This window comes from Asanoa siamensis (assembly GCF_016862555.1).
In the GTDB taxonomy this organism is placed as follows: Bacteria; Actinomycetota; Actinomycetes; order Mycobacteriales; family Micromonosporaceae; genus Asanoa; species Asanoa siamensis.
This window is the reverse complement of the sequence record NZ_BONE01000010.1, coordinates 55900-148784: the sequence shown is the minus strand read 5'-3', so window position 1 is coordinate 148784 and position 92885 is coordinate 55900. Positions and strand designations below refer to the sequence as shown.

The 92885-nt window shown below is 72.3% G+C and carries 95 protein-coding genes, 2 pseudogenes and 1 riboswitch; of the genes and pseudogenes, 42 read left to right on the top strand and 55 right to left on the bottom strand.

The features are described 5' to 3' along the window. A partial coding sequence (locus Asi02nite_RS09265) for a deoxyguanosinetriphosphate triphosphohydrolase (RefSeq protein ID WP_203711766.1) occupies positions 1-1227 on the bottom strand: 1227 nt, incomplete at its 3' end. A 10-nt stretch (positions 1228-1237) separates the two neighbouring features. After that, positions 1238-1591 (bottom strand): VOC family protein, encoded by a 354-nt coding sequence (locus Asi02nite_RS09260; protein WP_203711765.1) that lies wholly within the window; start codon positions 1589-1591, stop codon positions 1238-1240. A gap of 333 nt (positions 1592-1924) precedes the next feature. Here Asi02nite_RS09260 and Asi02nite_RS09255 point away from each other — a divergent pair, with 333 nt between their 5' ends. The 4 genes from Asi02nite_RS09255 to Asi02nite_RS09240 all read left to right on the top strand — a co-directional run bounded on the left by Asi02nite_RS09255 (position 1925) and on the right by Asi02nite_RS09240 (position 4670). Further along, positions 1925-2305, top strand: coding sequence for a hypothetical protein (locus tag Asi02nite_RS09255; RefSeq protein WP_203711764.1), 381 nt, complete (start codon positions 1925-1927; stop codon positions 2303-2305). Positions 2306-2404: 99 nt separating this feature from the next. Further along, positions 2405-3655 carry an ADAM 12 protein gene (locus Asi02nite_RS09250; RefSeq protein WP_239126590.1) on the top strand — a complete coding sequence of 417 codons (1251 nt, stop codon included), beginning with the start codon at positions 2405-2407 and terminating at the stop codon, positions 3653-3655. A gap of 85 nt (positions 3656-3740) precedes the next feature. Then, complete coding sequence (locus Asi02nite_RS09245; RefSeq protein ID WP_203711762.1) at positions 3741-4229, top strand: roadblock/LC7 domain-containing protein; 489 nt, start codon at positions 3741-3743, stop codon at positions 4227-4229. 69 nt (positions 4230-4298) lie between these two features. Beyond that, complete coding sequence (locus tag Asi02nite_RS09240) at positions 4299-4670, top strand: hypothetical protein (protein ID WP_203711761.1); 372 nt, start codon at positions 4299-4301, stop codon at positions 4668-4670. Between the two features lie 60 nt (positions 4671-4730). Here the strand turns inward: Asi02nite_RS09240 and ppdK are convergent, their stop codons facing one another. The 4 genes from ppdK to Asi02nite_RS09220 form a co-directional block, all read right to left on the bottom strand. Next, positions 4731-7466, bottom strand: a complete 2736-nt coding sequence (gene ppdK, locus Asi02nite_RS09235) for a pyruvate, phosphate dikinase (protein WP_203711760.1) — start codon at positions 7464-7466, stop codon at positions 4731-4733. Positions 7467-7597: 131 nt separating this feature from the next. Then, complete coding sequence (locus Asi02nite_RS09230) at positions 7598-7978, bottom strand: VOC family protein (protein ID WP_203711759.1); 381 nt, start codon at positions 7976-7978, stop codon at positions 7598-7600. Between the two features lie 51 nt (positions 7979-8029). Then, positions 8030-9730 (bottom strand): lysine--tRNA ligase, encoded by a 1701-nt coding sequence (gene lysS / locus Asi02nite_RS09225; protein ID WP_203711758.1) that lies wholly within the window; start codon positions 9728-9730, stop codon positions 8030-8032. Positions 9731-9768: 38 nt separating this feature from the next. Further along, entirely contained in the window at positions 9769-10584 is an 816-nt protein-coding gene (locus Asi02nite_RS09220) for an alpha/beta fold hydrolase (protein ID WP_203711757.1), read from the bottom strand. A 93-nt stretch (positions 10585-10677) separates the two neighbouring features. Between Asi02nite_RS09220 and Asi02nite_RS09215 the strand changes: the two genes are divergently transcribed. Continuing rightward, the gene (locus Asi02nite_RS09215; protein WP_203711756.1) at positions 10678-11304 is read left to right on the top strand and encodes a TetR/AcrR family transcriptional regulator; all 627 of its coding nucleotides are present in this window, start codon (positions 10678-10680) and stop codon (positions 11302-11304) included. Here Asi02nite_RS09215 and dusB read toward each other — a convergent pair. Beyond that, entirely contained in the window at positions 11301-12467 is a 1167-nt protein-coding gene (gene dusB, locus Asi02nite_RS09210; protein WP_203711755.1) for a tRNA dihydrouridine synthase DusB, read from the bottom strand. The genes Asi02nite_RS09215 and dusB overlap by 4 nt on opposite strands. Here dusB and Asi02nite_RS09205 point away from each other — a divergent pair. The 3 genes from Asi02nite_RS09205 to Asi02nite_RS09195 all read left to right on the top strand — a co-directional run bounded on the left by Asi02nite_RS09205 (position 12466) and on the right by Asi02nite_RS09195 (position 15127). Then, complete coding sequence (locus Asi02nite_RS09205; protein WP_203711754.1) at positions 12466-13494, top strand: DNA glycosylase AlkZ-like family protein; 1029 nt, start codon at positions 12466-12468, stop codon at positions 13492-13494. The genes dusB and Asi02nite_RS09205 overlap by 2 nt on opposite strands. Positions 13495-13496: 2 nt before the next feature. Then, positions 13497-14018: an XdhC family protein gene (locus tag Asi02nite_RS09200; protein WP_239126588.1), complete on the top strand. Its 522-nt coding sequence runs from the start codon at positions 13497-13499 to the stop codon at positions 14016-14018. A 113-nt stretch (positions 14019-14131) separates the two neighbouring features. Then, positions 14132-15127, top strand: a complete 996-nt coding sequence (locus Asi02nite_RS09195) for a type IV toxin-antitoxin system AbiEi family antitoxin domain-containing protein (protein WP_239126587.1) — start codon at positions 14132-14134, stop codon at positions 15125-15127. On the opposite strand, the gene Asi02nite_RS09190 is transcribed toward Asi02nite_RS09195, so the two are convergent. The 3 genes from Asi02nite_RS09190 to Asi02nite_RS09180 form a co-directional block, all read right to left on the bottom strand. Beyond that, positions 15124-16494, bottom strand: a complete 1371-nt coding sequence (locus Asi02nite_RS09190) for a glycine--tRNA ligase (protein ID WP_203711753.1) — start codon at positions 16492-16494, stop codon at positions 15124-15126. The two genes, Asi02nite_RS09195 and Asi02nite_RS09190, sit on opposite strands and share 4 nt — an antisense overlap. A gap of 103 nt (positions 16495-16597) precedes the next feature. After that, on the bottom strand, positions 16598-17203 hold the full coding sequence (locus Asi02nite_RS09185; protein ID WP_239126586.1) for a hypothetical protein: 606 nt from the start codon (positions 17201-17203) through the stop codon (positions 16598-16600). A 25-nt stretch (positions 17204-17228) separates the two neighbouring features. After that, positions 17229-17570 carry an antibiotic biosynthesis monooxygenase family protein gene (locus Asi02nite_RS09180; protein WP_203711752.1) on the bottom strand — a complete coding sequence of 114 codons (342 nt, stop codon included), beginning with the start codon at positions 17568-17570 and terminating at the stop codon, positions 17229-17231. A gap of 27 nt (positions 17571-17597) precedes the next feature. Here Asi02nite_RS09180 and Asi02nite_RS09175 point away from each other — a divergent pair, with 27 nt between their 5' ends. The 10 genes from Asi02nite_RS09175 (at position 17598) to Asi02nite_RS09125 (ending at position 24542) form a co-directional block, all read left to right on the top strand. Further along, complete coding sequence (locus Asi02nite_RS09175) at positions 17598-17855, top strand: DUF6703 family protein (protein ID WP_203711751.1); 258 nt, start codon at positions 17598-17600, stop codon at positions 17853-17855. Positions 17856-17919: 64 nt separating this feature from the next. Further along, a complete protein-coding gene (locus Asi02nite_RS09170) occupies positions 17920-18858 on the top strand; it encodes a metal ABC transporter substrate-binding protein (protein ID WP_203711750.1) in 939 nt (312 codons plus the stop codon). Further along, positions 18855-19607 carry a metal ABC transporter ATP-binding protein gene (locus tag Asi02nite_RS09165; protein WP_203711749.1) on the top strand — a complete coding sequence of 251 codons (753 nt, stop codon included), beginning with the start codon at positions 18855-18857 and terminating at the stop codon, positions 19605-19607. Before Asi02nite_RS09170 ends, Asi02nite_RS09165 begins: the two co-directional genes overlap by 4 nt. Continuing rightward, a complete protein-coding gene (locus Asi02nite_RS09160) occupies positions 19604-20491 on the top strand; it encodes a metal ABC transporter permease (RefSeq protein WP_203711748.1) in 888 nt (295 codons plus the stop codon). The genes Asi02nite_RS09165 and Asi02nite_RS09160 overlap by 4 nt, the downstream gene beginning before the upstream one ends. A gap of 15 nt (positions 20492-20506) precedes the next feature. Then, positions 20507-20806 carry an ArsR/SmtB family transcription factor gene (locus Asi02nite_RS09155; RefSeq protein WP_203711747.1) on the top strand — a complete coding sequence of 100 codons (300 nt, stop codon included), beginning with the start codon at positions 20507-20509 and terminating at the stop codon, positions 20804-20806. Next, entirely contained in the window at positions 20803-21198 is a 396-nt protein-coding gene (locus tag Asi02nite_RS09150; RefSeq protein WP_203711746.1) for a Fur family transcriptional regulator, read from the top strand. Before Asi02nite_RS09155 ends, Asi02nite_RS09150 begins: the two co-directional genes overlap by 4 nt. A 47-nt stretch (positions 21199-21245) precedes the next feature. Then, positions 21246-21848 (top strand): hypothetical protein, encoded by a 603-nt coding sequence (locus tag Asi02nite_RS09145; protein WP_203711745.1) that lies wholly within the window; start codon positions 21246-21248, stop codon positions 21846-21848. 77 nt (positions 21849-21925) lie between these two features. Next, on the top strand, positions 21926-22582 hold the full coding sequence (locus tag Asi02nite_RS09140) for a DedA family protein (protein WP_203711744.1): 657 nt from the start codon (positions 21926-21928) through the stop codon (positions 22580-22582). Next, positions 22579-24018, top strand: coding sequence for an alanine racemase (locus Asi02nite_RS41485; RefSeq protein ID WP_239126585.1), 1440 nt, complete (start codon positions 22579-22581; stop codon positions 24016-24018). Before Asi02nite_RS09140 ends, Asi02nite_RS41485 begins: the two co-directional genes overlap by 4 nt. Then, positions 24015-24542 (top strand): carbonic anhydrase, encoded by a 528-nt coding sequence (locus tag Asi02nite_RS09125; RefSeq protein ID WP_203711743.1) that lies wholly within the window; start codon positions 24015-24017, stop codon positions 24540-24542. The genes Asi02nite_RS41485 and Asi02nite_RS09125 overlap by 4 nt, the downstream gene beginning before the upstream one ends. 182 nt (positions 24543-24724) lie before the next feature. Here the strand turns inward: Asi02nite_RS09125 and Asi02nite_RS09120 are convergent, their stop codons facing one another. Together Asi02nite_RS09120 and Asi02nite_RS09115 are read right to left on the bottom strand one after the other, a co-directional pair. Beyond that, positions 24725-26698 carry an acyl-CoA dehydrogenase family protein gene (locus Asi02nite_RS09120; protein WP_203711742.1) on the bottom strand — a complete coding sequence of 658 codons (1974 nt, stop codon included), beginning with the start codon at positions 26696-26698 and terminating at the stop codon, positions 24725-24727. A gap of 55 nt (positions 26699-26753) precedes the next feature. Then, positions 26754-27293 (bottom strand): DUF6328 family protein, encoded by a 540-nt coding sequence (locus Asi02nite_RS09115; RefSeq protein ID WP_203711741.1) that lies wholly within the window; start codon positions 27291-27293, stop codon positions 26754-26756. Positions 27294-27430: 137 nt separating this feature from the next. Between Asi02nite_RS09115 and Asi02nite_RS09110 the strand changes: the two genes are divergently transcribed. Then, positions 27431-28660, top strand: coding sequence for an aspartate aminotransferase family protein (locus Asi02nite_RS09110; RefSeq protein WP_203711740.1), 1230 nt, complete (start codon positions 27431-27433; stop codon positions 28658-28660). A 92-nt stretch (positions 28661-28752) separates the two neighbouring features. Here Asi02nite_RS09110 and Asi02nite_RS09105 read toward each other — a convergent pair whose 3' ends face one another. From Asi02nite_RS09105 to Asi02nite_RS09090, 4 genes are all read right to left on the bottom strand, one after another. Then, entirely contained in the window at positions 28753-29166 is a 414-nt protein-coding gene (locus Asi02nite_RS09105; RefSeq protein WP_203711739.1) for an SHOCT-like domain-containing protein, read from the bottom strand. Positions 29167-29189: 23 nt separating this feature from the next. Further along, positions 29190-29450, bottom strand: a complete 261-nt coding sequence (locus Asi02nite_RS09100) for a hypothetical protein (RefSeq protein WP_203711738.1) — start codon at positions 29448-29450, stop codon at positions 29190-29192. Next, entirely contained in the window at positions 29447-29809 is a 363-nt protein-coding gene (locus Asi02nite_RS09095) for a DUF2089 domain-containing protein (RefSeq protein WP_203711737.1), read from the bottom strand. Before Asi02nite_RS09095 ends, Asi02nite_RS09100 begins: the two co-directional genes overlap by 4 nt. Positions 29810-29919: 110 nt before the next feature. Beyond that, positions 29920-30129 carry a DUF2716 domain-containing protein gene (locus tag Asi02nite_RS09090; protein WP_203711736.1) on the bottom strand — a complete coding sequence of 70 codons (210 nt, stop codon included), beginning with the start codon at positions 30127-30129 and terminating at the stop codon, positions 29920-29922. Between Asi02nite_RS09090 and Asi02nite_RS09085 the strand changes: the two genes are divergently transcribed. Next, positions 30089-30727, top strand: coding sequence for a CatB-related O-acetyltransferase (locus Asi02nite_RS09085; RefSeq protein WP_203711735.1), 639 nt, complete (start codon positions 30089-30091; stop codon positions 30725-30727). The genes Asi02nite_RS09090 and Asi02nite_RS09085 overlap by 41 nt on opposite strands. Positions 30728-30733: 6 nt before the next feature. Here the strand turns inward: Asi02nite_RS09085 and Asi02nite_RS09080 are convergent, their stop codons facing one another. Genes Asi02nite_RS09080 through Asi02nite_RS09065 form a run of 4 tightly spaced genes read right to left on the bottom strand, consistent with a single transcriptional unit; the run spans position 30734 to position 34069 of the window. After that, positions 30734-31681: a hypothetical protein gene (locus Asi02nite_RS09080; RefSeq protein WP_203711734.1), complete on the bottom strand. Its 948-nt coding sequence runs from the start codon at positions 31679-31681 to the stop codon at positions 30734-30736. Beyond that, positions 31678-32295 (bottom strand): RNA polymerase sigma factor, encoded by a 618-nt coding sequence (locus tag Asi02nite_RS09075; RefSeq protein WP_203711733.1) that lies wholly within the window; start codon positions 32293-32295, stop codon positions 31678-31680. The genes Asi02nite_RS09080 and Asi02nite_RS09075 overlap by 4 nt, the downstream gene beginning before the upstream one ends. Before the next feature lie 46 nt (positions 32296-32341). Next, positions 32342-33259 carry a phosphatase PAP2 family protein gene (locus Asi02nite_RS09070; RefSeq protein ID WP_203711732.1) on the bottom strand — a complete coding sequence of 306 codons (918 nt, stop codon included), beginning with the start codon at positions 33257-33259 and terminating at the stop codon, positions 32342-32344. A 9-nt stretch (positions 33260-33268) separates the two neighbouring features. After that, a complete protein-coding gene (locus Asi02nite_RS09065) occupies positions 33269-34069 on the bottom strand; it encodes a helix-turn-helix domain-containing protein (protein WP_203711731.1) in 801 nt (266 codons plus the stop codon). A gap of 89 nt (positions 34070-34158) precedes the next feature. Between Asi02nite_RS09065 and Asi02nite_RS09060 the strand changes: the two genes are divergently transcribed. Then, positions 34159-35100, top strand: a complete 942-nt coding sequence (locus Asi02nite_RS09060) for a patatin-like phospholipase family protein (RefSeq protein WP_203711730.1) — start codon at positions 34159-34161, stop codon at positions 35098-35100. A gap of 87 nt (positions 35101-35187) precedes the next feature. Here the strand turns inward: Asi02nite_RS09060 and Asi02nite_RS09055 are convergent, their stop codons facing one another. The 3 genes from Asi02nite_RS09055 to Asi02nite_RS09045 form a co-directional block, all read right to left on the bottom strand. Beyond that, entirely contained in the window at positions 35188-35550 is a 363-nt protein-coding gene (locus Asi02nite_RS09055; RefSeq protein ID WP_203711729.1) for a hypothetical protein, read from the bottom strand. Positions 35551-35905: 355 nt separating this feature from the next. Further along, entirely contained in the window at positions 35906-37873 is a 1968-nt protein-coding gene (locus tag Asi02nite_RS09050; protein ID WP_203711728.1) for a hypothetical protein, read from the bottom strand. Positions 37874-38263: 390 nt separating this feature from the next. Continuing rightward, positions 38264-39250 (bottom strand): SMP-30/gluconolactonase/LRE family protein, encoded by a 987-nt coding sequence (locus Asi02nite_RS09045; RefSeq protein WP_239126584.1) that lies wholly within the window; start codon positions 39248-39250, stop codon positions 38264-38266. A 157-nt stretch (positions 39251-39407) separates the two neighbouring features. Between Asi02nite_RS09045 and recO the strand changes: the two genes are divergently transcribed. The 3 genes from recO to Asi02nite_RS09030 all read left to right on the top strand — a co-directional run bounded on the left by recO (position 39408) and on the right by Asi02nite_RS09030 (position 41397). After that, entirely contained in the window at positions 39408-40190 is a 783-nt protein-coding gene (gene recO / locus Asi02nite_RS09040; RefSeq protein ID WP_203711727.1) for a DNA repair protein RecO, read from the top strand. Next, entirely contained in the window at positions 40187-41008 is an 822-nt protein-coding gene (locus Asi02nite_RS09035) for an isoprenyl transferase (RefSeq protein WP_203711726.1), read from the top strand. The genes recO and Asi02nite_RS09035 overlap by 4 nt, the downstream gene beginning before the upstream one ends. A 188-nt stretch (positions 41009-41196) precedes the next feature. Then, positions 41197-41397 carry a hypothetical protein gene (locus Asi02nite_RS09030; RefSeq protein ID WP_203711725.1) on the top strand — a complete coding sequence of 67 codons (201 nt, stop codon included), beginning with the start codon at positions 41197-41199 and terminating at the stop codon, positions 41395-41397. 39 nt (positions 41398-41436) lie between these two features. Here the strand turns inward: Asi02nite_RS09030 and Asi02nite_RS09025 are convergent, their stop codons facing one another. From Asi02nite_RS09025 to Asi02nite_RS09010, 4 genes are read right to left on the bottom strand one after another with little or no spacing between them, the layout of a single operon-like run. Beyond that, on the bottom strand, positions 41437-42024 hold the full coding sequence (locus Asi02nite_RS09025; protein WP_239126583.1) for a GNAT family N-acetyltransferase: 588 nt from the start codon (positions 42022-42024) through the stop codon (positions 41437-41439). 34 nt (positions 42025-42058) lie between these two features. After that, positions 42059-42859, bottom strand: coding sequence for an energy-coupling factor transporter transmembrane component T family protein (locus Asi02nite_RS09020; RefSeq protein WP_203711724.1), 801 nt, complete (start codon positions 42857-42859; stop codon positions 42059-42061). Then, positions 42856-44253, bottom strand: coding sequence for an ABC transporter ATP-binding protein (locus Asi02nite_RS09015; RefSeq protein ID WP_203711723.1), 1398 nt, complete (start codon positions 44251-44253; stop codon positions 42856-42858). Before Asi02nite_RS09015 ends, Asi02nite_RS09020 begins: the two co-directional genes overlap by 4 nt. Beyond that, positions 44250-44831, bottom strand: coding sequence for an ECF transporter S component (locus Asi02nite_RS09010; RefSeq protein WP_203711722.1), 582 nt, complete (start codon positions 44829-44831; stop codon positions 44250-44252). The genes Asi02nite_RS09015 and Asi02nite_RS09010 overlap by 4 nt, the downstream gene beginning before the upstream one ends. Positions 44832-44898: 67 nt before the next feature. Continuing rightward, a riboswitch (TPP riboswitch) is annotated at positions 44899-45004 on the bottom strand. A 49-nt stretch (positions 45005-45053) separates the two neighbouring features. On the opposite strand from Asi02nite_RS09010, the gene Asi02nite_RS09005 reads away from it, so the two are divergent. Both Asi02nite_RS09005 and Asi02nite_RS09000 read left to right on the top strand, forming a co-directional pair. After that, positions 45054-45872: an alpha/beta fold hydrolase gene (locus tag Asi02nite_RS09005; protein ID WP_203711721.1), complete on the top strand. Its 819-nt coding sequence runs from the start codon at positions 45054-45056 to the stop codon at positions 45870-45872. Beyond that, the gene (locus tag Asi02nite_RS09000; protein WP_203711720.1) at positions 45869-46681 is read left to right on the top strand and encodes an AAC(3) family N-acetyltransferase; all 813 of its coding nucleotides are present in this window, start codon (positions 45869-45871) and stop codon (positions 46679-46681) included. Before Asi02nite_RS09005 ends, Asi02nite_RS09000 begins: the two co-directional genes overlap by 4 nt. Here the strand turns inward: Asi02nite_RS09000 and Asi02nite_RS08995 are convergent. Then, a complete protein-coding gene (locus tag Asi02nite_RS08995; protein WP_239126582.1) occupies positions 46678-47232 on the bottom strand; it encodes an RNA polymerase sigma factor in 555 nt (184 codons plus the stop codon). The two genes, Asi02nite_RS09000 and Asi02nite_RS08995, sit on opposite strands and share 4 nt — an antisense overlap. A 48-nt stretch (positions 47233-47280) precedes the next feature. On the opposite strand from Asi02nite_RS08995, the gene Asi02nite_RS08990 reads away from it, so the two are divergent. Further along, positions 47281-48711 (top strand): serine/threonine-protein kinase, encoded by a 1431-nt coding sequence (locus Asi02nite_RS08990; RefSeq protein ID WP_203711718.1) that lies wholly within the window; start codon positions 47281-47283, stop codon positions 48709-48711. Here the strand turns inward: Asi02nite_RS08990 and Asi02nite_RS08985 are convergent. Then, complete coding sequence (locus Asi02nite_RS08985; protein WP_203711717.1) at positions 48702-49277, bottom strand: hypothetical protein; 576 nt, start codon at positions 49275-49277, stop codon at positions 48702-48704. The genes Asi02nite_RS08990 and Asi02nite_RS08985 overlap by 10 nt on opposite strands. Positions 49278-49457: 180 nt before the next feature. Between Asi02nite_RS08985 and Asi02nite_RS08980 the strand changes: the two genes are divergently transcribed. The 3 genes and pseudogenes from Asi02nite_RS08980 (at position 49458) to Asi02nite_RS08970 (ending at position 51631) form a co-directional block, all read left to right on the top strand. Next, the gene (locus Asi02nite_RS08980) at positions 49458-50447 is read left to right on the top strand and encodes a hypothetical protein (protein WP_203711716.1); all 990 of its coding nucleotides are present in this window, start codon (positions 49458-49460) and stop codon (positions 50445-50447) included. 81 nt (positions 50448-50528) lie between these two features. Further along, positions 50529-50861: pseudogene (locus tag Asi02nite_RS42275) on the top strand (PIN-like domain-containing protein); the annotation flags it as partial. Further along, on the top strand, positions 50852-51631 hold the full coding sequence (locus Asi02nite_RS08970) for a PIN-like domain-containing protein (RefSeq protein WP_203711715.1): 780 nt from the start codon (positions 50852-50854) through the stop codon (positions 51629-51631). The pseudogene Asi02nite_RS42275 and the gene Asi02nite_RS08970, both read left to right, overlap by 10 nt. A gap of 57 nt (positions 51632-51688) precedes the next feature. Here Asi02nite_RS08970 and aceE read toward each other — a convergent pair whose 3' ends face one another. From aceE to Asi02nite_RS08950, 4 genes are all read right to left on the bottom strand, one after another. After that, complete coding sequence (aceE, locus tag Asi02nite_RS08965) at positions 51689-54355, bottom strand: pyruvate dehydrogenase (acetyl-transferring), homodimeric type (RefSeq protein WP_203711714.1); 2667 nt, start codon at positions 54353-54355, stop codon at positions 51689-51691. Between the two features lie 106 nt (positions 54356-54461). Beyond that, positions 54462-55085, bottom strand: coding sequence for a GntR family transcriptional regulator (locus tag Asi02nite_RS08960; RefSeq protein WP_203711713.1), 624 nt, complete (start codon positions 55083-55085; stop codon positions 54462-54464). A gap of 89 nt (positions 55086-55174) precedes the next feature. Next, positions 55175-56104, bottom strand: coding sequence for a PrsW family intramembrane metalloprotease (locus tag Asi02nite_RS08955; protein WP_203711712.1), 930 nt, complete (start codon positions 56102-56104; stop codon positions 55175-55177). A gap of 100 nt (positions 56105-56204) precedes the next feature. Then, positions 56205-57542 carry a sensor histidine kinase gene (locus tag Asi02nite_RS08950; protein WP_203711711.1) on the bottom strand — a complete coding sequence of 446 codons (1338 nt, stop codon included), beginning with the start codon at positions 57540-57542 and terminating at the stop codon, positions 56205-56207. 73 nt (positions 57543-57615) lie between these two features. Here Asi02nite_RS08950 and Asi02nite_RS08945 point away from each other — a divergent pair, with 73 nt between their 5' ends. Next, complete coding sequence (locus Asi02nite_RS08945) at positions 57616-58257, top strand: response regulator transcription factor (RefSeq protein WP_203711776.1); 642 nt, start codon at positions 57616-57618, stop codon at positions 58255-58257. Here Asi02nite_RS08945 and Asi02nite_RS08940 read toward each other — a convergent pair. From Asi02nite_RS08940 to Asi02nite_RS08895, 10 genes are all read right to left on the bottom strand, one after another. Further along, a complete protein-coding gene (locus Asi02nite_RS08940) occupies positions 58239-58586 on the bottom strand; it encodes a response regulator (protein ID WP_239126581.1) in 348 nt (115 codons plus the stop codon). The two genes, Asi02nite_RS08945 and Asi02nite_RS08940, sit on opposite strands and share 19 nt — an antisense overlap. 55 nt (positions 58587-58641) lie before the next feature. Next, complete coding sequence (locus Asi02nite_RS08935) at positions 58642-59826, bottom strand: acyltransferase family protein (RefSeq protein WP_203711709.1); 1185 nt, start codon at positions 59824-59826, stop codon at positions 58642-58644. 64 nt (positions 59827-59890) lie between these two features. Then, the gene (locus Asi02nite_RS08930; protein WP_239126580.1) at positions 59891-60664 is read right to left on the bottom strand and encodes an NAD-dependent epimerase/dehydratase family protein; all 774 of its coding nucleotides are present in this window, start codon (positions 60662-60664) and stop codon (positions 59891-59893) included. A gap of 17 nt (positions 60665-60681) precedes the next feature. Next, on the bottom strand, positions 60682-61566 hold the full coding sequence (gene era, locus Asi02nite_RS08925) for a GTPase Era (RefSeq protein ID WP_203711707.1): 885 nt from the start codon (positions 61564-61566) through the stop codon (positions 60682-60684). A gap of 82 nt (positions 61567-61648) precedes the next feature. Then, entirely contained in the window at positions 61649-62014 is a 366-nt protein-coding gene (locus Asi02nite_RS08920; protein ID WP_203711706.1) for a cytidine deaminase-like protein, read from the bottom strand. Next, entirely contained in the window at positions 62007-63350 is a 1344-nt protein-coding gene (locus tag Asi02nite_RS08915) for a hemolysin family protein (protein ID WP_373312201.1), read from the bottom strand. The genes Asi02nite_RS08920 and Asi02nite_RS08915 overlap by 8 nt, the downstream gene beginning before the upstream one ends. Then, positions 63350-63817, bottom strand: a complete 468-nt coding sequence (ybeY, locus tag Asi02nite_RS08910; protein ID WP_203711704.1) for an rRNA maturation RNase YbeY — start codon at positions 63815-63817, stop codon at positions 63350-63352. The genes Asi02nite_RS08915 and ybeY overlap by 1 nt, the downstream gene beginning before the upstream one ends. Positions 63818-63839: 22 nt before the next feature. Further along, positions 63840-64898, bottom strand: a complete 1059-nt coding sequence (locus tag Asi02nite_RS08905; RefSeq protein WP_203711703.1) for a PhoH family protein — start codon at positions 64896-64898, stop codon at positions 63840-63842. Between the two features lie 102 nt (positions 64899-65000). Continuing rightward, entirely contained in the window at positions 65001-66347 is a 1347-nt protein-coding gene (locus Asi02nite_RS08900) for a serine hydrolase domain-containing protein (protein ID WP_203711702.1), read from the bottom strand. Next, positions 66344-66691 (bottom strand): histidine triad nucleotide-binding protein, encoded by a 348-nt coding sequence (locus Asi02nite_RS08895; RefSeq protein ID WP_203711701.1) that lies wholly within the window; start codon positions 66689-66691, stop codon positions 66344-66346. The genes Asi02nite_RS08900 and Asi02nite_RS08895 overlap by 4 nt, the downstream gene beginning before the upstream one ends. Before the next feature lie 33 nt (positions 66692-66724). Between Asi02nite_RS08895 and Asi02nite_RS08890 the strand changes: the two genes are divergently transcribed. Further along, positions 66725-69148, top strand: coding sequence for a beta-glucosidase family protein (locus Asi02nite_RS08890; RefSeq protein WP_203711775.1), 2424 nt, complete (start codon positions 66725-66727; stop codon positions 69146-69148). Positions 69149-69297: 149 nt separating this feature from the next. Here the strand turns inward: Asi02nite_RS08890 and Asi02nite_RS08885 are convergent, their stop codons facing one another. The 3 genes from Asi02nite_RS08885 to hrcA form a co-directional block, all read right to left on the bottom strand. After that, entirely contained in the window at positions 69298-70059 is a 762-nt protein-coding gene (locus tag Asi02nite_RS08885) for a 16S rRNA (uracil(1498)-N(3))-methyltransferase (RefSeq protein WP_203711700.1), read from the bottom strand. Further along, positions 70056-71192 carry a molecular chaperone DnaJ gene (gene dnaJ, locus Asi02nite_RS08880; RefSeq protein WP_203711774.1) on the bottom strand — a complete coding sequence of 379 codons (1137 nt, stop codon included), beginning with the start codon at positions 71190-71192 and terminating at the stop codon, positions 70056-70058. Before dnaJ ends, Asi02nite_RS08885 begins: the two co-directional genes overlap by 4 nt. 61 nt (positions 71193-71253) lie before the next feature. Continuing rightward, positions 71254-72273 carry a heat-inducible transcriptional repressor HrcA gene (hrcA, locus tag Asi02nite_RS08875; protein ID WP_203711699.1) on the bottom strand — a complete coding sequence of 340 codons (1020 nt, stop codon included), beginning with the start codon at positions 72271-72273 and terminating at the stop codon, positions 71254-71256. A gap of 162 nt (positions 72274-72435) precedes the next feature. On the opposite strand from hrcA, the gene Asi02nite_RS08870 reads away from it, so the two are divergent. Beyond that, entirely contained in the window at positions 72436-73002 is a 567-nt protein-coding gene (locus tag Asi02nite_RS08870) for a DUF4870 domain-containing protein (protein ID WP_203711698.1), read from the top strand. 1 nt (position 73003) lies between these two features. Here Asi02nite_RS08870 and hemW read toward each other — a convergent pair whose 3' ends face one another. Next, positions 73004-74209 carry a radical SAM family heme chaperone HemW gene (gene hemW / locus Asi02nite_RS08865; RefSeq protein WP_203711697.1) on the bottom strand — a complete coding sequence of 402 codons (1206 nt, stop codon included), beginning with the start codon at positions 74207-74209 and terminating at the stop codon, positions 73004-73006. Positions 74210-74227: 18 nt separating this feature from the next. Between hemW and Asi02nite_RS08860 the strand changes: the two genes are divergently transcribed. The 3 genes from Asi02nite_RS08860 (at position 74228) to Asi02nite_RS08850 (ending at position 77146) form a co-directional block, all read left to right on the top strand. After that, entirely contained in the window at positions 74228-74995 is a 768-nt protein-coding gene (locus Asi02nite_RS08860) for an enoyl-CoA hydratase family protein (protein ID WP_203711696.1), read from the top strand. 72 nt (positions 74996-75067) lie between these two features. Next, positions 75068-75931, top strand: a complete 864-nt coding sequence (locus Asi02nite_RS08855) for a hypothetical protein (RefSeq protein ID WP_373312198.1) — start codon at positions 75068-75070, stop codon at positions 75929-75931. Between the two features lie 306 nt (positions 75932-76237). Continuing rightward, the gene (locus Asi02nite_RS08850) at positions 76238-77146 is read left to right on the top strand and encodes a phytanoyl-CoA dioxygenase family protein (RefSeq protein WP_203711694.1); all 909 of its coding nucleotides are present in this window, start codon (positions 76238-76240) and stop codon (positions 77144-77146) included. A 107-nt stretch (positions 77147-77253) separates the two neighbouring features. Here Asi02nite_RS08850 and Asi02nite_RS08845 read toward each other — a convergent pair whose 3' ends face one another. The 5 genes from Asi02nite_RS08845 to Asi02nite_RS08825 all read right to left on the bottom strand — a co-directional run bounded on the left by Asi02nite_RS08845 (position 77254) and on the right by Asi02nite_RS08825 (position 81868). Next, entirely contained in the window at positions 77254-77916 is a 663-nt protein-coding gene (locus Asi02nite_RS08845) for an MOSC domain-containing protein (protein ID WP_203711693.1), read from the bottom strand. Between the two features lie 81 nt (positions 77917-77997). Beyond that, on the bottom strand, positions 77998-78264 hold the full coding sequence (gene rpsT / locus Asi02nite_RS08840) for a 30S ribosomal protein S20 (RefSeq protein WP_203711692.1): 267 nt from the start codon (positions 78262-78264) through the stop codon (positions 77998-78000). Positions 78265-79087: 823 nt separating this feature from the next. Continuing rightward, complete coding sequence (locus Asi02nite_RS08835; RefSeq protein ID WP_203711691.1) at positions 79088-80080, bottom strand: HEAT repeat domain-containing protein; 993 nt, start codon at positions 80078-80080, stop codon at positions 79088-79090. Between the two features lie 5 nt (positions 80081-80085). Further along, positions 80086-80751 carry a HEAT repeat domain-containing protein gene (locus tag Asi02nite_RS08830; protein WP_203711690.1) on the bottom strand — a complete coding sequence of 222 codons (666 nt, stop codon included), beginning with the start codon at positions 80749-80751 and terminating at the stop codon, positions 80086-80088. 139 nt (positions 80752-80890) lie between these two features. Beyond that, complete coding sequence (locus Asi02nite_RS08825; protein ID WP_203711689.1) at positions 80891-81868, bottom strand: phosphotransferase; 978 nt, start codon at positions 81866-81868, stop codon at positions 80891-80893. A 98-nt stretch (positions 81869-81966) separates the two neighbouring features. Between Asi02nite_RS08825 and lepA the strand changes: the two genes are divergently transcribed. From lepA to Asi02nite_RS08795, 6 genes are all read left to right on the top strand, one after another. Then, the gene (gene lepA / locus Asi02nite_RS08820; RefSeq protein WP_203711688.1) at positions 81967-83850 is read left to right on the top strand and encodes a translation elongation factor 4; all 1884 of its coding nucleotides are present in this window, start codon (positions 81967-81969) and stop codon (positions 83848-83850) included. 89 nt (positions 83851-83939) lie between these two features. Further along, positions 83940-84365 carry an NUDIX hydrolase gene (locus Asi02nite_RS08815; RefSeq protein ID WP_239126577.1) on the top strand — a complete coding sequence of 142 codons (426 nt, stop codon included), beginning with the start codon at positions 83940-83942 and terminating at the stop codon, positions 84363-84365. A gap of 91 nt (positions 84366-84456) precedes the next feature. Beyond that, on the top strand, positions 84457-84744 hold the full coding sequence (locus tag Asi02nite_RS08810; RefSeq protein ID WP_203711687.1) for a GlsB/YeaQ/YmgE family stress response membrane protein: 288 nt from the start codon (positions 84457-84459) through the stop codon (positions 84742-84744). Positions 84745-84951: 207 nt separating this feature from the next. Beyond that, positions 84952-86193 carry a sugar ABC transporter substrate-binding protein gene (locus Asi02nite_RS08805; protein ID WP_203711686.1) on the top strand — a complete coding sequence of 414 codons (1242 nt, stop codon included), beginning with the start codon at positions 84952-84954 and terminating at the stop codon, positions 86191-86193. After that, positions 86190-87176 carry a carbohydrate ABC transporter permease gene (locus tag Asi02nite_RS08800; protein ID WP_203711685.1) on the top strand — a complete coding sequence of 329 codons (987 nt, stop codon included), beginning with the start codon at positions 86190-86192 and terminating at the stop codon, positions 87174-87176. Before Asi02nite_RS08805 ends, Asi02nite_RS08800 begins: the two co-directional genes overlap by 4 nt. Next, positions 87173-88003: a carbohydrate ABC transporter permease gene (locus Asi02nite_RS08795; RefSeq protein ID WP_203711684.1), complete on the top strand. Its 831-nt coding sequence runs from the start codon at positions 87173-87175 to the stop codon at positions 88001-88003. Before Asi02nite_RS08800 ends, Asi02nite_RS08795 begins: the two co-directional genes overlap by 4 nt. 258 nt (positions 88004-88261) lie before the next feature. Here the strand turns inward: Asi02nite_RS08795 and Asi02nite_RS42695 are convergent, their stop codons facing one another. From Asi02nite_RS42695 to Asi02nite_RS08780, 3 genes and pseudogenes are all read right to left on the bottom strand, one after another. Then, positions 88262-89224 carry a TrbL/VirB6 family protein gene (locus Asi02nite_RS42695; RefSeq protein ID WP_203711683.1) on the bottom strand — a complete coding sequence of 321 codons (963 nt, stop codon included), beginning with the start codon at positions 89222-89224 and terminating at the stop codon, positions 88262-88264. Positions 89225-89355: 131 nt separating this feature from the next. Next, a pseudogene (gene holA / locus Asi02nite_RS08785) lies at positions 89356-90321 on the bottom strand (DNA polymerase III subunit delta); the annotation flags it as partial. Positions 90322-90465: 144 nt separating this feature from the next. Beyond that, positions 90466-92856, bottom strand: a complete 2391-nt coding sequence (locus Asi02nite_RS08780; RefSeq protein WP_373312197.1) for a ComEC/Rec2 family competence protein — start codon at positions 92854-92856, stop codon at positions 90466-90468. Between the last annotated feature and the right edge of the window lie 29 nt (positions 92857-92885).

Sequence of the window (92885 nt, the reverse complement as noted above, 5' to 3'; positions counted from 1 at the left end):
GTACGACCTAGTGCCCCGGCTGGTCAGGCGGTGGTGCCAGTCGACCGCGGCCGGGTCGGTCAGTGAGGCGACCTGGTCGACCACCACCCGCAGCCGGGCCTGGTCGTCGCCGGCCGCCTTCCAGGCCGCCGCGAACGCCGGGTCGAGACCGCCGGGCGCGCGGTCGACCAGCGTGCCGACGAGCTCCGTCAGCACGGCGCGCTGCCGCTCGTAGCGCTCGTGCGCGCCGGGCCGGCGCATCACGTAGCGCAGCGCGATGGCCTTGAGCAGCGCGCACCGCATCCGGACGCGGGCCGGCACCATTAGGTCCGCCGCGTACCGGCGCAGCGGCCCGTCGCCGTGCGCGGCCCGGGTCGCCTCGACCGCGGCGGCCACGAAGCGACCGGTCAGCACGCTGGTCAGGCCCTTGAGCGCGGCCTGGGCCCGCTGGCTGCCGTCGTGGTCGGCGACCATGACCAGCGCCGGGTCGGCGAGCAGCTCGTCAAGAACGGGGGCGAGCTCCTCCGCCGGCTCGGGCGCGTAGGTCTCGGCCGCGGCCCGGCAGACCGCCGCCCGCTCGTCGGCGTCGTCGATCAACCGGCGCACCGGCACGTAGCCGCCGTGGATGCCGTCCTCGACGTCGTGCACCGAGTACGCGACGTCGTCGGCCCAGTCCATCACCTGGGCTTCGAGGCACCGCCGCTGCGGACCGGGCGCCGCCGCCCGCAGCCAGTCGAAGACCGGCCGGTCGTCGGCGTAGACGCCGAACTTGCGCCGGCCCGGCTGCCGCGGCCACGGATATTTGCAGGTCGCGTCGAGCGCGGCCCGGGTCAGGTTGAGGCCGGCGCCGTGCACCTTGGCCTCCAGGCGGGTCAGCACCCGCAGCGTCTGCGCGTTGCCCTCGAAGCCGCCGCACGAGCGGGCCAGCTCGTCGAGGGCGGCCTCGCCGTTGTGGCCGAACGGCGGATGCCCCAGGTCGTGCGCCAGACCGGCGACGTCGACCACGTCGGGGTCGCACCCCAGCCGCGCGCCCATTTCCCGGGCGATCTGGGCGACCTCGAGCGAGTGGGTGAGCCGGGTGCGCAGGAAGTCGTCCGTACCCGCCATGTGCACCTGGGTCTTGGCCGCGAGCCGGCGGAACGCGGCCGAGTGCAGCACGCGGGCCCGGTCACGCTCGTACGGACTGCGGCCGCCGCCGGTGTCCTTGACGGGCTCGACCACCCACCGCTCCGCGTCGCTGCTGCTCACATGGTCAACGCTAGCGTTTCGGCGACAGCACGCAGAACTCGTTGCCCTCCGGGTCGGCCAGGACGATCCACGAGACGTCCGGTGACTGTCCGATGTCGACGTGCCGGGCACCCATGTCGACGAGGCGCTCGACCTCGGCCTCCTGGTCGTCGGGGCGCAGGTCGACGTGCAGGCGGTTCTTGACGTCCTTGCCCTCCGGCACGGGCACGAACACCAGGCCCGGCACCTCGTCGGGCAACCGCCGGATCTCCACCTCGTCGGCCTTCTCGTAGGTGATCTGGTAGTTGAGCGCTTCGGCCCACCACCGGGCCAGCCGGGCCGGGTCGCGCGCGTCGACCACGAGGTTCTCCCAGCGGTTGCCCATGTATAACCTCCGATGCGGACGGCACGGCGGACGGAACGAGAAGGTGTCCGCCAGGTTACGCCCACGGTCGCCGGTGCGCCCGTTCGGTGGTCAACAGGCCTCGGAGCGGCACATGCCCATCTGCGCCCGATTTGCAACACCCGATCAGACGAGAGTTGCTAGACGATCGCCGAGGGTGAGACTACTGCGGACGATCTTCGCCCCGGAGTAGTTTCGCGGAAGCACATCGTCATGGCCGGCCTCTCCGCCGGCCCCGACCCGTTTACCCGGGATTCTCGTGCGCCCTCTGGCCGGAGCGGACACGCGAGGCACCGCCCGGGTGGAGGAGCACGTGTGTCCGGCATAGACGACTGCCTACGGCAGGCGATGACCATCCCTGGCGCCATCGGGGCGAGCGTGGTCGACTACACGACCGGTTTCGCGCTCGCGTGGGCGGGCAACGCGCCCACCGGCGACCCCGAAGCCTCCGCCGCCGGCTCGTCCGACGTGATCCATGCGGCGATCAATCGCGCGCCCTTCGCGTCGACGCGGCCGAACGACCTCGTCGAGGACGTGGTGATCACCACGCACGGCGGCTACCACCTGCTGCGGATGATCCGCACCGACTTCGACAGCCGGTTGCTCCTCTACGTGTGGCTCGATCGCCACGAGGGCAACCTGGCCGTCGCGCAACGGCGGATCCGCATCCTCGCCGACGACCTCGTCGCGGCCTGACCCGACCCGCACCCGGTGACCTACCTCCGCGCGGCCGCAGCCGTCCAGGACATGTCCCCTAGATCCGGAACGCCCGGAGCAATCGAGCTAGGAGGAGCGTTGGCAAAGTCCGTCCGGATCCCCCGCACGGGCTCGCCGCGGCGCGCCCTCACCCAACTGGCCGGTGCGGCCGCGACCGGCGCGCTGCACATCGGCACCGACGACTGTCTGTACCTCGTCAACGGCGAGGTGGTGTTCGCCGAGTCCGGGAGCTCGCCGAGCATCGGCGACCTGCTCACCGCCTCGGACCGGCTGGCACCGCAGACCTGGCTGGCCGCGCTGGCCACCGGCGGCGCGGTCGGCAAGGCCGACGTGCGCCCCGGCGCCTGGCTGGTCCAGCAGGGCCACCTGACCCACGGCGAGCTCGAGCTGTGCGTGCTCGGCGCGATCTACGACGCCGGCTACTTCGCGCTCGGCTCGGCCAGCGCGCTGCTGCGCTTCGTCGACGGCGAGACCCACGGCATGGGCGCGGTGACCTCGATCGACCCCGCGGTCCTGGTCCGGGAGGCGACCCGGCGGCGCAAGCTGCTCGACGAGATCTATCCCGAGCCGGGCATCGACCACGCGGTCGTCATCCCGGTCCGGCGGCCGCCGGTGCCCCGGGTGGTGCTCTCCGCGCTGCAGTGGGAGATCGTCGGCCGCGCCGACGGCACGCTGCCGCCGACGCGGCTCGCCCGCGAGCTGGGCCGGGCCGGCTACGCGGTGCTGACCGAGGTACGCCGCCTGGCCGCGGCGGGCCTGATCGCCCTACCGGCGGGCGCGATCCCGCTGGTGGTGCAACAGGCACCGCTGGCGGCGCGGCCGGCGCCCGTGCTGCCCCTGCCCGCGCAGGCGGAGCCACCCGGGCGCCCCGCCGCCCGCGGCGAGGCGGCGGTCCCGCTCCGCCGCCGCACGCCGGCCGCCGCGATCGCAACTGCCTCCGCTTCGGGCTCCGGCGCTGGTTCGGCCTCCGGTTTCGGCTCGGCCTCCGGTCCCGGTTCCGGCCCTTCGGCGCCCGGCTCCAGCCGCGCTTCGGCTTCCGAACCCGGCTCCGCTTCCGGCTCCGGCCCCGCGTCCGGTTCCAGCGCCGCTTCTGGCGGTGGTTCCGGCGCCGCTGCCGGCGGTGGCTCCGGGGCCGATGACAGTGCTCTGCCTATTCGGGCGGCCGTGCCCGCGCCGGCGCCGCCCGGGTCCCTGCCTCCACTGCCTCAGCGCGCTCCGGGTGAGCGCCTCCCCGAGATTCCCGACGCACAGCGGACCGTTCCACCGCCCGTCCCGGCCGACGAGGCGTTGCTCAAGCGGATCCGCACCGCGCTGAAGGCGCTGCGATGACCGACCGAGACGAGGCGAGAGCGTGAGCCGCGGACCGCCGGTGGCACCGGCACCGGACACCCACACCGAAGGAGAGAAACCGCCAGTGGACACCGATCGCGCCATCGCCACCGCGCTTCGCGCGCTGCGCGAGGTCCCGGACGTGGTCGGGTCGGTCCTGGCCGGCCCGGACGGACTGCTCATCGCGAGCGACGTCGACCGGGTCGAGCCCGACACCGTCGCCGCGATGGCGGCGGCCACGGTCGGGCTCGGCCGGCGCTTCGCCGAGACGCTCGGCCTCGGTGTCCACCGTGAGACGGTCATCCAGGCCGACGGCGGCTGCCTGGTCAGCTACGCGGCGGGTGCCGCGCTGCTGACGGTGGTCGCCATGCCCCAGGCCAACCTGGCCCTGGTGCACCGCTCCTCCCGCATGGTGGCGCACCGGCTCGGCGTACTCGTCGAGGCTCTCGCCGCCGAACCCCCGGGGCGCGCCCCCACCGGAAACCCGCCGCCGGCGCCGCCGGCGCGCGAACCACTGCCCCGCCGCAGCACCCGCACCAACGGACCGGGCCGACCCAGCGCTGCCCGGTCCTGAAATCGGCGCCAGACCGTCGTTCGGCTTCGACGGACGCGCCACGGTACGAACACAACGGAGGACAGGCTCATGACGGACATGGACACCGCACTCAAGGAATGCATGACGATCGAGGGCGCGATCGGTGTCGCGCTCGTCGACTACACCAGCGGGATGTCCCTGGGCGTGGTCGGCGGAGGCAAGGACCTCGACCTGACCGTCGCCGCGGCCGGCAACACCGACGTGGTGCGCGCCAAGCTGCGCACGCTCGAGATGCTCGGCCTCAAGGAGGCGATCGAGGACATCCTGATCACCCTCGACAACCAGTACCACCTGATCCGGCTGTTGACCGGTCGGGCCGGTAAGGGCCTCTTCCTGTACATCGCGCTCAATCGCCAGCGGGCCAACCTCGCGATGGCCCGCCACCAGCTCCGCAAGATCGAATCGGAGATGGAGCTCTAGCGAGCAAGGAACGGTCCGTTGTTAACGCATAGCGTTAACAACGGACCGTTCCTTTCGGGCTCAGCGGCTGTCGGAACCCTGCGTCTCGACGGCCGCGCGGCCGGCCTCCAGCCGGGCGATCGGCACCCGGAACGGCGAGCAGGACACGTAGTCCAGCCCGACCTCGTGGAAGAAGTGCACGGAGTCGGGGTCGCCGCCGTGCTCGCCGCAGACGCCCAGCTTGAGATCCGGCCGGGCGGCGCGGCCCTCGTCGACCGCGATCCGGATCAGCCGGCCCACGCCGTCGCGGTCGATCGACTCGAACGGCGAGATGCCGAAGATGCCCAGCTCCAGGTAGCGCCAGAAGAACGCGCCCTCGACGTCGTCGCGGCTGAAGCCCCACGCCATCTGCGTCAGGTCGTTGGTGCCGAAGGAGAAGAACTGGGCGGCCTCGGCGATCTGACCCGAGGTCAGCGCCGCCCGCGGCACCTCGATCATCGTGCCGATCAGCACCTCCACGCCGCCGTCGGCCACGACGTCCGCGATGATCCGCTCGGCCTCGGCGCGGACGGTCTCGAGCTCCTGCACGGCGCCGACCAGCGGCACCATGATCTCGGGCCGCGGCGTGCCACCGTCGCGGGCCCGCTGCACCGCGGCCTCGACGATCGCGCGTACCTGCATCGCGAACAGGCCCGGGATGACCAGGCCGAGCCGAACCCCGCGCAGGCCCAGCATCGGGTTCTCCTCGTGCATCCGGCGCACGGCGGCGAGCAGCTTCTCGTCGCGGCCGGCGTCCTCGCCGCGCTCGTGGGCGACCGCGACGTGCACGGCCAGCTCCTCCAGCGACGGCAGGAACTCGTGCAGCGGCGGGTCGATCAGCCGGATCGTCACCGGCAGGCCGTCCATCTCGCGGAAGATGTCGACGAAGTCGGCCCGCTGCAGCGGCAGCAGGTCGGCCAGCGCGGCCTCGCGCTCCTGCGCCGTCTGGGCCAGGATCAGCCGCTCGACCAGCTCGCGGCGGTCGCCGAGGAACATGTGCTCGGTGCGGCACAGGCCGATGCCCTGCGCCCCGAACCGCCGGGCCCGGGCCGAGTCGGTGCCGGTGTCGCTGTTGGCCCGCACCGCGAGCCGGCGCTTGGCGTCGGCGTGCGACATGATCCGGTGGACGGCCTTGACCAGCGCGTCGTCGGTCTGGTCAGGATCCAGCGTGCCCTCGAAGTAGCGGACCACCTCGGACGGCTGCACCGGCACCTCGCCGAGGTAGATCTTGCCGGTGGTGCCGTCGACCGAGATCACGTCGCCCTGCTCGACGGTCTGCCCGTCCACTGTGAACCGCCGGCCCCGGACGTCGACGTCGAGCGAGTCTGCGCCGCAGACACAGGTCTTGCCCATCCCCCGGGCGACCACGGCCGCGTGGCTGGTCTTGCCCCCGCGGGACGTCAGGATGCCCTGCGCCGCGATCATGCCGGGCAGGTCGTCGGGGTTGGTCTCGCGCCGCACGAGGATCACGTCGTCGCCGTCGGCCGCCAGCTCCTTGGCCGTCTGCGCGTCGAACACCGCCTTGCCGACCGCCGCGCCCGGTGACGCGCCGATGCCCTTGGCCAGCTGGTCGGGCTCGGCCGACAGGTCGAAGCGCGGGAACATCAGCTGGGCGAGCTGGGCGCCGTTGACCCGGTGCAGCGCCTCGTCGAGGTCGATCACGCCCTCGTCGACGAGCTGGCCCGCGATGATGAACGCCGCCGCCGCGGTGCGCTTGCCGACACGGGTCTGCAGCATCCAGAGCTTGCCGCGCTCGATGGTGAACTCGATGTCGCACAGGTCCTTGTAGTGCTCCTCGAGCGTGGCCATGATCCGCATCAGGTCGTCGTACGACGCCTTGTCGAGCCGTTCCAGCTCCTGCAGCGGCACGGTGTTGCGGATGCCGGCGACCACGTCCTCGCCCTGCGCGTTGGCCAGGTAGTCGCCGTAGACGCCCTGCGCGCCGGAGGCCGGGTCGCGGGTGAAGGCGACGCCGGTGCCGGAGTCGGAGCCGAGGTTGCCGAACACCATCGCCACCACGTTGACCGCCGTGCCGAGGTCGGCCGGGATCCGCTCCTGGCGCCGGTAGAGCACGGCCCGGTCGGCGTTCCACGACTCGAAGACGGCCCGGATCGCGAGGTCGAGCTGCTCCTTCGGGTCCTGCGGGAACTCCCGGCCGGTGTGCTTGGCGAAGATCTTCTTGTAGCCGTCGACAAGGCCGCGCAGGTCGTCGGCGTCCAGGTCGAGGTCGTTGTCGGTGCCCTTGGCCTGCTTCGCCGCGTCGAGGGCGTGCTCGAACTCGTCGCCCGGCACCTCGCAGACGGTCTTGCCGAACATCTGGATCAGGCGACGGTACGAGTCCCAGGCGAACCGGTCGTTGCCGCCGGCCTGCCGGGAGAGCCCGTCGACCGAGGCGTCGTTGAGGCCCACGTTGAGGACGGTCTCCATCATGCCGGGCATGGAGAAGGCGGCGCCGGAGCGCACCGAGACGAGCAGCGGGTCGCCGGGCTCGCCGAGCTTGCGGCCCATCGCCGACTCCAACGCGTCGAGATGGGTGGCGATCTCCTCGGCCAGCCCGGCCGGCTGGCTCCCCGAGTCCAGGTAGGCCCGGCAGGCCTCCGTGGTGATGGTGAAGCCGGGTGGCACCGGCAACCCGATGTTGTTCATCTCCGCGAGGTTCGCGCCCTTGCCGCCGAGCAGCTCGCGAAGATCTTTGTTCCCTTCCGAGAAGGCATAGACGAACTTTGTCACCGGTGTTCCTCCCACGCGCTCAACGCTGAACGACCAGTCAGTAACCATTCCCACCGTGGGCGCAGGTTAAGCGAGGTTTGCGGCCCGTTGGGAGCCCTCGGTGACTATTGGCACAACGCTACGCACACAGGCGGTTCGGGGAGCGTTTTCCCGAGCATTCCCGCGCAGCGCCGCCGCGCTCAGCTAGCCGACTGCCACAGCCCGATCAGGTTGCCCTCGGTGTCGGAGAAGTAGCCCGTGAACCCCATGTCGCCGACCGCCTGCCGGCCCATCCGGGTGGAGCCGCCGTTGCGTTCGACGGTGGCGAGGGCCTCGTCGATGTCGTCGACGTCGATCGTGACGACCGGGGCCGTGAACATCCCGCTGCGCTTCATCATCCCGCCGTTGATCGCGCCGGGATCCTTCGGACGCCCCTCCGGCGTGCTCGGCGTGGTGCCCAGCATCGCGTACGACATTTCGGGCATGTCTTGGATGTTCCAGCCGAAGGCCTCGTGGTAGAAGCGCTCGGCCCGCTGCACGTCGTCAGCCGGGATCTCGAAATGGGTGACGCTGCCCTTCATCGGACGACCTCCCTGGTCGGCCGGTGCGGTCGCGCTCCCCCGCTTTCGAGCCTACGACGCGCCGAGCAGCCGCCGGACCCGGTCGGCGCCCGTCGCCAGCAGCAGCGTGGGCAGCCGGGGCCCGGTCTCCTTGCCGATCAGCAGGCGGTAGAGCAGGGCGAAGAACGCACGCTGCGCGACCTTGAGCTCCGGGGTCGGCTTGACGTCCGCGGGCAGGCCGAGCATCTGCTTGGGTACGCCGTAGACGAGCGTCGTCAGGCCGTCGAGCGACCAGTGGTCGTCGAGCCCCGCCCGCAGCAACTCCAGCGACCGGCGCTGGTCGTCGTCGAGACCGTCGAGCAGCACGGTGTCGGCCTCCTCGCGGACCCGGGTGCGCTCGTCCGGCGTGAGCTGGGTGCGCACCCAGTTGCTGGCGCAGTCGAGCCGGGGCCGGGTCTCGTCGAGGTCCTTGACCGGGTCGGCCGGGTCCAGGTCGCGCAGGATCCGCAGCGTCTGGTCGTCGTTGCCGGTGGTGATGTCGACGATGGAGGCCAGGGTGCGGTAGGGCACCGGCCGCGGGGTCAGCGGAAGCGGCCCGGCGGCGGTGCTCGCCGACCGGCCGTGGGCGGCGAGGTCGCCGGTGGAGGCCGTGCCGTTCTCGACGCGGGTCGTGAGGCCGTCCCACTCGTCGTAGAGCCGCTGGATCTCCGCGTCGAACGCGATGTCGAAGGACTGGTTGGGCCGGCGGCGCGCGTACAGCCAGCGCAGCAGCGGCGGCTCCATGATCTCCAGCGCGTCGGCCGCGGTCGGCACCCCGCCCCGGGAGCTGCTCATCTTGGCCATGCCCTTGATGCCGACGAAGGCGTACATCGGACCGATCGGCGGCTCGGCGTCGAAGATCTCGCGGACGAGTTGGCTGCCGACGACGAAGCTGGAGCCCGGCGAGCTGTGGTCGACACCGCTGGGCTCGAACACCACGCCCTCGAAGGCCCAGCGCATCGGCCAGTCGACCTTCCAGACGAGCTTGCCGTAGTTGAACTCGGACAGCAGGACGGTCTCGGTGTGGCCGCAGGTGCAGGTGTAGGTCAGTGCGGTGGTCGCGTCGTCGTACGCGGTGACCGTCGTGGTGTCCTTGCCGCAGTCCTGGCAGTAGGGCTTGTAGGGGTAGTAGCCCGTGGCGGTGCCGCCGTCGTCCTCGCTCGCGGCGCCGCTGCCCTCGGCCGCCGCCGCCTCGTCGGGGTTGGTGATCTCCTTGGCGGGCTTCTTCTTCGTCCGGTAGCGGCCCAGGACCTCGTCGATCTTCGCGCGCTGCGCCATGGCGTGCAGGATCTGGGCACGGTACGCGCCGGACGTGTACATCGCCGTCTGGCTGATCGGGGTGACCTCGATGCCGAGCCGGTTCGCGGCCGCGATCATCGGCGCCTTGAAGTGCTCGGCCCAGTTGGGGTATTCGCTGCCTTCCGGCGCCGGGACCGCGGTGAGCGGCTTGCCGACGTGCTCGGCCCAGGACGGGTCGATGCCGCCCGGGACCTTCCGGAACCGGTCGAAGTCGTCCCACGAGAGCACGTGCCGCACGTCCCGGCCGCGCCGCCGGATCTCGTCGGCGACGAGGTGCGGGGTCATCAGCTCGCGCATGTTGCCGAGGTGCACGGGCCCGGAGGGGCTGAGCCCACTGGCACACACGATCGGCTTGCCGGGCGCCCGCTGGTCAGCCTCCGCGATCACCTCGTCGGCGAACCGCGCCACCCAGTCCGACTCGATCCCCTGCGCCACTTGTGCCTGCCCCTCCGCCCGCGTGTACCCGGACGAAATTACCGCACCGGCCCCGTGAGGTAGTCACGCAGGATCGGCGCGACGGCGGCCGGCGCGACGTCGTGGCTCTGGTCGGCGACGACCTGGTGGCGTGCCTCGGGGAGCAGGTCGGCGAGCTGGCGGCCGCTGGTGTGCATGAAGGGCTCGCTGTTGCCGCCGTTGAGCACCAGGGTCGGCGTGGTGATGGACTTCCACTCGGCCGGGAGCGGGCGGCCCGACATCGTGGTGCCGACGATCCGCCCGTCGTGCGAGATCGTGTCGGCGACGGCCTCCATGCCGGCCCAGCTCGGGTCGGCCTTCATGCCACCGATCCACTCGGCGGGGAGGCCGATGGCCTTCGTCATCAGGAGCTCGACGGCATCGCCCCGGCGGCCCTCGGCGACGGCCCGGTCGAGCTGCTCGACGTAGTCGTCCGGCAGCGGCGGGCGGCTGTCGTCGACGATGAACGGCGGGTCGTAGAGGACCGCCCTGGTGATCTCCGGGAGCTGCTGCGCGGCGCGCAGGGCCAGGATCGCCCCCGAGGAGATGCCATAGGCGTACGCGGAGCCGCCGTTGTCCTTGATCACCGCGGCGATGTCCTGGATCTCCTTGTCGACGCTGTAGGGCGCGGTGGCGCCGCTGTCGCCCCGGCCGCGGCGGTCGTAGTGGATCACGGTGAACTCGTCGGCGAGCAGGTCGAGCAGGCCCGCGTAGAGCGGGTCCCAGGCGCGGGTGCTGAGCACGGCGGGCACGAGGACGAGCGCGGGGCCGGTGCCGTTGCGGTCGTAGGTGATGGTCGTGCCGTCGGCGGAGGTGGTGGTGTGGGTGGTGGTCATGGCTTCTCCTTGGTGTACTGGACGGTTCAGTACTGGTGGACTAGACCGTACGGTACTCGCTTTGGAACTGGACTGTCTAGTACTCTGTGGCGCATGGACGAGACCCCCAGCCGAACCGAGCGCAAGCGGGCCCAGATCATGGACGCGGCGACGAGCGCGTTCCTGGAGCACGGCTACAAGGGCACGAGCATGGACCTGGTCGCGGCGGCGGCGCGCGTCTCGAAGCAGACGGTCTACAAGCATTTCGCCGACAAGGAGCAGCTCTTCCAGGCGATCCTGCTGGCCGCGATGGAGCCGACCGTCCAGCGCCTGACGTCCGCGGCCCCGGTCACGGGTGGCGACGACCTCGCCGCTGACCTGCTGGCCGTGACCCGCAACCTCGTGCAGGCGATCATGCGCCCGGAGGTGCTGCGCCTGCGCCGGCTGCTGATCGGCGAGTCGGCCCGCTTCCCGCTCTTCGGCGGGGCCTACTACGACCAGAGCTTCTCCGGCGGCCTCGCGGCCCTGGCCAAGCAGCTCTCGGTGCTGGCCGAGGGCGGCGGGCTGCGCCTGCCCGACCCGCTGGTGGCGGCCGAGCACCTGGCCGGCATGGCCCTGTGGGTGCCGATGAACCGGGCGATGTTCACGGGCTCGGACCAGCCGCTGTCGGCGGACGAGCTGGACCACTACTGCGGGGCGGCGGTCCGGGATTTCCTCGCCGCGTACGCGGCCGCCGCCTAGCCTCCCGAGTCGGCCATCTCCGCGCCCTCGGGGACCGTGTCGGCGTCGCGGGCCGCGAGCCAGCCGTCCGGGAGGGCGACCTTGCCCGGCGAGTTCGTGCGGCCGCGAGGCTGGCCCAGCGTCTCCAGCGGGAACGGCGCGTCGGCGTCGAGCTTGCCGAGCAGGTCGTCCAGCTCCGTGAGCGTCTCGACCATTGCCAGCGCCCGGCGGAGCTCGGAGCCGACCGGGAAGCCCTTGAGGTACCAGGCGACGTGCTTGCGGATGTCGACGCAGGCGTCGCGCTCGTTGCCGAACTGGTCCTTCAGCAGCTCGGCGTGCCGGCGGAGGACGCCGGCCACCTCGCCCAGCGTCGGGAGCGCGCGGCTCGGCCGGCCCGCGAACGCCGCTTCCAGGTCGGCGAACAGCCACGGGCGGCCCAGGCAGCCGCGGCCGACGACCACGCCGTCGGCGCCCGTGTGGGCGACCATCCGGAGGGCGTCCTCGGCCTCCCAGATGTCGCCGTTGCCCAGGGTCGGCACGTCGAGGGCCTGCTTGAGCGTGGCGATCGCGTCCCAGTCGGCGGTGCCCGAGTAGCGCTGCTGCGCCGTCCGGGCGTGCAGCGCCACCGCCGCCACACCCGCGTCCTGGGCGGCCAGCCCGGCCTCCACGTACGTCAGGTGATCGTCGTCGATGCCCTTGCGCATCTTGACCGTGACCGGAACCGCGCCCTCGGCGGCGTCGACGGCCGCGCGGACCAGGCGGGCGAAGAGCCGCCGACGCCACGGCAGCGCGGCGCCGCCACCCTTGCGGGTGACCTTGGGGACGGGGCAGCCGAAGTTGAGGTCGATATGGTCGGCGAGGTCGTCCTCGACGACCATCCGCACGGCGGCGGCGGTCACGTCGGGGTCGACGCCGTAGAGCTGCAGGCTGCGGGGCCGCTCGTCACCCGCGAAGGCGATCATCTTGAGCGTCTTGGGGTTCCGCTCGACCAGCGCCCGCGTGGTGATCATCTCGCAGACGTAGAGGCCGCCGCCCTGCTCGCGGCAGAGCCGGCGGAAGGCGACGTTCGTGATCCCGGCCATCGGGGCCAGGACCACCGGCGGGTCGACCTGGTGCGGGCCGAGGATCAGGGGTGTCACGCATCGAGCGTACGTTGTCGTACCCGTGGGGCATCCTGCCCTCATGGCCGACGCCCGCCTGACCGACGCGCAGATCCGCGCCCACCGCGTGGCGACGATGCCCGGCGTCCTCGACACGGGCATCCAGGACACACCACCGGCGACGGGCGGCGCCCGCGCCCTGGCGCTCCGCGGCCTCGACCCCGGCGGCCTGGTCCTGGTGCACTCGACCCGCGGCGCGATGCACCTGCACCGCGCGGCGACCCTCCCGGCCCTGGCCGCGGCGCTGCGCCCGGACTCGGCGGCCGACCTGCGCAGGCAGCAGTTCGGGCCGTTCTTCGCTGATCTACCGGTGCCGATCGGCACGGCCCTCGACGAGGTCGTGACCGCGATGGCTTCGGTGATGGCCGACGGCGCGCGCCGCAGCAAGGGCGACCTGTCGACGGCGCTGACGGGGGCGGTCGACCGCCGACTACGCCCGTGGTGCGCGGGTTGCGCGACGCACCACGTCCACGACGCTTTGTTCCGCCTGGCGTCGCTACAGGCAGGCTTACACCTGCTCCCCAACGGCAACGGCTCCGCCGACTTCGTCACCGGCGCAGGCAGCGGCCGCCCGTCGCCCCCGCCGGCGGAGGCAAGGCGTGAGCTGGTTCGTGGGTTCCTGCGCAACGCCGGGCCGACCGACCGGGACGGGCTCGCCGCCTGGCTCGGCCTCTCCCCCGCCGCGGCGCGGCGCTGGTGGTCGCTCGCCGACGTGGTCCCTGTCGACGTCGCCGGCCGCACGCTCTTCATGCATCCGGCGGACCTCGACGCCGCGCGCGCCGCCGCGCCGGCCGACGGGCTCTACCTGCTGCCGCCCTACGACCCGATTCTCGAGCTGACCGACCGCCGGCTGCTCGTGCCCGACCCGGTCCACCGCAAGCAGGTCTGGCGGGCCGCCGCCAACCCCGGCGTCGTGCTCGCCGACGGCGCGGTCGCCGGCACCTGGCGGCGGCGCGGCGGCACGATCACGGTGACCGCGTTCGGGCGGGGGCTGTCCCGGCGCCGGCTCGCGGCGGCGACCGAGGAGGAGGTGGTCGTGGCAGAGTCATAGGGGTGACCGACCACGTGCATGACGCCTCCTGCGCCGTCGCCCACGGCGACGCGCCAGAACCCCGCGACGAGCCGAAGACGCTGGTCGCCATCTTCGCCTCGCCGGTGTCGGCGCAGTTGCTGCGCTACGCGCTGGACCTCGGCTACCGCACCGTGCTCGTCGAGCCCGACCCGACGCGGACCGACCCGCACGCCGCCGAGACCGTCTCCACCCTGGACGCCGCGGGCCTCGACGACAACACCGACGTGGTGGTCTGCGACCACCACCGCGCCGAGATCGGCACGCTGCTGCGCGACACCCTGGCGGCCAAGACCCGCTGGATCGGCCTGATGGGCAACCCCCGCCACGAAGGTCCGCACATCAAGCCGCTGCGCGACCTGGGCGTCCCCGACGAGGAGATCGCCCGCGTCCACCGCCCGATCGGCCTCAACATCGGCTCCCGCACCCCGGCCGAGATCGCGATCGCCACCCTCGCGGGCCTGATCGCCGACCGCAACACCCGCCCGGGCGGCTTCGCCTTCTAAGGAACGGTCCGTTCTTAACGCTTTTCGCATAGGAACGGTCCGTTATTAACGCAAGCTCGGACCGTTGTCCACAGGCCGACCCGCGGCACGCGCTGGCCCGGCACCCTGCCCTAATGACATCCACCAACCGCATCGACATTTCGCCGCTCATTGAGCGGCAACATCAGATAGTTACCCGGGCGCAGTTGCTCGCGGCCCGATATGACGACATGGCCATCTATCGCCGAACCAGGTCGGCGCGCTGGCAGCGGGTGCTTCCCGGTGTCTATGCCGTGACGACGGGCGCGTTGACGGAAGAGCAGCGTCGGATCGCCGCCGCGCTCTACGTGGGCCCAGCAGCGCAGATGACGAACTTGGCCGCACTGGGTTGGTACGGCTTCCGCTACGCCCCTACCTCCGACCGCGTGCACATGCTGGTACCAGGCGACGCGCGACGGAAGTCATCCGGCCACGTTGTCGTGAGTCGAGCTTCCGAGCTTGATTCGTTTCCCCGCGACGCCGGCCTCTATCGGGTCTGTTCGCCCGCACGAGCAGTGGTCGATGCCGGAAGAGAGCTGCGTGAGATGCGTCCGATCCGGGCTATCACGGCTGAAGCGATCCAGCGGGGATTCACCGATCTCGTCGCTCTCAACGAGGAGGTGCGACGGGCGAAACGCAGCCGCACGGCCCTGATCCGGCGCGCTGTCGACGAAGTGAGCGCTGGCGTCCGGTCGGCGCCCGAGGCAGAGCTGCGCGAGTGCATGTCAGGGAGCGCGCTCTATCCGTTGCTGCGGTGGAACCCGATGCTACGGCTGGTCGACGGTTCGGTGCTGCCGACGCCGGACGGGTGGATCGCCGCCTCGGCGATCGCCATCGAGGTCGACTCACAGGAGTTCCACTACTCGCCTGACGGATGGCGACGCACCATTGACCGCCACAACGACCTCAGTCGCTACGGGGTGCTGGTACTTCACTTCACACCGGCGGAGATCCGTGCGAAACCGGCCCGTGTGCGCCAGGTGATCGAGGACGCGCACAATGCACGCCACCTCGCGCGCGTCGCCTGCGAGGTGTTAACAACGGACCGTTCCTATGCGAAAAGCGTTAACAACGGACCGTTGCTTCCCTAGAGGCGCTCGAGGAGGTAGCGCTCGATCTGGCCCAGGGACACCCGTTCCTGGGTCATCGTGTCGCGGTCGCGGACCGTGACCGCGTCGTCGGTCAGCGTGTCGAAGTCGACCGTCACGCAGTAGGGCGTGCCGATCTCGTCCTGCCGCCGGTACCGCCGGCCGATCGCCTGCGAGTCGTCGAACTCCACGACCCAGCGCGTGCGCAGCAGCGCCGCCAGGTCGCGGGCCTTCGGCGACAGGTCCGGGTTGCGCGACAGCGGCAGCACCGCGACCTTGACCGGCGCCAGGCGCTTGTCGAAGCGCAGCACCGTCCGCTTGTCGACGCCGCCCTTCGTGTTGGGCGCCTCGTCCTCGTCGTAGGCCTCCAGCAGGAACGCGAGGACCGCGCGGGTCAGACCGGCCGCCGGCTCGATCACATAAGGGACCCAGCGCTCCTTCTTCTCGGGGTCGAAGTAGGACAGGTCGACGCCCGAGTGCTTCGAGTGCGTGGTCAGGTCGAAATCAGTGCGGTTGGCGATGCCCTCGAGCTCCGCGAACTCGGTGCCGCCGAACTGGAAGCGGTACTCGATGTCCACGGTCCGCTTCGAGTAGTGCGACAGCTTCTCCTTCGGGTGCTCGTAGAACCGCAGGTTGGCCTCCGACAGGCCGAGGTCGCGGTACCAGTTCCAGCGCTCCTGCAGCCAGTATTCGTGCCACTTCTCGTCGGTGCCCGGCTCGACGAAGAACTCCATCTCCATCTGCTCGAACTCGCGCGTACGGAAGATGAAGTTGCCCGGCGTGATCTCGTTGCGGAACGACTTGCCGACCTGTGCGACGCCGAACGGCGGCTTCTTGCGGGCCGCGGTCGCCACGTTGTTGTAGTTGACGAAGATGCCCTGGGCCGTCTCGGGCCGCAGGTAGTGCATGCCCTCCTCGTTCTCCACCGGGCCCAGGAACGTCTTCATCAGCCCGTTGAACATCCGCGGCTCGGTGAACGCGCCCTTGACGCCGCAGTTCGGGCAGTTGATCTCGGACAGGCCGGTCGGCTGCCGGTCGTGCTTGGCCTCGAACGCCTCCTCGAGGTGGTCGGCCCGGAACCGCTTGTGGCACGACTGGCACTCGGTCAGCGGGTCGACGAACTCGCCGATGTGGCCGGAGGCGACCCACACGTCACGGGCGAGCACGACGGCGGAGTCCAGGCCGACGATGTCGTCGCGCTGCTGGACCATCGACCGCCACCACTGCCGGCGGACGTTTTCCTTGAGCTCGACGCCGAGCGGACCGTAGTCCCAGGCCGACCGGGTGCCGCCGTAGATCTCGCTGGAGGGGAAGACGAAGCCACGGCGCTTGGCGAGGCTGACGATGGCGTCGATGCGGTCGGCGGGCATGGGTTCCTCCTACGCCGACTGGCGGTCGGCGGGGGCGTCAAGGGACAGTCACACAAACGACCACTCGACGGTACGGTTACCCGCCAGGCGACCGCGACCGAGATTAGTCGGTGACGCCGCACACCTCGAACTCGCCTGTCCCGCTGTCCTGCGCGAGGACGAACCGCAACGTCACCCGCGACCCCGAGGCATAGACCACGTCGACCGGCACCACGATGTCGGTCGAGGTCGTCTGCGTCTCGCGCACCTGGAACGAGTCGATCCGCGGCGCCAGCGACTCCGTGTCGGCGAAGGCGTCCGGGGTCTGCGCGCGCTGGCGGTCGTCACAGAGCAGCGCGTACGCCTCGCCGTATTCCGCCCGTTCGAGCGCGTCGACGTAGTCGGTGACCACCACCCGGGCCCGCTCGTCGATGGCCCGGATGCCGAAGACCCCCAGGCCGGCGACCGCGGCGGCCCCGCCGCCACAGCAGAGCAGCACGAACAGGCCGGCGGCACCGAGCCCCAGCCAGAGTCGGTTGGTGCGGCCCTCGGTCGGCGGAGCGGCGAACGGCGGCACGACGCCCGGACCCCGCGGCGGCACGGGCGGCGGCTGCGGCGCCCAGATGGGCGCGACAGGCGGGCCGGAGACAGGCGGCGGGCCGGAGACGGGCGTGGGCGGGCCCGACGGCGGGCCGGGCGGGATCTCCGGCGGGCCGGGCGTCGGGTTCATGTTCACCAGCGTAATGCGAGGAGGCTCACCGGCCGGGTCCTACCGACCTGTCGCTGGCCATGGTGATCACGGACCCGCCGGGCTCCGCGGTCGCCAGCGCCTCGAACGCCGACGGCTCGTCGAGCGACTCCGCCAGCAGCGGCGTCGCGTGCACCTTGACGTCGAACGCGCCCAGCGCCCGCCGGTACGTACCGACCGACTCCCACTGCGTGACCAGGCACCACGCGGTCGGCTCGTCGAGCCCGCGGGTGAGCTGCCCCGACAGGTAGCCGGGCCGGGCGGCCAGCGCCGCCAGGGCGGCGTGGGCCCGCTGCGTGAACCCGTCGGCGGCGTCCTCGTCGACCACGAACCGGTTGACGACCAGCACGGGCGAACCTCCTCGTAGAGTGTCGGGATGCAGCCTACGCAGCCGGATCTCGCGCGGCGCCTGGCCCGGGTGAACCCGACCAAGGCGTTCCTCGCGGCGCTGGCGTTCATCCTGGCCGGGCTCTTCCTGCCCGGCATCATCGGCGGCCTGGTCCTGCTGCTGCTCGCCGCCGGCCTGATCGCGCTGGCCCGGATGACCTGGGCGGTGCAGGCCCCGCAGGCCCGCGTCATGCGCCTCGTCCTGATCACCGCGCTCATCGGCATCGCCGTACTCAAGATCCTCTGATCACCCGTTCGCCAGAACGCATGCGTTTTTGACAATCAATTTCATTGTCGGCGACAGTTGAGGCATGCGCCGCCGCCGTACCCTCTCCGTGGCCATGGCCGGTCTCGCGGCTCTGGCCGTGACCGGCGTCGGGGCCTGCACCACCGGCTCGGCCGCCGCCCCCGGCAAGGTCGACGTCGTCGCCGCCTTCTATCCCCTGCAGTTCGTCAGCGAGCAGGTCGGCGGCGCGCACGTCGCGGTGACCAACCTGGCCAAGCCCGGCGCCGAGCCGCACGACCTCGAGCTGACCGCCCGCCAGGTGGGCCGGGTCTCCGACGCCGACGCGATCGTCTACCTCGCGGGCTTCCAGCCGGCCGTGGACGACGCGGTCGAGCAGGTCGGCGGCGACCGGGCGTTCGACGTCAGCACCGCGGTGCCGCTGCTGAAGGCCGGCGAAAGTGATCACGTCCACGGCGACGAACCGGAGCACCACGACGAGGACGCCGCGAGCGACCCGCACGTCTGGCTCGACCCGACCCGGCTGGCGACGATCGCCGACCAGGTCGCCGACCGGCTGGGCGCCGCCGACCCGGACCACAAGGCCGACTACGCCGCCAACGCCGCCGCGCTGCGCACCCGTCTCGAGAGCCTCGACCGCGACTACGAAGCCGGCCTGGCCACCTGCCAGCGGCGCGAGCTCGTCACCGGGCACGCCGCGTTCGGCTACCTCGCCGACCGCTACCACCTGGAGCAGGTCGGGCTGACCGGGGTGACCCCCGACACCGAGCCGGCGCCGCAGCGGCTGGCCGCCGTCGCCGACGAGGCGCGGGAGCACGGCGCCACCACGATCTTCTTCGAGACGCTGGTCAGCCCGAAGGTCGCCGACACGATCGCCCGCGAGGTCGGCGCCCGGACCGCGGTGCTCGACCCGATCGAGGGCCTGCAGCCGGGCGCGACGGGAGACTACTTTTCGATCATGCGCGAGAACCTGACCGCCGTCCGCACGGCCCTGGACTGCACATGACCGCCCCCGTCGTCGAGGTCACCAAGGCCGTCGTCGGCTACGACGACCGGATCGTGCTGCGCGACGTCTCGCTGACCGTCGAGCGCGGAGACGTCGTCGCGATCCTCGGCGCCAACGGCTCCGGCAAGTCCACGCTGGTCCGGTCGATCCTGCGCCTGGTGCCGCTGAGCGCCGGCGAGATCACGCTCTTCGGCGACCGCAGGTTCAAGAGCTGGGAGCGCGTCGGGTACGTGCCGCAGCGGATCGGCGCCGGTGCGGGCGTCCCGGCCACCGTGGCCGAGGTCGTCGGCTCCGGCCTGGTCGCCCGCCGGGGCATCTTCCGCCTGCCGCGCGCCGCCGACCGGGCCGCCGTCGCCCGCGCGCTCGCCGCCGTCGGCCTCGCCGACCGGGCCGGCGACCCGGTGGCCAGCCTCTCCGGCGGCCAGCAGCAGCGCACGCTGATCGCCCGGGCCCTGGCCGGCCAACCCGAGCTGCTCGTCCTCGACGAACCGACGGCCGGGGTCGACGCCGCCAGCCAGGCCGCCTTCGCCGGCGCGCTGGGCGAGTTCGTCGCCGGCGGCGGCACGGTGCTGCTGGTCGCGCACGAACTCGGCCCGCTCAAGCCGGTGATCAGCCGCTGCGTCGTCGTACACCATGGGGAGATCGCCCATGAGGGTCACGTGCCCGCGCCGGCCGGCCATCACGCCGACCCGGGCCACGACCACGTCCACCCGCACGCGCCCGCCGAGCAGGGGATGTGGGGAGCATGAGCATCTTCGCCAACGAGTTCATGATCCGGGCGCTGATCGGCGCCGTCGTGATCGGCCTGACCGCGCCCGCGCTCGGCATCTACCTGGTGCAGCGCCGGATGTCGCTGATCGGCGACGGGGTCGGCCACGTCGCGCTGACCGGCGTCGGCGTCGGCCTGCTGCTCGACAGGTCGCCGGTGCTGACCGCGGTCATCGTGTCGGCGATCGGCGCGATCGCGATCGAGCTGATCCGGGAACGCGGCCGCACCTCCGGTGACGTGGCGCTGGCCCTGCTCTTCTACGGCGGCATCGCGGGCGGGGTGATGCTGGTCGGCCTGTCCGGGAGCCGGAGCAACGCCAACCTGATGACGTACCTCTTCGGCTCCCTGGCCACCACCTCGCGGTCCGACCTCGTCCTGATCATCGTGCTGGGCGCGGTGGTCCTGGGTCTCGCCCTCGGGCTGCGCCCGGCGCTCTTCGCGGCCAGCCACGACGAGGAGTACGCGCGGGTCTCCGGCCTGCCGGTGCGCGCGCTCAACCTGCTCGTCGCGGTGCTCACCGCGGTCACCGTGACGATCTCGATGCGCGCGGTCGGCCTGCTGCTGGTCAGCGCGCTGATGGTGGTGCCGGTCGCGACCGCGCAGCAGGTGGCCCGCGGGTTCGTCGCCACGATGGGCCTCGCGATGGTGCTCGGCGTCGCCGCCGCGGGCTCCGGCGTCTGGCTGGCCTGGGAGATCGACACCGCTCTCGGCGCGACGATCGTCGTACTCGCGATCGCCGGTTTCCTGCTCGTCGCCCTGGGGGTGGCCGCCGTCCGGGCCGTCCGCAAACGCGCCGCGCTGCGGGCCGCCAGACCCGTCGCCGCCGAGCCGGAGCCGCACGAGGTCGTCCTTGACCGGGGCTGAGCTACCGTTCCCGTTATGACGGAAGGCAACGGGTACGAGTCGTACGAGCGGGCGGGCGAGCTCCTGCGTGCTCTCGCGGCGCCGATCCGGGTCGCCATCGTCACCGAGCTCGGCACCGGCGAGCGCTGCGTCCACGAGCTCGTCGAGTCGCTGCGGGCGCCGCAGCCGCTCGTCTCCCAGCACCTGCGGGTGTTGCGCGGCGCCGGCATCGTCCGCGGTTCCCGGCGGGGGCGGGAGATCGCATACTCATTGGTCGACGAACACATCGCGCACATCGTGGCCGACGCGGTCAGCCACGCCCGGGAGGCATCATGACGACCGACGCCGGCGCGCCGCGCAACACGCACCAGCGGCGCGCGGTCAGCACGCTGCTCGGCTCGGTCGAGGGTTTCCACAGTGCCCAGGAGCTGCACTCGATGCTCCGCGACCGGGGTGAGCGGGTCGGGCTGACCACTGTCTACCGCACCCTGCAGGGCCTGGCCGACGCCGGCGAGATCGACGTCATGCGCCCGCCCGGCGGCGAGCACCTCTACCGCCGGTGCAGCGAGGGGCACCACCACCACCTGGTCTGCCGGTCCTGCGGCTCGACCGTCGAGGTCGAGGGTCCGGCCGTCGAGCACTGGGCCGACCGGGTGGCCGAGAAGCACGGCTTCACCGACGTGAGCCACACCCTGGAGATCTTCGGTACCTGCCGCGACTGCGGCTGAGCGCTTTTGGTCGTGCACGCGCGCGTGTCGTGCGGGACGCTGTGCGGGTGAAGATTTACGCCGACCGCTTTCCCCGGTTCTTCGTTCAGGCCCTGACCGACCTGCTGGTCGTCGCGTGGGTCTACGCCTGGATCCGCGCCGCGTTCTGGCTGCACGACCAGGTCGAGAAGCTGGGCGTGCCCGGCCAGAAGCTGGAAGGCGCCGGCAGCGCGCTGGCCGCCAACCTGGCCGAGGCGGGCAGCAAGGTCGGCGGCGTGCCGCTGGTCGGTGACGAGCTGACCGCGCCGTTCGAGAAGGCGGCCGGTGCGGCGAACTCGGTCGCCGAGGCCGGCCAGGCACAGCAGGAGGTCGTCGGCGACCTGGCGCTCGCGCTCGCGGTGATCACCGCCGTGGTGCCGATCCTGTTCGTCGTGCTGCTCTGGCTGCCGCTGCGGGCCCGCTGGGTGCGCCGGGCCAGCGCCGCCGCCCGGGTCCGGAAGTCGCCCGCCGGCCGCGACCTGCTCGCCCTGCGGGCGCTGGCGACCCAGCCGCTGGGCCGGCTGGCCAAGCTCGGGCCGGACGTGGCGGAGTCCTGGCGGCGGTCCGACGACTCCACAGTGGATGCCCTCGCGGCGCTCGAGCTCAAGTCACTTGGCCTGCGGCAACGGTGATCCAGGCCGCTGGGTGATCGGCCGTACCGAGGCTAGGCTTTGGAGATCATGTCCGTCGTCAACGTGATCTTCGAGCCATGGATGGCTTCCTAGACTTCCTCGATCCGTTCATCACGTCGCCGTGGGTCTACGGCGTCGTGTTCGCGTTGGCGGCGCTCGACGCTTTCCTCCCGATCGTGCCCAGCGAGGCCACTCTCATCACCGCCGGGGTGTTCGCGGCCAGCGGTGAGCCCAACGTGCTGCTGATCATCCTGGCCGGCGGGGCGGGCGCGATGGTCGGCGACCACATCTCGTACCTCATCGGCCACGCCGGCGGCGAGAACGTGATCAGACGGATACCCGAGGGGACCCGCCGGGCCAAGACCTTCAAGTGGGTACGGGAACTGCTGTACGCGCACGGCGGCGTGGCCCTGGTGATCGCCCGCTACATCCCGGGCGGCCGGACGGCGATCACGCTGACCACGGGCGCGATCCACTATCCGCGGCGGAAGTTCACGCTGTTCGACGCGCTGGCCTGTTTCTCCTGGGCCACGTACACCACGCTGCTCGGCTTCCTCGGCGGTTCGGCGTTCCAGGACCACCCGATCCAGGGGTTGGCACTCGGCTTCGGCATCGCACTGGGCGTGGCAGGGCTCGGGGAGCTGATCCGCTGGCTGCGCAACCGGCACCGGCGGCGGTCCGGCCCGCCACCGGCGGAGGAGCAGCCCGCGACGGTCGGGAGCCGGCTGGAGTGACCGCTGTGGCTGGTTGGGCGGGTTGGGCGGCCGCCCGGGTCCAGGCCCGCATCGACCTCGACGCGCTGCGGGCCAACGTGCGGCTGCTGGCCGCCCGGGCCGGCGAGGCGGAGCTGATGGTGGTCGTCAAGGCCGACGCGTACGGGCACGGTTTGGTGCGGTGCGCCCGCGCGGCCCGCTCGGCCGGCGCGGCCTGGCTGGCGACGGCGGTCCCGGAGGAGGCCCTGGCACTGCGCGCGGCGGGCATCGACGGCCGGCTGCTGGCGTGGCTGTGGACGCCCGGCGGGCCGTTCGCCCCGGCGGTGGCGGCTGATATCGACGTGTCGGTGAGCGGCCAGTGGGACCTGGCGTCGGTCGCGGCCGCCGCCGCTTCGGTGGGCCGGCGGGCCCGGGTCCACCTGAAGATCGACAGCGGCCTGGGGCGCAACGGCGCGCCGCTCCGCGACTGGCCGGCGCTCGTGCGGGCCGCCGCGGCGGCGGAGGCCGCGGGCTCGATCCGGGTGGTCGGCATCTGGTCACACCTGGCGATGGCCGACGAACCGGGACACCCGTCTTTGGCGACGCAGTCGGCGGTGTTCGCGGGCGCGGTGCACCTGGCGTCGCAGGCGGGCCTGCACCCGTCGGTCCGCCACCTGGCCAACTCGGCGGCAACGCTGCTGGCGCCGGCCGCGCGGTTGGATCCGGCGCGCGCCGACCGGCCACCGCAGACCCAACACGCCGACCACGCCGGGCATCCGGCGGACGCACGGCCACACCCGGCGCACGCCGACCAGCGCTCGCACGCCCAGAACGCCACGCCACCCCCGGACGCACGGCCACACCCGGCGCACGCCGACCGGCCGTCGCAAGAGCAAGACGCCACGCCACCCCCGGACGCACGGCCGGATCCGGCGCACGCCGGGAAGCGGCCGGACGCCTCGGACCTCGCCGCATCGGTCGTCACCGATGTGCGGCTCGACCTCGTGCGGGTCGGGCTGGCCGCCTACGGGCTGTCGCCCGCCGCAGGCGTGTCGTCGGCCGATCTCGGGCTGCGTCCGGTGATGACGCTGGCCAGCCGGTTCGCGGCGGTGAAGCGGGTGCCTGCCGGGCAGGGGGTTGGATACGGCCTGGATCACCGCACCCGTGGCGAGACCACGCTCGGCCTCGTGCCGGTCGGCTACGCCGACGGGATCCCGCGCAGCGCCGGCAACGTGGGCGAGGTGTGGGCCGCCGGCAAGCGCCGCGCGATCGTGGGTCGGATCTCGATGGATCAGTTCGTGGTCGACCTGGGCGACGACCCGGCGGCCCCGGGCGACGAGGTCCTGATCTTCGGTCCGGGCGACCGGGGCGAGCCGACGGCCGAGGACTGGGCCCGCGCCGCGGGCACGATCAGTTACGAGATCGTCGCCCGGATCGGCCCGGGCGTTCCGCGCATCTACTCGGGAGATTTCGCATGATCAACACTGCTGAGCTGGTCAGGCGCAACGCGGCCTTCGCCGCGGGCGAGACGTTCGTCGCGGCGCCTTTGCTCGCGACCGGCAGCCTGCGGGTGCTCGGCTGCGTGGACCCACGGGTGGACCCGGCGCACGTACTCGGCCTCGCCCCGAACGACGCGGTCGTCATGCGCAACGTAGGCGGCCGGGTGACCCCGGCGACCCTCCGCTCCTGGGCGATGCTGGCGAAGGTGGTCGAGGCCCGCAGCCAAGGCCAGGCCAACCCACCACGGGGCGGCCACCTGGTGGTCCTGCACCACACGGACTGCGGCATCAGAGACCTGACGGCGTACCCGGACCTGCTGGCGGACTACTTCGAGATCCCACCCGCGGACCTCGACACCAAGTCGATCATGGATCCTTACGCCTCGGTCCGGATCGACGTGGAGGCGATCCGGAAGGCACTGCCGCCAGGCTTCCCGGTATCGGGCCTCGTCTACGACGTCTCAACGGGTTTGATCGAGGTCGTCGTTCCGACCGGGTCCTGAACCGGCCGGGTCCGAAAGCGGCCAGGGTCGGCTCCGGCGCCGCGCCCGGACCCGACCGACGCCACGCGCCTGAATCGGCCGAATCGCCGCCACTCGGCGCCAACGTGTGCCCGACTCGGACCGGCCCACTCAACAGGCGTGGAACGGCCCGGGCCGGAGCCCGGGCCGCTCTCTTGTGGACGTCAGGATGGCGGGGGCACCCGCCGGCGGACGTCCTGGGTCTCCGACGGACCCGGCTGCCACGTCGCCACCCACGGCTCGTCGCCCGTCGGGTGCACGACGCCCTCCTCCAGCCACGCGTAGCGCCCGTCGAGGATGCGTTTCGCCGCCTTCGTGTCGACCGCGTCCGTGTTGTCCCAGAGGGCCGTGAAGAGCGCGTCCGCGCGTACCCTGGCCTGCCTGCAGAACAGGTCCGCCAGCTCCATGCCCTCCGGGCGGTCGGCCGCCTCGGACGTCGCCCGGACGCAGACCGCCGCCATCGCGAAGAGTTCCGCTCCGATGTCGACGATGCGGCCCAGGAAGACCTCCCGATCCTCCATCCGCGCCTGCCAGCGCGACATCCCGTAGAACGTCGACCTGGCCATCTTGCGGGCCGCCCGCTCCACGTAGCGTAGGTGGTGCGCCAGCGGCCCGTACTCGTTGAACGCCCCCGGGTTCTGGCCCTTGCCGACCGCCAGGCCCGGCAGCCACTTGGCGTAGAACGCCGTCGCGCGGGCGCCCGCCTTGGCCTTACGACCGATGTCGGCCTTCGGGTCGATGATGTCGCCGGCCACGGAGAGGTGCGCGTCGACCGCCTCGCGCGCGATCAGCAGGTGCATGATCTCCGTCGAGCCCTCGAAGATCCGGTTGATCCGCAGGTCGCGGAGGATCTGCTCGGTGGCCGCCGCCCGTTCGCCGCGGGCCGCCAGCGACTCCGCCGTCTCGTACCCGCGACCACCCCTGATCTGCACCAGCTCGTCGGCGATCTTCCAGGCCATCTCGCTCGCGTAGAGCTTGACCAGGGCCGCCTCGATGCGGATGTCGTTGCGGTCGTCGTCGGCCAGCATGCAGCAGAGGTTGAGCATGGTCTCCATGCCGTACGTGGTCGCCGCCATGAAGGCCAGCTTCTGCGCGATCGCCTCGTGCTCGCCGACGGGGCGACCCCACTGCACGCGCTCCGCGGACCACTCGCGGGCCACGTTGAGGCACCACTTCCCGGCGCCGACGCACATCGCGGGCAGCGACAGCCGGCCCGTGTTCAGCGTGGTCAGCGCGATCTTGAGGCCGCGGCCCTCGCCGCCGATCATCTGGTCGGCCGGGACGAACACGTCGTGGAACCGGGTCACGCTGTTTTCCAGGCCGCGCAGGCCGAGGAACGCGTTGCGCCGCTCGATCGTGATGCCGGGCGAGTCGCCCTCGACCACGAACGCGGTGATGCCGCCGCGCCGGCCCTCGGACTTCGGCACCCGGGCCATCACTACCAGCAGCGTCGCGACGGTGCCGTTGGTGGCCCAGAGCTTGACGCCGTTGAGCCGGTAGCCGCCCTCGACCGGCTCGGCGATCGTGCCGAGGCGGGCCGGGTCGGAGCCGACGTCGGGCTCGGTCAGCAGGAACGCCGACACCTCACCGCCGGCGAGCCGGGGCAGGTACCGCTGCTTCTGGTCGGCGGTGCCGAAAAGCTTGAGCGGCTGGGGTACGCCGATCGACTGGTGCGCCGAGAGCAGCGCGCCGATGGCGGGGCTGGCCGAGCCGACCAGCATCAGGCTGCGCGCGTAGTCGAGGTTGGTCAGGCCGAGACCGCCGTACTTCTCGTCGATCTTCATGCCGAACGCGCCGAGGCGGGCGAGGCCGTGGAACACCTCGTCCGGGATGCGGTCCTCGCGCTCGATCCGGGCGCCGTCGACGTCGCTACGCACGTACGCGTTGAGTTTCTTGACGAACTCCTCGCCCTTGGCGGCCCGCATGGGGTCGGGCTGCGGCCAAGGGTCGATCAGGTCGAGCCGCAGCCGGCCGAGGAACAGCTCCTTGCCGAAGCTCGGTTTGGTCCAGTCGGTCTCGCGGGACGCCTCGGCGACCTCGCGCGACTCCTGATAGGAAACCGTTCCCGCCTCCTGGGGCAGGACACCGGCGTTGTCGGGGCCGCCGGCCTCCGGCGGCCTGTTCTGGGTCGTCGTCACGGCTTCCCCCTTATGTCGGGCTTGGCTGTGCTGGTTCTGACGGTACCTCGCTTTATTACCCGTCGGTAGGTTTCTCGAACTCCTCTGGATGCTCCCGTCTCCGGGTGATCTCTGATTCGGTCTCGTCCGGCTCGCCCCAGTCGCGGCGCAGCCAGGGCAGACCGGCCCAGAACGTGATGAAGAAGATGGCGGTGATGCCGCTGAGAATGATCGCCACGTTCCGGGATGAGGTGAAGTCTGTGATCAACAGGACCGCGCTGACGATGGAGACCAGGAGGAAGGACAGCCCGGCGGTGGCCATCCGATGCCCGAACCGGACGAGCTCCGGCTTGCGCCCCTGACGGAAGAGCCCCTGGTGGAAGGCCACGGGAGCGATGATCAACGCGGTGGCCCCGGCGGCGGCGAGGAGCGAGACGAGGTACGTGTTGCGCTGGAACTCGGTGACGCGCGGAAACCCGTTGCTGAAGGGCAGCGTCAACAGGAACGCGAAGAGGATCTGCACACCGGTCTGCGCGACCCGAAGCTCCTGCAGCAGGTCGTTGAAGTTCCGATCCCACCGCTGCTTCGGCGTTTCGGCCGGTCGCTCCTCATCCATCCGGGCTCCTATGTCGGCTAGCCCTCATGGTGGTCGGTCGACAGCGCCGCCGTGGCCGTTTGGAGCAGCTCGCCGGTTGCCGCGAGCGTTGTCCACAGCGGGTACCCATCGACCCCGGTGGTGTCTAGCGTGGGCGCATGGGGTTCTGGGACGACGTCGAGCGGCATATGGTGCGTTACTCGGCTGCCGGGCGGTTCACGCCCGAGGTGGTCGTGCGGGCCGAAGGGTCCTATGTGTTCACCGAGTCCGGGCGGCGGATTCTCGACTTCACGTCCGGGCAGATGAGTGCCATCCTCGGCCACTCGCATCCCGAGATCGTCTCCACGATCCAGCGGCAGGTCGCCACCCTCGATCATCTGTTCAGCGGCATGTTGAGCCCGCCCGTCGTCGATCTGGCGCGGCGGCTCGCCGGGTCGTTGCCCGCGCCCCTGGAGAAGGTGCTGCTGCTCACCACCGGCGCCGAGTCCAACGAGGCCGCCATCCGGATGGCCAAGCTCGTGACCGGCAAGCACGAGATCGTCTCCTTCGCCCGATCCTGGCACGGCATGACGCAGGCCGCGGCGGCCGCGACCTACAGCTCCGGGCGCAAGGGCTACGGCCCGACCTCGCCCGGCAACTACGCGATCCCGGTGCCCGCCAGGGGCGTCGACTGGCGCCAGCAGCTCGATCTCGCGTTCGACCTGATCGACGCGCAGTCCGTGGGCAGCCTGGCCGCCTGCATCGTCGAGCCGATCCTCAGCTCCGGCGGCGTGATCGACCTACCCGAGGGCTATCTGGGCGTGCTCCAGGCCAAGTGCCGGGAGCGCGAGATGCTGCTCATCGTCGACGAGGCGCAGACGGGGCTGTGCCGCACCGGCACCTGGTACGCGTTCGAGCGCGACGGCGTCGTGCCCGACATCCTGACCCTGTCGAAGACCCTCGGCGCCGGCCTCCCCCTGGCCGCCGTCGTGACGTCCGCGGCGATCGAGGAGGAGGCCCACGCCCGCGGCTATCTCTTCTTCACCACACACGTCTCCGATCCGCTGGTCGCCGCGGTCGGCAACACGGTGCTCGACGTGCTCGAGCGCGACAAGCTCGACGTGCGGGCCGCCGAGTCCGGCGCCTTCCTACGCGACGGCCTACTGGCCCTGGCGGAGAAACACGACATCATCACGGATGTACGCGGCCGCGGGCTGCTCGCCGGCCTCGAGCTCGCCTCCGACGAGGCGGGCGCCGAGGTGACCCGGCGCTGCCTCGCACTCGGGCTCCACATGAACGTCGTACAACTGCCCGGGATGGTCGGCGTCTTCCGCATCGCACCACCCCTGACCGCGACCCAGGAGGAGATCAGCGAGGGCCTGGACATCCTCGACCGGGCCCTGGCCTAGGCCTGTCTCGAAGTGGGGGCCGGAGCGAGGCGAGGCCCAGGCGTCGGCTGGGGCCGCCGCAGCCCGGTCATCCACTTCGAGACAGGGCCTGGCTACTCGCAGAACACCTGGACCTTGCCCTCGGGCGAGTCGACGTCGACGGTGATGTCGTCGAGGTGCTCGATGAGGTCCTCGAGCTGCTGCGGCTTGAGCTGGGTGAGGTCGATCGGCACGCCCGACCGGTGCAGCTGCAGGTTGACCTGGCCGAGCGCGTCCTGCGGGATCAGGCTCGTCAGGCGCACGCCGGCCCGCAGCAGTTGCAGCGGCACCCGCACGTTGACCTTGCCCGGCCCGCCGAGCTCGGTCGAGTTCACCAGCACCCGCAGATATTTGGGCCGCACCTTGGACCCGGGCGCGGCCGGCTCCGGCTGCTCCCGCGCGAGGGCGTCGATCAGCCGCTCGGCCTCGTCGGCGGTTATCTTGCCCTCGGCCAGCATCTGCAGGACCTGGCGGCGCTGCTCGTTCATCGTGTTGCTCCTCCCCGTCGTGATCATCGGACGCTTACCAGGAAGGCCGTCCGGCCTTCTTCGATCTCGAACTGGCTGCCGGGCAGCGCCAACAGCACCTGCCCGACGCCGCGCAGCGCGCCGCCCGGGTTGATCCGGAAGACGACGCAGGCGACGAGCCCGGCCAGCACCGCGAGCAGCAGCAGCGGGGACAGCACCAGCAGCACCGGCAGGACCGGGATGAAGAACCGCCGCCGGCGCCCGTCGCGGCCCCGGCTGCGGACCGTCACGAGCTGCGGGATCATCGGGTGCGCTCCAGCTCGGCCAGCGCCTCCTGGGCGCTGATCTCCCCCCGGCGCAGGCGGTCGACGACGTCGGCACCTGTGGGCGCCGGATCGGACTCGACGAAATCGAGCTGCTCGGCGATCCTGTTGAGCCGCGACTTGATCGTCGGGTAGCTCACCCCGAAGATCCGCTCCATCTCCTTGATGGAACCGTGCGACCGCACGAACGCGGCGACGAACACCTGGTCGTCCGTGCTGAGCGCCGCCAACTGCGGCGGCTCGAACTGCCCCTCGACCGCCACACCGTTGGCGACGAGCCGAACCCGCTCGACGACGAACGACTGCCCCCGTGTCAGCTCCGTCAGGTCCTGCCAGTCCACCCTCGTCCCCCAACCCCTCGGCGGCGCGTACCCACGAGTCAGTTCTATCTTGAGTTTTTCAAGGTTTCAACGCATGGACCTTAATTTTCTTGAGGTGACCTTGAAAGAACTCAGGAACGACGGCGCATCGGGCGGGCCCAGCAGGTCGTGCACCACCCCGGCCGGCCCGGCGGATCGATGGTGTCGGGCCCGATGCGCGCGGGCCAGACGCGATAGCAGGTGTGCTGCCAGTCCAACGCCAGCAGCGAGTCGGCGGCGGCCACGACCGCCAGACTTACGATGGCGGGCGTGGTGGCCGATCCGAATGTTCTGCATCCCATGCCCGACCAGCCGCGGGTGGTGCTGCTCAAGCCCCTCGTCACCTCGCCGCTGATCGAGGTCGGCGACTTCTCCTACTACGACGACCCGGATGATCCGACGGCGTTCGAGACGCGCAACGTGCTCTACCACTACGGGCCCGAGCGGCTCGTCATCGGGAAGTTCTGCGCACTCGGCGAAGGCGTCCGCTTCATCATGAACGGCGCCAACCACCGCATGGACGGGCCGTCGACCTTTCCGTTCCCGATCATGGGCGGCTCGTGGGCCGCGCACCTCGATCTTGTCACCGGGCTGCCCGGCCGGGGCGACACCGTGGTGGGCAACGACGTCTGGTTCGGTTACCGCACCACGGTGATGCCCGGCGTACGCGTCGGCGACGGCGCGATCGTCGCGTCCGGGTCGGTCGTCGTCGACGACGTGCCCGCCTACGGCATCGTCGGCGGCAATCCCGCCCGGCTCATCCGTCGCCGCTTCAGCGACGAGGACGTGGCCCGGCTCCTCGCCCTCGCCTGGTGGGACTGGCCGACCCCGCACATCACCGCACACCTGCGCACGATCATGTCGGGTACGGTCGACGACCTCGTGGCCGCCGCGCCGTGACGGCTATCAGGGCAGGGCGTCGGTCCACTCGGCGGTCAGGGCGAAGGTGCTGCCCTCGGCCGCGCCCATGATGCCGCCGTCCGCCGTGACCACGACGTCGCTGCGGCGGACCTGGGCGGTCGCGGTGTCGATGACCAGCGTCGCCGGGGGTTCGCCGGCGAAGAAGGAGATCCGCAGCTCCACGCCGCCGTCGACCGGCCCTCCACTCTGGACGTTCGGGTAACCGGCGAACCCGCGGAACGCCGCCGCCCGCACGTTCGGCGGTGCGGGCAGCTGGGAGACGACGGAGACCAGTCCCTCGAAGACCGCCCGCTCCCGTTGCGCGTCGGTCAGCCGCCCCGCGCCGGTCCGTACGCCCGCGGTCCTGATCAGATCGTCGATCCGGGTACGCAGCGCGTCCGGCTCGGTCGGCAGCGCCTGGATCTGCTCGACGGTCACCGCCGCCCCGCCCAGCCGGAAGGCGCTCGGCGACCGGAGCTCGACGAGCGTGCCGTCACCCTTTCCCGGCTCGGCGCCCGGTGACTCCGCCGTCGGGTACGTCAACCGGGTCCAGCTTCGGCCGTCCCGGGCGGTCCAGGTCTCGTACACCGCCGGCTCGCCGGTCGGCGCCACCCTGACGTACCAGTAGTCGCCCGTGCCCGCCGGCGTGTGCGCCGCCGTCGTGGCCGCCGCCAGCAGGATCTCGTGGCCGGACATGCGCGCGGGCTCCGTCGCCGGGGTGTCGAGCGCGCCGACGCCGACAGCGGCGACCGCGAGCGCCGCGGCGAACCCGGCGCCGAGGTAGGCCAGGCGGCGCCGGGGCACCGCCTGCCCGGGCCGGGCCATGTGGTGGCTGAGGAGGTCCCGGATCTCCCGGTGGCGGTCGCCGGGCAGCTCCCGCTCCACGGGCCTGGGCAGCAGCCGCGCCAGCTCCGCTCGGTCGTCCGGGCCTGGCCTGATGGGGGTGGTGTTCATCGCGCGTCCTCCTGTGCGAACGGGACCGCGGTCGTGCGGTCAGTGAGTTCCTGTCCGGCACCGGCCGCCGGTTCCACGGGCGTGACGAGACCGTCGAGGCGCCTGCGCGCCCGGGACAGTCGTGATCGGACGGTGCCCACCGGCACGTCCAGCGCCCGCGCCGCCTCGGCGTAGTCGAGACCGGCGAAGACACAGAGCGCCAACACCTCCCGCTCAGGGGTACGCAGCACGGCCAGCGCCGCCCGTACGCGGGTGATCCGCTCCCGGTCGTCGAGGCCAGCGCTGACCTCCTCGGCGAAGTCCGGCAGCGACCGCGGCCGCGGCAGCCGGGCGAGCGCGGCGTCGTACCGCCGGGCCGCACGACGCACGTTGCGGGCCACGTTGGTCGCGATGCCGAGCAGCCACGGCCGCAACGACCCGTCGACGCCGGCGTCCACCCGGCCGCGCAGCCGCCAGGCCTCCAGGAACGTCAGCGACACGATGTCCTCGGCCGCCGACCAGTCACCGGTCAGCCGGTAGCCGTGGTTGTAGACCGTGCGCGCGTGCTCGTCGAACAACTGCCGGAACGCGTCGGGGTCGCCATCACGGACCCGGACGCGCAAGCTCGTCTCCACAGCCTGGGACTGTCCGCGCCGGCCGCCGCAGTTCCGGTGACCTGGGTCACACCGCCACGTCGGCCTCGGGCGCCGGGTCGGCGGTGGCCGGCATGGCGCGCGGGACGACCCGGTGTGCCGTGGCGAGCACCGCGGCCACCACGAGGCCGGCCGCGCCGGCGATGCCGAGCGCACCTCCCCCGTACGCGACCAGCAGTCGGTTTCGGCTCAGCTCGTCCGTCGGGGTGGTCAGCACCTGGTCGGTCAGCCGCATCGCGATCGCGGCGCCGGCCAGCAGCACCAGGCCGGCCAGCGCGAGCACGGTGACGGCGAGCCTGTTGGCCGGGCCGTACTCGACGTCGCCGTGGGTGCGTTGCGCCGCCAGGATGAACAGGCCCGCGAGGTTCGCCCAGACGCCGACGACGAGGAACGCGGCCACCACGTCGCTGGGGCGGTGCCAGCCCGCGGAGAGCGTCGCGATCCCGACGAGCGCGGCCGCCGCGGCGCCGACGACGGCACCGACGCCGCGCATCCGGCCGGGCAGCACGAGGACGAGCGCGACCAGCACCGCCGCGGCGATCGTCGCGTGCCCGCTCGGCAGGCTGTTGCCGGCCGCGGCCCGTTCCACGTCGACGCCCAGCTCGGGGCGATCGAGCACCCGCTTGAGCACCTGCGTGGTCACCGACGCGCCGCCGATGAGCAGGATCGCGCCGACCGCCACCGCGACCCGGCGCCGGATCAGCGCGATGAAGCCGATGACGGCGGTGGCGGCGAGCAGCGACACCACCGAGACCGTGTTGAGGATCGTGTCGACGACGCCCGCGATCCGGGCCTGCCCGATCCAGTTGCCCGCCAACGCGATGGTGTCGAGCTGCTGCCCGTGCGTCGACCGCACGAAGAACCGCCAGACCGCCACCAGGCCGCCGACCTCGACGATCGACAGCAGCACCAACCAGAGACCCAGGCCGATCGGCCACCTTCGCATCGCAGCAACCTATCCGGCCGGCCGGTGGGCGCGCAGAACCGACCCTGTCCGCGCGTCGGCGGGGAAGAACAGCTCGATGGAGAGATCGGCCAGGGTGACGTCGATCGGTGTGCCGAACGTGCTCAGCAGACTGAACATCGAGAGGTCCTCGCCGTCGACCTCCACCTGCCAGGCGAGCACGGGCTCGGCCGGCTCCTCCTCGCCGGGGTCACGCCAGGTGCGGCGGTCCGGGATCCCGGGCCACGTCGCGATCTCGTCGGCGAGGGCGGCCAGGCCGTCGTCCTGGGTCCGCACGACGGCGCGGTCGAGGCGACGGAGCAGATAACCGGACCACTGCGGGAAATTTCGGGTACGCCCGGCGAGGCCGGCCGGGTGCAGGGACATCCGGAACAGGTTGGCCGGCGTGCCGAGCGCCTCCTCGGGCAGGCCCGCGACCAGCCGGCGCGCGGCGCGGTTGCTGAGCAGCACGTTCCACCTCTGGTCGATCACGAGACCGGGGTACGGGTCGTGCGAGTCGAGCAGCGCGCGCAGCGATGCCCGTACCTGCGCGAGGGCCGGATCCGTCAGCGGCGTCTCCGGGTAGCGCGGCGCGTAACCCGCGGCGAGCAGCCAGTCGTTGCGCTCGCGCAGCGGCACGTCGAGCTGCTCGGCGAGCCGGATCAGCAGGCCGGCGCTCGGCTTCGATTTGCCGAGCTCGACGAAGCTGAGGTGGCGGGGCGAGATGCCGGCCTCGTGCGCCAGCCCCATCTGGCTGCGCCGCGCCTGGTCGCGACGGCGTCTGATCAGGTCGCCGACGGTGGCATCTGTCACGAAACCTCACGATAGCCGGGGCCGCCGGCGGCCAAACCAGTACCTCCCAGGTAATCGCCTTCACGTCCGCGCGACCGCAGGATGTGATCGTGGACCTCGTGAGCCAGCTCCTGCGCGACCGCCTCCGCTCCGCCAGCGTGCCCGGCCGGCGTGCCGACGACGCCCGGCTCGTCCTGCTGATCGAAGGCGGCAGCTCCCGCGGCGCGTACTCGAGCGGCATGACGGTCGCGATCGAACGCCTGGGCCTGCTGCCGGCGTTCGACGCGGTCTACGGCAGTTCGGCGGGAGCGCTGAACGCCGCGTGGCTGCTGTGCGGCCGCGCCGAGAGCACGATGCACGCGTGGTGGGACAGGACCATCATGCGTACGACCATCGACCCGCGCCGCGCCTTCTCCCGCCGCCCGGTGGTGGACACGCGTTTCCTGGTCCACACGGTCTACACCGAGATCATGCCGATGGGCTTCCAGGAGATCCTCGACAGCCCGGTCTCGTTCCACCCGATCGCGACGGACGCGTCGACCGGCCGCCCCGTGGACCTGGCGGCGGTGGCGCGCTCCCGCGGCGGCCTGCAGGCGGCGCTACGGGCGTCGACGGCGATGCCGCTGCTGGCGGGGGAACCGGTCGAGATCGAGGGACGCCGCTACGTCGATGCCGGGGTGAGCGAGGCGGTGCCGGTGCGGACGGCGCTGGCACTGGGGGCGACACACATCGTGGCGCTCCGCACGCGCCGCACGGACGAGACGTCGACGGCCCCGTCACGCGGCGAACGGATGCTGCTGTCGCGCTGGTTCGCCCGCAACGCGCCGGGCGCGATCGAGCCGTGGTTGGGCCGGCAGGCGCTGCGGGCGCAGGAGGAACGCCTGCTGTCGACCCACCCGGCGACGCTGCAGATCCGCCCACCGCTGGGCAGCGCCCGTGTCGGCCGCACGGAACGCGGGGAACGCGTGCTCCGCTCGGCGGTCGACGCCGGCATCCAGGCAGCACTGGACTCACTGTCGCCGGCGGTGGACCCGGCGGCCGCCCCGTTGTGACGGCGTCGGGTTCCCGATCGGCCGCGAACCAACTCCCGGGTGGCCGCATCGAACCCTTCGACAGCAACCCGAACGGATAACCGGGAGTCAACGATGCGTATCACGATGCCTTTGGCCGGCGCCCTCGCCACCCCTCTGCTTGCCACCGCGTGCGGGTCGACCGTGCAGCACCAGGCGGTCGACGCGGCGCCGGCCGGCCCCCATGACCGCCGCGGCCACGACCGCGGCGCCCACGACGTCGTCGCCGTCCCCGAAGAACGACCCGGCGCCGTTGCTCCTGGGCCCGGACGGGTACGGCACGCTGAAGCTCGGCATGAGCGTCGAGCAGGCGGAGGCGACCGGCCTGGTGGGAACGTTCGACAACAGCGGCTGCCGGATCGCGAAGCTGCGCAACGCCCCGGCCGGGGAGGGTGCGGTCCACTGGTCGCCGGACAACGGGATCGTGAGCAACCCTCGGCGGGCGTGCGGATCGGCATGTCGGAGAAGGAGATGCGGCGGATCTACCCGGGTTGGAAGCTCGCCGACGACGTCTCGGGTGGGGCTACGTGCACGTCGGCGGGGCGAAGTACCGCATCCGGGTCGGCGACGGGAAGGTCACCAGCCTGACCCTCCAGCACAGGAACCAGGACTGCTACGAATGACCGACCCGACGACCCGGCCCACGGCGCGAGCCGCGGGCCGGGTCGCCGGCCGGTGCCGCGAGCGGCATCGCGATGCGCCGGCGTAGCGGGTGGCGAGGTCGCCGATCAATCGCCCGCCGGGTGGCTCGGCGCCGTTCATCGCCGGTCGGGCGGGCCGCGGTGGTTCATGGTTGTCGGGCCGGTTCGGGGAGGACAACGTCCGGCCACGTTCCGGTCGTTCGGCCTTCGATGCGGGAGAGGGCGTGGTGGCAGATCGCTGTCCAGCCCTCGTCCTCGGCGATGACGTCGTGTTCGTCCGTCCATCGTGGCCGGCGGTAGGGGGACTCCCGTTCGGCGCGGAGAGCCGGGATCGCATCCGTGGCTGCCGGGCCCATCGCGGCGAGGGTGCGGACCGTGACGACGCCCCACGGGACGCAGTCGATGGTGCGGAGCAAGGTCGGCAGTGCGGGGGTGGCGTCGCCCGTCAGGTGCCAGTAGGCGGCCGCCGCGTGCACGGCCAGCCACTCGTAGTCGTTGTCGAGCAACGGTTTCACCTCCGCCGCCAGCGGCGCGGCGGTCGCACCCAGCTCGGCCAGTGTCTCGAGCGCGTGGTGGTCGCGCAGCTGGCCACGCAGGACAGTCAGCAGGTCCTCCGCCTCGCCGGTGATGCGCCACAGCGCGCGGGCCGCGATGCGTTGGCGGGTCGGGTCCTCGCTCGCGCGCAGCGCCGTCAGGTCCCGTGTCGCGGCGCGGGCCGGCGGGCCCAGGTCGCCCAGCAGCATGCCCGCCGCGTGCGGGTGGGCCGCGAGCTGGCGCCTCAGCACCCGCACCAACGAACGCGGGTCGGCGCCCAGGCGGCCGGCCGCCCGGATCAGCCGCGCGCGGTCGTAACCCGCCGGCACCGCCTCGATCGCGTCGACGATCGCCGCCCGGCACCGGGTCGCCCAGGGGCCGAGGGCCGCGACCGCGTCCGCCAGGTGGGCCAGGGCGGGCGGCCTGGCGCGCAGCAGCGTCGCCAGGTGTGCGTCGGCCCGCGGGTCGTGTAGTCGGGCCAGCGCCGTCAGCGCCGCGGCGGCCACCGGGCGGTGGTCCGGCGAGCGCGGTTCCGCGGGCTCCCGGCCGCGCGTGACGGCCGCCCACAACAGGTCGGCGGCGGGTGCCGCCGCCCGGCCCGCACCCGCGAGGTGGCGTAGCGCCCGTAGGCGCACCGCCGCGAGCGGATCCTGCGCCGCCGCGACGAGCGCCGGCACGAGCGCCGCGGCGGCCGGTCGCCACGTGTGCAGCGGCACGGCCACCGCGTGGGCGGCGGTCTCGCGGACCGCGCCGTCGGCGTGGCTCAGCCAGGCCGTGAGCAGCCGGACCTGCGTGCCGGTGTGCGGCGCGAGCGCCGTGGCCACCCAGGCCAGGGCGTTGCCCGCACCGCCCGGCAGGCGGTCGACGAGCCGCAGGCAGGCGGGCGCGTCCCGCTCGATGACCTGCGTCAACGCGTCGACCGGGGGCGCTGCCCGGCCGGCGACCAGCGCGGCGACCAGCCGTGGCAGGGGCAGCGGGTCGGTGAGTGCCTCGGGCACGTGCTCCTCGAACCCGCCCAGCGCCAGCACGCCGGCGGCCCGAACGGCACCGCTCCCGTCGCGGGCCACCGCCTCCCGCAGCGCGGCCGCCCCCGCCTCGCCCGCTCCCGCCGGGCCGAGGACGCCGATCAGGTGGGCTGCCGCGACCCGTACGCCGTCGTCCGGATGGGTGGCCAGCAACTGCAGATAGGCGGGCGTGCCCGCGGCGACCGCCCGCCCCGCCGCCGCGACCCGGTCGAGCTCCGTCGTCATCTGCTCGCGCACCTCGTCGGTGTCGCGCTGGGATCGCGGCAGGAACCCACGATGAACGTCCAGATAGGACGCACCGTCGACGATGTCGGCGAGCAGGCCGAGCACACCGTCGGGCTCCAGACCGGGCGCGGCCAGCATCTCGACCAGGAACGGCACCGCGTAGGCGGTCGCCTCGTAGACGGTGCCCTGATGCCAGATGGTGCCGTAGAGGTCGTCGAGCGCCTTGCGGTCGCCCCCGGCCAGGTCGCGGAGCATCCCGGGCACGTCGGCAGCCGACCCGTAAGCGTGCGTCAGGGCGGCCCAGTCCACCGCCGACAACCCGTCCATCATGCCGCGCAACCTATCCGCCGCGTACGACAGGAAATCCGCCTTGTTGAATGGCGGAGGTGAGGACCTCGCGGAACCGGTCGACGATCTACCGCGGGTCGGCGTGGAACGTCGCCCACATCGCCGTCGTCCTCGCGGGTGTGATGGTCGGGGTCGTGGTCACGCATCCGTCCGTCGTGAGCCCGATCCTTGGTCTGCTCGGCTTCGGAACCTGCCTCTGGTACGCACCGCGCCGAGACACTGATCGCGATGGTCGACGGACAGGAACGCCGAGGGGGGCCGATCACGACCCGGATCAGGCGGTGGGGTCTGGCCTGGGTCGCGGCGACCGCCGGATCCGCGGTCGTCGGCCTGGGGTGGTTCGTCGTCCTGGCCGCAAGCCGATGAGCCGGGTCAGAGCGGGACGACCGCCACACCACCCTCGACCAGGCTGCCGAGGTAGAGGTGGCCGCGATGCTCGCGGACCCCCGTCACCATGTGGTAGTCGTCGGACGAGGTCTGCAGGTCCGCGACGACCGCGCCCGCCGGGTCGACGGCCATCACCCACGTCGTCCGGGCCGGGGCCGGTTGCAGCGCCAAGGGCAGGGCCCACACCAGTTTGCGCAGCGCCAGGCCGCGGGCGTGCAGTGCGTCCAGCGCCGGGTTCCGGGGTGTGGCCAGCGCGATCCAGATGCGGCCGTCCGCGCCCGTCGAGAGGTTGTCGGGGAAACCCGGCAGGTTGTCGATCAGGACGTCCTGCTGCCCGGCCGTCGGGCCGCTCAGCCAGAGGCGGCGGATCCGGTAGGCCCCCGTCTCCGCCACCGCCACGAACGACTCGTCGGCCGCCAGGGCCACGCCGTTGGCGAACTGCAGACCGTCAAGGACGACCGTCACCTCGCCGCCCGGGTCGCGGCGGAGCAGGCGGCCCGTGCCGCTGTGCTCGAGGATGTCGGCCCGCCAGTGGTCCAGGCCGTGCCGCGTCGACGAGTCGCTGAAAAAGATGGTGCCGTCGCGGGCGACCGCCGCGTTGTCGCACAGCCGGAAACCGGAGGCCAGCACGGTCACGGTCCCGGACGAAGGGGAGACCCGCAACAGCCCCCGGTACGCGTCGCTGACGACCAGCGAGCCGTCACCCGCGACCTCGACGCCGAGCGGCCGCCCACCGGTCGACGCGACCTCGACCGCCGGCCCACCGTCCAGCGGCAACCGCAGCACCCGCCCGTCCGCGACCCCCGTGTAAAGGTGGCCGTCGGGGTGCACCGCCACGTCCTCCGGCCCTATCCCGCCCACCGGGCGCACCGCGAGCGCCGGCATCGGCGGAGTGCTGACGTCCAGCTTGGCCCGCGGCGGCGGCGCCGGCGGCCGCCATACGACGGGGTCGATCCGGGGGCGGCGGGTCATGCTCCGACACGCTAGTCAAAAGATCGAAGCTTGTCACCGCGGACCTGGTGTCCGGCGGGAGCGACGGTCCGGACCACCGCGGACCCGGGACAGCCTGATTGTGATCTTCATCAGACCCACCGCGACATCCCGGTAAAACAGGGACCACAATTGGCGGATGCCGGGCTACCGCCGCCAGCTCTACCGCGACGACGCGGTGGTCCTGCGTGTGCAGAAGCTGGGCGAGTCCGACCGGATCATCACGCTGCTCAGCCGGCGGCACGGCCGGCTGCGCGCGGTGGCCCGCGGCGTGCGGCGCACCACCTCCCGGTTCGGTGCCCGGCTGGAGCCGTTCGGCCACGTCGACCTGCAGATCGCCGGTGACCCCAACGGCAACATCGGCGGCGGCCTGCACACCGTCAGCCAGGTCGAGGCCATCCAGCTCTACGGCAAGCGGTTCCTCGACGACTACCCCCGCTACACGGCGGCCTGCGCGATCGCCGAGACCGCCGAGCGGCTGAGCCCGATCGAGCGCGAGCCGTCGCAGCGGTTGTTCCTGCTCACACTCGGCGCGCTGCGGGCGCTGGCCGCCCGTGAGCACGCCGGGACGCTCGTGCTCGATGCCTACCTGCTGCGCGGCATGGGCATCGCGGGCTGGGCACCGGCGCTGGCGGAATGCGCGGTTTGCGGCACCCGCGGCCTGCACAAGGCATTCTCCGTGCCGGCCGGCGGGGCGGTTTGTCCGGATTGTCGACCGCCCGGCTCCGCCCATCCCGCGCCCGCCACCCTCGATCTGATGATCGCGCTCTCCGCCGGCGACTGGACTGTCGCCGACGCGGCCGAGCCCGGCGCCCGCCGGGAGTGCAGCGGGCTGGTGGCGGCGCACCTGCAGTGGCACCTCGAACGAGGGTTACGCTCGCTGCCGCTGGTCGATCGCACAACGGGGGAAGAACAGAAATGATCAGGTCACGCAGTACGCGCCGCGAGGTGCGCCCGCCGACGCCGCACGTGTCGGGGGCCCGTCCGCCGGAGCTGCCCGCGGCGGCCCTGCCGAAGCACGTCGCGATCGTGATGGACGGCAACGGGCGCTGGGCCAAGGAGCGCGGGCTGCCCCGCACCGCCGGGCACGAGCGCGGCGAGTACTCGCTCTTCGACACCATCGAGGGCGCGATCGAGCTCGGCATCCCCTACCTGACCGCGTACGCGTTCTCGACCGAGAACTGGCGCCGCTCGCCCGACGAGGTCCGCTTCCTGATGGGCTTCAACCGCGACGTCATCCGCCGCCGCCGCGACCAGCTCGTCGACCTCGGCGTACGGGTGGTCTGGTCGGGCCGGGCCGGGCGGCTCTGGAAGAGCGTGATCTCCGAGCTGCAGACCGCGGAGGAGATGTCCCGCGGCAACTCGACGCTGACGCTGCAGTTCTGCGTCAACTACGGCGGCCAGGCGGAGATCGCCGACGCGGCGGCCGCGATCGCGCGGGACGCGATGGCCGGCAAGGTCGACCCCGACCGCATCTCCGAGAAGACCATCCAGCGCTACCTCTACCACCCCGAGGTGCCCGAGGTGGACATGTTCCTGCGGCCGTCGGGCGAGGAGCGCATCTCGAACTTCATGCTCTGGCAGTCCGCGTACGCGGAGCTGGTCTTCCTGGACACCCTCTGGCCCGACTTCGACCGGCGCCACCTCTGGTACGCGTGCGAGCTGTTCGCCCAGCGCGACCGCCGTTTCGGCGGGGCGATCCCGAACCCGGTCGCGCCACCGCCCGCGCAAACCTCCTAGCGCGATCCGGCGACGGCGGTGTACCGTCGTCGCATGCGTTACTGATGCCCTTCGGGATTCTGTGTGCCGGTCCGCCGCGTTCGTCGGCGGTCTTCGAGCGCCCGGGGCGTCATTCCTCTCTCCAGATCTGAGCGCACGCCACCGGGCATCCGTCTGTTCTCCACTCCATGCTTTCTGGAGGCCTTCGCATGCCTGCGTCCGACAAGTTCACCGTCGATCTGTCCGCGTCCGACCTGCCCGCGCCCGACCTGGGCGGCGGCGGCAACCGGGCCGAGCGGCGCGGCAAGTCCGCGTCGCCCCGCGGCCACGACCGGGCCGATTCGTCCACAAAGGGCGGTCGCGGCAAGCCCGCGGCCCAGCCGAAGCGCTACGCGTTCCGGCGCGCCTGATCCTTATCGAGGGGGACCCTGTTCGGGGGTCCCCCTCTTTCACAACCTCGGCCAGGGGCGGCGCAGGTCGAGGGCGTAGAAGACCTTGTCGTAGCGGAGATGCCCGACCGCGACGAAGTCGACGAGCCGCCCGTACTCGTTGAAGCCGAGCGTGCGGTAGAGCGCCAGCGCGCGCTCGTTGTCACCGCGCGCGTCGAGCGTCAGCACCTCGATGCCGGCCTTGCGCGCGCTGGCCACCAGCCCCTCGGTCAACGCCCGGCCGATGCCGCGCCCTTGAAAGGCCTCCGCGACCGCGACCCGTTCCAGGTCGGCGTGCGGCCGGTGGGTCTGCCGGGTGTAGCGGCGCCAGTAGCCGAGGCCGGCGAGCACACTGCCGTCGGGCAGCGGCTTGGGCGCGTCGACGCCGGGTATGTCGTCGCCGGACGCCAGCGCGACGAGCAACGCCGCCTCGCCCGTCGCGGCGCCCTCGACGACGCCGGTCAGCAGGTCCCGGACCTCGGGCTGCGGCGGGGGCGTGGCCCAGCCCAGCGCCGCGCCGTTGGCCACCATGAGAAACAGCCGGTGGACGTGCGGCACGAGGGCCGCGATCTCCGCCGGATCCGTCACGTCGACCAGTCGTACGCCCATGCACCCACCGCCTCGGTCACGTCGCAGCGAGAGACTAGCCGATAACGGGCCGGAACGTGTCCGTCGCGATGCTCACCGTGAGGATCAGCCCCGTGAGCAGGACGGCGCCGAGCAGGAAGAGCCAGTCCGCGCGGGCGAAACGCTGCTCCCGGGCGTGCGTACGCGGTGTGCCGCTGTCGAAGCCGCGCGCGTCCATCGCCGTCGCCAGCCGGGTGCCGCGCCGGATCGCGCCCACCAGCAACGCGAACAGCGTGGAGGCGAACAGCCGGGCCGCCGCCACCGGGTTGCCGCCCGCGTCGATGCCGCGCGCCCGCCGGGCCATCCGCAGGGCCTGCCACTCCTGCCCGAGCAGGGGCACCAGCCGGAACGCGGCCAGCGTGCCGATCGCGAACCGGGCCGGCGCCTTGGCGTTCTGCACCAGCGCGTCCGCGAGGTCGGTCGGGTCGGTGGTCGCGAACACCATGATGCCGGGCAGCGCGAGGGCGACCAGCCGCAGCGCGAGTCCGAGGGCGACGGTGAGCACCCCCGTGGTCACGTCCAACGGGCCGAGGGCGAACACCGTGTCGCCGCCGCGGTTGGCGCCGAACAGGATCGTGGTCAGCACGACGCCGAACACCGACAGCAGCAACGGCCAGCCGCGGCGCAGCAGGGTGCCGTAGCGGACACCGAAGAACGGCAACAGGACCAGTTCGGCGGCGATGGCCAGCGCGGGCGTGAGTGGGTCCAGTGTGGACAGCACGCCGACCGCGAAGACGGTGGCGGCGACGAGTTTCGCCACCGGGTTGCGGCGGGCGAGGGGCGCGTCCGAGCGGACCATCACCGCGGCCGTGGTCATAGCGTCAGCCTCCGGTCGGCCAGTGCCTCGACGAACGCCGGGTCGTGGGTGACCGTCAGCACGCCGTGTCCCTCGTCGCGCAGGTCGGCCAGGAGCGCCACGAGCTCGATCCAGGTGCGCCGGTCCTGCCCGAAGGTGGGCTCGTCGAGCAGCAGCAGGCGCGGTGCCGCCGCGAGCGCCGTCGCCACGCTCAGCCGCCGGGCCTCACCACCGGAGAGGGTGTACGGGTTGGCCCGCGCGAGATGGCCCAGGTGCAGCCGTTCCAGCAGCGCGTCGACGATCCCCAGCGGTCGGCCGAGCTTGCGCGGGCCGACGGCCAGCTCGTCGCGGACCGTCGAGGCGACGAACTGGTGCTCCGGGTCCTGGAAGACCGAGCCGATCCGGGCGGTCAGGTCGGCGGCCCGCCAGCGGTGCGGCGGGCGGGCCGCGTCGGTGCCGGCCAGCACCGAGGAGGCCACCACCCGACCGCCGGTCGGCGTGAGCAGACCGCCGAGGAGCAGGGCCAGCGTGGACTTGCCGACGCCGTTGGGGCCGAGGACGGCGACCGCCTCGCCGGTGCGTACCGACAGGTCCGTCGGCGCCAACCGCGGCGCGAGCGCCAGCCGGTCGGCGGTGACCAGCACCTCGCCCGGTGCCCCGGCCGCGCGCCGCGGCGCGGGCAGCGGCTGGCCGGGCACCCAGATCCCGTCGGCGGCCAGCGCGGCGCCATGCTCGGCGAATACCCTGTCGGGCGGACCGTCCGCGCGGACGCCGCCGCCGGGCGCGAGCACGACGACCCGGTCGACGAACGGCACGACCTCGGCGAGGCGGTGCTCGACCATGATGACGGTGGTGTCCCGGTCCGTCGCGCGGCGCAGCGACGCACGGACGAGGTCGGCGCCCGCGGGGTCGAGGTTGGCCGTCGGCTCGTCGAGCAGCAGCAGGTCGGGCCGGAGCGCGAGCACGCCGGCCAGCGCCAGCCGTTGCTGTTCGCCGCCGGAGAGGGCGTGCGTGGCGCGGTCCAGCGGATGGTCGAGGCCGACCGCCTCGACCGCGGCCGCCACCCTCGGCCAGATCTCGGCGCGGGGCACGCCCCGGTTCTCCAGCCCGAACGCCACGTCGTCGCCGATCCGCGACATCACGAGCTGGGTCTCCGGGTCCTGGAACACGATGCCGACCCGCTCGCGGGCCTTGCGGGTGTCGAGACCGTCGATCTCGGCGATGCCCTCGCGCTCGCCGGAGTCGTCGGCGAGCAGGCCGGCGAGCGCGGCCAGCAGCGTGCTCTTGCCGGCCCCGGAAGGGCCGAGCAGCAGCACCCGCTCGCCGCGCTCGACCCGCAGGTCGACGCCGCGGACGGCCCACGCCTTCCGGCCGGCGTGCCGCCAGCCGAACCCGCGCAGGTCGACGGCGCTCATACCGCCGCGCGTTCCCGGCCCGCCGGGAACCGGTCCAGCGCACCCGTGTTGACCAGCGCGCGGGTCAGCGCCCAGCCACCGAGGCCGGCGATCACCACCGAGCTGGCCGCGGTGAGCGCGAGGTAGGGGATGCCGAAGCTGCCCCAGGAGTTGCCGGGGTACCAGTAGAGGACGTCGTAGAGCGCCGCGACCAGGCCGGCGACGCCACCGGCGAGCATGGCGACCGGCAGCCGGTAGACGCGCCAGGCGAACAGCGCGAAGACGAGCTCGGCGCCGAGGCCCTCCAGCGGGCCCTGCAGCACCAGGGTCCAGCCCCAGCTGGTGCCGAACGCGACCGAGACCAGCGCGGCGACCGTCTCGGTGAACAGGGCCGCGCCGGGCTTGCGGATGACCAGCGCGCCGAGCACGGCGGGCAGCAGCCAGATGCCGTAGAGCAGCGTGCGGGCGGGCAGCGGGATCGCGTCGGCGGGGCCGTTGTAGAGCAGACCCCAGGCCCAGAAGACGACGCCGAACGCCACGCCGAGGACCGCGGCGACGACGATGTCGACCGTACGCCAGCGGTTTGTGACATTGTTCATTCTGAATGCCTCCCAGTTCGGTGAACCAGGAGAAGACGCACGCCATGTCCATGGATGGACATGGCGCGGCTGGAGAAGACCGAACTCCCTGCGCTGGCATTACCCAGATCAGGTTCGAGGGTCTGCGGGAGGATCCCACACTCTCAGCGCTGCGCGCTCCCCTGTCGGATGTGAAGTTGTCCTGCCAGGCTAACACCGGTTCCGGACGGTACGCTCGCGCGCATGCGGATCGACGTACGTGGGCTGACGTTCGAGGTCACCGAAGGCGGTCCGCCCGGCGGGCCGGTGGTGATCCTGCTGCACGGCTTCCCGCTGAACCGGCACGGCTGGGCCGGCGTGACGCCGCACCTGCACGCGGCCGGCCTGCGCACCTACGCTGTCGACCAGCGGGGCTACTCGCCGGGCGCGCGGCCCAGCGGCGTCGAGGCTTACACCGCCGCCGAGTGCGTCGCCGACGCGGCCGCGTTCGTCGACGAGTTGGCCGGCGGATCCGCGCACATCGTCGGCCACGACTTCGGGTCGTTGGTCGGCTGGCAGTTGGCCGCGGCGCATCCGTCGCGGGTCAGGACCCTGACCGCGGTCTCGGTGCCGCACCCGGCCGCGTTCGCGCAGGCGATCCTGACCGACCCCGACCAGCAGCGGCGCTCGTCGTACATCGAGCTGTTCCGCACCGTCGGCAAGGCCGAGCACGTCCTGTCCCGCGACGGCGGTGCCGGCCTGCGCAAGGTGCTCGACGGGGTCGGCCCCCGGCTCGACGTCTACGCGGCCGCGCTGCTGGAGCCCGGCGCGCTCACCGCCACGCTCAACTGGTACCGGGCGCTGGTCGTCGAGGACCTGGTCAAGGTCGGTCCGGTGGCGCGACCGACGACGTTCGTCTGGGGTGAGCGCGACATCGCGGTCGGCCCGCTCGCGGCGGGGCTGGCGGCCGACCACGTGACCGGCGACTACCGGTTCCTGCCGCTGCCCGACGTCGACCACTGGGTCACGGACGCGGCGCCCGAGGTGCTCGCGCGGGCGATCCTCGAGCGGGTCGCCGCATGACCAACCATCCGTCGGAGGCGGCCCAGCGCCTGCCGCACACCCGGGAGTCGCTCGCCGCCGACCTGACCGCGCTCGGCGTGCGTCCCGGCTCGACCCTGCTGGTGCACGCCTCGCTCAAGCCGGTCGGCTACGTCGCCGGCGGCCCGCACGCGATCGTGCTGGCGCTGCGCGACGCGCTCGGCCCGGACGGCACGCTGGTCGTACCCACCCACACGCCCGACAACTCGGACCCGGCCGGGTGGCAGAACCCGCCCGTACCCGAGGACTGGTGGCCGGTGATCCGGGACAACGTGCCCGGCTTCGACCCGGCGGTGACGCCGAGCCGGTGGATGGGCGCGATCGCCGAGGTGGTGCGGACGTGGCCGGGCGCGCAGCGCAGCGACCACCCGCAGGTCTCGTTCGCGGCGCTGGGCCGGCTGGCCGGCGAGGTGGTCGCGGGGCAGCCGAGGGCGGGCATGCTCGGGCCGGACTCGCCGCTGGGCAAGGTCTACGGCCTGGACGGCGACGTGCTGCTGCTCGGCGTCGGCCACGACTCGAACACGTCGCTGCACCTGGCGGAATATCGGCAGGAGAGCGCGCCGCCCGCCCGCCTGGGTGCCGCGGTGCAGACCGCGGACGGCGGCCGGGACTGGGTCTGGTGGGACGACGTCGACCTGGACGAGGGCGACTTCGAGTTGCTCGGCGCCGACTTCGAGGCGACCGGCGCCGCCACGGTGGGCCGGGTCGGCGGCGCGATGTCACGGCTGATGTCGCAGCGCGCGGCGGTCGACTTCGCCGACCGCTGGATGGCCGAGAACCGTAAGGCCTAGAGCTCCGCGGTGCCGGCCAGTGAGGCGCGGACGTGGCGGCGGGCGTCGTGGATGCGTGACTTGAGGGTGCCGACCGGCACCCCGAGGTGGTCGGCGATCTCCTCGTAGCTGAGCTGCGACAGGTCGCGCAGCACCAGTGCCGGCACGAGTTCGGGGCGGTGCGCCTCCAGGCGTTCCAGCGCGTCCAGCAGGTCGAGGCGGGATCCCGCGATCACGCTCGTGGTGCGCGGATCGGCGGCGTCGACCGGGAGCAGCGCGGTGGGCTGCTCGCCGGCCCGGCGCTTGAGGCTGCGGTAGGTCTGCCGCGCGCAGTTGGCGGTCACCGCGTAGAGCCAGGTGGAGAAGCGCGACCGGCCCGCGAAGCCGTTGATGTTGCGGGCGACCTGGAGCAGGGCGTCCTGGCAGGCCTCCTCGGCGTCCTGCCGGCAGGGCAGGAAGCGCAGGCACTGCCGCAGCACCTGCGGCTCGATCCGGGTGAGCAGGGCGTCCAGGGCGTTGCCGTCACCGGCCGCCGCGCGACCGGCGAGCTCTTCGATGTCCTGATCGTCCACTTCGTGCACGCCCCCGTCAGCCCATGATCCGTGGCTCATAATACGGGCGTGCCAGTTCCGGAGAAGATCGGCCGATATCGCGTGCTGCGGCGCATCGGTTCCGGCGCGTTCGCCACCGTGTGGCTGGGCGCCGACGACGATCTCGACGCGTCCGTGGCCATCAAGGTGCTGGCGGACAACTGGTCGTACCACTCGGATCTGCGCATGCGGTTCGAGCAGGAGGCGCGCATCATGCGCCGGGCCGACTCCACCCGGCTCTTGCGGGTGCTCGACGTCGGCGAGCTGCCCGACGGGCGGCCCTATCTGGTCATGCCGTACGTGGCCGGCGGCACGCTCGCGGACCGCCTCGTCTCCGGGCCCATGGGCGTGCACGAGGCGCTGCTGGTCGCCGTCGACATCGCCAGCGCCGTCGCCGTGCTGCACGAGGCCGGCGTGCTGCACCGGGACCTCAAACCGTCCAATGTGCTCTTCGCTCCCGCGCCCGGACGGGATCGGGTGCTGGTCGCCGATCTCGGCCTGGCCAAGACGCTGGCCAACGCGTCCGGATTCACGATCGCGGCCGGGACGCCCGGTTACATGCCGCCGGAGCAGGCGACGCCGGGCGGAGGCCTGGACACCCGGTCGGACGTGTACGCCATCGGGGCGACGCTCCACCACATGCTGACCGGTCAGCCGCCCGCGCCGGCGTGGTCCACGCCGGGCCGCTCGGGGTCGGTGCCCCGACCCTCCCAGGCGCGGCCCGGCGTGCCGTCCATGGTGGACGATATCGTACGGCGTGCCCTGCATCCCGATCCGCGGCAGCGCTGGGAGTCGGTCGAGGCGATGATCCTCGCACTGCGGCGGGCCATCGCGTTGGTGGAGCGGGAGTCGGGCCGCGCGCGCCGGGTGCTGCGGTGGACGGGCCGCGCTGTCGGCGCCGGGATCGCGGTGGCCGCGGTGCTGCTGACGACGAGTGCGGCCGCCACGCTGCCGCCGCGCTACGGCTGGGTGCGGGTCGCCTCCGCCGGCGCCGACGTATCGGTCGCGGTGCCGCCGGGCTGGGCCGGCCAGTTGAAGGACGACGGCTGGGACCCGGCGGTGCTGCGGCTGCCCGGCGGCCGGGCGCCCGGGCTCGTGGTCGCGCCGGACCTGGCGGTCTGGCCCGATCCGGCGAGCGCGGAGCCCGGCGTCTTCGTGGGGACGAGCCGTTCGCTGTCGGCCGGCGGCCCGGCGCCGGCGTTGCCCAGCCACCCGTCGTGCGTGCCGGCGCCCGACCGTGTCGTGGACGTGGCCGGGAACCCGGCGCTGGTGCGGCGGTGGACGTCCTGCGGTGCCGCGGTCTCGTTCAGCGAGATCGTGTTCGCGGTGCGGCAGCGGGGTTTCGGCGTCTACGTGCAGGTCAAGCAGGTCGGCGAGGCCGACCTGACCGACGAGATCCTGGCCGGCCTGCGGTTGGCCGATTCACTGGCACCGCAGGCCGGCCGGCTGGGTCACTCGTAGCAGTTCTGGTTGTTGCTCTGGAGGGTCACGGAGGTGACCTTGCCGTCGCTCACCGTGATGCGGTAGCGCGCGTTGTCGCTCACGGCCGCGAAGCCGCGCCCGGAGTCCACGGCGGTCCAGTTCGGGTAGATCCGGCGCATCTCCGTCTCGGATGTGCCGACCCGTACCCCTTCGGCCGTCTCGAGGCCCGGCCACCCCGCGATGCTGACGATGCCGTGCTCGGGCGACCAGTGGACGAGGCCCCGCGCCTGTCCCGGCGGCGAGTCGTTCAGCTTCGCGAGCCGGCAGCCGCTGTTGTCGAACGTTCCGACCAGGCCGGTCGCCTCCGCCTGCTTGACGCTCATGCCGAGCTTCAGGGCGCCGTAGCCGTCGGGGCCGAGGACGAGCGCCGGCTTGGTGGACGGCGGCGCCGACGTCGTGGGCGCCGTGGGTGTGGCCGCGGCGGTCGTGGGGGCCGGCTGACCGGCCGGGGCCGCGTCGCCGGCCTGGTGCTGCACGGGTGATCCGCACGCGGTGGCGAGGAGAAGGGTGGCGAGGGCGCCGGCCAAAGGCATCGTGATACGCATCGTTGACTCCCTGTTGTCCGTTCGGGTTGCTGTCGAAGGGTTCGATGCGGCCAATCGGCAGTTGGTTCGCGGCGCGGAGTCGGGAATGCGACGGTGCGGGGCGGTCAACCGGAGCGGGCGGCGGGGCGTCACCCCTGCAATCCGTCGAGTCGTGGGCGGTACCGAGAAGGGAGTGCACACATGGGACCGCGAGACTACCGAAGCCGTACGCGCGCGGCCGCACTGCTGCTCGCGATCGTCGTTCTTGCGACGGTGGGCGCGGCGCCGGCCTCGGCAGCGGGTGGGGCGGGCTACCGGGTCGTCGACCTCGGCACGCTGACCGGCGAGGCGTGCTGCAGCGAGGCGACGGCCGTCAACGACCGGGGCGACGTGGTGGGCAGCAGTTGGTCGTTCACGACGTCCAGGTACGCCTTCGTCTGGCGCGCCGGCCGGATGACGAGCCTCGGCACGGCTCCGGGCGGGATCGCCAGCCTGGCGCTGGACGTCAACAACCGGGGTGACGTCGTCGGCTACACCATCTTCCCGGGCGGCACGACCCACGCGACGCTCTGGCGCGGCGGCACGGCCGTCGACCTGGGCGTGTTCCCCGGCGGCGACAACAGCTACGCGTCCGCGATCAACGACCGCGGCGAGGTCGTCGGCTGGAGCGCCACGGAGCCGAACAACGGCAGGCTGCACGCGTTCCGCTGGCGCGACGGTTCGCTGACGGACCTGGGCACACCGGATGGGTACGGGTCGGTGGCGTACGACGTCAACGCCCGCGGCCAGGTGGTGGGCAGCAGCACGACGCCGGTGCTGTGGTCGGCCCGCGGCGTCACCCGCCTGGGCACGGAGCCGGGCCGGGCAACGGCGATCAACGCCCGCGGCCACGTGGTCGGCAACACGCAGTCAGGTCAGGCGTTCATCTGGCGCGAGGGCCGCTTCACGGACCTGCCGCGACAACCGGGTGCCACCTTCCACCAGCCACAGGGGATCAACGACCGGGACCAGGTGGTCGGCGGCAACGACTTCGACGCCTGGACCTGGCAACGCGGCCGGACAACGCTCCTGCCGCGCCTGGCGGGCGGCGCAGGGGCGGCAGAAGACATCAACAACAACGGCGCGATCGTCGGCCAGTCAGCCACGACCCCGGACGGCCTGAACCCCCACGCGGTCCTCTGGACCCGCTGACAGCACACGACCTGGGCGTGACACTTCGCGGGTCACGCCCAGCAGGCCAGCCGTGGTGGGTTCTGGGACGTCGCCCTCGACACCAACGTTCTGCTCTACCTCTACCGGTGTGGAGCGAATGCCCGAGGTCAGGTGTTCGACGTCCTCGAGGCGTTGTCGAGCCAACTGTTCATGCCGTCACAGGTTCAAGCCGAGTTCTGGCGAAATCGCGACGACGTCATCCGCAGGGTGATCACCACCAGCCCGCTCTCGAAGATCCGCGAGGCGAAGAACAAGACCATCGCGGAGATCAAGGCCTGGAAGCGGCGAACCATGTCAGTCGAGGACGCTGACGCGCTTGCGAACGAGACGGAGGAGCTGTTCCACAAGTCAGCAAGGTCGGCGCGGACGACGGCGGTAAGGGCGTGCATCTGAAGGCGGCCTTGAGCAGCGTCGACGAGGATCCGATCGCCCAGCGGCTCATGAGCATCTTCGACAAGCGAGTGGGCCGCCGCTACCAGCAGGAGGACCTCGACGCCCTCGTGCGGATCGGGCGCCAGCGCTTCGAGCGCAAGGTCCCACCTGGATACCGGGACGCGGCGAAGCCCGACCAGGTGGAGGAGGGCACCGGTGACTTTCTGATCTGGGAACAGTTGCTTCGTCGTGCGTCCGCACTCAAATCGAACGTCCTGTTCGTCACGGACGACGAGAAGGATGACTGGTGGCGTCTCGACGCCGATGGCGAGCCGATCGGTCCGAGGGTGGAACTGATCGACGAGATGGCCAGCAGGGCCGGCGTCAAGCTGGTCATGTTGCGCCGCCCCGAGTTTCTCGAAGCCACCCTGCTGCCCAGCGGTTGGACGGCGGAGGGCCTGGCCGCGCTGCTGGCCCGGCTGAGGGGTGTGGGCGCGTGGGAGCAGGAAACCGTGCTCCGCTCCGCGGCGCTGAGCAAGGACGGGTTCATCACGCGGCGGGCGGTGTACCAGCTCGCGCGCTTCCATCCGGATCGGCTGTTGGTGGGCTTCACAAGGCCGGTCGTCACGTCGACCCGCCACCTGCAAAGCCTCGGTGAGCTACCTGACGGGCTCGAGGTGGCGTTGAAAGCGAACTACCTGAAGCCGGGTAAAGCGAACGGTTTCAAGGTGCCACGTTCGGTCCAGGACGCGATGCACGCCCTCGAGGGGCCTCCCGCTGGCGGAGACTGAACGCGAGGTCCGGCGGGCAGGGCCCCGCCGATCGACGGAGCCCTGCCGCAGGAGGGGTCAGAGGCCGTAGCGCTCCCGGGCCTCGCGGACCGCTGTCGCCTTGACCTCGCCGCGGCGGGCGAGCGCCGCCAGGGCCGCGACCACGATCGACTGGGGGTCCACGCCGAAGTGGCGGCGGGCCGCCTCCCGCGTGTCCGACAGGCCGAAGCCGTCCGTGCCGAGCGAGTGCCAGTCCTGCGGGACCCACTGGGCGATCTGGTCCGGGACCGCGCGCATCCAGTCGCTGACCGCCAGCACCGGGCCCGGCGCGCCGTCGAGCACGCGCGTCACATAGGGGGTCCGGTCGGAACCCGACAGGGCTTCCGCGTCGCAGGCCAGGGCGTCGCGGCGCAACTCGCTCCAGGACGTCGCCGACCACACGTCGGCCGCCACGCCCCAGTCGGAGGCCAGCAGCCGCTGCGCGTCGAGAGCCCAGTGGATCGCCGTGCCCGACGCCAGCAGCTGTAGGCGGGGAGCATTGGGCAGCGGGTCGGCCTCGCGGAACCGGTACAGGCCCTTGACGATGCCGTCCTCGACGCCCGCCGGCATGGCGGGCTGGACCTTCGGCTCGTTGTAGACCGTCAGGTAGTAGAACACGTCCTCCGCGTCCGGGCCGTACATCCGGCGCAGTCCATCTCGGACGATCACGCCGATCTCGTACGCGAAGGCCGGGTCGTAGGACAGGGCCGCCGGGTTGGTCGACGCGATCAGGTGCGAGTGGCCGTCGGCGTGCTGGACGCCCTCGCCCGTCATCGTCGTGCGGCCCGCCGTCGCCCCGATCAGGAAGCCGCGACCAAGCTGGTCGGCCAGCGCCCACATCTGGTCGGCCGTGCGCTGCCAGCCGAACATGGAATAGAAGATGTAGAACGGGATCATCGGCTCGCCGTGGGTGGCGTAAGCCGTGGCGGCCGCGGTGAAGTCGGCCATCGAGCCGGCCTCGGTGATGCCCTCGTGCAGGATCTGCCCGTCGACGGTCTCCTTGTAGTAGAGGAGCATCTCGCGGTCGACCGGGTCGTAGGTCTGCCCGCGCGGCGAGTAGATGCCCGACGACGGGAACAGCGACTCCATCCCGAACGTACGCGCCTCGTCCGGCACGATCGGCACCCACCGCCGCCCGGTCTCCGGCTCCCGCATCAGGTCCTTGACCAGGCGTACGAACGCCATGGTCGTGGCGATCTCCTGGCTGCCGGAGCCCTTGGCCAACGCCTCGAACGGCTTGGCGGACGGCGCGGGCAACGCCACCGGGCGAACCGCCCGGGCCGGTGCCGGCCCGCCCAGGGAGGCGCGGCGCGCCTGCAGATAACGGACCTCCGGCGAGTCCGGGCCCGGATGCGCGTACGGCATCAGGTCGCCTGCCAACGCCGAGTCCGGGATCGGCAGCTCCAGCAGGTCCCGCAGCGCGCGGAACTCCGTACCGGTCAGCTTCTTCATCTGGTGGTTCGCGTTGCGCGACTCGAACCCGGGACCGAGCGTGTAGCCCTTGATCGTCTGGATGAGGATAACCGTGGGCGCGCCCTTGTGCGCGACGGCCGCCTGGTACGCCGCGTACACCTTGCGGGGCTCGTGCCCCGCCCGCGAGTGCTGGAAGCACTCGATGATCTTCTCGTCCGTGAGCTGCGCGGCCAGCGCGACCAGTTCCGGCGAGACACCGAAGAAGTGCCCGCGGATGTACGCCGCGTCCCGCGCCGCGTAGGTCTGGAACTGTCCGTCGGGCACCTCGCGGAGCCGGCGCACGAGCGCGCCTGTCGTGTCGAGCGCGAACAGCTCGTCCCACGCCTCGCCCCACAGCGACTTGACGACGTTCCACCCGGCGGCGCGGAACTGTGCCTCCAGCTCCTGCACGATCTTGAAGTTGGCCCGCACCGGGCCGTCGAGGCGCTGCAGGTTGCAGTTGATCACGAAGGTCAGGTTGTCGAGGCCCTCGCGGCCGGCCAGGGCCAGCGCGGCCGTCGACTCGGGCTCGTCCATCTCGCCGTCGCCGAGGAACGCCCACACGTGCGAGCCGGAGGTGTCCTTGATGCCGCGGTGCTCCAGGTAGCGGTTGAACCGCGCCTGGTAGATCGCCGACAGCGGGCCGAGCCCCATCGACACCGTGGCGAACTCCCAGAGAGTCGGCAGCCGGCGCGGGTGCGGGTACGACGGCAGGCCGTCGCCGCCGGCCTCCTGCCGGAACCGGTCGAGCTGCTCCTCGGTCAGCCGGCCGTCGAGGAACGCGCGGGCGTAGATGCCGGGCGAGGCGTGGCCCTGGACGTAGAGCTGGTCGCCCGAGCCGTCCCCCTCCTTGCCGCGGAAGAAGTGCTGGAAGCCGGTCTCGTAGAGCCAGGCCGCGGAGGCGAAGGTGGCGATGTGGCCGCCGAGCCCGTACCGGCTCCCCCGGCTCACCATCGCGGCGGCGTTCCACCGGTTCCACGCCGTGATCCGCCGCTCCATCGCCTCGTCGCCGGGCAGCGCCGGCTCGGCCGAGGTGGGGATCGTGTTGACGTAGTCGGTCTCCAGCAGCCCCGGCAGCTCGAGCCCGGTGCGCTGCGCGTGCTCGAGCGTGCGCCGCATCAGGTAGGCGGCCCGGTTCGGCCCGGCGTGCTCACGGACGGCGTCCAGCGACGCGGTCCACTCGGCGGTCTCCTCGGGGTCCCGGTCCGGGATGTGGTCGAGGCCGCTTGTCGGCTTTTGCCCGATATCGGTCATGGTGCGCCACCTTCTGGGTGCTCTGGCCTGACCGAACTATAACTCTCTGATCGATGATCGATCAAAGGCCAAAATCAAGATCCACGAGACGTCACGGGTACGGGGTTCAGAGCTGCGGCGCGCAGCCGAGCACGTGCTCCTTGACCAGCTCGGCGATCCCCGGATCCCGCCGCCGGAACGCCTCGACGATGGCCTCGTGCTCCTCCGCGTACGACTGCTGCCGGGTCCCCAACCACCGGATCGACAGCGTCGTCCACACCTCGATGCCGAGCGACTCCCAGGCGTGCAGCAGCACCTCGTTGCCGGACGCCCGCACGAGCAGCCGGTGGAACGCCACCGTGTGCCGCACCTGGGCCTCGCCGTCGCCGCCGCGGTCGGCCGCGTAGAGGGCCGCCACCTCGGGCTCCAGCACCGAGACGTCGGCACCCAGCCGGGGTGCGGCGAGCGAGGCGGCGAGCTGTTCCAGGGCGGCCCGGACCGGATAGATCTCCTCGAGGTCGGCCGCGGTCAGGTCGCGTACGCGGACGCCCTTGTTGGGTGCCGACTCGATCAGCCGCAGCACCTCGAGCTCGCGCAGCGCCTCCCGGATCGGCGTCTGGCTGACGTTGAGCTCCGCCGCGATCCGCCGCTCCACGATCCGCTCGCCGGGCTTCCAGCGGCCGTTGACGATCCCCTCGACGATGTACTCGCGGATCTGGCGAGGCAGCGATTGGACGACCGGCGACGCCATGACGGGCACTCCTCGGAAATTGACGGCTGCCTCGACAATACGGCGACGCGCACCGCTGCCCCCGGCAACGGTGCGCGTCGACCGCGGGATCAACGCTCCCGGGCCCGGACCCGCAGCGCGATCGCGATCACCAGCACGAGCCCGACCAGGGCGTCGAGGGCGGGGAGCGCGAAGCTCAGCACGGCGTCCAGGTGCAGTTGGGCCGGCGTGGCCGCGACCGCGAGCCCCTGGCGCGCCTGCGCCCACTGCTGCGGCGTCCCTGTCAGGTGCAGGGTCAGCCAGGCGGCGGCCAGCCCGCTCGCGTCCCAGAGGGCGTGCAGGGCCGCGACCACCGCGTACGCGACCAGGACCGGCCGGGCCCAGACCGTCACGCGACCGCGCCGGGCGGCCACCGCGAACAGCGCCGCACCCGCGATCGCGGTCCACAGGCCGTGCCCGAACGGGGTCAGGATGCCGCGCAGCAACTCCGTCTCGACCACGCCCAGCAGCGAGAGCCCGTTCTGGCCGTCGAACAGCGCCTGGAACGCGTACCCGGCGCTCTCGAAGGCGGCGAAGCCGAACCCGACCGTCGCGCCGAGCACCAGCCCGTCGCGCATCGTCCAGCGGCCCAGCTGCCGGGCCATCAGCCAGAGCACCAGCAGCTTGACGCCCTCCTCGATCAACCCGACGCCGACGAAGCCGGTCATCGACGTGTTGTGCACGAACGCCGCCTCCAGCACCGAGGCGCCGAGGACGCCCAGGACGCCGCCGTACAGGAAGGCCGTGAAGATCTTCGACGGCGTGAGGATCGCGTCGGCGTGGTCGAAGGCCCAGGCGACGAACGCGACCGGCACCAGGAACGCGCCGACCAGGATGATCGTGGGCACGAGGTTGACGTTGCCGGTGACGAACGTGATCACCACGGTGGCGAGCCAGAGCGCGCCGCCACCGAGCACGATCCGGGCCCACGGGGCCAGGTGCCGGCGGTGGACGACGGTCGCCCGCCGCGTCAGGGGGTACGGGAACGTCTGGGTAGCCATCGTGGGCTCCTCCATGAGTCGCGTGTGGACCGTCATGGGAAGAGCCTCCCGCCGCGGGGGCCCCGGGCGCTTCGCGGCCAGCCGCCAACCCCGTTACCGGCTAGCCGGTAAGGGCGGCGGGGATCGTCGCGGTCAGCGTCGTGCCGGCGCCGGGCGGGCTGACCACGGTCAGCCGGCCGCCCAGGGCCTCGATGCGGTCCGCGAGCCCGAGCAGCCCCGTGCCGGCGGACCGGTCGGCGCCACCCACGCCGTCGTCCCGGACCACCACGGTCAGCAGCCCTCCCGCGACGTCCGCGACCACCTCCACATAGGACGCCCGAGCGTGCTTGGTGGCGTTGGTCAGGGCCTCGGACACGAAGTAGTAGGCCGCCGACTCGACGTCGGCGGGCAGCCGGCCGGCGAGATCGGCCCGCACCTCCACCGGCAGCGCCGCGCGGCGGGCCAGGGTGCGTAGCGCCGCCCGCAGCCCGCTCTCGGTGAGCGCGGCCGGCTGGATGCCGTGCACGAAGTCCCGCAGCTCCTCGGTCGCCTCGACGATGCCGGTCGCGACCTCGTCGACCTGCTCCCGCAGCGACTCCGGCGCGTCGGCCCGCAGCGCCCGCAGGTCCAGCGCCAGTGCGACGAGCCGTTGCTGCAGCCCGTCGTGCAGGTCGCGCTCGATCGACCGGCGCACCCGGAAGTCGGCGGCGACGATCCGGGCGCGGGACGCGGTCAGCTCGGCGCGGGCGTCCGCGAGCGCGGCGGCCATCGCGTTGAGCCCGCGCTCGAGATCCCCGACCTCGCCGACGCCGGAGGTGACGAGGCGGGCGTCGAGGTCGCCGGCCGCGAACCGGCCCGCGACCGCGCCAGCCCGGCGGATCGGCAGCGAGACGGTCCGGGTGAGGTAGATGCCGACCAGCACGACCGCGACCAGCGACGCGGCGAGCCCGATGCCGGCGGCGGTGACCGCGCGGGTGGTCGCGGCCGACGCCGCCCGCTCCTGTTCGGCCGCGACCGCCCGCTCCTGCGCCAGGAACGCGTCGAGCCGGTGGTCGACGGCGGCGAGCAGCACCTCGGCCGGGTCGGCACCGCGCTGCGAGCGCCGCAGGTAGGCGTCGGACGCGGCGGTCAGGTCCGCCACCCGGCTCTGCTCCCCCGCCCCGGCCAGGTCGAGGTCGGCCAGGGCGGCGGCCTGCGCCCGGACCCGGTCGGCGGCGGCCAGTTCGGCGCCGGCGCTGTCGGCGACCCCGAGCAGCCGGCCGCGCTGGGCCAGCGCGACGTCGCCGACCGCGCGGGACAGGCCCTCGGCCGCGATCACCGCCTCCTGGGAGGTGGCGACCCGGCCCTGCGCGTCGCGTACCGCGTCGATCGAGCCCAGCATGATGCCGAACGCCGCGACGGCGACCAGCGTGGGCACGCCGGCCCCGACGAGCACGCGCCCGAGCAGACCGATCCGCACGACGTGCTCCCTCCATCCGCGGCGCTACCATGGTGCCGCTCCAGGCAGGCCGACGACAGGGGCGACGATGGCGATCCGCGTCCTACTCGCCGATGACGACGTGCTGCTCCGCGAGGGGCTCGCCGGGCTGCTCGCGCAGTCCGGGTTCGAGGTCGTGGGCCGGGCCGGCGACGCCGGGACCGCGGTCACGCTGGTCGCGGAGACCAGCCCCGACATCGCGATCCTGGACGTGCGGATGCCGCCCGACCCCACCGCCGGGCTCACCGCGGCCGAGACGATCCGCACCCGGCACCCCGGCACCGGCGTGCTGGTGCTCTCGGCGCACGTGGCCGTCGAGCACGCGCTGCAACTCCTCAGCGCCGAGGGCGGCGTCGGCTACCTGCTCAAGAACCGAGTCACCGACGTCGAGAGCTTCGTCGAGGCCGTGCGGCGAGTGGCCGCCGGCGGCTCGGTCGTCGACCCCGACCTGGTCCGCGAGCTGGTCAACGCCCGCCGCCGGGTCGACCCGCTGGCGCCGCTGAGCAAGCGCGAGCGGGAGGTGCTGGCGCTGATGGCGGAGGGCCGGTCCAACGCGGGCATCGCGCAGGCGCTCTGGCTGGCGGAGGGCACGGTCGAGAAGCACGTGCGCAGCATCCTGAACAAGCTCGACCTGCCGGAGACGGAGGCCGACCACCGGCGGGTCCTGGCGGTGGTCCGCTACCTCGAGGCGCGCTGAAGAGCTTCGACCGACAAGTCGGACTTGCCCACGAAACCGACCGCGGCGGAGCCGGCCACCAGCTCCGCGACGTCCTCCGCTGCCAGCGTCGAGATGAGCAGGATCGTCCCGCCGATCCCCCGTCGGGCCAGCTCGTCAGCCACGTCCACACCACTCTCGCCGCCGAGTTGCACGTCGACCAGCGAGACGTCGACCGGTGTCGCGGCGGCCGCGGCCAGCGCCTCGGCCCCCGTGGCCGCGGTCGCGACCACGGTCGCGCCCTCACGCTCCAGCAGTCGCCGGGCCGACCGGACGAACCGCTCGCTGTCGTCGACGATGAGACACCTCACCCGACCACGATGACCCGGGTCGTGGGCCGCCGGCATCCCGGCTAGCCGGCATTTCTCAGATCCGCGGCGCCGGTGCGCCGGCCGTCCAGCGGGAGACGACCGCGACGTGCCGGCCCTCCTCCAGGTGTCCGGCCGCACCGGGCGCGTCCCAGCGCCAGACCAGGTGGGGCCGGTCCGCGCCGACCGGCACGGGTTCGCGTGAGGGCGCCGGCGCCGGGGAGACCGGGATCGGCAGCGGCGGCCGGCGGCGGGCACCGGGCAGCAGCGTCGGGCGGCGCCGGGCGGCCAGGTCCTCGACCCAGCCGAACGCCGCCACGGCCGCCGTCACCAGCAGCGCGACGAACACCAGCCGGACGGCGACCCGGTCGACCTGCAGACCCTCGTAGCCGAACGGCTTCGTCGCCCAGGCGACCAGGATGACGACCGGCATGTGCCACAGGTAGATCGTCAGCGCGCGCGAGTTGAGCACCGTGACGAACCGGTCGAACGGCCGCCAACGGCTGATCCACTCGGCCCGCGCGGGCAGGAAGCCGAGCGCCACCAGGATCACGCCCGCCGACCACAGGGCGTTGCCGAGGGGGATGTCGTTGAGGTCGTACCCGCGGAACCCGGGATGGGTCAGGATCCAGGCCAGGCCGGTGCCGCAGAACACCGCCGCGGCGGCGGTCAGCACCTGCCGCGACCAGCGGCGCAGCAGGCCGTCGTGGTGGGCGAAGCCGAGCATCCAGGCGCCGAAGTAGAGGCCGAAGTCGCGCAGCACCGGCGGGCCGGAGAGCAGGCCGAGCTCGAAGACGACCAGCAGCAGGTACGGCGCGACCAGCATCGGCACCGGGAAGCGGCGGAACAGCCAGAGCGCGAGCGGCGAGGCGAGCACGAACCAGAGGTAGTCGCGCAGGTACCAGATCGTGCTGAGCGCGAGCGCGCCCCAGTGGTTGGCCGGCGGGTCGGCCAGGGGCACCGCCCAGAGCAGGAACTTCCAGTGCGCGTCGAGCCCGGTCAACCACATCGCGGGTACGAAGAACGCGGCCAGCAACCACAGCGAGGGCAGCAGCCGGCGCAGCCGGCGGCCGACGGCGCGCACGCCCGAACGGTCCAGTGAGGACGCCATCAGCGAGCCGCCGAGCGCGAACATCACCGACATCGCGGGGACGAACGAGAGCAGCGTCCACCCTGACGTGTGGTAGACGACGACCCGCGCGATGGCCACCGCGCGCAGCAGGTCGATGTAACGGTTCCGCATCGCGCCAAGCCGTACCCCGGGGTCTTTCAAGATCAAACCTCAGTGCCCCGTGAGCTGTCCCACATCACCAGAACGGCTTGCCGAGCGGGACCGCGCAGAACACCCCTCCGAGGTGCGCGAGCGCGGCCGCGTCGCTGGGCGCGGCGAGGTGGGCGACGGTCGCGGAGTCGTCGGCCGGGACGTAACCGATGTCGGCGTCGTGCTCCAGCCAGCCGGTGGCGTTGGCGCTGACTCCCCACACCACCCGGAAGCCGGTGACGGGCGTGTCGAGCAGGGCGCGGAACAGCCGTACGCAGTCGTCGGGCGACAGCCAGATCGGCACGTCCGCCCCCGACCACGGCGTGGGCTGGAACGCCCCGATCCGCACCGCGAAGACCGTCAGCCCGTACCGGTCGCTGTAGAGGCTGCCGAGCGACTCCATGGCGCCCTTGGTCCAGCCGTAGAACGTGTCCGGCCGCGGCGCGGACGAGGCCGGCAGCGGGCTCGCGGTCGGCTCCCGGAACCCGGCGGCGTGGATGGACGAGGCCAGGATCACCTTGGGCACACCGGCGATCCGCGCCGCCTCCAGCACGGTGCGGGTGCCGTCGAGGTTGACCCGGATCAGGTCCTCCCAGAGGGCCTCGACGGGAATGCCGGCGAGGTGCACGACGGCGTCGACGCCGGCGCACGCCGCGACCAGCGCGTCGAGGTCACCGACCACCCCGCGGACGGTCTCGACCCCGTCGGCGTCCTCCTGCGCGACGACGTCGAAGGACCGCAGCTCGTAGTCACCGGCGAGACGCTCCGTGAGGAAGCTCCCGATCCGACCAGCGCCGCCGGTGATCAGCACCCGCCGCATCGGCCGTACCTCCCCGCTCAGAACCCCAGCTTGCGCAGCTGTCGCGGATCGCGCTGCCATTCCTTGGCGACGCGGACGTGCAGGTCGAGGTAGACCCGGCGGCCCAGGAGTGCCTCGATCTCCTGGCGCGAGCGGGTGCCGATCTCCTTGAGCCGGCTCGCCCGTGCCCCGATCACGATAGCTTTCTGGCTCTGGCGCTCGACGTAGACGTCCGCGTAGATCTTGGTCAGGTCACCCTCGTCGAACATCTCCTCGACGACCACCGCGATCGAGTGCGGCAGCTCGTCGCGGACGCCCTCCAGGGCCGCCTCACGGACCAGCTCCGCGATCAGCACCTGCTCGGGCTCGTCGGTGATCATGTCGTCGGGGTAGAGCCGCGGCGAGTCCGGCAGGAAGCCGGTCATCACGTCGACCAACGTGTCGACCTGCTCGCCCGTCTGCGCGCTGACCGGCACGACCGCGGCGAAGTCGGCCAGCTCGCCGACCGCGACGAGCTGCTTCGCCAGGGTGGCCTTGTCGACCAGGTCGGTCTTGGTCACGACGGCCAGCACGGTCGCCTTCAGCTCGGCCAGCTCGCCGGTGATGAACCGGTCGCCCTTGCCGACCGGTTCGTTGGCCGGGATGCACAGGCCGATCACGTCGACCTCGCTCCAGGTCGTCCGGACCAGGTCGTTGAGCCGCTCGCCGAGCAGCGTGCGCGGGCGGTGCAGGCCCGGCGTGTCGACCAGGACGAGCTGGGCGTCGGGCTGGTGCAGCACGGCCCGGATCACGTGCCGGGTGGTCTGCGGCTTGCTGGAAGTGATCGCGATCTTCTGGCCGACGATCGCGTTGGTCAGCGTGGACTTGCCGGCGTTGGGGCGCCCGACGAAGCAGGCGAAGCCGGCCTTGAAATCGGCGCTCATGCCGCCGCCTCAGTTCGCGAGCCGCGGTACGAGCCGCGCGGGCCGCGGACGGACGCCGGGTGGTCCGGGCGCATCGACGCGGTCATGCGACGACCGTGCCCAGGACCGTGCCGTCGGGGGCCGCGACGTGGACCGGGGCGTCGGCGGACAGGTCGCGGACCACCGCGTGGCCGGCGCCGTCCAGGGTGCTCGCCTCGGTGACCACCGCGGCCGCCTCGATCTTGGTGGCCCCGGCCGCCGCCGCGGAGGCGACGGCGAGTTGCAGCGCGGACATCGTCAGCGACGGCAGGGCCACGGTCGCCGCGGCGTAGGTGCGGCCGTCCTGGTCGCGCACTGCGGCGCCCTCCAGGGCACCCACCCGGCCCCGGGCACCGCGCGCGAGGGTGACCAGCTTGGTGTCCTCGGCGTCGAGCGCAGCGGGTGGCCCGATCTCGGGCGACTCAAACATCCGCGTGTTGCCTCTCGTCACTGTCTTCGTTGTCGCTGTCGGGACCGTGGTCGGCCCGGCGGACCAGCACTGTATCGATCCGGTTGCGCCGGCCGACGACCCCCTCGGCCACCATGTGCAACCCGTCGACGGTCGCCTCGGCGCCGGGGATCGGCACCCGGCCCAGCGCCTGGGCCAGCAGGCCGCCGACCGTCTCCACCTCGTCGGTGGGCAGGTCGACGTCGAACAGCTCGCTCAGGTCCTCGACCGGCACCCGCGCGGCGACCCGCACGGAGCCGTCGTCGAGGTGCTCGATCGGCGGGCGCTCGACGTCGTACTCGTCGGTGATCTCACCCACGATCTCCTCGAGGATGTCCTCGATGGTGACCAGGCCGGCGGTGCCGCCGTACTCGTCGACCACGACCACGAGGTGCGTACGCGCGGCCTGCATCTCGGAGAGCAGGTCGTCGACCGGCTTGGACTCGGGCACGAACGTGGCGGAGCGCATGACGTCGGCGACCGGGAGCCCCGCCTCGTCGTCCTGGCCGCGCCGGATCACGTCCTTGAGATAGAGGATGCCGAGCACGTCGTCGACGTTCTCGCCGATCACCGGGATGCGCGAGAAGCCGGAGCGCAGGAACAGCGCCAGCGCCTGGCGGAGGTTCTTGTCGCCCTCTATCCAGACCATGTCGGTGCGCGGCACCATCACCTCGCGGGCGATCGTGTCACCGAGCTCGAACACCGAGTGGATCATCTGGCGCTCGCCGCTCTCCACGACGCCGCGCTGCTCGGCCAGGTCGACCAGCTCGCGCAGCTCCACCTGGGTGGCGAACGGGCCCTCGCGGAAGCCGCGCCCGGGGGTGACCGCGTTGCCGATCAGGATCAGCAGCGAGGCCAGCGGGTTGAGCGCCCGGCCCAGCCAGCGCACCAGGGGCGCGGTGGCGCGGCCCACGGCGTACGCGTTCTGCCGGCCTATCGTCCGGGGCGCCACGCCGACCACGACGAAGCTGACGATCGTCATCGCGCCGGCGGTGACCAGCGCCGCCGACCAGCCGATGCTCCACGTGTCGACCGCGACCAGGGCGACCAGCGTGGTCGCGGTCAGCTCGCAGATCAGCCGCAGGAGCAGCAGCAGGTTGATGTGCCGGACGGCGTCGGACGCCACGATCTGCAGCGTGCGCGCGCCCCGGACGCCCTCGCGGGCCAGCTCGCCGGCCCGGGCCGGGGAGACGGCGCCGAGCGCGGCGTCGGTCATCGCGAAGAACCCGCCGAGGACGACGAGGCCCGCCGCGATCAGCAGGAGCTGGATGTCGGGCAGGCCCGGCGAGATCGCGGCGGCGTCGGCGGCTAAGTGGATCACCGCGCCCGCGCCGCCCGCCAGCCGGTCAGGAGCCGCGACTGCAGCTCGAACATCTCGCGTTCCTCGTCGGGCTCGGCGTGGTCGTAGCCGAGCAGGTGGAGGACCCCGTGCACGGTGAGCAGGTGCAGCTCGTCGGCGGCCGTGTGGCCGGCGGTCACCGCCTGTTTGGCGGCCACCTCCGGGCACAGCACGATGTCGCCGAGCAGGGCCGGCTCGGTGCCGGTGATCTCACCCGGGCCGTGGTCGACGCTGCCCTCGTCCATGGGGAAGGCGAGCACGTCGGTGGGGCCGTCGCCGCCCATCCACCGGTGGTTGAGCTCGGTCATGTAGTCGACGTCGACGAGCAGCACCGACAGCTCGGCGAGCGGGTTGACACCCATCTCGTCCAGGGCGTGACGGGCGACGGCGAGCACCTCGTCGGTGTCGACGGCGACGCCGGACTCGTTGGCGATCTCGATGGACAACACTGCCTCTTTCGGGGAAAAGCTATCGGCGCCGGCTGGTGCGTTGCGCGGCCGCGCCCCGGCCGGGGACCGCGTGCACCCCCTGCGCCTGCAGAGCCTCGCGCTCGGCGTCCCACTTACCGTAGGCGTCGACGATCTCGCCGACCAAACGGTGGCGGACCACGTCGCTGCTGCTCAGCGTCGCGAAGTGGATGTCGTCGAGCCCCTCCAGGATCTCCCGCACGAGGCGGAGGCCACTGGTGGAGCCGCCGGGCAGGTCGACCTGGGTGATGTCGCCCGTGACGACCACCTTGGAGCCGAAGCCGAGCCGGGTGAGGAACATCTTCATCTGCTCGGGCGTCGTGTTCTGCGCCTCGTCGAGGATGATGAACGCGTCGTTGAGCGTGCGACCGCGCATGTAGGCCAGCGGCGCGACCTCGATCGTGCCCGCCGCCATCAGCTTCGGGATCGAGTCGGGGTCGAGCATGTCGTGCAGCGCGTCGTAGAGCGGGCGCAGGTAGGGGTCGATCTTCTCGTAGAGCGTGCCGGGCAGGAAGCCCAACCGCTCCCCCGCCTCGACCGCCGGCCGGGTGAGGATGATCCGGTTGACCTGCTTGGCCTGCAGCGCCTGGACCGCCTTGGCCATGGCCAGGTAGGTCTTGCCGGTGCCGGCGGGCCCGATGCCGAAGACGACCGTGTTCTCGTCGATGGCGTCGACATAGCGCTTCTGGCCCAGCGTCTTGGGGCGGATGGTGCGCCCGCGCCGGGACAGGATGTTGAGCGTCAGCACGTCGGCGGGGCGCTCGACGGTGCCCTGCTCGAGCATGCCGACCGTGCGGCGGACCGCGTCGGGCGTGAGTGTCTCGCCCTTCTGGATCAGCTCGAGAAGCTCGGTGAACAGGCGCTCGGCCTGGGCGTTTTCCGCGGGCGAGCCGGTGATGGTGACCTCGTTGCCGCGGACGTGGACGTCGCTGGCGACCGAGCGTTCGACGAGTCGCAGGATCTCGTCTCCCGCGCCGAGGAGATTGACCATGATCTGCGGGTCAGGCACCGTGATCTTGGTCTGCACCCGGGGCTGGCCGGGGGGTGGAGTGCCGGTCATAAGTCGGACCCGCGGGCCCTGCGCCACCTGCTCTCATCTCGTGCGGACGTAGGCGTCAATCGTATCGGTTGAACGTCGGAGCCACCGCGTCCATTTCTCTGGCTAACCGGTGAACGAGTGCCCCTCGAACGTCTGCTGGTCCCGGGTGAACCGGTAGGTCGCCCAGTGCATGCGCACCACCCGGCCGTCGGCGTCGCGCGTCAACCGGAGCAACTCCCCGACCTCACGACCGGATACGGTACGCAGAATGTCCGGATTGTCGGCCGATGGGCGGAACACCGCCGGCGGCACACTCGGCGCGGCGGCGGCCCCGCGTGAGCGCAGCGTGCCGCCGTGCCAGCTGAACACGTGCTCGAAGCCCTCGCTCCACCACCGGCCCAAGACTGAGCGGTAGGCCTCCGGCGCCGGCTCCCCCGGTGTCCACGGCTCGATCTCCGCCGGGTCGCCGTCGGCGGCGGCGGTCAGCAGCTGGTGCGGCAGGTCCACCGTCTCCAGCGCGGTGCCCGAGGCGCCCAGCACGGCCGCGCCGAACCCGGCGGGCCCGGGCTGCCCGGTCAAGGCCCGCGGACGGCCGTAGACGCCGGCCAGGAAGCCGGGCATCGCGCCGTCGTGGCCGACGTGCACGACCCGGTCGCCGCGCGGCACGAGGATCAGGCCGAGGCCGAACCCCGTGGCCCAGAGGCTCTGGTCGACGGTGGTGACCGGCCAGCGCATCTCGTCGAGCGTCCCGGGCGCGAGCACCGCGGCCGCCGGGTCGACGGCGGCGGGGTCGGCCAGGAACGCCGCCCACTTGGCCATGTCGGCGGCGGTGCTCCAGAGCTGCGCGGCCGGGCCGACGGCGCCGAAGTCCAGCGGCGGCTCCGGGCGGGCCGCGTCCGAGTACGCGTCGACCAGGTAGCCGGTGGTCGCGTGGGCGGGGCGGGCGACCGACGTGCCGGTCAGGCCCAGCGGGCCGAGCACCTCGGCGGCGAGCACCTCGCCCCAGGTGCCGCCGCGCAGCCGGGCCACGGCCTGGCCGAGCAGCGCGACGCCGAGGTTGGAGTAGTGGTAGCGCCGGGCCGGCGGCAGCACGCGCTCGGCCCGCTCCAGCTCGGCGACCAGCTGCGCGGCGTCGGGCGCGACCAGGGTGTCCCACACGTCGCCGTAGGGCTCGCGCTGGATGCCGCTGGTGTGCGAGAGCAGCCGGCGGATCGTCAGCTCGCCGTGCGCGGGCAGGTCGAGGTGGCGGCCGATCGGGTCGTCGAGGTCGAGCAGGCCGGCGTCGCGGGCCCGCATGACCAGCACCGCGGTGAAGGTCTTGGTGACCGAGCCGATCCGGAACGCGGCGTCGGCCTCGGCACCCACCGAGAGGGTCCACAGCGGACGGTCGGCCCGGTGCACCGCGGCGGCCAGCGCCGGGATGCGGGCCTGCGCCTGGGTCTCGCGGACCAGCCGGTCGAGCGCCTTCACTTGCACACCATCGGGCCCAGCGGCTCGCCGCCGAGCACGTGGGCGTGCACGTGGTCGACCTCCTGGCCGCCGTACTCGCCGGTGTTGAAGATCGTCCGGAAGCCGTCCGCGAGCAGACCCTCGGTCTCGGCGACGACGGCCACCGTCTCCAGCAGCTCGCCGGCCAACTCCCGGTCGGCCTGGGCCAGGGTCGCCACGTCGACGTAGTGCTCCTTCGTCACCACGAGCACGTGCACCTCGGCCTTGGGGTTGATGTCGCGGAAGGCCAGCGTGGTGTCGGTCTCGCGGACCACGGTCGCCGGGATGTCCCCGGCCACGATCCGGCAGAAGAGGCAGTCGTTCACGAGGGGATCGTAGTGACGGTCCCATAGGGCATGATGACCCGCGTGGAGCACACAGCGCACCGGGCCGCGATAGAGAGCGCTCTCGCGACCCTCGACCTTGACACCAAAGTCCGCCTTCTCACAGGTCAGGACTACTGGCGGCTGCCGGCGGTGCCGGAGATCGGGCTGGCCGGCCTCACGATGTCGGACGGCCCGATCGGCGTCCGCGGGGTGCGGTGGGCGCCCGACCACCCCTCGGTCGCGCTGCCCAGCCCGACCGCGCTCGCCGCGACCTGGGACCCGTCGCTGTCCCGGCTGGCCGGCCGGGTGCTCGGCCAGGAGTGCCGGGCCCGGGGCATCCACATCCTGCTCGCCCCGACGGTCAACCTGCACCGCAGCCCGCTGGCCGGCCGGCACTTCGAGTGCTACTCCGAGGACCCGCTGCTGACGGCCGAGATCGGCCTCGGGTACGTGGCCGGGCTCCAGTCGCAGGGGGTCGGCGCCCAGGTCAAGCACTATGTCGCCAACGACTCCGAGACCGAGCGGTTCACCGTCGACGTGCGGGTGTCGGAGCGCGCGCTGCGGGAGCTGTACCTCGTGCCGTTCGAGCGGATCGTCGCCGCCGGCGTGTGGAGCCTGATGGCCGCGTACAACGGGGTCAACGGCTCGACCATGACCGAGCACGACGAGCTGGTCAACGGGCTGCTCAAGGGCGAGTGGGGGTTCGACGGCGCGGTCGTCTCCGACTGGACCGCCGCCCGCACCACGGTGCCCGCGGCGACCGGCGGGCTCGACGTCGTGATGCCGGCGTTCGCCGCGCCCTGGGGCGAGAAGCTGGTCGCCGCCGTCCGCGCCGGTGACGTCGCCGAGGAGCTGATCGACGACAAGGTGCGCCGGATCCTGCTGCTCGCCGGCCGCGTCGGCGCCTGGGACCGGGTGCCGCCCGCGGTGGACCCGGCCACGCTGACCGCCGACCTCGACGTCGACGCCGCCGCCCGGGAGATCGCCACCCGCTCGTTCGTGCTGGCCCGCAACGACGGCGTGCTGCCCCTCGACGCCGGCGCGGTGCGGAAGGTCGCCGTGGCCGGCGCCCTCGCCGACGACGCCCGGATCCTCGGCGGCGGCTCGGCCCGGGTGCTGCCGCGGCACATCGTCTCCCCGCTTGCCGGGTTGACCGCCGCGCTGCCCGACGCCGAGGTGGTCTACACGGTCGGCGCCGACCCGCGCCCGGAGCTCGCCGCCGCGACGGGTCTGGAGTGGACCCCGATCACCACGACGCTGCGGGACGCCGCCGGCGACGCGCTCTACGAGTCGTCGATCGACGCCGCGGACGTGCGCTGGATGGGCGACCTGCCGGCCGGCGTCGACCCCGAGGCCGCCGTGACCGTCGAGATCTCGGCGACGTTCACCCCGTCCGTCACGGGCACCCATCAGCTCGCCGCCAACGGGTTCGGCAACCTGGTGCTGCGGGTCGGCGGCGAGACGGTGTTCGAGGAGCAGGTCTACGCGCCCGGCGACGACCCGGTCACCACCGCGTTCCTCACGCCGGTCGAGAACCGGGTCCCGGTCGACGCGGTCGCCGGCAAGCCCGTCGACGTCGTGCTCACCCACCAGATCTACCCGGGCCGGCACGGCTTCGTGACGCTGACCCTGGGCCACGGGCGCCCGGTCGCCGACGACGAGACGCTGCTCGACGAGGCGGCCCGGGCGGCGGCCGAGGCCGACGTCGCGGTCGTGGTCGTCGGCACCACCGAGGAGGTCGAGTCCGAGGGCTTCGACCGCACCACCCTGGCGCTGCCGGGCCGGCAGGACGAGCTCGTCGCCCGCGTCGCGGCGGCCAACCCGCGCACCGTGGTCGTGGTCAACGCCGGTTCGCCGGTGCTGATGCCGTGGGTCGACGACGTCGCGGCCGTGCTGCTGACCTGGTTCCCGGGTCAGGAGGCCGGCGCGGCACTGGCCGACGTGGTGCTCGGCGTGGCCGAGCCGGGCGGGCGGCTGCCGACCACCTGGCCGCGGACGACCGAGGACCTGCCGGTGCTGTCGACCACGCCGACGGACGGGACGCTGGTCTACGCCGAGGACACGCTGATCGGCTACCGGGGCTGGACCGCCGCCCCGCTGTTCCCGTTCGGCCACGGCCTCGGCTACACGACCTGGGCGTACGAGTCGCTCACGGTCGAGGCCGGCGACGCCGTGGTCACGGTCCGGAACACGGGCACGCGGACCGGCCGCGAGGTCGTCCAGGTGTACGTGGGCGCGCGCGACGGATCAGGACCCGTGCGGCCGGCGCGCTGGCTCGCCGGGTTCGCCGGGGTGACCGCGGCGCCGGGCGAGGCCGTGACCGTGCGGATCCCGTTGCCGGAGCGGACGTTCCAGGTCTGGGACGACGGTGGCTGGCGGACGCTGCCGGGCGCCTACCGGGTCGAGGCGTCGGCGTCCGTGACCGACCCGAAGCTCACCGCGACGGTCGATGTGTGACCGAACGTCGATCTTGCCTGGGTCGGCAAATGGCGCACAGTCGTCGTTCGCCCGAACGGGGAAGGCGGACTTGCTGAAGAACGGGTGATGTGGTCTCGTATATGGGACGGCCGGCGCCTTCCCCCGTGGGTGCCGGCCGTCAACCATGTCTATGCCTGTGCGCCGTCCGATGTGGAGCCCCAGCGGCCCAGGCGGGCGCTGAGCACCGACAGCGCGGCCACGCCCGCCGTCGAGGTGCGCAGCACGCTCGACCCCAGCCGCACCGCCATGGCACCGGCGTCCGCGAAGGCGGTCAGCTCCTCCGGCGTGATGCCGCCCTCGGGTCCGACGACCACCAGCACGTCGCCGCGCGCGGGCAGCGGCGCGGTCGCCAGCGGTGTCACCGCCTCTTCGTGCAGCACGAACGCGGCCGCCGCGGCGCGCAGCCGGGTCGCGACGGTCGCCGTCGACGCGTCGGGGTCGCCGCCGACCACCGGGCACCAGGCCCGGCGCGACTGCTTGGCCGCCTCCCGGGCGGTCGAGACCCAGCGCTCGCGGGCCTTGCCGCCGCGCTCGGCGCGCCAGCGGCTCACCGAGCGGGTGGCGGCCCACGGCACGATCTCGTCGACGCCGACCTCGGTCATCGCCTGCACGGCCAGCTCGCCCCGGTCGCCCTTGGCGATGCCCTGGACCACGACGAGGCGCGGGTCGGGCGCCGGCTCGTACGCGCGCGCCCGGATCGTCAGGGTCAGCGCGCTCTTGCCGGCGGCCGTCACGACCGCCTCGGCCGTGCCACCCCGCCCGTCGGCGAGCAACAGCTCCTCGCCGGCACTCAGCCGCTGCACCGTGGCCGCATGGCGACCCTCGGGGCCGTCCAGAACGAACTCCTCGCCTGACGGCAGTGCGTCGACGAGGAAAAGCGGTCGGCTCAATGGCCGTTGAACGCGTCGCGTACCCGGGAGAAGAAGCCGCCCTGCTTCGTCAGCTCGGCCACCTCTTCACCCCGCGACCGGGAGAACTCGCGGAGCACCCGCTCCTGCTCGCCGGTCAGCTTCACCGGCGTGCGCACGTCGAGATGCACGTAGAGGTCGCCCCGCCCGGCACCGCGCAGGTGCGGCACGCCCCGGGCGCGCAGCCGCAGCGTCGAGTTGGGCTGGGTGCCCGGCTTGACGTCGACCGTCTCCTCGCTGTCGAGCGTCTTGATCGTCAGGCGGGTGCCGAGGGCCGCCGCCGTCATCGGCACGGTCACCCGGCAGTGGAGGTCGTCACCCTTGCGGGAGTAGACGTCGTGCGGCCGCTCATGGATCTCGACGTAGAGGTCGCCCGCCGTGCCGCCGCCCGGGCCGACCTCGCCCTGCTGGGCGAGGCGGATCCGCATGCCGTCCTCGACGCCCGCCGGGATCTTGACGGTCAGCGAGCGGCGGGTGCGCACGCGGCCGTCGCCGGCGCAGGTCGCGCAGGGGTGCGGGATGACCGTGCCGTAGCCGCCGCAGACCGTGCACGGGCGCGACGAGACGACCTGGCCGAGGAAGGTGCGCTGGACCGACTGGACCTCGCCGCGGCCGCCGCAGGCCTCGCATGTGGCGAGGTGGGTGCCGGCGGCCGTGCCGGCGCCGGAGCAGGTGGTGCAGAGCACGGCGGTGTCGACCGTGATCGGCGCCTCGACGCCGAACGCGGTCTCCAGCAGGTCGAGCTCGAGCCGCAGGATCGCGTCGGCACCCGGGCGGGTGCGCGGGCGCGGACCGCGGGCACCACCGCCGGCCGCGCCGAAGAACGCGTCCATGATGTCCTGGAACCCGACGAACGGGCCGGCACCGCCCGGGCCACCGCCCGGACCGCCGCCGCCCGGCGCGAGCGGGTCGCCACCGAGGTCGACGATCTGCCGCTTCTGGTCGTCGGAGAGGACCTCGTAGGCCGCGTTGATCTCCTTGAACTTCTCGGCGGCCGCGGGATCGGGGTTGACGTCCGGGTGGTACTGACGCGCCAGCTTGCGGTAGGCGCGCTTGATCTCGTCGTCGCTGGCGTCTCGGGCGACGCCGAGAAGCCCGTAGTAATCCCTGGCCACTGTGTTCTGAGTCCTCATGTCGTCTCGCTTGTGCCGGCCGCCGTGATCAGATCGGGGTCGTTCAGTTCTGTGCCAGCATCTCGCCTACGTAGCGTGCCACGGCGCGCACAGTCGCGATGGTGCCGGGGTAGTCCATCCGGGTGGGTCCGAGCACGCCGAGACCACCGACAATGGTGACGCCCGGGCCGTAACCGGTGCTCACGATCGAGGTCGACCGGAGGTTGTCGAACTCGTTCTCGTCACCGATGCGCACCCGGGTGATCGGCTCCACCTCACCGATCAGCTTGAGCAGGATGACCTCTTCCTCCAGCGCCTCGAGGATCGGCCGCAGCGAACCCTGGAAGTCGAGCAGGCCGCCCCTGGTCAGGTTGGCCGTGCCGGCCAGCGCCACCCGCTCCTCGTGCCGTTCGACCAGCGTCTCCAGCAGCACCGTGGAGAGCGCGACCGTGGCACCGGCCAGCTCCGGCGCCGCCTCGTCGACCAGCGCCTGCACCAGCGGCGGCGTGTCGGCGAGCTTGCTGCCGACGAGCTTCTCGTTGGTGAGCCGGCGCAGCGTGGTGACCTGGGTCTCGTCGATCGGCAACGGCAGCTCCACCAGGCGCTGCTCGACCCGGCCGGTGTTGGCGATCACGACCACCATCAGCCGGGTGGTGGAGATCGGCACCAGCTCCAGGTGGCGGACCGTCGACCGGGACAGGCTCGGATATTGCACGACGGCGACCTGGCGGGTGAGCTGGGCCAGCAGCCGCACGGTGCGGTGCACCACGTCGTCGAGGTCGACCGCGCCGACCAGGAAGCGCTCGATCGCCCGGCGCTCGGCCGGGCTCAGCGGCTTGACGGTCGACAACCGGTCGACGAACAGGCGGTAGCCGCGGTCGGTGGGCACCCGGCCGGCGCTGGTGTGCGGCTGCCGGATGTAGCCCTCCTCCTCGAGGACGGCCATGTCGTTGCGCACCGTGGCGGGCGAGACGCCAAGCTGGTGGCGCTCGACCAGGGACTTGCTGCCCACCGGTTCCTGGGTGGCGACATAGTCCTCGACGATCGCCCGCAGCACGTCGAGCTTGCGGTCATCGAGAGCCATCCGTCACCCCCTCCAGCGCTTTGGCACTCGACTGTAGCGAGTGCCAGTCTACGACGCACCCGTTCACCTGGCGATGATCGCTGTCCGCGCTGATCGCGCTGTCCAGAAAGAGTCAGAACTCGCATCTGGCGCGGGTTGATCGATACCCCTACCGTGACGGGCATGACTGAGCCACCCCGGCCACCCGGCGAGGGTCCCTCCGACCCTAACTACCCGCCGAACCCATACCAGCCCACCTCGGGCCAGCCCACCTCGGGCGGCGGGGCCTACCCGCCCGCCGGTGGCTACCCGCCGCCCGGTGGCGGCTATCCCCCGCAGGGCGGCGGCTACCCGCCCGGCGGCAGCTACCCGCCCGGCCCCGGCTACGGCGCCCCCGCCGGCTTCGCCAACAGCGAGGAGAAGACCTGGGCGCTGATCGCCCACTTCGGCGGCGCGCTGCTCTCGTTCATCAGCACCGGCACCCTCAGCTGGGTCGCGCCGCTGGTCGCCCTGCTGGTCAAGGGCAACACCTCGCCGGCCGTCCGGGCCCACGCCGTCGCCGCGCTCAACTTCCAGATCACCTGGGCGGTCGTCGCGGTCATCGGCTGGGCCACCGCCTGCCTGGCGATCGGTTTCATCATCTTCCCGATCGCGATGCTGATCCAGATCATCTTCGGCATCATCGCCGGCGTGAAGGCCAACGAGGGGCAGCTCTACCGCTACCCGCTCAGCGTCAACGTCATCAAGTAGGTCACCCGAGGAGATCGCGCACGACGGCGTCGGCGAGCAGCCGGCCCCGCAGGGTCAGCGTCGCCGCGCCGTCGTGGATCTCCAGCAGGCCGTCCGCCCGGGCCTTCTCGGCCGCCGTGCGCCCGGCCGGATCGAGCACGTCCAGCGGCAGCCCACCGCGCAGCCGCAGCCGCAGCATCACGTCCTCGGTGTGCCGGTCCTCGGCGGTCAGGACCTCGCGGCCGGCGCCGGGAGACTGGCCCTCCGCGACGCGGTGCGCGTACGCCGCCGGGTGTTTGACGTTCCACCACCGGACGCCGCCGACGTGGCTGTGCGCCCCGGGGCCGATGCCCCACCAGTCGCCGCCGGTCCAGTAGAGCAGGTTGTGCCGGCACCGCCCGGCCGGTGTGGTCGCCCAGTTGGACACCTCGTACCAGGTGAAACCGGCCCCGGTCAACGCCGCCTCGGCGGCCAGGTAGCGGTCGGCGGCCACGTCGTCGGACGGGTACGGCAGCTCGCCGCGGCGGATCCGGGCGGCCAGCCGGGTGCCGTCCTCGACGATCAGGCTGTACGCGCTGACGTGGTCGACCCCCGCCCCGATCGCGGTCGCCAGCGACGCGGCGAAGTCGTCGGCGGTCTCCCCCGGCGTCCCGTAGATCAGGTCCAGGTTGACGTGGTCGAACCCGGCCTCGCGGGCCTCGGTCGCGGCCTGCGCCGCCCGGCCCGGCGAGTGCCGGCGGTCCAGGACGCGCAACACGCCCGGCGCCACCGACTGCATGCCCAGCGAGACGCGGGTGAAGCCGCCCGCCCGCAGCGCCCGCAGGCTGGCCGGCGTCACCGACTCGGGGTTGGCCTCGGTGGTCACCTCGGCGCCCGGCGCGAGCCCCCAGATCTTGTCGATCCCGGCCACGATCCGGGCGAGGTCGTCGGCGGGCAGCAGCGTCGGCGTGCCGCCACCGACGAACACGGTGTCGACCGCCGGAGCGGTGCCGAGCGTGCGGGCCGCCAGCTCGAGCTCGGCCAGCACCGTGTCGGCGTAGCCCTCGGTGCGCCAGCCCGGCAGCTCGCCCGGCGCGTACGTGTTGAAGTCGCAGTAACCGCAGCGCGACGAGCAGAACGGCACGTGCACGTAGACGCCGAAGCCGCGGGCGCCCACGGCGTGGAGGGCGGAGTCCGGGAGCGCGCCGTCCGGCGGCACCGGTTCGCCGTCGGGAAGAGGGCCGGGCATTCGTCTAGTGTGCGCCCCATGACGCTCGTACGGGTCGACGCCGACCGCGGGGTGGCCACCCTCACCCTGGACAGCCCGCACAACCGCAACGCGCTCTCCACGCCGCTGATGACCGAGCTGCTGGACGCCCTGGCGGCGGCCGTGGCCGACCCCACGGTGCGCGTCGTGGTGCTCTCGCACACCGGCCCGGTGTTCTGCTCGGGGGCCGACCTCAAGGAGACCGCGGCCGCGTACGCCTCCGGCCAGGTCCCGGTCGGGATGCTCGGCGACGTGCTGGCCGCCGTGGTCGAGTGCCCGAAGCCGGTGGTGGCCCGGATCGGCGGCCCGGCCCGGGCCGGCGGCCTCGGCCTGATCGCCGCCGCGGACATCGCGATCTGCGCCGCCGAGGCCACGTTCGCGTTCACCGAGGTCCGGCTCGGCGTGATCCCGGCCGTGATCTCGTCGACCGTGCTGCGCCGGCTCTCCCACCGCGCCGCACAGGAGCTCTACCTGACCGGCGAGCTGTTCGACGGGGTGCGGGCGGCCCAGATCGGGCTCGTCACCGCCGCCGTCGGTGTCGAGGAGCTGGACGCGACCGTGCGGTCCTACTGCGCGGCCCTGGTCCGCGGCGCGCCCGCCGCGCTGGCCGGCACCAAGGAGCTGCTCGCCCGGCAGCCGCTCCCGTCGGTCGCGCAGGACGCCGCCGAGCTGGGCGCCAGGTCGGTCGGCTACTTCCTCTCCGAGGAGGGCCGCGAAGGGGTGACCGCCTTCCGCGAGAAGCGCGACCCCAGTTGGATCCCTGGTTGACGCCACATCAGCGCGTTTACGTTTCCCGGTTTCGTACCGCCGTCGTAACCTGTGCCACAACAGGACGTGGAGGTGTCGGTGCGAGGTCGGGGCGTCGTTGTCGGAGTCGTCGCGATCTTCCTGATCGCGGCGTTCGCTGTGTGGCTCAGCTCGCAGGATTTCAAGGCACCCGACATCACGCTGCCGGCCCCCAGCCGGGACTGCACGGTGCGGGCCGGCGACGACAGCCCGCCGGTCACCCTCGACGCCGCCCAGATGGCCAACGCGGCCACGATCACCGCGGTGGGCGTACGCCGGAAGATGCCGGAACGCGCGGTGGTGGTGGCGCTGGCGACGGCGTTCCAGGAGTCGAAGCTCGAGAACCTGCCCGGCGGCGACCGGGACTCGCTCGGGTTGTTCCAGCAGCGGCCGAGCCAGGGCTGGGGCACGCCGGAGCAGATCCGCGACCCCCGCTACGCCGCCGGCAAGTTCTACGCGGGCCTCAAGAAGGTGCGCGGCTGGCAGGACATGCGGGTCACCGACGCGGCGCAGGCCGTGCAGCGGTCGGCGTTCCCGGAGGCCTACGAGAAGTGGGCCGACGAGTCCACGGTGCTGGCGGCGGCGCTGCTCGGGCGCGCGACCGGCGCCGTGGCCTGCACCGTGCCGGGTGAGCCGCTGATGCGGGGCGCGATCGCCTCGACCGCGCTGACCAAGATCCTCAACCTCGACTGGGGCCGGGTCGAGACCGTGCCGGCGGGGGCGGGCTTCGCGGTGGCGGCGGCCGACCAGACGGCGGGCTGGCGCTACGCGCACTGGCTGGTCTCGCACGCGAGCGACCACGGGGTCAAGGCCGTGCGCTATGCCGGGATGGAATGGTCGGCCGACGGGGGTCGCTGGTCCTCCGTGGACGGCGCCGGCAGCGACCGCGTCCAGGCCGAGGTCTTCGACGACGCCTGACGGCGTAAATCACCCGATCGTCCGCGACGCGCCGACTGAGTTTAATCTCACTTTCTGTATGATCTTGCGTCTGTCTTGCGCGGATTTATGGGCATCCACTATCGCTTGCGGTAGCGATCCCCCTCCATATCGTACGGATCGCCCATTCCCCGATGATCTTCCGCCGCCCCGAGTCTTTGCGACTCGACAATCGCCTCTAGCATCGCCGGATAACGCAAATTCGCTTCAACTTTTCGCGTTATCAGGGGCCGCCCAGGCCCGTACCGACGGTCCAAGTGACGGCCCCAGCGACGTCACGGGGAGGAAATGCACGTGTTCGACTACGGAGGCCGCACGGGCTACGAGCCGATCAGCGAGGTCGACCGGAAGGAGTTCCACGAGCAGGGCTTCATGCTCCTGCGCAACGTCCTCACCGAGGACCACCGGGCCGCGCTCGAGGAGGCGGTCGACCGGGTGTACGCGGAGGAGAAGGCCGCCGGCCGGACCACCAAGGACGGCACCCTGCACCTGCTCGGCTTCCTCGACCGCGACGAACTGTTCGGCGAGCTGCTCACGCACCCCGTCGCGTTCCCGTACATGTGGGGTCTCGCGGGCTGGAACATCTACACGCACCACAACCACCTGGACGTCACCCCGCCGGCCGCCGAGCCGGAGAAGCCGTACTGGGGTTGGCACCAGGACGGGTACCGGCAGAACTCCGACCCGGAGACGATGGACCCGAACCTGCCGCGGCCGATGTTCTCGCTGAAGGTGGCGTACGTCCTGTCGGACCTGTCCGAGACCGGCCGCGGCGCGACCAAGGTCATCCCGGGCAGCCAGCTGCTGAACTCGCTGCCCCGCCCCGACGACCTGACGGTGCACAACCCGGACCCGGAGGGCGCCGTCGAGATCACGGCGAACCCGGGTGACGCGTTCATCTTCGACCGTCGGCAGTGGCACTCGCGCTCGACCAACCTGTCGAACATCACCCGCAAGATGCTGTTCGTCGGCTACACGTACCGGTGGATCCGCCCGCTCGACGAACTGCACGTCGACAAGGAGTCGGAGTGGTACCGCAACCGCACCCCGGTGCAGCGCCAGCTGATCGGCGAGGGCACCCACACCGCGAACTACTGGGGCATCAACTGGGACGGCTACATCGACGACGAGATCCCGCTGCGCAAGGAGCTGAAGACGCGCGGTCTGCTGGACCGCAGCGTCCCGTGGCTGCGTTGATCTTTTAAATTCCAGGATCCGGCCCGGGTCCGCCGGGGGCACGACCGTTGCTCCCGCCGGACACCGGGCCGGGGCCCTTGGGGGCCCGTCCCTGCCAGATCCCCGGTTCACGCCCGGACGCGGCGCTTGATCTTGGCGTAGAGCCGGTCGGGCAGGTCGGTGGCCGCGAGCAGGTTCGGCAGCAACTCCGGGTGGCCGTTCAGCGCGCGGAAGGTCTCGCCGATCGTGACGCCGTGGTCGGGCCGGTGGACGATCTCGATCGTGTCGTCGGCGCCGACCGTGCCGGGGGTGAGCACCCGGAGGTAGGCGCCCGGCGCGCCGTGGTGGGTGAACCGCTTGATCAGGTCGGGGATGCCCCAGAAGCCGGCGAAGGTCATGCAGGGCTCGCGGGGCTTGGTCACCTGGAGGACGGCCCCGCCGACCGCCCACCGTTCCCCGATCACCGCCTCGGTGACGTCGATGCCCGCGGTGGTGAGGTTCTCGCCGAAGGCGCCGGCACCGAGGGCGCGGCCCAACTCGTCGGCCCACCACCGGGCGTCCTCGACCGCGTACGCGTAGACCGCCTGCTCGGGGCTGCCGTGCACCCGGCGGTTGCCGATGTAGTCGCCGTCGACGCCGCTGTCGGAGACCGCGACCCGGTCGATGGTCGGCTGCTTGTCGATGCCGGTCTGACCACCCGGCCCGTCGGCGTAGTCGGTGATCCTGCGGCTGCCGACGTTGACGGAGAGAACGCGCCCTGCCCGTGCCTCTGCCCCTGCTGCGCCTGTCATGCGGGCCAGGCTACGCAACAAGGGCCGACCCGCGGTCGCGGGTCAGCCCTTGGCAGAAGAATCCGGCGGATTCGCTCCAGCTCAGGCGGCAGGCGCGTTGAGCTTCTTGGCGATGGCCGACTTGCGGTTGGCCGCCTGGTTCTTGTGGATGACACCCTTGCTGACGGCCTTGTCGAGCTTGCGCGACGCGTCACGCATCAGCACGCCGGCCTGCTCGGTGTCACCGGCCGCGGTCGCCTCGTGGAACTTGCGGATCGCGGTCTTCAGCGACGACTTGACCGACTTGTTACGCAGACGGCGCTTCTCGTTCTGCCGGTTGCGCTTGATCTGGGACTTGATGTTCGCCACGCGACAGCCTCGTCCTGCTCCTGGTTGATTGAATGGGGCGCAGGCGAACGTCGCCACACGCGAAAAGCCAGACTACCAGCAACCCATTGACGGGCCAAAACACCCCTCGTCTATCCAAGATCCACCGACCCGCCAACCACCCTGCCGGGCTGCGGTTGGGCCTGCCAAACCGACCCGATCCCCGCGGCCCCACAAGCCCCGACGCGCCACACACGCTCACAACGCAGCGGGCGCGCAGGCCGCCGGCCCACGGCGGCGACCACCCGCTCAGCGACCCGCACCAACCCGGACCCGCACACCACCACGACGTGGCGGGCCGGCCCAGGGTCGTAAATGGCCGCGGCGCCGACCGCCCCTCCGCCCGACCACCAACCAACACCCGCACACAGTCACGACGTGGCACGCCGGGCCAGGCGAAGGTTGCGGCACCAACCACCTATCCGGTCCCCACATACCCCGATGCCGCAGACCCGCACGACATGGCGGGCGAGCCTAGGGCATAGGCGCCCGCAGCAGCGACCACCCGATCCACGCCCCACCACCAAGCCCGGCACCGCACACCTTCACGCCGCGGCACGCCGGCCCACGGCGTAAGCGGCCCGGGCGGCGCAACCACCCGATCCGCGCCCACACCAATCCCGATGCCGGCAGGTCGCCGCGGGGTGACACCTCGGTCCAGCGCGTAAGCGACCCCAGCAGCCACCACCCGATCCGCCCCTGCCGACCTCGACCCCGCACGACGTGGCGCGCCGGCCCAGCGGTGAACGGCCGCTGTTGCCGGCACCCGGCCCAAGCACTCACCCGCCCCTGGCGGCGGGTGGTGTCACGGTGTGGGGCGGCGGGTCAGGGCGTAGGTGGCCGTTCCAGCGACTACGCGGTCCGTGTCGTGGGTCAAGTGGGCCAGGGCTGTTGTCGCCCGTTCCCCAGGGATGTCCGCCAAGGCCTGGATCAGCCGTCGGCGTTCCGGCTCCTGACCTTGGGCGAGGGCGTCGACCACGGCCGCCGCGATGCGGTCCGCGAGCGCCGCGTCGCCGGCCAGCGCGCTCAGTGCGTCCGCCGCGTCCGCGTCAGCCTGTTCGGTGATGATCATGTTGATCAGAGGTGGGATGGCGTCCGCGACTCCGCGGTTGCCCAGGGCCAGGGCCGCGTGGCTCTGGACCGCGGGGTCCGGGCTGGCGAGAGCAGTGCGGAGCAGGTCCGTGGCCGCCTCCCCCGGCAGCTCCGCGATCGACTGGACCGCGCGTTTGCGCACCTTCGCGTCGGAAGCGGTCAGGCCCTCCGCCAGGAGGGGCAGGGCGTCGTCGCCCGAGCGGGTCAGTGCCCAGCGGAGCGCGCCGGCCACGTTCGGGTCCGTCTCGGTCAGCGCCGCCTCGACCAGGGTCGCTACCGGGATCTCCTCGGCGGAGGTCAGGGCCGCCCGTTGGCGGCGGGCCGCGTCGTCCGAGCCCAGTGCCTGGAGGAGGGCGACGGTCTGCAGGACGTCCGACCAGTCGGTGGGTTCCGCGTCGCCGATCCGGCGGAGCCGGGTCAGCAACTCCGTCTGTGCGGCGATCCGGGCCCGGGTCTCGCGGATCAGGTCCTCCACCAGGCCCGCGGGCGTGAAGCCTGGGTCGTCGAGGGCCCGGCCCACGTCCCGCAGCGACAGTCCCAGCGAGCGCAGGCTCTCGACGTGGAAGATCCGGCGGATGTCCGCGTCCGAGTACTCCCGGTAGCCGCCGTGGGTGCGACCCGTCGGCCGCACCAGCCCGAGCGAGTCGTAGTGCCGCAGCATCCGGGCGCTGACCCCCGACCGCCGTGCCACGTCGCCGATCAACACCGTGCCTACGCCTCCTTTCGAGCGTCGCCGCCCAGGGCCACGATCCGCTTCGCCTCCTCGATCGCCAACTCGAATCCGGCGTCCGGGTCGTGCCACAGTTTTCCGGTCGCTTGCGCGTGTTGCCTGACGGCGGGGTCGGTGGCCGCCATCGCCGACCGGAGGGTCGGCATGATCACCTCGCCGAGCGCGACCAGTGCCCGGCTGAGGCTCAACCGGGTGTCGCGACCGCCCCGACCCAGCTGCGTCGCCAGCACCGCGGCCAACTCGGGAAGCGCGTCGGCGGGCGCGAGCGCCACCGCCGCCCGCCACGCGCTGCGGGCCACCTCGTCGTCGGCGTCGGTGAGCAGGTCCCTCGTGATCGCCGGCCAGGCCCGCCGGTCGCCGATCTTGGACAGCGTGTGCAGCGCCTGGCTCCGTGCCTGCGGCCGCCGCGAGCGCAGCTCCTGGACCAGCCGCGGCACCGTCACCTCGGGTGCGTGGCGGGTCAGCGCCCACGTGAGCATCTCCCGCACGGAGAATTCAGGCTCGATCCCGCAGCGCCGCACGAGCGTGTCGACCAGCGCCGGGTCCGGTGCCGTGCCCACGGCCATCGCCGCCCGCATCCGCACCGACGCGTTGCCGTGCGCCAGAGCCTGCCGCGCACGCGCCGTCGTTTCGCCCACCATAGTCATATGGACCACCTCCGCGACCCAGTGAAGGGCTTGTCACGGTGTCAGGGTCAAACCCGACGCGGACCTGGCAGCGAAGCGGAGCGAGCGGTGTCTGGCGGGAGCGACGGTCGTGCCCACGACGGACCCGAGTCCCGAATTGTCAGCTCCATCCCTGGCGGTCCGAGAGCCAGGCCAGCGCCACCTCGCCGTGCCAGGTCTGGTGGGCGCGGACCGCGGGCGCCGCGTCGTTCGGCGGTGCCGCCCCGCGCGTCAGGTAGTAACCGGACATCGCCGCCAGCGTCGCGTCCAGCGCGCCCTCCGGGGCGTCGGCCGCCGTCGGGTGGGTCGCCCACAGCTTGTCGGCGTCCAGACCGCCGGCATAAGCGGTGATCAGCAGGATCGCCGTGTCGAACCAGGCCGGGCCGTGGCAGAGCCAGTTCCAGTCGCAGAGCCAGGCCTGACCGGCCGGGTCGATGATGACGTTGTCCAGGCGCAGGTCGCAGTGCGTCAACTCCCGCGTGACGACCAGGGCGGGCGCCGCCTCCTCCAAACCGACCAGGTCGGCCAGGTGGTCCCGGCCCGGGGCCGCCGACGGCGGGGTCGGCACCTTGCCGCTCGCCATCCAGCGCCAGCCGCCGAACTCCTCGGCGAGCATCGGCGCCAGCGCGGGCAGCTTCAGGTCGCGCAGCGCCTGCGGCGGGTCGGCCAGCGCCGCCGCCGCCGTGGCCCAGGTGTCGAGCGTCGCCGTCAGCTCGTCGGGTGCCCACGGCAGCGAAGGGGTACGGCCCTCGACCGCCTCCGCGCACAGGACGAACCAGTCGGGCGTCGCCAGGGTCCAGAGCGGCCGCGGTGCCCGGACCTGCGCCGGCAGCGCGGCCGTGACCAGCGCCTCGTGGGCGTACCAGTCGCACAGGTGCCGCTGGTCCGCGGAGCGCGCCGCCTTGACGAAGACCCGGTCCCCGGCGGCGGTCGTGAGCAGTGCGGCGAAGCCGCTGGTGAAGCCCGCGCCGGCGCCGTCGGCCCGGACCACCGGCGACCCCAGTCGGGCCTCGATCGCCGCGCGCAGGTCGCCGGCGAGCGACTCCCAGGACGGGCGGACGGCGGTCGCGTCGTAGCGGAACGGCGGCGTGCTCGGCATGCCGGCCATGCTGCCGGACCGCTCCTCACCCGGGCTACCCAATTGGACATGCGAGCATAGAGAGCGACCACGACCTCCGCCGACCAGAACGGACCACCGTGCCACCCACGCTCGACCGCGGCACCAACCAGCCCGGTTCTACCGATCCGGCGCGCATCCGCAACTTCTGCATCATCGCCCACATCGACCACGGCAAGTCGACGCTGGCTGACCGCATGCTGCAGCTGACGGAGGTGGTCGACCCGCGGCAGATGCGGGCCCAGTACCTGGACCGGATGGACATCGAGCGCGAGCGCGGCATCACGATCAAGTCGCAGGCGGTCCGGATGCCGTGGACCATCCGCGCCGGTGAGCGGGCCGGCGAGCAGGCCGTGCTCAACATGATCGACACACCCGGGCACGTCGACTTCACGTACGAGGTGTCGCGCAGTCTCGCCGCCTGTGAGGGTGCCGTGCTGCTGGTCGACGCCGCGCAGGGCATCGAGGCGCAGACGCTGGCCAACCTCTACCTCGCGCTCGAGAACGACCTGCACATCATCCCCGTGCTCAACAAGATCGACCTGCCGGCGGCGCAACCCGAGAAGTACGCCGAGGAGCTCGCGCACCTGATCGGCGGCCAGCCCGAGGACTGCCTGCGGGTGTCCGGCAAGACCGGCGAGGGCGTGGCGCATCTGCTCGACGAGATCGTCCGGCAGTTCACGCCTCCGGTCGGCGAGGCGGACGCGCCCGCACGGGCGATGATCTTCGACTCCGTGTACGACATCTACCGCGGCGTGGTCACCTACGTCCGCGTGATCGACGGCAAGATCGAGGCGCGCGACCGGATCAAGATGATGTCGACCGGCGCCGCGCACGAGTTGCTGGAGATCGGCGTCATCTCGCCCGAGATGGTCAAGTCGCCGGGGCTCGGCGTCGGCGAGGTCGGCTACCTGATCACCGGCGTGAAGGACGTCCGCCAGTCCCGGGTCGGTGACACGATCACCATCAACGGCCGGCCGGCCACCGAGGCGCTCGGCGGCTACAAGGACCCGAAGCCGATGGTCTACTCGGGCCTCTACCCGATCGACGGCTCCGACTACCCGGCGCTGCGGGACGCGCTCGACAAGCTCAAGCTCAACGACGCGGCGCTCACCTACGAGCCGGAGACCAGCGCGGCGCTCGGCTTCGGGTTCCGCTGCGGCTTCCTCGGCCTGCTGCACCTGGAGATCATCGGGGAGAGGCTGGAGCGCGAGTTCGGGCTCGACCTCATCTCGACCGCGCCGAACGTGGTCTACCGGGTGATCATGGACGACGGTTCGGAGATCACGGTCACCAACCCGAGCGAGTTCCCGGCGGGCAAGGTCGCCGAGGTCTACGAGCCCGTCGTGCGCGCGACCGTGCTGACGCCCAACGACTACGTCGGCGCCGTGATGGAGCTGTGCCAGGGCCGGCGGGGGTCGCTGCTCGGCATGGACTACCTGTCGACCGACCGGGTCGAGCTGCGCTACACGCTGCCGCTCGCCGAGATCATTTTCGACTTCTTCGACCAGCTCAAGAGCCGGACCAAGGGGTACGCGAGCCTCGACTACGAGCCCTCCGGCGAGCAGAAGGCCGACCTGGTCAAGGTCGACATCCTGCTGCACGGCGAGCCCGTCGACGCGTTCAGCGCGATCGTGCACAAGGACAAGGCCTACAACTACGGCGTCAACATCGCGTCCAAGCTGCAGAAGCTGATCCCCCGGCAGCAGTTCGAGGTGCCGATCCAGGCCGCGATCGGCAGCCGGGTGATCGCCCGCGAGACGATCCGCGCGATCCGCAAGGACGTGCTCGCCAAGTGCTACGGCGGTGACATCACCCGTAAGCGCAAGCTGCTCGAGAAGCAGAAGGAAGGCAAGAAGCGGATGAAGATGGTCGGCCGCGTGGAGGTGCCGCAGGAGGCCTTCATCGCCGCGCTGTCCACCTCGGACTCGGGCGCGGACGGCGCCAAGTCGGGCAAGAAGTGACGGCCGCGGCCGGGTTCTGCCCGCGGTGCGGGTCGGGGCTGGCCGGCCCGCCGCCCACCGTCTGCCCCGCGTGCGCGTACCAGCTGTATGTGAACGCGCGACCCACCGCGAGCCTGGTCGTGCTCGACGGCCAGGGCCGATTCCTGGCGCTGCGGCGGGCGATGGAGCCGATGGCCGGGCTCTGGGAGACGCCGGGCGGGTTCTGCGACGGCTTCGAGCACCCGCGGGACGCCGCGGTGCGCGAGGGCCGCGAGGAGCTCGGCGTCGAGGTGCGGCTGGGCGACCTCATCGGCATGTACGTCGGCACGTACGAGTTCCAGGGTGAGCTGCTGCCGGTGCTGGACTGCTTCTACTTCGCGACCCTGGACGTGGCGGCGATCCGGCTCGACCCGGCCGAATCGTCCGATATGACCTGGTTCGACCTGGCCGCGCCGCCGAAGATGGCGTTCTCGACTATGGACGCTGCCCTGGTCGACGCGTACCGCGTACAAGAATCGTTGCTGTCGGCGAAATAAACCTGCCATCCGGAGGATAGATCCGGTTTGGTGCTCCGCCGCCTCGGGAACTTAGCGGCTGTCACACACCCCCCGAGGAGGAGGAAGGGCCATGACCGCAGGTGGGATCATCACCGCGCTGATTGTCGGTCTGATCATTGGTGCGCTGGGCCGGTTGGTCGTGCCCGGCCGCCAGAACATCCCGATCTGGCTGACGCTGGTCATCGGTGTCGTCGCCGCGCTGCTGGGCTCCGCCATCGCCCGCGCCGGCGGTTTCGCCGACACCGGTGGCTGGATCGACTGGCGCGAGCTGCTGCTGCAGATCGCTCTCGCCGCCGTCGGCGTGCTGCTCACCGTCAGCATGTACGGCCGTGGTCGGCGTCGGGTCAGCCGGTACTGACGCACACGGTAACTCTCTGGAACGGGCGCCCTGCGGGGCGCCCGTTTCCGTTGTGCAACCATCGATGGTCTGTCGTAAAAGAAATTTACGTACTAGTGTGCCGCGAAGAAGGTTACCTACAACCCTGACCCCCATCGCGGAAGGGAATGCGTCGTGAAGACGAGGCGGAGACCGTTCCAGGTTGTCACGATTTTCCTTGCGGCAGCGATGCTCGCCACTGCCTGTGGCAGCGATGACGATAGCGGCAACGAGCAGCAGGCGGACCCGGCCAAGCTCACCGTCTGGATGATGGGTGAGGGCGGGGACGCGCAGAACTCGTTCCTCGACGGTGTCGAGGCGCAGTTCAAGCAGAAGCATCCGAACACCGATGTCGTCGTGCAGTACATCCCCTGGCTCGAGGCACCCAAGAAGTTCCAGGCGGCGCTCGCCGGCGGCGAGGGCCCCGACGTCACCGAGCTGGGCAACACCGAGACGCAGGGCTGGGCGCAACAGGAGGCCCTGGCCGACCTGACGTCGCGGCTCTCCGGCTGGGCACCGGGCAAGGACATCCTGCCCGACCTGGTGAAGAACGCGCAGCTCGACGGGAAGCAGTACGGCGTCCCCTGGTACGCCGGCGTCCGCGCGATCTACTACCGCACCGACTGGTTCCAGGAGGCGGGCGTGCAGCCGCCGAAGACCTGGGACGAGCTCGTGACGGTGGCCAAGGCGGTGCAGGCGAAGAAGCCGGGCACGTACGGCATCGCGGTGCCGGGCAACTCGGAGCTGCCGTTCTACTCGTTCCTCTGGGGTGCCGGCGGCGAGATCGCCACGGACGACGGCGGCACGTGGAAGTCCGGTCTGACGTCGGCCGAGTCGCGGCAGGCGGTCAAGTTCTGGACCGACCTCGTGACCGTGCACAAGGTGGCGCCACCGGCGGCGGCGGCCTGGAACGAGATCGACGCGCGTACGCAGTTCGCCACCGGCAAGGCGGCGATGGCGTTCGCCGGCAGCTGGCAGCAGGCCGCGATGCTGCAGGCCGACCCGAACCTCGACAAGGTCTGGGGCACGTTCCCGGTCCCCGGCCCGACCGGTGGTGAGGCGCCCGCGTTCGCCGGCGGCTCCGACATCGCCATCTGGGAGGACAGCAAGGCCAAGGACGTGGCCTGGGACTACATGACGGTGCTGCTCGACAAGCAGAACAACAAGAAGTACGCCGACAGCCTCAAGTTCTTCCCGGTGTACTCCGACCTGGTCTCCAGCGGCTACAACGACGACAAGATCATGGCGGCGTTCGCGGCGAGCATGAAGAGCACCAAGCTCACGCCGATGACGCCGAAGTGGGTCGAGGTCAGCCGCACCAAGACGGTGACGCAGGCGATGAACAGCTCGGTCATGAAGGGCCAGAAGACGGTCGACCAGGCGACGACCGACGCGGCCGCCGAGATCGAGAGCATCCTCAACGCCAAGTGACGACGCTCGCGGACCCTGAGCTGAAGCCGTCCCGTCCCGCCCCCGCCGCCCGCGCCTGGCGGCGGGGGCCGGGCCGGCTCCCGTACCTGTTGCTGCTCCCCTGCCTGGTGGTCATCGCGGCGCTGCTGCTGTGGCCGCTCGGGCAGGTCGTGGTGATGTCGCTGTACGACCTGGACAGCGTGCGCCAGGTGCGTGGCGACCGGCCGTGGCCGTTCGCCGGGCTGGCGAACTACCGGGAGATCCTCTCGGATCCGTTCTTCCACACGGTGTTGCGCAACACGGTGCTGTTCGCACTGGCCAACGTCGTCCTCACGATGGTGTTGGGGACTCTGGTCGGGTTGCTCCTGCACCGGCTGGGTCGACGGATGGCTTCCTTCGTGGGTGGCTGCGTGCTGTTGGCGTGGGCGACGCCCGCGCTGACCGGGACCATCACCTGGAAGTGGATCTTCGACGACACCAACGGGCTGGTGACGTGGCTGTTCAACGCGTTGCCGGACGGGTTGTCGACCTCCTTGTTCGGGCGTTCTGACTGGACCGGGTACGGGTGGTTCAACTCGCCTTTGTCGTTCTTCGCGATCCTGACGCTGGTGGTCGTCTGGCACTCCTTCCCGTTCATCGCGGTGTCGGTGCTGGCGGGCTTGAAGAGCCTGCCGGGTGAGTTGCTGGAGGCCGCGCGGGTCGACGGCGCCGGCCCGTGGCGGTCGTTCTGGTCGGTGACGTTCCCACTGCTGCGGCCGGTGTTCGGGATCCTGGTCGTGCTCTCGACGATCTGGGACTTCAAGGTCTTCACGCAGCAGTACGTGCTGGCCGGCGGCACGCAGGACAGGCCGACCTTCATGCTTTCGATCTACTCGTACGCGACCGCGTTCTCGCCGCCACCGAAGTACGGCCTGGGCGCGACGGTCGCGGTCGTCCTGACGGTGATCCTGTTGGTCGTGACCGGCTTCTACGTGCGGTCCCTGCTCAAGCAGGAGGAGCTGTGAGGCGGTCCGCGCTCAACCTGATCGGCCTGCTGGTCGCGGCGTTCGCGGTCTTCCCGGTCGTCTGGATGGTGTCGACGTCGTTCAAGTCGACCCCGGAGATCTTCTCGGGCGGCCCGGTGCCGTTCCCCCGCGACCCGACGTTCGCGCACTACCGCACGATCCTGACGGGCGACCTGATCCCGGGCGTGACCTTCGTCGACTTCTTCGTCAACAGCGTCCTGGTCGCGGTGGCGACGGTTCTCGTCAGTGGCCTGGTCGCGCTGCTGGCGGCGACGGCGGTGGCGCGTTTCCGCTTCCGGCTGCGTACGTCGTTCCTCGTGATGCTCCTGGTCGTCCAGATGATCCCGCTGGAGGCCCTGGTCATCCCGCTGTTCCTGATGATCCAGCGGCTGGGTCTGTACGACACGCTGGCGAGCCTGGTGCTGACGTACGTGGGTTTCTCACTCCCGTTCGCGGTCTGGATGCTCCGCGGTTTCGTGGCGGCGGTCCCGGTGGAGCTGGAGGAAGCGGCGGCGATCGACGGGGCGAGCCGGGCGCAGATCTTCCGTCGGATCCTGCTGCCGCTGGTGGCCCCGGGCCTGGCGGCGACGAGCATCTTCTCGTTCATCGTGGCCTGGAACGAGTTGATCTTCGCACTGACGTTCCTCAACGACCAGACGCGGTACACGCTCCCGGTGGCGATGACGTTCTTCTTCGGCCGCGACGACACGGCGTGGGGGCCGGTGATGGCGGCGTCGACGATCCTGACGATTCCGGTGCTGGTGTTCTTCTTGATCGTCCAACGCCGGATGGTGGGTGGGTTGGCGGCGGGGGCGTTGAAGGGCTGATGGGTGGCGGCCATGGTCCGCGGCACCACAACACCCACCCCACCGTCGCCGTCGCCGCCACGGCCCTCCAGACGTCGCCGTCACGGGGTCCCCCAGGCGTCGCCGCCACGGCCAGTCAGCAGGCCGCCGGCCACCGCCGCCGGCATCGTTCCGCCCTGCGGTCGTTGTCTCTCGCCGGAGGCGGCCCGATCGCGCTCAGCGTGGTCGGGACGGACCTGTCCCCTTGGTGGTCCGCGTGAGGTGGTACGCCGTCAGGCGCTACCGGTAGCGGCGGTTCGCGGAGTGACGGGCGCGTTGGGCCGGGGTGTCGAACACATCGGCCGGCCTGGTCGTCGGGGTGCGCGCGCCGCGGCCGCCGTGGAGGTCGACGGGTGGCGCGTTGAGCGCCGCCGCCTGGGTGGCGTGGCGGGCTTGTGGGATCGCACCGCGTTGGCCCTCGCCGGGCTGCGGGGGGTCGGTTTCGGGGTCGCCGAAGGCGTCTTCACACAGTTCGTCGCCGGCGGCCGTGCCGCCGGTCCCGGAGAAGCCGTTCCCAACCCCAGCCGGTCCCGTGGCCGCGGTGTCGGCGGTTCCGGCCAAGCCGTCCGGCGCCCCACCTAGTGCGGCGCGCCCGGCGGAGGCGCTCCCGGCCAGGCCGTTCGCGGCTCCAGCCGGCCCCGTGGGCGCGGTGGCGCCGGTCTCGGCCAGACCGTTCGCGGTACCGACCGACCCCGCGGTCGCGGTGCCTGCGGTCCCTACCGATCTCTTCGTGGCCCCAGCCCGCGCCGCCGGCGCGGGGCCGCCGGTCCCGGCCGGGCCCTTCGCCGCCCCAGCCGGCCCTGCCGGCACGGTGTCCACGGGCGCCGAGCGGTAGACGCGGCCTACCTTGTCGGCAGCGGCCGCCCCGCCCGGGACCGCGGCGCGGCCGATCGTGCGGAAGGGACGTAGCGGTCGCCGGGCGCCGCCGGTGCGCGTCGCCGCCGCGCGGACCGCGGCTCCGGCCACCACATCGTTGATCTTGACCATGGCCGCGATGCAGATCGGCAACAGCACGATGCCCCACGCCGGGATCAGCTCGGCCAGCGCCAGGATGATCGCGAAGGCGGTGGCGCCCTCCAGGAAGACGAAGCACACCGTCGAGCTCGGGTTGACGTGCCGGAGGCGTAAGGCGCGCGCGTAGAACGGGCGTCCGCTCCACTCGCCGCCCGGAACGAGTTGTGCCGTCAGTCGTCGCGCCGTCATCGGCTGCCGCCTGGGCGACGGGTGCCGGTCGCGCCCCGGCCGGCGGCCGCGGCGCGGGCAGCGGCACGCGCGTCGGTCGGCCGGCCGGTGCCGTCGCCGTCCGTGCGTCCCGGGCCGCCCTGTCCACTTCGGCCGGAGTCACCGTTGCGGGCGGCGGCGACCGCGAAGACGACGCGCTCCAACGCGTACCCCCGGTCGTCGGCGCCACCCTTGACCTCGGCGTTGCAGTCGGCGGCGGCGCGCATCGCGGCGACGAGGCCCTCCGGACTCCACCCGCGGGCCTGCCGCTGAGCGCGCTCGATTTTCCACGCCGGCATGCCGAGGGAGCTCGCCATCTGGTACGCGTTGCCGCGCCCGGCCGAGGCCACCCGAGCGACTGTGCGGACGCCGTCAGCGATCGCGTCGGCGATCGGCACCGGGTCGACGCCGACGTGCAGCGCCCACCGCAGCGCCTCCAGCGCCCCGGGCACGTCGCCGACCATCGCGGCGTCGGCCACCGTGAAGCCGCTGACCTCGGCCCGCCCGCGGTAGTAGCGGGCCACCGTCGCGGCATCGATCCGGCCCTCGACGTCGGCTAGCAACTGCGAGCAGGCGGCCGCGAGCTCGCGCAGGTCGTTGCCGACGGCGGCCAGCAACGCCTCCGCCGCTTCCTCGGAGCCGCGCGTGCTGCCACGGCGAAGCTCCTCGCGCACGAACGCCACCCGGTCGCGGTGCGACTTGAGCTTCGCGGCGGTCACGACCTCGGCACCGGCCGTGCGGAGCCCGTCGGCGAGCGCCTTGGCCCGGCCGCCACCCGTGTGCGTGACGATCAGCGTGACGTCCGGGTCCGGGTGCTTCGCATAATCCAGCAGCGCGGTCACCACGTCCTTGCGGGCGTCCTGACCGCCGCGCACGACGATCAGGCGACGACCGCCGAACAGCGAGGGGCTGACCATCTCGGCCAGCTCACCGGCGGCCAACGCGTTGGCGTCGTACTGCCGCACGTCGGTAGCCGCGTCCGCCTCCTTGGCCGCCGCGACGGCCTTGTCGACGGCACGCGCCACCAGCAGTTCCTCGTCGCCGAGCACGAGTTGAATTGAGGAGAGGCCGCCGGTCACCGGGCCATACTCGCATGCGCCCCTGACCGACCGAACGTCCTCACCCAAATGAGTAGTCGATCACTCATCAACCGCAAATCGCGACAAATTGCTGTCCGTCAGCACCTGTCCGTCTATGCGCTGATCATCCCGTGCACGGGATTATCACGCTCTGCGGACCGGCCCCGATGCCACGACCGCGAGACCACCCCCTCTCCGCACTACGGCCAGGTCACCACCGAGATCGGTACGCATTACGCGGGCTCCGTCACGGCTCAACCGGGCGATCAACGCGGGGTTCGGATGCCCGTAATCGTTATCGACCCCGACCGACACGAGGGCGACCGCCGGGTCGATGGCGTCGAGGAACGCCGTCTCCTGGTAGGCGGACCCGTGGTGGGCCACCTTCAGCACCTGTGCCCCCAACGCGGCGGTGCCGTAGTGGTCGACGATCGCCCGCTGCTCCTCCTCTTCGGCGTCGCCGGGAAGCATGACGCCCACCCCGCCGATGGTCGCCCGGAGAACGAGGGAGTTGTTGTTGGGATCGGACCGTGTTCCCGACATCTCGACCGGCGGCCCCAAGGCGACGAGGTCCGCCGTCGCTGGGGACGGCCGCCACCCCACGCCGACGGGCGTCATCGTCGCGCCCGCCTCCGTCGCCACGGCGGCGACCTGGTCCCGGCCGCTGGCGGGTTCCGCGTGCCGCGGTGTGACGACGGCTTCGATCCGCCGCCCGCGGCCGACGCCCGCCACACCGCCCACGTGGTCGGCGTGGAAGTGGCTGACGACGAACAACCGCACGGTGCGTACGCCGAGCCTGTCCAGGCAGCCGTCGGCCGCCGCGGGATCCGGGCCGGCGTCTACGACGATCGCCGCCGCCCCGCCGGCCGGTAGCACCGTCATGTCGCCCTGACCGACGTCGCACGCCACGACCACCCAACCGGGCGGCGGCCAGGTGCTGGTGAGCACGCGTACCGGCAGCGCACCCACCACCGAGGCGGCCGCCACGACAGCGATCAGCCGGCGGGCCAACCGGCGGCGCATGGCGATCAGGACGGCCACGGTGAGCGCCCCGAGCAGGAGGCCACCACCGACACCGCCGGGCCAGGGAAGGCTGCCCATCGGCGTCGCGGCGCCGTGGCGGGCGATCAGCACGAGCCAGCGGGCCGGCCAGTGCGCGACCCAGGCCAGGAACTCACCGCCGGCCGGCCATGCCGCCGAGGTGATCGTGGCGAAGACGCCGACGACGGTCGCCGGAGCCACGGCGGGCGCGGCGAGCAGGTTGGCCGGGATCGACACGAAGCTCACCGCCCCGGACAGGGCCGCCACGACGGGACCACAGGTCACCTGCGCGGCCACGGGGATGGCGAGCGCCTCCGCGAGGCCAGGTGGCACGCGCCGGCGGCGCAGCCAGTCGCGGATCTTCGGTGCGAGCAGCAGCAGCCCACCGGTCGCCAGGACCGACAGCGCGAACCCGGCATCGCCCGCCAACTCCGGGTCGACGACCACCAGCACGACGATCGCGGCCGCCAGCGCGGGCACGGCCGCCCGGGACCGCCCACTGGCCAGGGCCAGCAGCCCGATCGCCCCCATCGTGGCGGCCCGCACCACGCTCGGCGAGGGCCGCACCAGGATCACGAAGCCGACCAGCGCCACTCCACAGAGGATCGCGGACGCCCACCGCCCGGCCCGGCACCACCGCGTGACGAGCAATACGAAACCGATCACGATCGCGACGTTCGCGCCCGACACGGCCGTCAGGTGCGTGAGGCCCGTCGTCTTGAAGTCGTCGGCGACCGCTGGATCGAGCCGGCTGGTGTCACCGAGGACGAGACCGGGCAGCAGACCACCGGCCTCGGGCGGCAGCGTCATGCAGGCGCGCTGTAGCCCCGCCCGAAGTGCCCCGGCGGCCCGCTGCGCCCACGACGGTCGGCCCACCGGCTCGGGCGCTGCCGAGGAGGAGACCACCGCGGCGGTCAGGTCACCGCCGCGCGGGCGGGCCAGCCTTCCCTCGACGCGTACCCGTTGGCCCGGCAGCGGCGCTCCCCAAGCCGGATGGGTGGCCAGCACGAGAACGCGGGCGCGCACGTCGATCCGGCGCTGGTCGGCGTCGACCGGCCGGAGCCAGCGGAGGTCGGCGGCCACGGCGTACATCGGCCGGCTCGCCGCCCCGACAAGCCGTGGATCGTCGCGGACGACCATCTCGGCCACCACGGACTCCCGCACGTCGGCGAGGGCCGCGACCGCCGGAGCGTCCCGCACCGCGACGCGGGCAGCTGTCGCGCCGGCACCGCACACGGCCCCCAGCAGGACCGCGACCGCGACACGTCGCGCCACCTGACTCCGCAGGACGTTGCGCGGGCTCCGGAGAATGTTGTGGGACGCGGCCCTAAGGTTGTGCCGCGGGCCCCGGGGGACGTCGCGCAGCCCTCGTCGCACGTCACGCAGCTCGGGTGCGACGCCTAGCGGCCGTGCGTTGTGCGGCCCTCGTGGCACGTCACCCAGGACCCGTCCGTCGCCTGGCGCCTGCGGGACGTTATGCGGTCCTCGTAGCACGTTGCCAAGCCGCCGCGCGTCGCCTCCGA

Bases quoted from the DNA above. Each gene is read 5' to 3' on its own strand.
- Asi02nite_RS09260 (WP_203711765.1), bottom strand. From the start codon at position 1,591: ATGGGCAACCGCTGGGAGAACCTCGTGGTCGACGCGCGCGACCCGGCC.
- Asi02nite_RS09240 (WP_203711761.1), top strand. From the start codon at position 4,299: ATGACGGACATGGACACCGCACTCAAGGAATGCATGACGATCGAGGGC.
- ppdK (WP_203711760.1), bottom strand. From the start codon at position 7,466: ATGGTTACTGACTGGTCGTTCAGCGTTGAGCGCGTGGGAGGAACACCG.
- Asi02nite_RS09230 (WP_203711759.1), bottom strand. From the start codon at position 7,978: ATGAAGGGCAGCGTCACCCATTTCGAGATCCCGGCTGACGACGTGCAG.
- Asi02nite_RS09220 (WP_203711757.1), bottom strand. From the start codon at position 10,584: ATGACCACCACCCACACCACCACCTCCGCCGACGGCACGACCATCACC.
- Asi02nite_RS09215 (WP_203711756.1), top strand. From the start codon at position 10,678: ATGGACGAGACCCCCAGCCGAACCGAGCGCAAGCGGGCCCAGATCATG.
- Asi02nite_RS09205 (WP_203711754.1), top strand. From the start codon at position 12,466: ATGGCCGACGCCCGCCTGACCGACGCGCAGATCCGCGCCCACCGCGTG.
- dusB (WP_203711755.1), bottom strand. From the start codon at position 12,467: ATGAGGGCAGGATGCCCCACGGGTACGACAACGTACGCTCGATGCGTG.
- Asi02nite_RS09195 (WP_239126587.1), top strand. From the start codon at position 14,132: ATGACATCCACCAACCGCATCGACATTTCGCCGCTCATTGAGCGGCAA.
- Asi02nite_RS09190 (WP_203711753.1), bottom strand. From the start codon at position 16,494: ATGCCCGCCGACCGCATCGACGCCATCGTCAGCCTCGCCAAGCGCCGT.
- Asi02nite_RS09185 (WP_239126586.1), bottom strand. From the start codon at position 17,203: ATGAACCCGACGCCCGGCCCGCCGGAGATCCCGCCCGGCCCGCCGTCG.
- Asi02nite_RS09175 (WP_203711751.1), top strand. From the start codon at position 17,598: ATGCAGCCTACGCAGCCGGATCTCGCGCGGCGCCTGGCCCGGGTGAAC.
- Asi02nite_RS09170 (WP_203711750.1), top strand. From the start codon at position 17,920: ATGCGCCGCCGCCGTACCCTCTCCGTGGCCATGGCCGGTCTCGCGGCT.
- Asi02nite_RS09165 (WP_203711749.1), top strand. From the start codon at position 18,855: ATGACCGCCCCCGTCGTCGAGGTCACCAAGGCCGTCGTCGGCTACGAC.
- Asi02nite_RS09160 (WP_203711748.1), top strand. From the start codon at position 19,604: ATGAGCATCTTCGCCAACGAGTTCATGATCCGGGCGCTGATCGGCGCC.
- Asi02nite_RS09155 (WP_203711747.1), top strand. From the start codon at position 20,507: ATGACGGAAGGCAACGGGTACGAGTCGTACGAGCGGGCGGGCGAGCTC.
- Asi02nite_RS09150 (WP_203711746.1), top strand. From the start codon at position 20,803: ATGACGACCGACGCCGGCGCGCCGCGCAACACGCACCAGCGGCGCGCG.
- Asi02nite_RS09140 (WP_203711744.1), top strand. From the start codon at position 21,926: ATGGATGGCTTCCTAGACTTCCTCGATCCGTTCATCACGTCGCCGTGG.
- Asi02nite_RS09125 (WP_203711743.1), top strand. From the start codon at position 24,015: ATGATCAACACTGCTGAGCTGGTCAGGCGCAACGCGGCCTTCGCCGCG.
- Asi02nite_RS09115 (WP_203711741.1), bottom strand. From the start codon at position 27,293: ATGGATGAGGAGCGACCGGCCGAAACGCCGAAGCAGCGGTGGGATCGG.
- Asi02nite_RS09110 (WP_203711740.1), top strand. From the start codon at position 27,431: ATGGGGTTCTGGGACGACGTCGAGCGGCATATGGTGCGTTACTCGGCT.
- Asi02nite_RS09105 (WP_203711739.1), bottom strand. From the start codon at position 29,166: ATGAACGAGCAGCGCCGCCAGGTCCTGCAGATGCTGGCCGAGGGCAAG.
- Asi02nite_RS09100 (WP_203711738.1), bottom strand. From the start codon at position 29,450: ATGATCCCGCAGCTCGTGACGGTCCGCAGCCGGGGCCGCGACGGGCGC.
- Asi02nite_RS09085 (WP_203711735.1), top strand. From the start codon at position 30,089: ATGGCGGGCGTGGTGGCCGATCCGAATGTTCTGCATCCCATGCCCGAC.
- Asi02nite_RS09090 (WP_203711736.1), bottom strand. From the start codon at position 30,129: ATGGGATGCAGAACATTCGGATCGGCCACCACGCCCGCCATCGTAAGT.
- Asi02nite_RS09080 (WP_203711734.1), bottom strand. From the start codon at position 31,681: ATGAACACCACCCCCATCAGGCCAGGCCCGGACGACCGAGCGGAGCTG.
- Asi02nite_RS09070 (WP_203711732.1), bottom strand. From the start codon at position 33,259: ATGCGAAGGTGGCCGATCGGCCTGGGTCTCTGGTTGGTGCTGCTGTCG.
- Asi02nite_RS09050 (WP_203711728.1), bottom strand. From the start codon at position 37,873: ATGATGGACGGGTTGTCGGCGGTGGACTGGGCCGCCCTGACGCACGCT.
- Asi02nite_RS09045 (WP_239126584.1), bottom strand. From the start codon at position 39,250: ATGACCCGCCGCCCCCGGATCGACCCCGTCGTATGGCGGCCGCCGGCG.
- recO (WP_203711727.1), top strand. From the start codon at position 39,408: ATGCCGGGCTACCGCCGCCAGCTCTACCGCGACGACGCGGTGGTCCTG.
- Asi02nite_RS09035 (WP_203711726.1), top strand. From the start codon at position 40,187: ATGATCAGGTCACGCAGTACGCGCCGCGAGGTGCGCCCGCCGACGCCG.
- Asi02nite_RS09030 (WP_203711725.1), top strand. From the start codon at position 41,197: ATGCCTGCGTCCGACAAGTTCACCGTCGATCTGTCCGCGTCCGACCTG.
- Asi02nite_RS09025 (WP_239126583.1), bottom strand. From the start codon at position 42,024: ATGGGCGTACGACTGGTCGACGTGACGGATCCGGCGGAGATCGCGGCC.
- Asi02nite_RS09020 (WP_203711724.1), bottom strand. From the start codon at position 42,859: ATGACCACGGCCGCGGTGATGGTCCGCTCGGACGCGCCCCTCGCCCGC.
- Asi02nite_RS09015 (WP_203711723.1), bottom strand. From the start codon at position 44,253: ATGAGCGCCGTCGACCTGCGCGGGTTCGGCTGGCGGCACGCCGGCCGG.
- Asi02nite_RS09010 (WP_203711722.1), bottom strand. From the start codon at position 44,831: ATGAACAATGTCACAAACCGCTGGCGTACGGTCGACATCGTCGTCGCC.
- Asi02nite_RS09005 (WP_203711721.1), top strand. From the start codon at position 45,054: ATGCGGATCGACGTACGTGGGCTGACGTTCGAGGTCACCGAAGGCGGT.
- Asi02nite_RS09000 (WP_203711720.1), top strand. From the start codon at position 45,869: ATGACCAACCATCCGTCGGAGGCGGCCCAGCGCCTGCCGCACACCCGG.
- Asi02nite_RS08985 (WP_203711717.1), bottom strand. From the start codon at position 49,277: ATGCGTATCACGATGCCTTTGGCCGGCGCCCTCGCCACCCTTCTCCTC.
- Asi02nite_RS08980 (WP_203711716.1), top strand. From the start codon at position 49,458: ATGGGACCGCGAGACTACCGAAGCCGTACGCGCGCGGCCGCACTGCTG.
- aceE (WP_203711714.1), bottom strand. From the start codon at position 54,355: ATGACCGATATCGGGCAAAAGCCGACAAGCGGCCTCGACCACATCCCG.
- Asi02nite_RS08960 (WP_203711713.1), bottom strand. From the start codon at position 55,085: ATGGCGTCGCCGGTCGTCCAATCGCTGCCTCGCCAGATCCGCGAGTAC.
- Asi02nite_RS08955 (WP_203711712.1), bottom strand. From the start codon at position 56,104: ATGGCTACCCAGACGTTCCCGTACCCCCTGACGCGGCGGGCGACCGTC.
- Asi02nite_RS08935 (WP_203711709.1), bottom strand. From the start codon at position 59,826: ATGCGGAACCGTTACATCGACCTGCTGCGCGCGGTGGCCATCGCGCGG.
- Asi02nite_RS08930 (WP_239126580.1), bottom strand. From the start codon at position 60,664: ATGCGGCGGGTGCTGATCACCGGCGGCGCTGGTCGGATCGGGAGCTTC.
- era (WP_203711707.1), bottom strand. From the start codon at position 61,566: ATGAGCGCCGATTTCAAGGCCGGCTTCGCCTGCTTCGTCGGGCGCCCC.
- Asi02nite_RS08920 (WP_203711706.1), bottom strand. From the start codon at position 62,014: ATGTTTGAGTCGCCCGAGATCGGGCCACCCGCTGCGCTCGACGCCGAG.
- Asi02nite_RS08905 (WP_203711703.1), bottom strand. From the start codon at position 64,898: ATGACCGGCACTCCACCCCCCGGCCAGCCCCGGGTGCAGACCAAGATC.
- Asi02nite_RS08890 (WP_203711775.1), top strand. From the start codon at position 66,725: ATGACCCGCGTGGAGCACACAGCGCACCGGGCCGCGATAGAGAGCGCT.
- hrcA (WP_203711699.1), bottom strand. From the start codon at position 72,273: ATGGCTCTCGATGACCGCAAGCTCGACGTGCTGCGGGCGATCGTCGAG.
- Asi02nite_RS08870 (WP_203711698.1), top strand. From the start codon at position 72,436: ATGACTGAGCCACCCCGGCCACCCGGCGAGGGTCCCTCCGACCCTAAC.
- hemW (WP_203711697.1), bottom strand. From the start codon at position 74,209: ATGCCCGGCCCTCTTCCCGACGGCGAACCGGTGCCGCCGGACGGCGCG.
- Asi02nite_RS08860 (WP_203711696.1), top strand. From the start codon at position 74,228: ATGACGCTCGTACGGGTCGACGCCGACCGCGGGGTGGCCACCCTCACC.
- Asi02nite_RS08850 (WP_203711694.1), top strand. From the start codon at position 76,238: ATGCACGTGTTCGACTACGGAGGCCGCACGGGCTACGAGCCGATCAGC.
- Asi02nite_RS08845 (WP_203711693.1), bottom strand. From the start codon at position 77,916: ATGACAGGCGCAGCAGGGGCAGAGGCACGGGCAGGGCGCGTTCTCTCC.
- Asi02nite_RS08830 (WP_203711690.1), bottom strand. From the start codon at position 80,751: ATGACTATGGTGGGCGAAACGACGGCGCGTGCGCGGCAGGCTCTGGCG.
- Asi02nite_RS08825 (WP_203711689.1), bottom strand. From the start codon at position 81,868: ATGCCGAGCACGCCGCCGTTCCGCTACGACGCGACCGCCGTCCGCCCG.
- Asi02nite_RS08810 (WP_203711687.1), top strand. From the start codon at position 84,457: ATGACCGCAGGTGGGATCATCACCGCGCTGATTGTCGGTCTGATCATT.
- Asi02nite_RS08805 (WP_203711686.1), top strand. From the start codon at position 84,952: ATGCTCGCCACTGCCTGTGGCAGCGATGACGATAGCGGCAACGAGCAG.
- Asi02nite_RS42695 (WP_203711683.1), bottom strand. From the start codon at position 89,224: ATGACGGCGCGACGACTGACGGCACAACTCGTTCCGGGCGGCGAGTGG.